This is a genomic window from Proteus sp. G2675 (assembly GCF_963886535.1).
GTDB lineage: Bacteria > Pseudomonadota > Gammaproteobacteria > Enterobacterales > Enterobacteriaceae > Proteus > Proteus mirabilis.
Map to the genome: position 1 here is coordinate 1 of NZ_CAWPCB010000037.1, position 115,343 is coordinate 115,343.

The 115,343-nt window shown below is 38.6% G+C and carries 107 protein-coding genes, 1 tRNA gene, 1 rRNA gene and 4 pseudogenes (1 of these 113 running past the window's edge); 47 read left to right on the top strand and 66 right to left on the bottom strand.

Translation table 11 applies throughout. The annotated features are described in order from the left end of the window. Positions 1-22 precede the first annotated feature (22 nt). The 5 genes from AACQ49_RS12100 to pepQ all read right to left on the bottom strand — a co-directional run bounded on the left by AACQ49_RS12100 (position 23) and on the right by pepQ (position 5,966). Positions 23-1,565: ribosomal RNA gene (locus tag AACQ49_RS12100) — 16S ribosomal RNA — on the bottom strand. 418 nt (positions 1,566-1,983) lie between these two features. Then, positions 1,984-2,514 carry a menaquinone-dependent protoporphyrinogen IX dehydrogenase gene (hemG, locus tag AACQ49_RS12105; protein ID WP_004246101.1) on the bottom strand — a complete coding sequence of 177 codons (531 nt, stop codon included), beginning with the start codon at positions 2,512-2,514 and terminating at the stop codon, positions 1,984-1,986. Positions 2,515-2,534: 20 nt separating this feature from the next. Further along, on the bottom strand, positions 2,535-3,986 hold the full coding sequence (gene trkH / locus AACQ49_RS12110) for a Trk system potassium transporter TrkH (protein ID WP_004252906.1): 1,452 nt from the start codon (positions 3,984-3,986) through the stop codon (positions 2,535-2,537). Positions 3,987-4,011: 25 nt separating this feature from the next. Beyond that, positions 4,012-4,632, bottom strand: a complete 621-nt coding sequence (locus tag AACQ49_RS12115; protein WP_004249519.1) for an IMPACT family protein — start codon at positions 4,630-4,632, stop codon at positions 4,012-4,014. Further along, complete coding sequence (gene pepQ, locus AACQ49_RS12120; protein WP_161680102.1) at positions 4,632-5,966, bottom strand: Xaa-Pro dipeptidase; 1,335 nt, start codon at positions 5,964-5,966, stop codon at positions 4,632-4,634. Before pepQ ends, AACQ49_RS12115 begins: the two co-directional genes overlap by 1 nt. 288 nt (positions 5,967-6,254) lie before the next feature. Between pepQ and fadB the strand changes: the two genes are divergently transcribed. Together fadB and fadA are read left to right on the top strand one after the other, a co-directional pair. Then, positions 6,255-8,435: a fatty acid oxidation complex subunit alpha FadB gene (gene fadB / locus AACQ49_RS12125; protein WP_004252909.1), complete on the top strand. Its 2,181-nt coding sequence runs from the start codon at positions 6,255-6,257 to the stop codon at positions 8,433-8,435. Between the two features lie 11 nt (positions 8,436-8,446). Further along, the gene (gene fadA, locus AACQ49_RS12130) at positions 8,447-9,610 is read left to right on the top strand and encodes an acetyl-CoA C-acyltransferase FadA (protein ID WP_161779058.1); all 1,164 of its coding nucleotides are present in this window, start codon (positions 8,447-8,449) and stop codon (positions 9,608-9,610) included. Between the two features lie 122 nt (positions 9,611-9,732). On the opposite strand, the gene fre is transcribed toward fadA, so the two are convergent. The 3 genes from fre to pepE form a co-directional block, all read right to left on the bottom strand. After that, complete coding sequence (fre, locus tag AACQ49_RS12135) at positions 9,733-10,434, bottom strand: NAD(P)H-flavin reductase (protein WP_049196888.1); 702 nt, start codon at positions 10,432-10,434, stop codon at positions 9,733-9,735. A 15-nt stretch (positions 10,435-10,449) separates the two neighbouring features. Then, a complete protein-coding gene (ubiD, locus tag AACQ49_RS12140) occupies positions 10,450-11,919 on the bottom strand; it encodes a 4-hydroxy-3-polyprenylbenzoate decarboxylase (protein WP_012368791.1) in 1,470 nt (489 codons plus the stop codon). Between the two features lie 119 nt (positions 11,920-12,038). After that, entirely contained in the window at positions 12,039-12,764 is a 726-nt protein-coding gene (gene pepE, locus AACQ49_RS12145; RefSeq protein WP_004246111.1) for a dipeptidase PepE, read from the bottom strand. A gap of 284 nt (positions 12,765-13,048) precedes the next feature. On the opposite strand from pepE, the gene rfaH reads away from it, so the two are divergent. Next, a complete protein-coding gene (rfaH, locus tag AACQ49_RS12150; RefSeq protein WP_004246114.1) occupies positions 13,049-13,549 on the top strand; it encodes a transcription/translation regulatory transformer protein RfaH in 501 nt (166 codons plus the stop codon). A gap of 62 nt (positions 13,550-13,611) precedes the next feature. Here the strand turns inward: rfaH and tatC are convergent, their stop codons facing one another. The 10 genes from tatC to udp all read right to left on the bottom strand — a co-directional run bounded on the left by tatC (position 13,612) and on the right by udp (position 22,179). Then, entirely contained in the window at positions 13,612-14,397 is a 786-nt protein-coding gene (tatC, locus tag AACQ49_RS12155; RefSeq protein WP_004246116.1) for a Sec-independent protein translocase subunit TatC, read from the bottom strand. A gap of 3 nt (positions 14,398-14,400) precedes the next feature. Next, a complete protein-coding gene (gene tatB / locus AACQ49_RS12160; RefSeq protein ID WP_004249526.1) occupies positions 14,401-14,931 on the bottom strand; it encodes a Sec-independent protein translocase protein TatB in 531 nt (176 codons plus the stop codon). A gap of 3 nt (positions 14,932-14,934) precedes the next feature. Next, positions 14,935-15,201 (bottom strand): Sec-independent protein translocase subunit TatA, encoded by a 267-nt coding sequence (gene tatA / locus AACQ49_RS12165; protein ID WP_004246118.1) that lies wholly within the window; start codon positions 15,199-15,201, stop codon positions 14,935-14,937. 125 nt (positions 15,202-15,326) lie between these two features. After that, positions 15,327-16,964, bottom strand: a complete 1,638-nt coding sequence (gene ubiB, locus AACQ49_RS12170; RefSeq protein ID WP_004246119.1) for a ubiquinone biosynthesis regulatory protein kinase UbiB — start codon at positions 16,962-16,964, stop codon at positions 15,327-15,329. Next, positions 16,964-17,605, bottom strand: a complete 642-nt coding sequence (locus AACQ49_RS12175; RefSeq protein ID WP_004246120.1) for a ubiquinone biosynthesis accessory factor UbiJ — start codon at positions 17,603-17,605, stop codon at positions 16,964-16,966. The genes ubiB and AACQ49_RS12175 overlap by 1 nt, the downstream gene beginning before the upstream one ends. Position 17,606: 1 nt before the next feature. Continuing rightward, on the bottom strand, positions 17,607-18,362 hold the full coding sequence (gene ubiE / locus AACQ49_RS12180) for a bifunctional demethylmenaquinone methyltransferase/2-methoxy-6-polyprenyl-1,4-benzoquinol methylase UbiE (protein WP_004246121.1): 756 nt from the start codon (positions 18,360-18,362) through the stop codon (positions 17,607-17,609). An 81-nt stretch (positions 18,363-18,443) separates the two neighbouring features. Beyond that, positions 18,444-19,784, bottom strand: coding sequence for a DNA recombination protein RmuC (gene rmuC, locus AACQ49_RS12185; protein WP_004246122.1), 1,341 nt, complete (start codon positions 19,782-19,784; stop codon positions 18,444-18,446). 102 nt (positions 19,785-19,886) lie between these two features. Continuing rightward, a complete protein-coding gene (locus AACQ49_RS12190; protein WP_004246124.1) occupies positions 19,887-20,417 on the bottom strand; it encodes a DedA family protein in 531 nt (176 codons plus the stop codon). A gap of 71 nt (positions 20,418-20,488) precedes the next feature. After that, positions 20,489-21,271, bottom strand: coding sequence for a tyrosine-protein phosphatase (locus AACQ49_RS12195; RefSeq protein WP_004249528.1), 783 nt, complete (start codon positions 21,269-21,271; stop codon positions 20,489-20,491). A 149-nt stretch (positions 21,272-21,420) separates the two neighbouring features. After that, complete coding sequence (udp, locus tag AACQ49_RS12200; protein WP_004246127.1) at positions 21,421-22,179, bottom strand: uridine phosphorylase; 759 nt, start codon at positions 22,177-22,179, stop codon at positions 21,421-21,423. 342 nt (positions 22,180-22,521) lie between these two features. On the opposite strand from udp, the gene AACQ49_RS12205 reads away from it, so the two are divergent. Beyond that, positions 22,522-22,914 carry a YidB family protein gene (locus tag AACQ49_RS12205; RefSeq protein ID WP_004249529.1) on the top strand — a complete coding sequence of 131 codons (393 nt, stop codon included), beginning with the start codon at positions 22,522-22,524 and terminating at the stop codon, positions 22,912-22,914. Positions 22,915-23,018: 104 nt separating this feature from the next. On the opposite strand, the gene AACQ49_RS12210 is transcribed toward AACQ49_RS12205, so the two are convergent. Next, positions 23,019-23,846: a hypothetical protein gene (locus AACQ49_RS12210; protein WP_161779059.1), complete on the bottom strand. Its 828-nt coding sequence runs from the start codon at positions 23,844-23,846 to the stop codon at positions 23,019-23,021. A 168-nt stretch (positions 23,847-24,014) separates the two neighbouring features. Beyond that, a complete protein-coding gene (gene metE / locus AACQ49_RS12215; RefSeq protein WP_004246131.1) occupies positions 24,015-26,288 on the bottom strand; it encodes a 5-methyltetrahydropteroyltriglutamate--homocysteine S-methyltransferase in 2,274 nt (757 codons plus the stop codon). Between the two features lie 107 nt (positions 26,289-26,395). Here metE and metR point away from each other — a divergent pair, with 107 nt between their 5' ends. Next, positions 26,396-27,349, top strand: coding sequence for an HTH-type transcriptional regulator MetR (gene metR / locus AACQ49_RS12220; protein WP_004246132.1), 954 nt, complete (start codon positions 26,396-26,398; stop codon positions 27,347-27,349). Here metR and AACQ49_RS12225 read toward each other — a convergent pair. From AACQ49_RS12225 to AACQ49_RS12245, 5 genes are all read right to left on the bottom strand, one after another. Next, positions 27,264-28,136, bottom strand: coding sequence for a carboxylate/amino acid/amine transporter (locus AACQ49_RS12225; RefSeq protein WP_012368786.1), 873 nt, complete (start codon positions 28,134-28,136; stop codon positions 27,264-27,266). The genes metR and AACQ49_RS12225 overlap by 86 nt on opposite strands. A gap of 2 nt (positions 28,137-28,138) precedes the next feature. Further along, positions 28,139-29,788: a Na+/H+ antiporter gene (locus AACQ49_RS12230; RefSeq protein ID WP_004246134.1), complete on the bottom strand. Its 1,650-nt coding sequence runs from the start codon at positions 29,786-29,788 to the stop codon at positions 28,139-28,141. A gap of 357 nt (positions 29,789-30,145) precedes the next feature. Further along, on the bottom strand, positions 30,146-30,649 hold the full coding sequence (locus AACQ49_RS12235; protein ID WP_004246135.1) for a GNAT family N-acetyltransferase: 504 nt from the start codon (positions 30,647-30,649) through the stop codon (positions 30,146-30,148). Positions 30,650-30,776: 127 nt separating this feature from the next. Then, positions 30,777-32,123, bottom strand: coding sequence for an NCS2 family permease (locus AACQ49_RS12240; protein ID WP_004246136.1), 1,347 nt, complete (start codon positions 32,121-32,123; stop codon positions 30,777-30,779). A gap of 769 nt (positions 32,124-32,892) precedes the next feature. Next, complete coding sequence (locus AACQ49_RS12245; RefSeq protein WP_004246137.1) at positions 32,893-34,080, bottom strand: MFS transporter; 1,188 nt, start codon at positions 34,078-34,080, stop codon at positions 32,893-32,895. A gap of 238 nt (positions 34,081-34,318) precedes the next feature. Here AACQ49_RS12245 and AACQ49_RS12250 point away from each other — a divergent pair, with 238 nt between their 5' ends. Together AACQ49_RS12250 and AACQ49_RS12255 are read left to right on the top strand one after the other, a co-directional pair. Next, positions 34,319-34,897, top strand: a complete 579-nt coding sequence (locus AACQ49_RS12250) for a helix-turn-helix domain-containing protein (RefSeq protein WP_004246138.1) — start codon at positions 34,319-34,321, stop codon at positions 34,895-34,897. 76 nt (positions 34,898-34,973) lie between these two features. Beyond that, positions 34,974-35,870: a cation diffusion facilitator family transporter gene (locus AACQ49_RS12255; protein WP_161779060.1), complete on the top strand. Its 897-nt coding sequence runs from the start codon at positions 34,974-34,976 to the stop codon at positions 35,868-35,870. A 54-nt stretch (positions 35,871-35,924) separates the two neighbouring features. Here the strand turns inward: AACQ49_RS12255 and ilvN are convergent, their stop codons facing one another. From ilvN to rbsK, 8 genes are all read right to left on the bottom strand, one after another. Further along, the gene (gene ilvN / locus AACQ49_RS12260) at positions 35,925-36,209 is read right to left on the bottom strand and encodes an acetolactate synthase small subunit (protein WP_004246140.1); all 285 of its coding nucleotides are present in this window, start codon (positions 36,207-36,209) and stop codon (positions 35,925-35,927) included. A 3-nt stretch (positions 36,210-36,212) separates the two neighbouring features. Further along, positions 36,213-37,907 (bottom strand): acetolactate synthase large subunit, encoded by a 1,695-nt coding sequence (ilvB, locus tag AACQ49_RS12265; protein WP_036970461.1) that lies wholly within the window; start codon positions 37,905-37,907, stop codon positions 36,213-36,215. 107 nt (positions 37,908-38,014) lie between these two features. Further along, on the bottom strand, positions 38,015-38,113 hold the full coding sequence (gene ivbL, locus AACQ49_RS12270; RefSeq protein ID WP_004249539.1) for an ilvB operon leader peptide IvbL: 99 nt from the start codon (positions 38,111-38,113) through the stop codon (positions 38,015-38,017). A 235-nt stretch (positions 38,114-38,348) separates the two neighbouring features. Beyond that, positions 38,349-39,137: a sulfite exporter TauE/SafE family protein gene (locus AACQ49_RS12275; protein ID WP_004249542.1), complete on the bottom strand. Its 789-nt coding sequence runs from the start codon at positions 39,135-39,137 to the stop codon at positions 38,349-38,351. Then, positions 39,137-39,988 carry a MurR/RpiR family transcriptional regulator gene (locus AACQ49_RS12280; RefSeq protein WP_004246144.1) on the bottom strand — a complete coding sequence of 284 codons (852 nt, stop codon included), beginning with the start codon at positions 39,986-39,988 and terminating at the stop codon, positions 39,137-39,139. The genes AACQ49_RS12275 and AACQ49_RS12280 overlap by 1 nt, the downstream gene beginning before the upstream one ends. 31 nt (positions 39,989-40,019) lie before the next feature. Further along, positions 40,020-41,384, bottom strand: coding sequence for a PTS transporter subunit EIIC (locus tag AACQ49_RS12285; RefSeq protein WP_046335042.1), 1,365 nt, complete (start codon positions 41,382-41,384; stop codon positions 40,020-40,022). A gap of 39 nt (positions 41,385-41,423) precedes the next feature. Then, positions 41,424-42,338 (bottom strand): N-acetylmuramic acid 6-phosphate etherase, encoded by a 915-nt coding sequence (murQ, locus tag AACQ49_RS12290; RefSeq protein ID WP_004249544.1) that lies wholly within the window; start codon positions 42,336-42,338, stop codon positions 41,424-41,426. A gap of 216 nt (positions 42,339-42,554) precedes the next feature. Then, complete coding sequence (gene rbsK / locus AACQ49_RS12295) at positions 42,555-43,475, bottom strand: ribokinase (protein WP_049196880.1); 921 nt, start codon at positions 43,473-43,475, stop codon at positions 42,555-42,557. A gap of 179 nt (positions 43,476-43,654) precedes the next feature. Between rbsK and deoC the strand changes: the two genes are divergently transcribed. From deoC to prfH, 4 genes are all read left to right on the top strand, one after another. Beyond that, complete coding sequence (gene deoC, locus AACQ49_RS12300) at positions 43,655-44,323, top strand: deoxyribose-phosphate aldolase (protein WP_004246148.1); 669 nt, start codon at positions 43,655-43,657, stop codon at positions 44,321-44,323. Positions 44,324-44,378: 55 nt separating this feature from the next. After that, entirely contained in the window at positions 44,379-45,155 is a 777-nt protein-coding gene (locus AACQ49_RS12305) for a DeoR family transcriptional regulator (protein ID WP_004246149.1), read from the top strand. Between the two features lie 266 nt (positions 45,156-45,421). Further along, positions 45,422-46,558, top strand: a complete 1,137-nt coding sequence (locus tag AACQ49_RS12310) for an RNA ligase RtcB family protein (protein WP_237612823.1) — start codon at positions 45,422-45,424, stop codon at positions 46,556-46,558. Beyond that, the gene (prfH, locus tag AACQ49_RS12315) at positions 46,558-47,169 is read left to right on the top strand and encodes a peptide chain release factor H (protein ID WP_004252939.1); all 612 of its coding nucleotides are present in this window, start codon (positions 46,558-46,560) and stop codon (positions 47,167-47,169) included. The genes AACQ49_RS12310 and prfH overlap by 1 nt, the downstream gene beginning before the upstream one ends. A 475-nt stretch (positions 47,170-47,644) precedes the next feature. Here prfH and AACQ49_RS12320 read toward each other — a convergent pair whose 3' ends face one another. After that, positions 47,645-47,902, bottom strand: a complete 258-nt coding sequence (locus tag AACQ49_RS12320; RefSeq protein ID WP_036919663.1) for a helix-turn-helix domain-containing protein — start codon at positions 47,900-47,902, stop codon at positions 47,645-47,647. A gap of 834 nt (positions 47,903-48,736) precedes the next feature. Here AACQ49_RS12320 and AACQ49_RS12325 point away from each other — a divergent pair. Beyond that, positions 48,737-49,341: pseudogene (locus AACQ49_RS12325) on the top strand (phosphorothioated DNA-binding restriction endonuclease); the annotation flags it as partial. Here AACQ49_RS12325 and AACQ49_RS12330 read toward each other — a convergent pair. Next, positions 49,286-49,666: pseudogene (locus AACQ49_RS12330) on the bottom strand (RNA-guided endonuclease InsQ/TnpB family protein); the annotation flags it as partial. The pseudogenes AACQ49_RS12325 and AACQ49_RS12330 sit on opposite strands and share 56 nt — an antisense overlap. Positions 49,667-49,673: 7 nt before the next feature. On the opposite strand from AACQ49_RS12330, the gene tnpA reads away from it, so the two are divergent. Beyond that, positions 49,674-50,105 (top strand): IS200/IS605 family transposase, encoded by a 432-nt coding sequence (tnpA, locus tag AACQ49_RS12335; protein ID WP_430257029.1) that lies wholly within the window; start codon positions 49,674-49,676, stop codon positions 50,103-50,105. 14 nt (positions 50,106-50,119) lie between these two features. Here the strand turns inward: tnpA and AACQ49_RS12340 are convergent. Next, a pseudogene (locus AACQ49_RS12340) lies at positions 50,120-50,452 on the bottom strand (Arm DNA-binding domain-containing protein); the annotation flags it as partial. A gap of 932 nt (positions 50,453-51,384) precedes the next feature. Here AACQ49_RS12340 and AACQ49_RS12345 point away from each other — a divergent pair. Continuing rightward, the gene (locus AACQ49_RS12345; RefSeq protein WP_060561462.1) at positions 51,385-52,809 is read left to right on the top strand and encodes an SIR2 family protein; all 1,425 of its coding nucleotides are present in this window, start codon (positions 51,385-51,387) and stop codon (positions 52,807-52,809) included. After that, entirely contained in the window at positions 52,806-54,839 is a 2,034-nt protein-coding gene (locus tag AACQ49_RS12350; protein WP_099432979.1) for an ATP-binding protein, read from the top strand. Before AACQ49_RS12345 ends, AACQ49_RS12350 begins: the two co-directional genes overlap by 4 nt. Before the next feature lie 177 nt (positions 54,840-55,016). On the opposite strand, the gene AACQ49_RS12355 is transcribed toward AACQ49_RS12350, so the two are convergent. The 8 genes from AACQ49_RS12355 to AACQ49_RS12390 all read right to left on the bottom strand — a co-directional run bounded on the left by AACQ49_RS12355 (position 55,017) and on the right by AACQ49_RS12390 (position 60,981). Next, a complete protein-coding gene (locus AACQ49_RS12355) occupies positions 55,017-55,469 on the bottom strand; it encodes an IrmA family protein (RefSeq protein WP_099432980.1) in 453 nt (150 codons plus the stop codon). A 64-nt stretch (positions 55,470-55,533) separates the two neighbouring features. Continuing rightward, on the bottom strand, positions 55,534-56,022 hold the full coding sequence (locus tag AACQ49_RS12360) for a hypothetical protein (protein ID WP_094959693.1): 489 nt from the start codon (positions 56,020-56,022) through the stop codon (positions 55,534-55,536). Positions 56,023-56,172: 150 nt separating this feature from the next. Then, complete coding sequence (locus AACQ49_RS12365) at positions 56,173-56,646, bottom strand: hypothetical protein (RefSeq protein ID WP_161779062.1); 474 nt, start codon at positions 56,644-56,646, stop codon at positions 56,173-56,175. A gap of 177 nt (positions 56,647-56,823) precedes the next feature. Further along, on the bottom strand, positions 56,824-57,531 hold the full coding sequence (locus tag AACQ49_RS12370) for a helix-turn-helix transcriptional regulator (RefSeq protein ID WP_099432982.1): 708 nt from the start codon (positions 57,529-57,531) through the stop codon (positions 56,824-56,826). A gap of 211 nt (positions 57,532-57,742) precedes the next feature. After that, positions 57,743-58,579 carry a DUF932 domain-containing protein gene (locus AACQ49_RS12375; protein WP_161779063.1) on the bottom strand — a complete coding sequence of 279 codons (837 nt, stop codon included), beginning with the start codon at positions 58,577-58,579 and terminating at the stop codon, positions 57,743-57,745. Between the two features lie 13 nt (positions 58,580-58,592). Continuing rightward, positions 58,593-59,018: an antirestriction protein gene (locus AACQ49_RS12380; protein ID WP_088206864.1), complete on the bottom strand. Its 426-nt coding sequence runs from the start codon at positions 59,016-59,018 to the stop codon at positions 58,593-58,595. Between the two features lie 91 nt (positions 59,019-59,109). Then, positions 59,110-59,982: a GTPase family protein gene (locus AACQ49_RS12385; RefSeq protein ID WP_161779064.1), complete on the bottom strand. Its 873-nt coding sequence runs from the start codon at positions 59,980-59,982 to the stop codon at positions 59,110-59,112. Between the two features lie 60 nt (positions 59,983-60,042). After that, on the bottom strand, positions 60,043-60,981 hold the full coding sequence (locus AACQ49_RS12390; protein WP_161779065.1) for a hypothetical protein: 939 nt from the start codon (positions 60,979-60,981) through the stop codon (positions 60,043-60,045). Positions 60,982-61,408: 427 nt separating this feature from the next. Here AACQ49_RS12390 and AACQ49_RS12395 point away from each other — a divergent pair, with 427 nt between their 5' ends. The 6 genes from AACQ49_RS12395 to AACQ49_RS12420 all read left to right on the top strand — a co-directional run bounded on the left by AACQ49_RS12395 (position 61,409) and on the right by AACQ49_RS12420 (position 68,825). Further along, positions 61,409-61,996, top strand: coding sequence for an inovirus Gp2 family protein (locus AACQ49_RS12395; RefSeq protein WP_161779066.1), 588 nt, complete (start codon positions 61,409-61,411; stop codon positions 61,994-61,996). A gap of 105 nt (positions 61,997-62,101) precedes the next feature. Continuing rightward, positions 62,102-62,311, top strand: a complete 210-nt coding sequence (locus AACQ49_RS12400) for a helix-turn-helix transcriptional regulator (RefSeq protein WP_066749988.1) — start codon at positions 62,102-62,104, stop codon at positions 62,309-62,311. An 842-nt stretch (positions 62,312-63,153) separates the two neighbouring features. Continuing rightward, positions 63,154-64,275: an AAA family ATPase gene (locus AACQ49_RS12405; RefSeq protein WP_161779067.1), complete on the top strand. Its 1,122-nt coding sequence runs from the start codon at positions 63,154-63,156 to the stop codon at positions 64,273-64,275. After that, a complete protein-coding gene (locus AACQ49_RS12410; protein ID WP_161779068.1) occupies positions 64,268-66,469 on the top strand; it encodes a S8 family serine peptidase in 2,202 nt (733 codons plus the stop codon). Before AACQ49_RS12405 ends, AACQ49_RS12410 begins: the two co-directional genes overlap by 8 nt. 53 nt (positions 66,470-66,522) lie before the next feature. Beyond that, on the top strand, positions 66,523-67,785 hold the full coding sequence (locus tag AACQ49_RS12415; protein ID WP_161779069.1) for a hypothetical protein: 1,263 nt from the start codon (positions 66,523-66,525) through the stop codon (positions 67,783-67,785). Beyond that, positions 67,782-68,825, top strand: coding sequence for a hypothetical protein (locus AACQ49_RS12420; protein ID WP_161779070.1), 1,044 nt, complete (start codon positions 67,782-67,784; stop codon positions 68,823-68,825). The genes AACQ49_RS12415 and AACQ49_RS12420 overlap by 4 nt, the downstream gene beginning before the upstream one ends. A 110-nt stretch (positions 68,826-68,935) precedes the next feature. Here AACQ49_RS12420 and AACQ49_RS12425 read toward each other — a convergent pair. The 3 genes and pseudogenes from AACQ49_RS12425 to AACQ49_RS12435 all read right to left on the bottom strand — a co-directional run. Continuing rightward, positions 68,936-69,193: pseudogene (locus AACQ49_RS12425) on the bottom strand (tyrosine-type recombinase/integrase); the annotation flags it as partial. 5 nt (positions 69,194-69,198) lie between these two features. Continuing rightward, entirely contained in the window at positions 69,199-70,482 is a 1,284-nt protein-coding gene (locus AACQ49_RS12430) for a tyrosine-type recombinase/integrase (RefSeq protein WP_161779071.1), read from the bottom strand. 188 nt (positions 70,483-70,670) lie between these two features. Continuing rightward, a tRNA-Leu gene (locus tag AACQ49_RS12435) sits at positions 70,671-70,755 on the bottom strand. Between the two features lie 1,470 nt (positions 70,756-72,225). Here AACQ49_RS12435 and ampH point away from each other — a divergent pair. Continuing rightward, positions 72,226-73,443: a D-alanyl-D-alanine-carboxypeptidase/endopeptidase AmpH gene (ampH, locus tag AACQ49_RS12440; protein WP_202611306.1), complete on the top strand. Its 1,218-nt coding sequence runs from the start codon at positions 72,226-72,228 to the stop codon at positions 73,441-73,443. Between the two features lie 88 nt (positions 73,444-73,531). Here the strand turns inward: ampH and lptG are convergent, their stop codons facing one another. Further along, the gene (gene lptG, locus AACQ49_RS12445) at positions 73,532-74,611 is read right to left on the bottom strand and encodes an LPS export ABC transporter permease LptG (protein ID WP_004246180.1); all 1,080 of its coding nucleotides are present in this window, start codon (positions 74,609-74,611) and stop codon (positions 73,532-73,534) included. After that, a complete protein-coding gene (gene lptF, locus AACQ49_RS12450) occupies positions 74,611-75,708 on the bottom strand; it encodes an LPS export ABC transporter permease LptF (RefSeq protein ID WP_004249580.1) in 1,098 nt (365 codons plus the stop codon). Before lptF ends, lptG begins: the two co-directional genes overlap by 1 nt. A gap of 286 nt (positions 75,709-75,994) precedes the next feature. Here lptF and pepA point away from each other — a divergent pair, with 286 nt between their 5' ends. The 6 genes from pepA (at position 75,995) to AACQ49_RS12480 (ending at position 83,603) form a co-directional block, all read left to right on the top strand. Next, entirely contained in the window at positions 75,995-77,503 is a 1,509-nt protein-coding gene (gene pepA, locus AACQ49_RS12455; protein WP_004246183.1) for a leucyl aminopeptidase, read from the top strand. 80 nt (positions 77,504-77,583) lie between these two features. Continuing rightward, the gene (locus AACQ49_RS12460; RefSeq protein WP_004246185.1) at positions 77,584-78,033 is read left to right on the top strand and encodes a DNA polymerase III subunit chi; all 450 of its coding nucleotides are present in this window, start codon (positions 77,584-77,586) and stop codon (positions 78,031-78,033) included. Between the two features lie 13 nt (positions 78,034-78,046). After that, positions 78,047-80,935: a valine--tRNA ligase gene (locus tag AACQ49_RS12465; RefSeq protein WP_161779073.1), complete on the top strand. Its 2,889-nt coding sequence runs from the start codon at positions 78,047-78,049 to the stop codon at positions 80,933-80,935. A 399-nt stretch (positions 80,936-81,334) separates the two neighbouring features. Continuing rightward, entirely contained in the window at positions 81,335-81,844 is a 510-nt protein-coding gene (locus AACQ49_RS12470) for a GNAT family N-acetyltransferase (RefSeq protein WP_004249583.1), read from the top strand. 414 nt (positions 81,845-82,258) lie between these two features. After that, positions 82,259-82,426, top strand: coding sequence for a DUF4223 family protein (locus AACQ49_RS12475; RefSeq protein ID WP_161779074.1), 168 nt, complete (start codon positions 82,259-82,261; stop codon positions 82,424-82,426). A 307-nt stretch (positions 82,427-82,733) separates the two neighbouring features. Then, positions 82,734-83,603: a pirin family protein gene (locus AACQ49_RS12480; RefSeq protein WP_012368745.1), complete on the top strand. Its 870-nt coding sequence runs from the start codon at positions 82,734-82,736 to the stop codon at positions 83,601-83,603. Positions 83,604-83,696: 93 nt separating this feature from the next. On the opposite strand, the gene rraB is transcribed toward AACQ49_RS12480, so the two are convergent. Next, positions 83,697-84,128, bottom strand: coding sequence for a ribonuclease E inhibitor RraB (gene rraB, locus AACQ49_RS12485; RefSeq protein ID WP_004246194.1), 432 nt, complete (start codon positions 84,126-84,128; stop codon positions 83,697-83,699). A gap of 182 nt (positions 84,129-84,310) precedes the next feature. Here rraB and argF point away from each other — a divergent pair, with 182 nt between their 5' ends. From argF to AACQ49_RS12530, 9 genes are all read left to right on the top strand, one after another. Next, entirely contained in the window at positions 84,311-85,315 is a 1,005-nt protein-coding gene (gene argF, locus AACQ49_RS12490) for an ornithine carbamoyltransferase (RefSeq protein WP_004246195.1), read from the top strand. Positions 85,316-85,494: 179 nt separating this feature from the next. Further along, the gene (locus AACQ49_RS12495; protein WP_004246196.1) at positions 85,495-85,674 is read left to right on the top strand and encodes a hypothetical protein; all 180 of its coding nucleotides are present in this window, start codon (positions 85,495-85,497) and stop codon (positions 85,672-85,674) included. Beyond that, positions 85,667-86,602: an aspartate carbamoyltransferase gene (gene pyrB, locus AACQ49_RS12500; RefSeq protein WP_004246197.1), complete on the top strand. Its 936-nt coding sequence runs from the start codon at positions 85,667-85,669 to the stop codon at positions 86,600-86,602. The genes AACQ49_RS12495 and pyrB overlap by 8 nt, the downstream gene beginning before the upstream one ends. A 13-nt stretch (positions 86,603-86,615) precedes the next feature. Then, on the top strand, positions 86,616-87,074 hold the full coding sequence (pyrI, locus tag AACQ49_RS12505; protein ID WP_004246198.1) for an aspartate carbamoyltransferase regulatory subunit: 459 nt from the start codon (positions 86,616-86,618) through the stop codon (positions 87,072-87,074). Positions 87,075-87,411: 337 nt separating this feature from the next. Next, entirely contained in the window at positions 87,412-87,798 is a 387-nt protein-coding gene (locus AACQ49_RS12510; RefSeq protein ID WP_004246200.1) for a RidA family protein, read from the top strand. Positions 87,799-88,143: 345 nt separating this feature from the next. Next, a complete protein-coding gene (gene nrdD, locus AACQ49_RS12515; protein WP_004246202.1) occupies positions 88,144-90,282 on the top strand; it encodes an anaerobic ribonucleoside-triphosphate reductase in 2,139 nt (712 codons plus the stop codon). A 4-nt stretch (positions 90,283-90,286) separates the two neighbouring features. Beyond that, positions 90,287-90,751 (top strand): anaerobic ribonucleoside-triphosphate reductase-activating protein, encoded by a 465-nt coding sequence (nrdG, locus tag AACQ49_RS12520; protein WP_004246203.1) that lies wholly within the window; start codon positions 90,287-90,289, stop codon positions 90,749-90,751. 26 nt (positions 90,752-90,777) lie between these two features. Then, positions 90,778-90,987 (top strand): hypothetical protein, encoded by a 210-nt coding sequence (locus tag AACQ49_RS12525; protein ID WP_161779076.1) that lies wholly within the window; start codon positions 90,778-90,780, stop codon positions 90,985-90,987. A 181-nt stretch (positions 90,988-91,168) separates the two neighbouring features. Next, positions 91,169-91,531: a hypothetical protein gene (locus AACQ49_RS12530; RefSeq protein WP_012368742.1), complete on the top strand. Its 363-nt coding sequence runs from the start codon at positions 91,169-91,171 to the stop codon at positions 91,529-91,531. 8 nt (positions 91,532-91,539) lie between these two features. On the opposite strand, the gene AACQ49_RS12535 is transcribed toward AACQ49_RS12530, so the two are convergent. Together AACQ49_RS12535 and AACQ49_RS12540 are read right to left on the bottom strand one after the other, a co-directional pair. Further along, positions 91,540-91,980: a YhbP family protein gene (locus AACQ49_RS12535; RefSeq protein ID WP_012368741.1), complete on the bottom strand. Its 441-nt coding sequence runs from the start codon at positions 91,978-91,980 to the stop codon at positions 91,540-91,542. 115 nt (positions 91,981-92,095) lie between these two features. Continuing rightward, positions 92,096-92,347, bottom strand: coding sequence for a YdgH/BhsA/McbA-like domain containing protein (locus AACQ49_RS12540; protein WP_004246207.1), 252 nt, complete (start codon positions 92,345-92,347; stop codon positions 92,096-92,098). Positions 92,348-92,633: 286 nt separating this feature from the next. Between AACQ49_RS12540 and AACQ49_RS12545 the strand changes: the two genes are divergently transcribed. After that, a complete protein-coding gene (locus tag AACQ49_RS12545) occupies positions 92,634-92,915 on the top strand; it encodes a GIY-YIG nuclease family protein (RefSeq protein WP_004246208.1) in 282 nt (93 codons plus the stop codon). Between the two features lie 16 nt (positions 92,916-92,931). Here the strand turns inward: AACQ49_RS12545 and AACQ49_RS12550 are convergent, their stop codons facing one another. Beyond that, positions 92,932-93,435 carry a GNAT family N-acetyltransferase gene (locus tag AACQ49_RS12550; RefSeq protein ID WP_004246209.1) on the bottom strand — a complete coding sequence of 168 codons (504 nt, stop codon included), beginning with the start codon at positions 93,433-93,435 and terminating at the stop codon, positions 92,932-92,934. After that, positions 93,429-93,962, bottom strand: coding sequence for a ubiquinone anaerobic biosynthesis accessory factor UbiT (ubiT, locus tag AACQ49_RS12555; RefSeq protein WP_004249588.1), 534 nt, complete (start codon positions 93,960-93,962; stop codon positions 93,429-93,431). Before ubiT ends, AACQ49_RS12550 begins: the two co-directional genes overlap by 7 nt. Positions 93,963-94,177: 215 nt before the next feature. On the opposite strand from ubiT, the gene ubiU reads away from it, so the two are divergent. Beyond that, complete coding sequence (ubiU, locus tag AACQ49_RS12560; RefSeq protein WP_004246211.1) at positions 94,178-95,173, top strand: ubiquinone anaerobic biosynthesis protein UbiU; 996 nt, start codon at positions 94,178-94,180, stop codon at positions 95,171-95,173. A gap of 14 nt (positions 95,174-95,187) precedes the next feature. Beyond that, complete coding sequence (locus AACQ49_RS12565; protein ID WP_004249589.1) at positions 95,188-96,066, top strand: U32 family peptidase; 879 nt, start codon at positions 95,188-95,190, stop codon at positions 96,064-96,066. Between the two features lie 69 nt (positions 96,067-96,135). On the opposite strand, the gene AACQ49_RS12570 is transcribed toward AACQ49_RS12565, so the two are convergent. The 9 genes from AACQ49_RS12570 to AACQ49_RS12610 all read right to left on the bottom strand — a co-directional run bounded on the left by AACQ49_RS12570 (position 96,136) and on the right by AACQ49_RS12610 (position 106,070). Continuing rightward, positions 96,136-97,068 carry a fimbrial protein gene (locus AACQ49_RS12570; protein ID WP_049218744.1) on the bottom strand — a complete coding sequence of 311 codons (933 nt, stop codon included), beginning with the start codon at positions 97,066-97,068 and terminating at the stop codon, positions 96,136-96,138. 32 nt (positions 97,069-97,100) lie between these two features. Beyond that, positions 97,101-97,613 (bottom strand): fimbrial protein, encoded by a 513-nt coding sequence (locus AACQ49_RS12575; protein WP_004249593.1) that lies wholly within the window; start codon positions 97,611-97,613, stop codon positions 97,101-97,103. A gap of 15 nt (positions 97,614-97,628) precedes the next feature. Continuing rightward, the gene (locus AACQ49_RS12580) at positions 97,629-98,171 is read right to left on the bottom strand and encodes a fimbrial protein (RefSeq protein ID WP_036969648.1); all 543 of its coding nucleotides are present in this window, start codon (positions 98,169-98,171) and stop codon (positions 97,629-97,631) included. A gap of 3 nt (positions 98,172-98,174) precedes the next feature. After that, positions 98,175-100,796, bottom strand: a complete 2,622-nt coding sequence (locus tag AACQ49_RS12585; RefSeq protein ID WP_004246216.1) for a fimbria/pilus outer membrane usher protein — start codon at positions 100,794-100,796, stop codon at positions 98,175-98,177. A 37-nt stretch (positions 100,797-100,833) separates the two neighbouring features. Beyond that, complete coding sequence (locus AACQ49_RS12590) at positions 100,834-101,532, bottom strand: fimbria/pilus periplasmic chaperone (RefSeq protein WP_161779077.1); 699 nt, start codon at positions 101,530-101,532, stop codon at positions 100,834-100,836. Positions 101,533-101,632: 100 nt separating this feature from the next. Then, a complete protein-coding gene (gene fimA / locus AACQ49_RS12595) occupies positions 101,633-102,199 on the bottom strand; it encodes a type 1 fimbrial major subunit FimA (RefSeq protein ID WP_004246218.1) in 567 nt (188 codons plus the stop codon). A gap of 581 nt (positions 102,200-102,780) precedes the next feature. Next, entirely contained in the window at positions 102,781-103,944 is a 1,164-nt protein-coding gene (locus AACQ49_RS12600) for an ABC transporter permease (protein ID WP_017827649.1), read from the bottom strand. After that, on the bottom strand, positions 103,944-105,089 hold the full coding sequence (locus AACQ49_RS12605; RefSeq protein ID WP_004246220.1) for an ABC transporter permease: 1,146 nt from the start codon (positions 105,087-105,089) through the stop codon (positions 103,944-103,946). Before AACQ49_RS12605 ends, AACQ49_RS12600 begins: the two co-directional genes overlap by 1 nt. A 9-nt stretch (positions 105,090-105,098) precedes the next feature. Further along, entirely contained in the window at positions 105,099-106,070 is a 972-nt protein-coding gene (locus AACQ49_RS12610; RefSeq protein ID WP_049207752.1) for an HlyD family secretion protein, read from the bottom strand. A gap of 235 nt (positions 106,071-106,305) precedes the next feature. On the opposite strand from AACQ49_RS12610, the gene AACQ49_RS12615 reads away from it, so the two are divergent. The 6 genes from AACQ49_RS12615 to AACQ49_RS12640 all read left to right on the top strand — a co-directional run bounded on the left by AACQ49_RS12615 (position 106,306) and on the right by AACQ49_RS12640 (position 111,840). Then, the gene (locus tag AACQ49_RS12615) at positions 106,306-108,009 is read left to right on the top strand and encodes a sensor histidine kinase (protein WP_004246222.1); all 1,704 of its coding nucleotides are present in this window, start codon (positions 106,306-106,308) and stop codon (positions 108,007-108,009) included. 2 nt (positions 108,010-108,011) lie between these two features. After that, positions 108,012-108,728 (top strand): two-component system response regulator BtsR, encoded by a 717-nt coding sequence (btsR, locus tag AACQ49_RS12620; RefSeq protein ID WP_004246223.1) that lies wholly within the window; start codon positions 108,012-108,014, stop codon positions 108,726-108,728. A 22-nt stretch (positions 108,729-108,750) separates the two neighbouring features. After that, positions 108,751-109,125 carry a YjaA family stress response protein gene (locus AACQ49_RS12625; protein WP_004246224.1) on the top strand — a complete coding sequence of 125 codons (375 nt, stop codon included), beginning with the start codon at positions 108,751-108,753 and terminating at the stop codon, positions 109,123-109,125. 404 nt (positions 109,126-109,529) lie between these two features. Then, positions 109,530-110,762 (top strand): hypothetical protein, encoded by a 1,233-nt coding sequence (locus AACQ49_RS12630; protein ID WP_237612825.1) that lies wholly within the window; start codon positions 109,530-109,532, stop codon positions 110,760-110,762. A 4-nt stretch (positions 110,763-110,766) separates the two neighbouring features. Then, positions 110,767-111,519 (top strand): tetratricopeptide repeat protein, encoded by a 753-nt coding sequence (locus AACQ49_RS12635; RefSeq protein ID WP_004249597.1) that lies wholly within the window; start codon positions 110,767-110,769, stop codon positions 111,517-111,519. 180 nt (positions 111,520-111,699) lie between these two features. Then, entirely contained in the window at positions 111,700-111,840 is a 141-nt protein-coding gene (locus tag AACQ49_RS12640) for a hypothetical protein (protein ID WP_004246227.1), read from the top strand. Between the two features lie 56 nt (positions 111,841-111,896). On the opposite strand, the gene AACQ49_RS12645 is transcribed toward AACQ49_RS12640, so the two are convergent. From AACQ49_RS12645 to AACQ49_RS12655, 3 genes are read right to left on the bottom strand one after another with little or no spacing between them, the layout of a single operon-like run. Then, a complete protein-coding gene (locus AACQ49_RS12645; RefSeq protein WP_004249598.1) occupies positions 111,897-113,144 on the bottom strand; it encodes an MFS transporter in 1,248 nt (415 codons plus the stop codon). A gap of 11 nt (positions 113,145-113,155) precedes the next feature. Then, on the bottom strand, positions 113,156-113,533 hold the full coding sequence (locus AACQ49_RS12650) for a RidA family protein (protein WP_004246229.1): 378 nt from the start codon (positions 113,531-113,533) through the stop codon (positions 113,156-113,158). 35 nt (positions 113,534-113,568) lie between these two features. Continuing rightward, positions 113,569-114,531 (bottom strand): sugar phosphate isomerase/epimerase family protein, encoded by a 963-nt coding sequence (locus tag AACQ49_RS12655; RefSeq protein WP_004249599.1) that lies wholly within the window; start codon positions 114,529-114,531, stop codon positions 113,569-113,571. Between the two features lie 186 nt (positions 114,532-114,717). On the opposite strand from AACQ49_RS12655, the gene AACQ49_RS12660 reads away from it, so the two are divergent. Next, a protein-coding gene (locus AACQ49_RS12660) for a helix-turn-helix transcriptional regulator (protein WP_004246231.1) crosses the window boundary here: on the top strand, positions 114,718-115,343 show its 5' portion. 25 nt of this gene lie beyond the right edge of the window; 626 of the gene's 651 nt are visible here — the first part of the coding sequence; the start codon lies at positions 114,718-114,720; the stop codon falls past the right edge of the window.

A 115,343-nucleotide genomic window follows, 5' to 3' on the forward strand; every position in this document is an offset into this window, starting at 1 on the left:
CACATAACACGTATCTCTTAGGTAAGGAGGTGATCCAACCGCAGGTTCCCCTACGGTTACCTTGTTACGACTTCACCCCAGTCATGAATCACAAAGTGGTAAGCGCCCTCCCGAAGGTTAAGCTACCTACTTCTTTTGCAACCCACTCCCATGGTGTGACGGGCGGTGTGTACAAGGCCCGGGAACGTATTCACCGTAGCATTCTGATCTACGATTACTAGCGATTCCGACTTCATGGAGTCGAGTTGCAGACTCCAATCCGGACTACGACAGACTTTATGAGTTCCGCTTGCTCTCGCGAGGTCGCTTCTCTTTGTATCTGCCATTGTAGCACGTGTGTAGCCCTACTCGTAAGGGCCATGATGACTTGACGTCATCCCCACCTTCCTCCGGTTTATCACCGGCAGTCTCCTTTGAGTTCCCACCATTACGTGCTGGCAACAAAGGATAAGGGTTGCGCTCGTTGCGGGACTTAACCCAACATTTCACAACACGAGCTGACGACAGCCATGCAGCACCTGTCTCAGCGTTCCCGAAGGCACTCCTCTATCTCTAAAGGATTCGCTGGATGTCAAGAGTAGGTAAGGTTCTTCGCGTTGCATCGAATTAAACCACATGCTCCACCGCTTGTGCGGGCCCCCGTCAATTCATTTGAGTTTTAACCTTGCGGCCGTACTCCCCAGGCGGTCGATTTAACGCGTTAGCTCCAGAAGCCACGGTTCAAGACCACAACCTCTAAATCGACATCGTTTACAGCGTGGACTACCAGGGTATCTAATCCTGTTTGCTCCCCACGCTTTCGCACCTGAGCGTCAGTCTTTGTCCAGGGGGCCGCCTTCGCCACCGGTATTCCTCCACATCTCTACGCATTTCACCGCTACACATGGAATTCTACCCCCCTCTACAAGACTCTAGCCAACCAGTTTCAGATGCAATTCCCAAGTTAAGCTCGGGGCTTTCACATCTGACTTAATTGACCGCCTGCGTGCGCTTTACGCCCAGTAATTCCGATTAACGCTTGCACCCTCCGTATTACCGCGGCTGCTGGCACGGAGTTAGCCGGTGCTTCTTCTGCGGGTAACGTCAATTGACAAGGGTATTAACCTTATCACCTTCCTCCCCGCTGAAAGTACTTTACAACCCTAAGGCCTTCTTCATACACGCGGCATGGCTGCATCAGGCTTGCGCCCATTGTGCAATATTCCCCACTGCTGCCTCCCGTAGGAGTCTGGGCCGTGTCTCAGTCCCAGTGTGGCTGATCATCCTCTCAGACCAGCTAGAGATCGTCGCCTAGGTGAGCCTTTACCCCACCTACTAGCTAATCCCATATGGGTTCATCCGATAGTGCAAGGTCCGAAGAGCCCCTGCTTTGGTCCGTAGACATTATGCGGTATTAGCCACCGTTTCCAGTAGTTATCCCCCTCTATCGGGCAGATCCCCATACATTACTCACCCGTCCGCCGCTCGTCAGCAAGAAAGCAAGCTTTCTCCTGTTACCGCTCGACTTGCATGTGTTAGGCCTGCCGCCAGCGTTCAATCTGAGCCATGATCAAACTCTTCAATTAAAAGTGTTTGATGCTCAAAGAAATCGAAAACTTAGCTTATTCATTATATGAATTAACTTGTTAGTCACTCTTCAAGACTTGATACATCTAATTTTTTAGAAGATATCGTCTCTGCGAGTGCCCACACAGATTGTCTGATAATTTGTTAAAGAGCAGTGCAACTGTCGCTGCCGTTTCCGGTCTTCTGCGTTGTTGCGAGGAGGCGTATATTACGCTATTCCTATGAAGAGTCAAGAGTTTTTTCAAACTTTTTTCTTTTCTCTTCCCTTTCCGTCGTTGCTGTTGTCAGCTCATCGTCGGTCAGTGGGTGCGCATTATAGGGGCTTCTCAGATTAGCGCAAGTGTTTTTTGAAAAAAATTTACCGTTCGATTAAAACCCCAACAATGCGTACAAAAAACAGGTCACAACGAACAAATATCACTCAATTTTGGAAAATTTTGTCGCAAATTCGCTAACTTTATTCCAATCAGTATATTCGATTTCTTTTGTTGGATCGGTTTCACCCTTAGTCATCTTCATAATAAGCTGGATCATCACTCTATCAATCCATTTATAACGTGGGTAAAGAAGCGCGCCTGCAAAAACACCTGTTAATCTAGGCTTCCATGGAGTCTTATCTAAAAACTTACGCATATAAGCATTGGTTTCGGGTGTACTCTTTTCAGCTTTTCTTGCCGTAAGGTTCACCCCAAAAAAGGCGGATGGCATACTATTTAATTGAGAAAGGTGTTGGGTAATAAATTTATCCAGTACTTTATTAAAATAGCCATATCTAATTGATGCCCCAACTAACACTTTATTATAAGCAGATAAATTAAGGCTATGGTGAACAGCAGTTAAATCTCTTACATCACATTCATAGCCCTGTTGTCTTAGTTCATTAGCTATGTGCGTCATTATTTTTTTAGTTTGACCATCTGTACTGCAGTACAGCAACAGCGCGCTCATACATCACTCCTTGTTTTTGGTTAATCACGCCAAAATGTTGGTGTAAATAAAACCAATAATGTGAAAACTTCTAATCGGCCAAATAACATGGTGACAACAAGTATCCACTTAGCGGCTGGATTCATTGTTGTAAAGTTATCAGCAACAATACCTAATCCTGGACCCAAATTATTAAGTGTTGTAGCAATAGCAGAAAAAGCAGAAAACTCATCAACGCCTGTCGCTATTAATAGCATTAAGCTAATAATAAATACTAAAGCATATGCTGAGAAAAAGCCCCAAACCGCTTCTATAATACGTTCTGGTAATGCTCGATGTCCTAGTTTAATCGTATAAACCGCATTAGGGTGTACAAGACGTTTTAATTCACGAGAGCCTTGTAAAAATAGCAGTAAGATGCGGATTACTTTTAATCCCCCCCCCGTTGAACCAGCACAGCCCCCGATAAAGGCAGAGCACAACAGTAACAGAGGTAAAAAAGTTGGCCACTGGGCAAAACTATCTGTTGCAAACCCTGCGGTTGTTGCCATTGAAACAACTTGGAAAAAAGCTTGATTAATTGTTGTCCATCCAGAGTCATATACCGAATAGAGCCATAGAATAAGGCTACAAATAATCACTAATCCGAGCTGTATAAAAATAAACATGCGAAATTCAGGATCACGCCAATAAATATTGAGGCTTCGCCCTGTTAAAACCGAAAAGTGTAAAGCAAAGTTACACCCTGAAATTAATAGAAAAACACCAATAATGACGTTAATTGTTGGACTATTAAAATAGCCAATGCTTGCATCATGGGTAGAAAATCCACCGATTGCAATAGTAGAAAAACTATGCGAGATAGCATCAAACACGTCCATACCCGCAATCCACAACGCAAGGGCACAAATAATAGTGAGTAAGACATAAATCAGCCACAATGCTTTCGCAGTTTCTGCGATCCTTGGGCGCATTTTATTGTCTTTCAAAGGCCCCGGCATTTCTGCCCGATAAAGCTGCATTCCCCCAACGCCTAACAGTGGAAGAATTGCCACCGCTAATACGATGATCCCCATTCCCCCTAACCATTGCAGCATTTGGCGATAAAATAAAATCGCTTTAGGTAAGCTATCCAACCCAACAAGTGTCGTAGCCCCTGTGGTTGTTAATCCGGAAAAAGATTCAAAAAAGGCATCGGTAATCGATAGATGAGGTTGTTCCGAAAAAATAAAAGGCAATGCCCCTACGCTGCCTAACACAGTCCAAAATAAAACCACAATAAGAAAACCTTCTTTGGGTTTTAGATCACTTTTATTGTTTCGATTGGGGATCCACAACATTAGCCCAATAATAAGAGCGACAATAAATGTCTGACTAAATGCTCGTCCTGCACCATCCCGATAGATCAACGCAACGATACCGGGGATGATCATCGTGACAGAGAATAAAATAACAAGTAGCCCAACAATTCGGGTTATTGAACGAAAATGCATTTAGCGATTTCCTTGGTAGCAACGATTATTCATTCGGTTCTAAACATATTAATTGCATACTGCCACGACTGATATCGCGTAGTTTACTTTCAACTTTTTCACTCTCTACTGCTGGCAATGATAGTTCAAAAGTGACTTTATCAGTATATTCACTAGAGAGGATCTTCCCTTGATATTCTGCAATAACTTGCTCAAGTAATGACACTAAGGAATATTCACACTCCACAAGAAATCGGCGCTGAGGTACTTTGGTTTTCGTTGGCAAAAGTTTTAATGCCTGCTGTACCCCATTGCCATAAGCACGAACTAATCCGCCAGTGCCTAATTTGATCCCGCCGAAATAACGTACCACAACCGCAGTCACCTCTCCCATACCACTCCCTAACAGGGGTGCTAGAATAGGTTTTCCCGCCGTGCCTGTTGGTTCACCATCATCAGAAAAACCTAACTGTTGTGAATCATCCGGTCTTCCAGCAACAAATGCCCAACAATGATGCCGAGCATCGGGAAACTGCGCTTTAATTGATTGGATATACGCTTTGGCAGCCTCAATCCCTTCAGTATGAGCAATAAATGTAATAAAACGGCTCTTCTTTATTTCTTCACTGAATTCTACCGTTTCAGCGGGGATCAAATAAGCTTTCATCAGGCTAAATGTAAGTCTCTTGTCATATTTTCAATTTTGTTATCGTGAATAATAATATTATCTTCAATACGAATGCCACCAAAAGGCTTGAAGTGTTCAATCAAATGCCAATCAAAATGACTACGATATTTCCCTTCACGCCAAGGTGCTAATAACGAATCAATAAAATAGAATCCTGGCTCAATGGTAAGTACCATTCCCGGCTCTACAATACGTGTACAACGTAAGAAAGGATACATGGCTGGCGCAGCTAAATGAGTCCCTTTATCATCCTGCATAAATCCACCCGCATCATGAACTTGTAAACCTAGCGCATGGCCTAATCCATGTGGTAAGAAGGGAGTTGTTAATCCTTCACTCACCATCTCTTCTTCGCTAATCCCCTTAACGATACCGTATTTATGTAATAATCCGGCAATACGTTGATGCATTTGAATATGATATTCGCTGTAGCGTACTCCCGCTTTCATTGTCGCTATCAATGCCTGTTGCGCATCATTCATATCTTTGACTAAAGCAGTAAATTCATGATTTTCTTTCGCTGAATAAGTACGCGTAATATCCGCAGCATACCCATTATACTCTGCTCCCGCATCAATAAGGAAACTACGATATTCATCTGGCGATTGATGATCTAATTTGGTGTAATGCAAAACAGCAGCATGTTCATTTAATGCAACAATATTGCCATAAGGTACATCTGTGTCCCGATGTCCTGTTGCCATTAAATAAGCCATATTAATATCAAATTCACTTAACTCAGCTTGGAATGCCTCACGAGCGGCGATATGTCCATTGACTGCCATTTTCTGCGCTTCGCGCATACATGCCAGTTCATAACCCGTTTTATAAGCACGATAATAATGATAATAGTTAAGAAGAGATTGGTTATTAACATTATCAAGACTGACACCTAATGAATCAGCCCGTTGTGTATTTGGCCCAATATAAGCAGTATTTTTATTAATAAAAGGTGCTAGCTCTTTTTGAATATCATCGACATTTTTTAAATGGATCAGCTCAATTTCATGGGTCCAATAGCTACTTGGTAAAGCTTCAACACTATGCCAATAATCAACAGGTGAATAGAACCAGAGTTTTGGTTTATTGACACCATCAACCAATAACCAACAATGTGGCACATCAGTTACTGGCACCCCCGCTTTAAAGTGTGCATTCACTTTAAAAGGGTAATCACTATCATCAAGGAAAACACCAATAGGTTCACCAGAGTGAATCAAGACATTATCAAGGTGGTGTCTAGATAAAGCATCACGAGTACGATTTTGTAGTGTTTTGATATGTTCTTGATACAGAGAAAGCAATTTTTCCATTACTAATCACCTATCTTTATTTATTGTTAATTATTCAGCTTAACACGCCAACTCTTTTACAGGGTAACACCATAGCAAAAATAGCTTACCATGACTTATTACTATGTTTTTACGATCCTTAATTATGCTGATTTATTCATTTAAACCAATCATATAAAAATCAATATATTAGATAATTTCATTGTGATCAGCCCTACATTTCCTTAATCAAATATTTGCAATTAATTAACATTGTATTCACACTCTAATTATCTGGTCATACCAGTTTATACTTTAGGGAGAATACAAATGCTCTATCAAAGCGAAAATATTCAAGCCGATTGGGTGAAGCAAGGTATTGTTGAGCTCGTTTTCAATGCTAGCGGTTCTATTAATAAATTAGATACAAAAACGGTGGCAATGTTAAGCGAAGCGTTAACAGTATTAGAAAACACATCTGATCTAAAAGGGGTTATTTTACGTTCAGAAAAACCCGCCTTTATTGTTGGTGCCGATATTACCGAATTTTTATCACTTTTTGATGCACCCGTTGAAGAACTGACACAATGGCTACATTTTGCTAATCATATTTTCAATCGATTAGAAGATCTCCCCGTTCCTACAGTTTCTGCCATTAATGGCTACGCCCTAGGCGGTGGCTGTGAATGTGTATTAGCAACGGATTTTCGTATTGCATCACCGGATTTACGCATTGGTTTACCCGAAACAAAACTTGGTATTATGCCGGGTTTTGGTGGCTCTGTTCGGCTACCTCGCCTTATTGGCGTTGATAATGCCTTAGAAATTATTACCGCAGGTAAAGATATTAATGCCGAAACGGCACTTAAGAATGGCTTAATTCAAGCTATTGTCCCTGTTGATAAGCTAAAAGAAAGTGCCATTTCACTGATAGAGCAAGCCATTGATGGCAAATTTGACTGGCAAGCTGCTCGTCAACCTAAAACTGTGGCGTTAAGATTAACGGAACTTGAACATAAAATGTCATTTGCTGTGGCAAAAGGCATGGTGATGAAAGTCGCAGGCCCTCATTATCCAGCCCCAATGACCGCCGTTAATACGATAGAAAAAGCCGCATTTCTAGATAGAAAAGCGGCACTTGAATTGGAAACAGAAAACTTTGTCAAACTGACCCGCACCGATGTTGCCAAAGCATTAGTGGGTATTTTCCTTAATGATCAATATGTGAAAGGTATTACTAAAAAACGTCATGCTAGCTTACCAAAACAAGCGGCAGTATTAGGCGCGGGGATCATGGGTGGCGGAATTGCCTATCAATCTGCACTAAAGGGCATTCCTGTTACCATGAAAGATATTAATGCCAACTCCCTTGAATTGGGTATGACAGAAGCACTCAGTCTGTTACAAAAACGTCAAGAAAAAGGACGTATGAGTGCCGTTGATATGGCAAAAACCCTCGCCTCTATTCATCCTACCCTAAACTATGCCAGTGTAGCTGATGCACAAATTGTGGTCGAAGCGGTGGTTGAAAACCCTAAAGTAAAAGCCTCTGTACTTGCTGAAACCGAAGCGCTCCTTGCTGATCATGCTGTACTTGCTTCGAATACCTCAACAATCCCCATTTCGCTACTTGCCAAATCACTAACACGCCCTGAAAATTTCTGTGGAATGCACTTCTTTAATCCCGTTCACCGCATGCCTTTAGTTGAGATCATTAAAGGTGAAAAAACCAGTGAAGAGACGATTAATCGCATTGTCAGTTATGCTAGCAAAATGGGTAAAACGCCAATCATTGTTAATGACTGTCCGGGGTTCTTTGTCAATCGCGTGCTCTTCCCTTATTTCGCCGGGTTTTCTCTTTTATTAAGAGATGGTGCTGATTTTATTGCTGTAGATAAAGTGATGGAAAAAGTCTTTGGCTGGCCAATGGGCCCGGCTTATTTACTGGATGTTGTCGGTATCGATACAGCGAATCATGCTCAAGCAGTGATGGCTCAAGGTTTCCCAGACAGAATGGGCAGTATTGATAAAGACGTTATTGCGCTTTTATATCAACAACAACGCTATGGTCAGAAAAATAATCATGGTTTCTATGACTACACTATTGATAAGCGTGGTAAAAAACAAAAGCAGGTAGATAACGATATTCACAGCCTTATTGAACATCATGTCGGCAAAAAACAGGAATTTAACCAAGACACTATTATTGCTCGTATGATGATCCCAATGATCAATGAAGTTATTCGTTGCTTAGATGAAGGCATTATCGCCTCACCTGCAGAAGCCGATATTGCATTAGTGTATGGTTTAGGCTTCCCTCCTTTCCGTGGTGGTGTCTTCCGTTACCTCGATACCATTGGATTAGCACAATTTGTTGCAAATGCAGAGCAATACTCAGAATTAGGGCCACTTTACCAAATTCCTGAGAGCTTAAAACAAAAAGCATTACGTAACGAAACCTACTATCCAAAGCCTGCAAAAGTAGATGTTAACATCAGAGAACTCGCTTAAGGAGAGAAGAAATGGAAAAGGTTGTCATAATTGATGGTGTTCGCACCCCAATGGGACGTTCAAAAGGCGGGGCATTTCGCCATGTAAGAGCTGAAAATCTCTCTGCGCAATTAATGCAAGCTTTGCTTAAGCGTAACCCTGATATTGATCCCAATGATATTGGCGATGTGATTTGGGGCTGTGTGCAACAAACTTTAGAGCAAGGCTTTAATATTGCACGTAATGCCGCACTATTAGCAGAATTACCGCATAAAGTTCCGGCAGTAACCGTCAATCGTTTATGTGGCTCTTCGATGCAAGCCTTGCATGACGGTGCTCGCCAAATTATGTTAGGAGAGAGCCAAGTTGCTTTAATTGGTGGCGTTGAACATATGGGTCATGTACCGATGACCTATAATGCTGACTTTAACCCAGCATTAAATCTTTCTGTGGCAAAGGCTTCATTCTCAATGGGGTTAACTGCAGAAATGTTAGCAAAATCATTTCAAATATCTCGCGAAGAACAAGACAAATTCGCCTATCGCTCACACCATTTAGCCGCCCTCGCGACCCAAAAAGGCTATTTTGACAACGAACTTGTTGCCATTAATGGTCATGATGCAGCAGGAGATTTTATACGCGTCAGCACGGATGAAGTTATCCGTTATAACCCAAGCCTTGATGAATTAGCACAACTTAGACCCGTGTTTGATCCCGCCACGGGCTCCGTTACTGCGGGGAATTCATCGGCCGTCTCTGATGGGGCATCCGCGATGTTTATCACGAGCGAAAGTTATGCTAAGCAACATCATTTAAAACCCCGTGCAATTATTCGTTCGATGGCGGTAACAGGTTGTGATCCGGCAATCATGGGATATGGTCCCGTTCCTGCCACTGAAATAGCACTAAAAAAAACGGGGTTAACCCTCAGTGATATTGATATCTTTGAACTTAACGAAGCCTTTGCAGCGCAATCCTTAGCTTGCATGAAAAAAATGAATTTACTCGATAGCATTGATGACAAAATCAATCTTAATGGTGGTGCTATTGCACTTGGGCATCCATTAGGTTGTTCTGGTGCCAGAATAACCACCACGCTATTAAATATTATGGAGCGTAAAGATGCACAATTAGGATTAGCGACAATGTGTATTGGATTAGGCCAAGGGATAGCAACCATTATTGAGCGAGTTTAATCAAGATGATTTTTCATTTTGAGTAATATCACTTGGTTGACATGTTTGATTGCTTGGTTTTTTAACCATTTTCCCGCCGTCAGGGGCGGGTTTTTTTATGGTTTTTTTATCGTTATTGCGTGTTAAATAAACTCAAAAGCATCACTAAATAAGCGTTCTCTATCAGCATTACGCTCATTACAAAAACGATCTCGCGCTATTTTAGCCATTTCAAAACGTCCTGCGATATAAATATCATAGGATGATAAATCGCCAAAATCTTCACTAATTGCCGTTAATACAGTCCCTTTTCTACCACGCCAAGCGTCATCAGGTTGTTCAACAACAGGTACGACTGATAATGAGGGATACTTTTCCGTTAAATCTTGCAACTCATTAAGATCATAAAGATGTACCTGCTCTCGTCCTCCCCAATAAAGCGTTACCGCACGTTGAGGATTTTCTTGTAATGCCGCTAGCAAGATAGAGTGAGTATAAGAAAATCCTGTTCCTCCTGCGATAAGCAACAAAGGACGTTGGCTCTGTTGTCTAAACCACGCATTACCATGGGGAATATCAATCTTTAATTGTTGAGTTTCTAAAATAAGATCGAGCACAGCCATTGCGTAAAGATTCAGATCTGACGCGCCAATATGAAGCTCAATAAAGTCTTTATTTTCGGGAATAGAGGCAATAGAGAATGGGCGCTTATCTCGCTCATCCATAACCGCTAAAAGGTATTGTCCAGCCTGAAAATCAAATGGGCCATCAGGTAATAATCTTACCCGATACACCGTATCTGTTATCGGCTCAACGAGTGAGACTTTACAGTTCAGTATCGCCATGTTGTTCCTCTATTATTATTTAACAATATCGAGCTGTTCCCAAATAGTATCGACCCGCTGTTTTATTTCATCCGTCATTACGATAGGTCGCCCCCACTCTCTCTCTGTTTCACCGGGCCATTTATTGGTCGCATCTAACCCCATTTTGGAGCCTAAACCTGAAACAGGTGAAGCAAAATCAAGATAATCAATTGGCGTATTTTCCATCATAATGGTATCTCTTGCGGGATCCATTCTAGTTGTGATAGCCCAAATCACATCTTTCCAATCTCTTGCATTCACATCATCATCGCAAACAATCACAAATTTAGTATACATAAATTGTCGCAAATAAGACCAAACTCCCATCATTACGCGTTTAGCGTGACCAGCATACTGCTTTTTCATGGTCACAACCGCTAAACGATAAGAGCAACCTTCAGGAGGTAAATAAAAATCGACAATCTCAGGAAATTGTTTTTGTAATATCGGTACTAATACTTCATTAAGCGCAACGCCTAATACTGCCGGCTCATCCGGTGGACGCCCTGTATAAGTAGAGTGATAGATAGCATCTTTACGACGTGTTAGATGTGTTATGGTAAATACTGGAAAAGAGTCAATCTCATTATAATAACCAGTATGATCACCATATGGCCCTTCTGGTGCAAGCTCACCGGGTTCGATATACCCTTCGAGAATAATTTCGGCACTTGCCGGGACTTCCAAGTCATTGGAAAGGCATTTAACGACTTCTGTTTTATTACCTCGCAATAATCCAGCAAAGGCATATTCAGATAATGTATCTGGTACTGGCGTTACGGCACCTAAAATTGTCGCAGGATCAGCCCCTAATGCAACAGAAACGGGAAAACGTTCTCCTGGGTGTTTTTGACACCATTCTTGGAAATCTAACGCGCCACCGCGATGAGATAACCAACGCATAATCACCTTATTTTTGCCAAGCACTTGTTGGCGATAAATACCTAAATTCTGGCGCTCTTTAAAAGGCCCTCGCGTTACTGTAAGTCCCCATGTAATCAAAGGGGCTGCATCTTCAGGCCAACAATGCATCACTGGGATCTTAGTTAAATCAACATCATCGCCAGTTAACACAACCTCCTGACAAGGGGCTTTGCTCAGGCGCTTAGTTGGCATATTTAAAACTTGCTTAAATTTAGGTAACTTATCAAAAAGATCACGAAATCCTTTCGGAGGATCAGGCTCTTTTAAAAATGCTAATAGCTTACCCACTTCATGTAAGGCTTTAACATCATCTTGCCCCATCCCCATAGCAACACGCTCAGGTGTACCAAATAAATTACATAGCACTGGCATATCAAACCCTTTAGGATTTTCAAATAACAGTGCAGGCCCACCAGCACGTAATGTTCTGTCCGCTATTTCGGTCATTTCAAGGTAGGGATCTATTTCAAAGGTGATGCGTTTTAATTCACCTTTTTCTTCGAGTAATGAAAGGAAATCTCTTAAATCGCGGTATTTCATCATAATCTTACGAGCCAGTGAGTGAGAGAAAAGAGGGCAAAGCCCTCTTTGAAACACTATAAGCTAAACGCATAACTCACTAAAAAGCAATGCCTTTTATATGAGATTGCAAATTATTATTATAAACAGCGAAATGGAACCCATTTTGCCAACATTTTTGTATCAAACTGTTCTGGAAAAGTTTTTCCATGTTGGAAAATTTTAAAGCCTTCATTTTTAGCGCTGTAATAACGTAACTCTTCACCCTGAATATATAAGTAACTACCTTCACGAATGGCAACCACTATCTCGTCTGGGTTCATCGCACAAAACTCCGCAATACGCTCATCTCGAGTTTCGCCCATATGTCCACTAATGGTGGCATCAATATAGTGCGGGTTAATTTGTACAGGGAATAATCCCAGTGAAGGCATAACAACAGAACAGCGCACAGGCATATCATTTGTAGTACGGATAGTCGGAGTGGCAACATTACAACCCGCACTCCAACCGATATAAGGGATATTACGTTCACGAACTGCACGCTGGATAGGAACCACTAATCCTTTCTCATGCAGCATTTGGTTTAATAACCACGTATTCCCCCCACTAACTAAAATACACTCAGCATTGTTAATGGCTTCCACTTCTGAATCAAAATGTTCAATACAAGTCACTTCAATACCTAATACTTCTGATAATTCACGAGCACGTTGGTCGTGATCAGAACGAATAACCGCATATGCAATAAGCACGGCAGAACGAATACCACGCTTTTTAATCATGCTGTCGATATTATCTTTGGCGTAACTTAACCATTGTGGGTCCCCGGCAATCTTCCCATTACTCAATAAAAAAACTTCCATTTGAAAACCTCTTTATAATTATGGATCAGGATCTAAGATAATTATCTTGGGAGTTTTTTCTTGTTTTTGCCATCATTTTTTTGTCAACTTGTTACCTCTATCTGAGATAAGATTGAAACTTCTCAAAACCACTGCATTTATTGCGTCTGAACACGGTTTCAGTGATCATTTTCTAGTATAAAATTGCATTTCACTTGTTACATTTACCGACAGATGACTGTTACCTTTATCATAAATTTGCTATTATCCTCCTAATTAAGATCAACTAACCCTTTGTCTCTATTATGAAAAACTGGCACCTTCTGTATTGTAAACGCGGACAAATCGCTCGGGCGATCGAACACTTAGAACGTCAGCAGGTGATCTGCTTTACGCCGATGGTGACAATAGAAAAGTTAATAAGAAATAAAAGAACTTTGGTCACCGAGCCTTTGTTCCCGAATTATCTATTTATTCAATTTGATCCAGAGGTCATTCATACCACTACGATAAATTCTACCCGTGGTGTTAATGCCTTTGTGCGCTTTGGACGCTATCCTGTCACAGTGCCACAAGAGGTTATAGATACCTTACAATCGCCGACACCGTCTTCAGTTATCTACAGTGAAGAAAATGTGCCGCATAGTGGTGATTATGTATTAATTACGGAAGGTGTTTTTCAGGGGATCAAAGCGATATACCAAGAGCCAGACGGCGAAACTCGCTCTATTTTGCTATTAAAAATATTAAATAATGAAGTGAAAAAATCCGTTGATAATAAAGAGTTTAAAAAAGAGCCTTTCTAAAAAGTTAACCCAGCCTTAGCTGGGTTAATAAATTATGTTTTTAGAAAACTCACTTCCTAAAATTATTTCTGCTGTTCTGTTGCTTGCGCCTCAGCCTCTTCAGCTTCTTCTTCTGGTGTTTTTCTTCTGCCATTATTGACATAAAAACGGGACACCAAGACACCAATCTCAAACAATAAATACATCGGTATTGCTAATAATGTTTGAGAAAAAACATCAGGTGGCGTTAATACCATGCCAATAACAAAAGCACCCACTAAGATATAAGGACGTTTTTTCTTTAATGCATCAGGTGTTGTGACACCACTCCAGCACAGCAAGATAATCGCAATAGGAACTTCAAATGCTGCCCCAAACGCCATAAACAGCGTCATTACGAAACTTAAATACTTACTGATATCTGGAATAAAGTTAACCCCTTCTGGGGTAGTATTCACAAAGAAACCAAATGCAAGTGGAAACACAACAAAATACGCAAACGCCATACCGAGATAAAATAATACGGTACTTGAAACCAGTAACGGTAACATTAAGCGGCGTTCATGTTTATACAGTGCTGGTGCGATAAAAGCCCATACCTGATAAAGGATCACAGGAACAGAAGCAAAAACGGATACCATAATAGTCAATTTAATCGGCGTCAAAAAAGTTGAGGCAACATCAGTCGCACTCATATTTGACCCCTGCGGCAACTTATCAAGTAAAGGTGCCGAGATTAATTGATAGATATCGTTAGAAAAATAAACCAAAGCCAGAAAAACCACTAGAACTGAAACTAAGCTGTACATTAGACGCTTACGCAGTTCTATTAAATGGCTGATCAGCGGTTGGGTATCATTTACTGCCATGTTTTAGTGCTCACCATTTGCCTGATCAGTTGTTTTCTTCTCTACTGTTACTGTTTTAGTAACAGGAACATCTGGCTTAATAACATGTTCTGTATTTTCAGTTACCGTTTTGGAACTGTGTTGAACATCGTCATTCGCTTCATTCGCTTCAGCCAGTGCCGCTAAATCAGAAGGCGTAGGTTCCGTAGAGTCGGTTTTTACAGACTGCTCTGTCTCTGTAGATCCTGGCGTTGTAGGTGCTTGATAAGTTTCTTTTAAAGACTGTGCAGCCTCTTTTAACTCATCCATCGACGCTTTTAGCTCAGGGGATAATGTTTGCAAATTCGCTTTCTCTTCCACTTTCTTCAGGCTCTCTTGAAGCTCTTGAAGTTTTAGTTCTTGAGTTAGCTCATTTTGCACATTCGCCGCCAAAGAGCGCAATGCCCTTACCCAGCCAGCAATTGTTTTTACTGCTACGGGCAATCGTTCTGGCCCCAGAAAAACAAGACCTATCACCATGACCAATAGCAGCTGACTAAAACCAATGTCAAACACGGTTTACACCTGCTCTTTATTTTTGCTCTCAGTGGTTGACTTCTCTTCTGTCGAAGTCTTCTGCGCTAAATTTTTAGTATCAAAATCTGCGTCGTTCGTGGTTTTTTCTGCGTTGTTGGTCTCTTTTTGGTTTTCGTCACCCATCGCTTTTTTAAAGCCTTTGACTGAAGCACCCAAATCTGAGCCTAAAGTGCGCAGTTTATTAGTACCAAATAATAAGACTACGATGACAGCGATGATGAGTAATTGCCAAATGCTAATACCGCCCATTTTATGTTCCTCAACTATTTTAGGAGTTATACTTTACAACAGTGCCCATTATATACATCGAATTCAATTTTCGGGAATCTCGAATTCATATTATAAATTGTTCAAAGACAAACTTTGATGTGTTTTTATTGTGCATTACCTGATTTAAACCAGCCCCAAATCCATGCGAGAAGGCCTAAACTGATAAAAACACTAAATAATGTTTTAAAACCAGAAACAAAAAACAGGCTACCGCATAAAAATAGCGTTGTTCCCATACCCAATAAAAAATAGGACTGTCTTTGTTTGACTCTCTGTGAACTTATTTGTTCCGTCAATTTTTCTAGCGTTAACTTCATATTTTTGTGTTGTTTCAGGCTATCATAAACCAATTCAGGCAATTCAGGCATCTTTTCAATCCAGTAAGGCGCCTTACTTTTGATACCATTTACCAACGCAGTAATACCAATTTGACTATGTAGCCAATCTTCTAAGAAAGGTTTTGCCGTTTTCCAAAGATCAAGCTGTGGATAAAGCTGACGACCTAAGCCTTCAACATACAACAAAGTTTTTTGCAGTAAAACCAATTGCGGTTGTACTTCCATATTAAAACGACGAGCCGTATTAAAAAGATTCAGTAGCACATGCCCAAAAGAAATTTCTGACAAGGGTTTTTCAAAGATTGGCTCACACACTGTGCGAATAGCAAATTCAAAATCTTCTACATTGGTATCAGCAGGTACCCAACCAGAATCAACGTGTAACTCAGCCACACGACGATAGTCACGATTAAAGAATGCTAAGAAGTTTTCCGCTAAATAACGTTTATCTTCTTTATTCAGTGAGCCGACAATACCACAGTCAATGCCAATATAGTATGGGTTTTCCGGATGATCATAACTGATAAATACATTACCCGGATGCATATCTGCATGGAAAAAACTGTCTCTAAATACTTGAGTAAAAAAGACTTTAACCCCACGCTCTGCCAATAGCTTCATATTGGTATTTTGGGCATTTAACGCATCAATATCTGAAACAGGAATACCATAAATACGCTCCATCACCATTACATTTTCATGGCAATAATCCGAATACACTTCCGGAATATAAAGCATAGAGCTATTTTCAAAGTTACGACGCAATTGAATGGCATTTGCCGCTTCACGTAATAGGTTTAGCTCATCAAGTAATGTTTTTTCATATTCGCGGATCACTTCTTTAGGCCGTAACCGACGCCCATCGGGTAAAAATGGCAATAAATTCGCTAACCGATACATCAAACGAATATCCGCTTTAATAACAGGCTGAATATCAGGACGGATCACCTTTAATACCACTTCTTTACCATTTTCTTTCAATGTAGCGGTATGGACTTGTGCAATTGACGCAGAAGCAAGAGGTGTTTCGTCAAAATCATCAAACCATTTATCGATAGGGCCACCAAATGATTTTTCAATATATTGTCGCGCTTTTTTACCATCAAAAGGAGCTACTTTATCTTGCAGTAACGCCAACTGATCAGCGATATGAGGAGGAAAAAGATCACGTCGAGTCGATAACATTTGACCCAGTTTTATCCAAACAGGCCCTAATGTTTGTAATGCAAGTCGTAAGCGTTCACCTAATGGTTTATCGGCATGCTGATTTTTGATCCAAAATAGTGCTCGGCACCCCAATCTTGCCGGCAAGGTAATTCGATGTTTAGGAATTAACTCATCAAGCCCATAAGATAAGAAGACTTTAATAATATGATAAAGGCGCTTTAACTCACTGAGGAGCATTATTTTTTCTCCAAGGTGCTTAACCGTTTTTCTAATTCGGCTGTTTGCTGTGCCAGTTGTTCTATTTCATCATAAAAATGGACAGTCTCTAATGTTGAGGGGGCGGTTTTCCACTCTTCAATCAAAGCGTCTCTTAAATAAGCTTTTTGTCGGCCAAATAGTGTAGTGAATAATTTGAGCCCTTTACTTGCTGCAAGCGATAATCCTTCTGCAGCCAAATCACCAATATAAGGCGCTAAATATTGCGCAGGCTCCCAGGGTGCCATATCCAGCAAGGCAGACCAGTTTTGTACCACCTGCATATCGCCTTCAATGGTAATATCACCACGATTAATTAATTCAGACAACTTTTGTCGGTCAGTGAGTTTAATTAAGGTTAATAATTTAGTTTTTATCGTGCAATCAGTCTCATCATTCCATTGAGTTAACACATCAACTTGCTGTTCGCTGAAAATTAAATAGATAGATTGAGGAAACTCATTAATAGAAAGCGCCAAGACTTTGCCCGCAAGGCGATTGCGGGCAGGTTTAAGCACATTTTCCTGATATAAAACATGATTAAGTGCCGTTTCCATCGATGCAGTTATCAGTGGATAGAGCACTTGAGAAGCAATATCATGAGAAAAAGTGGCTTTTTCCATCTTAGAATTTAAACCCTTTGTGTAATGCAACTATACCTCCAGTCATATTGGTATAGGAAACCTGATCAAACCCAGCTTCTTCCATCATTCCTTTTAATGTTTCTTGGTCTGGGTGCATGCGAATGGATTCGGTTAAATAGCGATAGCTATCTGCATCATTCACAATCACTTGACCAATTCTTGGTAATATATGGAAAGAGTAAGCATCATAAATCTTACTTAGCGGATCAAGAACGGGTTTAGAGAATTCAAGGACTAATAGACGTCCACCGGGTTTTAGCACACGGAACATAGAACGTAACGCTTTGGCTTTATCAGTCACATTACGTAAACCGAACGAGATAGTGATACAGTCAAAGTAATCATCAGGGAATGGCAGCTCTTCTGCATTCGCTTGTACATAACTGACATTACCAACAATACCGTGATCACGCAGTTTCTCACGTCCCATTTTTAACATGGAGTCATTGATATCAGCTAAAACCACTTCACCATTCTCTCCTACTAAACGAGAGAATTTTGCCGTTAAATCGCCGGTTCCACCTGCCAAGTCAAGTACACGTTGATTACGTCTTACACCACTTGCCTCAATGGTATAGCGTTTCCAGACACGATGGATGCCAAAAGACATTAAGTCATTCATTAAATCGTATTTAGATGCAACAGAGTGAAAAACCTTGGCCACCATGGTTTGTTTTTCATCTTTGTCAACGGTTTGGAAACCAAAATCTGTTGTTTCCTTAGATTGTTGAGTCATATTATTTGCCCGCTAATTAATCAAAATTTAGTAAATTCAGTACATTTCTTGCCCGGAAACCGCTATTTTTATTTATGTAAATCAATCAGAAGCTGATTTTTCAACCAGATCATTATCAATGGTCTTTTTTATCTCAACCCCTAAGGATTTAAAGCCTTCTGCTTGGCTGATAAGGTTTCCACGACCTTCAGAGAGTTTTTTCATCGCTAATAGATAGCCCGATTGCGCTTTTTGAATGCTATTACCTAGCCCTTGCATATCATCAACGAAAAGTCTTAATTTGTCATACATTTTAGCCGCTCTATCAGCAATTTCTTGCGCATTTTGGCTTTGGTATTCATAACGCCACAATGCGGCTATTGTACGCAAAGCAACAAGTAAAGTAGATGGCCCAACCAACATTATATTATTTTTCAATGCTTCTTCTAATAAATCTGGAGAATGACCAATAGCAACGAGGTAAGCAGGCTCTATCGGTATAAACATTAAAACGTAGTCTAACGAAGTCACTCCCGGTAGCTTATGATAATCTTTGAGACTTAAGCCTTTAATGTGCGCTCTGATAGAGTTCACATGAGCATGCAGCGCTTGTTTTTGTTCATTTTCATCACTGCTATTAAAGTATCTTTCATAAGCAATCAGCGACATTTTAGCATCAATAATCACATCTCGACGATGCGGTAAATGCACAATCACATCGGGTTGATAACGACTGCCATTTTCATGGCGAATACTGACTTGAGTTTCAAACTCGTGCCCTTCGCGTAAACCAGATGACTCTAAGATCCGCGCTAATACCGTTTCTCCCCAGTTGCCTTGGATTTTATTATCCCCTTTTAAGGCATTAGTCAGATTAACGGCTTCTTGCGCCATTTTGACATTGAGTTGTTGCAGTTGGCGAATTTCATGTACCAGTGTATGCCTTTCTCGCGCTTCTTGTCCAAAACCTTCTTGTACCTGCCGACGAAAACTCTCTAGTTGCTCTCGAAATGGAGAAAGGAGATGGGTTAAACCTTGACGATTAAGCTCTTGCGCTTTACGTCCACTTTGCTCAAAAATGCGGTTAGCCAGATTTTCAAACTGAGTGGCTAGTCGTTGTTCACTATTAAGCAGTAAACGCTGTTTCTCTTCAGCGGATATTCGGCTCTCTTCCCAACGCGTGGTCACTTCCCTTAATTCGGCTTCTTGAGAAGTAATTATTTCACGTTGTGCACGTAACTCTTGCTCTAAGTGCGCTATCTGTTGTTGTAAAGAAGGGATCACCAATGCTTTTTGTTGTGCAACCGCAAGCTGAGTATAATTTTCACGTAATAGGTTTTCTTTTTCGGCTAAGCGTTGTTGGATAAGCCACCAAACGGCGATCCCCCCCACCAAAACACCGCCTAATAAACCGATGATCCCGTATAACAACTGAATATCCACTCAAGTAACCTTTTTATTTTCTAGCGGGCTACGTTAAAACGCATCAGTAACATTGTCTAGCAACAATTTACATCATACGCTGATTTGCGATAAAGGACGCAATTATCCTATCCATTTCGCCAGCCATTGCAGGCCAAACGCCCCTGGAGCCAGAATACCAAATGCCCAGATCATCGCAGAAGCCAAATTCGCCAGCTGAAAATAGCGTTGTGGCATAGCACAAATCCCCGCAACTAAAGGCACTATTGCCCGAAAAGGCCCAAAAAATCGCCCAATAAATACCCCCCAAACACCCCAGCGATTAAAAAATTGATGCCCTCTTACCAAGGTCTGCGGTGAGCGAGAAATCGGCCATAAGTTTCTTACCCCTTCTTTATAGTGATAACCCACCCAATAGGAGATCCAATCACCAAAAAAAGCGCCTAGGGCGGCGGCAAGCCAAATTGGCCAAAAGAGTAGACCACTTTCACCTATTAATGCTCCTAGGCCTAATAGGATAACAGTGGCAGGTATTAATAACGAGATAAAGGCAAGTGACTCACCAAATGCGAGTAAGAACACGATAGGCACAGCCCATATTTCGTGCTCTTTTACAAACAGAGTGATGGTATGAATAATGTCTTGTACTGTCACAATAGAGACCTTAAATTCGGTTAATTTCAGTAAAAAAGCACAACATCTTTAACCGAATATAAATCACTTCACTATTCGAGAAAATAGTTTTGTAAGCTTTCTCTACTTTGCGCATCCAAGCCAATATCTTTTTCAAGCCAAGTATCGATATTGCCATAGTGTTGATTAATACTGGCAAGGGCTGTTTGCAGGAACTCTTCTTGTACTGAATAAACATACGCAAATTTATTCACCACATTTTCACTCAGTGTTTTAGCATGCTCTTCTAAAAGATAAGCGCGGAAAGGCGCTAATGTTTCATTGGTGAGTAAGTAATCTTCCATCACCACATCTAATGAGGCCCCTAAGGCAAATAGAACTAAAGCAGAGCCCACCCCCGTTCTATCTTTACCTACTGCACAATGTTGTATGACACCGCCTTTTTCTGGTTGCTTCAACAACGTTGCCAACTGTTTATAAGCCGGATTATTAATAGGTAGTAATTTATATAGCTGAAACATAAATGCTTTAGCATCAAACTGTTCCAGTATTTCTGGGGTGAGTTTTTCAAGGTTAGCTGACACTTCTTTCGATAATGGATTGGCTGGAGCATGGTAATATTGTGCCCCTTCCCATACTCGATCCGGCTTATCAACAATTTCACCTGTGTCACGATAGTCTAAGATTTGAAAAAGATTTTTATCAATAAGAAGCGCTTGATCGGTATCCGTTAATCTATCCAGTGAACCGGAGCGAAAGAGTAAGCCGGGTTTGATAATACCGCCATTACTGAGCTTTTTTCCCCCTAGATCACGAAAGTTAATCCCACCTGTTAAAGGCAACACCGAAGGATGTGTTTGTAAGATATCAGTCATAATGCCTCTTCTCATTGTTGTATTGTTAAGACCATCAAGACCTTAACAGAAATCTATGACGGTTGACATATTAACATGATGAATTACCGCACAAAAAAAGCCTTTAATACACCAATGTATTAAAGGCTTTAGTATTTCATTTAGAAAACTTATTTCATTAAAGTGCGAGCAGCTTCAATCACGATACCTAATGCATTATTTTCAGTTTTCTTCAGTAATTCAGCATCGGGGATCTCTTGTTGAGTACGGTTAACAATAACGCCTGCAACCATACCTGCACGTAAGCCTTGGCTTGCACACATGGTTAATAATGTAGCGGATTCCATTTCATAGTTCATCACACCCATTTCTTGCCACTCTTTCATAGAGCCTTTAAAACGACGAACGACTCGACCTGTATAGGTGTCGTAACGCTCTTGGCCTGGGTAGAAGGTATCAGAAGAGGCTGTAACACCAACGTGAACCGTTGAACCATTGTCTTTAGCCGCTTTATACAGTGCATTCATACATTCAAAGTCAGACACTGCAGGGAATTCCATTGGTGCAAAGTGCAAACTTGCGCCATCTAAACGAACCGCTGCTGTGGTTACTAAGATGTCACCAACATTGATGTGCTCTTGAATAGCGCCCGTTGTACCAATACGTAAGAAAGTACGAATACCTAATTGTGCTAATTCTTCCACTGCAATTGAGGTTGATGGACCACCGATCCCTGTAGAACAAACGATCACTGCTTTTCCATCAATTTCACCACGCCATGAGGTGTACTCACGTAAAGAGGCCAGATGAACTGGGTTATCCATTAATTTGGCAATTTTTTCAACACGCTTAGGATCACCTGGAACAATTGCTAAAGTGGCACCCTGTAGGTCATTTTTGGTTAAACCTAAGTGAAATACATCAGACATATCGGACTCCTCAATGGGACAAAACCAATGTTCATTAAATTAAGTGTTACTTTATCAGTTTTTTAGACCTTTTTAGTGACTGACATCACCTGTCAGGTAATAAAAAAAGTAACAATTTCATAAAAACGTGATAGTTATCACAAATAACAATGTCAAATAGTGACGCCGTGGCGGCATTATCAATATCGCTTTGGCGTAATAAAATCCTGCATTCTATTCTTGCTTAGTCGGATAAATATCACTTGAGTATAGATGAAGATACTAACTTCACGTACACTACTCGCCTTTAAAATTAACATCTCAATATAACGTAATAATGCGTTGATAGTTATTGGAGCAAGCATGAGCTTATTTAACCAAATCGCAAGCCTGTTGGGCGGTGAGAAAATTAATCAATTCAAAACAGTACTCGAATGGGTAGAAACCCAAGGGGGAATTGAAGGCTTGGTTAAACAGTTTAATAGCGCAGGATTAAGTGAACTGATCCAATCTTGGATTAGCACAGGCAGTAATTTACCTATTAATGCCGAGCAAATCGTACAAGTTTTTTCATCGCCAGTGATTAATGAATTGGCTGCAAAGATCAATATGAATACCGCTGAAGCCTCTGATATGGCTGCACAATATTTGCCCAAATTGGTTGATAAACTCACGCCAGAAGGTGTTATCCCCAAAGAGTTAGATTTAATGAGCGCCGGTATGGATATACTTAAAGCAAAAATCTTTGGTGGCTAATAAATTGAATGATGGCTATGGCGCTATTGTTTCTTAACCAATCAAGCGCAATAGCCATCTTGCTTTCTATAATCAATCGCTCTCATCACTGCATTAAAGCGTAATTAGAGAATACCTTCCTCTATTAATGCCTCATGAAAACGTTGTTTTTCTTCTTCTGTTGCTTGAATTCGAGCTAAAGGAACATCTAATACATAAGGAATATTTTGTTGTGGCTCGTACACCGCCAAAACATAAGTTTTGCCTTCCATTTCTAATGTAATGGGTGGCGTTTTCTTATTACCTGAATAAGTAATTGAAGTCTCTTTTCCGGCAACATTGGTTTTATAAGTAGCAATAAATTGTTTATTACTCACAACGACCTTAGCAGGGATAGCCGTTAATTTTAAAGGTTTGGTGCCTACTGAAAGCAATGCTTTTTTGACTTTATTGCTGATCATTTGACGATAAATGAAAAAGATCACGCAAAAAGCAAATAATGCAGTAAAAACTAATGCACTAATTAAGCGTAACCAAATATTATCAATTGCCACATCGACGGTCATTTTAGTCAGATCGTTTTCATCTGCTACTGGCTCAACCAATATATCTTTATTGCCAAAATCAAGAAAAGTAAAATTTCGTGAAACCTCGTTACTTTTATAGCGTAAGTCAACACTACAATTGGTTAAAACAAATAGTTTTGAACGGCAAGAGCCATCAACATCGGCATCAATAAACACGGGGTTTTTACTAATTTGATAATCATAAACAATATTAGGAATTTGATAAGCACTAAATACTGTCATCCCTAACATTGCAATCACTAAAAATAAGGTACGGAATAAACCGCCATCCCCTTTTAATGGAGATAATGTTAAAGCTCGAGTAGGAAATGCATTTAATATTTTTTCTGACAGGTGAATACCATTTTGCACAATATCTATATCCATAAAATTAAGTTTTGTGCAGTATAGCAATATTAAAAAATATCAATAATAAGATTATCTCTTATTTTTATTTACCTATTAATAAACATTTTTGATTAATAAGAAAAAAATAGCCTATTATATTGATAACATCAAAATAACAGGCTACTAAAATGTATTATTTAAATATTATTATACGTTCTGGCGTAAATATTTAGCCGCTTCAACCATATTTGCCAATGCTGCACGGGTTTCACTCCACCCCCGCGTTTTTAAACCACAATCTGGATTTACCCATAAACGTTCCGCAGGGATACGCGATTGCGCTTTTCTTAACAATCCAACAATCCATTCTACATTCGGTACATTAGGCGAATGAATATCGTATACCCCAGGACCAATTTCATTTGGATAATCAAAATGTTCAAAGGCTTCTAATAACTCCATATCTGAGCGTGATGTTTCAATGGTGATCACATCCGCATCCAATGCAGCAATCGCCTCCATAATGTCATTAAACTCGCAATAACACATATGTGTATGAATTTGTGTCTCATCATCAGCGATAGCTGCACTGAGCTTAAAGGCATCAACAGCCCAATCTAGGTATGCTTGCCACTCATCACGACGTAACGGTAATCCTTCGCGTAATGCAGGCTCATCTATCTGAATAATACCGATACCGGCTTTTTGTAAATCATCCACCTCATCACGTAACGCTAACGCAATTTGTTTAGCGATAGTTTCACGGCTGACATCCTCACGCGGGAAAGACCAACATAAAATAGTCACCGGCCCAGTTAACATACCCTTAACTGGCTTATCGGTTAATGATTGAGCATAAGTTGCCCAATCTACCGTAATCGGTGCAGGACGGCTAATATCACCAATGATCACCGGCGGTTTTACGCAGCGGGAGCCGTAGCTTTGTACCCAGCCATTTTGAGTAAAGACATAACCTTCAAAATGCTCGCCAAAATATTCAACCATGTCATTACGCTCAGCTTCACCATGAACCAACACATCAAGCCCTAAGCGCTCTTGTTCATCTATGGCTTGCTTAATATGCTCGCTAATATTAGTGCGATAAGCAGTGGTATCAATACGCCCTTTTTTAAAGTCTAAACGTACTGTGCGGATCTCGGTAGTTTGTGGGAATGAACCTATGGTTGTCGTTGGCCACAGAGGGAGATTAAACCGGGCACGTTGCACTTTAGCTCGTTGTTGATAAGGCGATGTTCTCTCACTGTCTTGTGCATTAATCGCCTGCAAGCGTGCGGCCACTTTTGCATTATGTACACGACTAGAGTGTTCACGTTGACGAATGGGGGCACTGTATTGGGCAAGTTGTTCGTCATATTCACCTTCTGGTGCATTTAATGCTTTTGCGAGTAACGCCACTTCTGCACATTTTTGCACCGCAAAGGCAAACCAGCTTTTCACTTCATCATCAAGCTTAGTCTCCGCACTTAAATCAATTGGACTATGCAACAAAGAGCATGATGTGCCAATCCATAATGGACGCTTACCTTTTAATGCAACTACTTGTTGATAACGGGTAGTTAGATCCGCTTTCCAGACGTTGCGACCATTAATGACCCCTAACGATAACACCCAGTCTTTAGGCAATGCTTGGTGTATAACTTGCAATGCGTCCTGTCCTGCACATAGATCAATATGTAGTCCATTTACCGGTAAGTTTTTAATAATATCAAGATGATGAGTAATACCATCAAAATAGGTAGTCAATAATAGTTTAACCTGTCCAGTCAATGCTTGATAAGCAACTTGATAAGCATTTTGCCACTCAATGGGTAAATCAAGTACCAGTGCAGGCTCATCAATTTGTACCCACTCGATACCTTTTTGCTGTAACTGACTCAATACTTGCTGATAAACAGGTAAAATAGCGTCTAACAGTGACAATCTATCAAACTCAGGTCCTTTAACTTTTCCTAACCATAAGTAGGTGATCGGCCCCAAAAGTACCGGTTTCACATTATGGCCTAATGCTAAAGCCTCATCGACTTCATCCAGTAGCTGTTGCCACGCCAGTGTAAATGATTGTCCTTGCTGAAATTCTGGCACGATATAGTGATAGTTAGTATTAAACCATTTTGTCATTTCTGAGGCGGCCGCAGGTTTACCCGTTGGTGCTCTGCCTCTCGCCACTCGAAATAGAGTATCAAGATCTAGGCGACCATCTTCATTACGATGGCGTGGCGGTATATTGCCTAATAGGAGACTAGTACCCAAGACTTGGTCGTACCAAGCAAAATCGCCAACGGGTAATAATTCGACTCCTGCATTAGCTTGCTGTTGCCAATGACGAGCGCGTAATTCTTTACCAACTGCCAGAAGTTCTGCCTGAGAAAGATCACCAGCCCAATAGCTCTCTTGTGCCTTTTTTAGCTCTCTATTTAAGCCAATACGTGGGAAACCTAATGTGTGATTGCGAATTGTCATAATAAAAAATCCTGTTTTTAGCCGTCTAGATGTTTACACATCCATAATCTACAGGTAGTGTATAAACCACAAGCGCAAATTTTTCATTCACAACCTGAAGGTTTCTCATGATAGAAATAAAACACTTAAAAACGATATTGGCACTTAAGCAAACAGGCTCTCTTGCCAATGCGGCAAATCAGTTACATCAAACACAATCCGCGCTCTCTCACCAGTTTAGTGAATTAGAGCATCGTCTTGGTTATCGTATTTTTGTCCGTAAAAGCCAACCACTACGATTTACACCACAAGGCGAAGTGTTATTAAGATTAGCGCAAGAAGTCCTACCCATTGTGCGCCGAGCGATAGAAGAGTGTAATGAGCCGGGTAATGCTCATTTAAATATTGCTATTGAATGCCATAGCTGTATTCAATGGTTAACACCCGCATTACAGCAATATCGCCAAACATGGCCGGATGTGAATGTCGACTTCCATTCAGGTGTCACTTTTGATCCACAACCGGCTTTATTACAACGAGAATTAGATGTCGTACTCACTTCTGATATCTTGGATAACCAACGCCTGCACTATACCGCGTTGTTTGATTATGAAGTTAAGCTTGTGTTGTCTCCTGATCACCCGCTGGCTAATCGCTTACATATTCAACCACAAGATTTGATCTCAGAAACACTGTTTATCTATCCTGTCCAAAGAGAGCGTTTTGATATTTGGCGTCATTTTTTACAGCCCGCAGGGATCACGCCACATTTTAAACATGTAGATAACACCTTACTTCTTATTCAAATGGTGGCAGCAGGAATGGGTATAGCGGCACTGCCGCACTGGGCCGTAGAGAATTTTGAAAAACAAGGATTAGTGGTCACAAAGACCTTAGGAGAAGGATTATGGAGCCGGCTATATGCAGCTAACCGTACAGGTGAGCAACATCAACCGGCAATACGAGAGTTTATACGCTTAGCAGGTCAACATGCCGTTAATCATCTGCCTTTTGTAAAACAGGTTGGTGTATCCAACGCCGATGGAACCAAAGTGATGCAACAATCAGGCTCGCGCCTATGATGAAACTTGGCCAATTAGGGTGCTGTTGCCAAATAGAGAAGTTCACTAATAATCCCGCTGGAACCATCATATTATTCATAATCGCAAGGGTTCCAGCATCTACCTGTGTCGCCCCATAGTTCCACATAAAATAGCCTATTCCAGAAGCGCCAATACCTAACCAAAGCAATACCCCCCACTGTAACGATGTGGTCGGTATTTTTTGCCAATCGGCAAAACATAACGAGCCGACTAACACAACCACCACCGCCCCGATATAAAACCAAGAGAATGCGTGATGTTGAGGAAGTGGATGCATTTCCATTAATCGTTTATAGCCTACCTGTCCTATGGCGAAGAAAATATTGGCTAACTGAACCAATAATAATCCCAGCCAGAAGTCATCACTAAGATGATCATAACGAATAATGGCCGCCCCTAATACCGCCAGTAGTGCGCTAAAGGCATAGCCCCAACGTAAACGTTGTCTTTCAAGTAGATCATAAATTAAGGTGACATAAAGTGGTGTTAATACAGTAAAGAGTAAAAACTCAGCTACGGTTAAATAGTTATAAGCGTGGAACACAAACAGGTACATAATACCCAATTGGCATGCGCCTACTCCCATATACAATAAAATCACTTTAAGGCGAATGCCTTTCCAACGTAGGAAAGGCAAAAAGACAATGGCAGCTAACACCACTCTAATCAATACTGAGATCCAACTATCAACCTGACCTGCGAGATATTCACCAATCAGACTAAAAGAAGCCGCCCATAACAACGTTGTAATAACCAGTAGCCACATAATTAACTGTCTTTCTCAACTAACAGCGCTTCCATTAAATCTAATTCATGAAGCAAAAGTTGTAGTGTTTCGTTACTAATTTTACGCGTTGCACGTAAGTGATAAAGCTCACCACGCTCTGCACGCAATGCCGTTAGGCGAAAACGTCTTTCCAGATCTTCCACCAACATATTGTGCATCATCTCGTCCTGATCCGCGGTACGTCGTCTTAAATAACCGGCAACTCGAGAAGCTACTTCATTAATTTCTTCCGCATCTAGTTGCTCTTCTGTACTTGCAGCTAAACGCTCTTCCATTTTATTGAGGCTAACAATAGCGACTTCTGCCATGACTTTCTTGGCATAACGTACTTCATTTTTATCCGCTTCTTTATCGGTAGCTTTAATCCCTTTTAGTAAGAAAGGTAATGAAATAATACCGACCAAAATCGATAATAGGATCACCCCAGCCGCAATAAAGATTATCTGATAGCGCCCAGGGAAAGTACTGCCATCAGTTAAAAATAGCGGTATAGAGAGCGCACCGGCTAAGGTGATAGCACCACGTACCCCGGCAAAAGAAGATAGCCATAATTCTCTCGTCGTATAAGTGGCGAAATCAAGGGGATGTTTTTTCATAAAGAGATGGCTGATTTTCTTCATTAGCCATAACCATGTAAAACGTAAAATCAGTAACGCAAAATAGATAACAAAGACGGCGGCAAACAGCATCCATACTTCAACTTCAGGATCGAGATCAGCTTGAATAACCGAGCTTGTCCAAATAACAGGAAGCTGTAAACCCAGCATAATAAAGACCAGTCCGTTAAAGACAAACTCTAACATTGACCAGACACTATCTGCACGCAAGCGCATCGCCAATGGTGCATTGCGGATCACACCTGATTTACTGATAGTCATACCTGCGGCCACGGCAGCAAGGATCCCAGAAAAACCAATATGTTCAGCAATCAAATAAGAAGCAAAAGGCAACAGCAACATAAAGACAATTTGAGTGGCAGGATCATCACCACTCCAACGGCTCATCAATCGCAGTGATTTACTATAGACTAACGTTACCGCAATACCCGCTAATAAACCGCCTATTGCCACTTTAAAAAACTCAAAGGTTGCGCCACCCACGGTAAATATCATCGTGCCCATAGCCACAGCAACGGCAAATTTTAGCGCCACCAGACCCGAAGCATCATTCATTAAGGCTTCGCCTTCTAAAACCCCCATGATCCGCTTCGGTATTCGCCCCTTACCGACAATCGAGGATAATGCCACCGCATCAGTTGGCGAGAGAACCGCGGCGAGCGCGAACGCAGAAATAAGTGGAATACTAGGCATTATCCAGTAAATAAGGTAACCAATACCTACTACTGTCACCATTACCAAAACCAGCACAAGGATAAAGATCTCTCGACCATTTTGGATAAATTCACGTGTGGGGGTTTTCCATCCATCAACAAAAAGTAAAGGAGGGATCAGTAAAACTAAGAAGAGTTCAGGATCAAAGGTGACATGTAAACCAAACTGAGGCCAAGCCAAAAGTGCCCCGATCACAATCTGGATTAATGGTAATGGAATGCGAAAAGGAATAACTTTGGTAATGACACCTGAAACAGAAACTACCAATATTAAAATTAAAATAGTAAAGAAAATTTCCATGCTACCCTTACATGCTTATTTTTATCTAAGAATCTGCCATCTTTCCTGATATGAAAAGAACCCTTGCTGAATGATAAAGAAACGCATCATAAAAGTTTATCTACCATGCCTATCTTTACCTTTCCTATTTTAAACTGAACCCACATCGACTAATGAAGAATGATATAAAATTAAGATTAATCGTATCTTACAAAAAAGCTAACATATTAATGCATAGTGTTATCTATTAACGGCATCAGAAAAAGAAAAAGTATGCTGTTATTGCTGTTTTCTGTTCTAGTCATACTCTTAAGAGGATCAAAAAGTAAAATAGGCTCTATCATTGAAAAATGAAAACAGCGTCAAGCCCCTACAGAGTTATTCGATATTTTTTAGCTGAGCCATCATCACAACATCACAATATTTACCTTCTCTGAAGGCTGCATTACGACGAATGCCTTCCACTTCAAAACCTAATTTTTTATACAAATGAAGGCCTCTTTCATTATCAGCATAAACTTCTAGCTCGATACGTGTTGCAGCCAACCAATTAAAAGCATAATCAATTGCCGTATTAATGAGTGCTTTACCTATACCTTTTCCTGAAAACTCAGCACCAACACCAATACCAAAGCTGACGATATGCCGACGACGAGGATGATTGTCGATGATCAACGCTAAATGACCTGCGATTTGACCGTCAAAAGAAGCAACAAAATGTGGAATATTTTGTTCAGAAAATTCAATTAGCCTTTTTTTCCACATAGTGACTGATGGGTAAGGGAACTGACAAGTACAAATATATAAGTCTGGATGTGTATACAATTGCTGTATTGCTATAGCATCTTCAGGCTCACCATGTCGTATTTCTATCTGATGCATTTATTTTACCAAAAAATTAACAATGAGTCTTAACCTCGACAATAGCGAATAAAACTAGATAAATAAATAGCAAAAAAGCGGAATAAAAATATATTCCGCTTTTTATGTTTAAACCTGATGATTTTAATTAAATTGCCCAGTGTCCGGCATAAAATGCCACTAAAGCAATAGCAATTAGAACTGTACCAATATTAAGTTTACGCCACTCACCGGCAAAAATACGGCCAATCACTAAACAGCCAAAACCCAACATAATGCCTGTAACAATATTACACGTTAATACGATAAATACCGCGCACACCATACCTGACATCGCATCGACAAAATCACTAAAATCTAACTTAGTGACATTACCTAACATCAATAAACCCACATACATTAATGCAGGGGCTGTCGCATAGGGGGGAACTAAATAAGATAGTGGTGATAAAAAGAGGATCAATAAAAAGAGAATACCGACCACGGTTGCAGTGAGCCCTGTTTTACCACCAGCCGCAGTACCCGCTGCGGACTCAACATATACTGCTGCAGGTGCCGCACCAATTGCCCCAGCAAATATACTGCTCACGGAATCAGAAGTTAACGCTTTACCACCATTGATAATTTGTCCTCGTTTATCAAGTAAATTAGCTTGTCCCGCCACTGCGCGAATGGTTCCTGTCGCATCAAAAATAGCCGTCATCACTAAAGCTAATACACTAGGTAAAACAAGTGGTTGTAATGCGCCTTTAATATCCATGGCAAATAATAGTGCAAGGCCCTCTTCGCCTAATTGTGGCATTTTAAAGAACCCTTGGTATTTCACGTTAGGATCAAAAATCAATCCAATAATCGAAATCGCAATAATGACTAATAACACACCACCGGGAACTTTACGTTTTTCTAGACCAAAAATAGCAGCAAGACCGGCCAATGACATTAATACTGAAAAAGAAGTAAATTCTCCCATCGCAACAGGTAATCCGGCTAATGGATTTTTCACCACTAACCCAACACTATTGGCTGCGATCAAAAGTAAAAATAGCCCGATACCAATACCGGCGCCATGAGCGATACCAATCGGAATATTTTTTAAGATCCACGTTCTGATCCCTGTTAAAGAAAATAGGGTAAATAGGCACCCCATCAAAAACACCGCCCCCAAAGCAACAGGTACAGAGATATGTTGACCAAGTACCAAACTAAAGGCGGTAAATGCCGTTAATGAAATGGCACAACCAATCGCCATAGGTAGATTTGCCCACAATCCCATTAACAGAGAACCAAATCCTGCCACTAAACAGGTTGCGATAAATACCGCCGTGTGGGGGAACCCCGCTTGCCCTAGCATACTGGGTACGACAATAACGGAATAGACCATCGCCAAAAAGGTTGTTAAACCGGCGATCATCTCTTTACGAACCGTAGTGCCTCGGGCGGTAAGCTTAAAATAATTATCCAGTTTACCTGTGGTTGCTGATTGATTAGCAGACATTACATTCCTCTGACATAAAAAACAGTTCACCCTCCCCAACGAAAACGATTACGTCTAAAATTATTATCACCTCCAATGGTAAAAAATCATCAGAGGAGTGAAAAAGCAAACGTTTGTTTATTAATGTGGATAGAGTGAGAGAATTTGACGCAAACGATTATCTGGTGCTTTTAGGGTAAGAATCAAGAAAAAAAATACTTTTTTAGCAAAAATGTCATAAAAAGACATTCTAGTGTTCGCAGAAAAAAGAAAAGAGGAGAATAGTGATATATTTCTCCTCTGGTTAAACTGTTTTAGCAACGCAATCACCCTAAAAGGTGAAGCGTACTTATAATCAACTGTTTTTATTAATATCATTGATGTTTATATTAATAATGCTTGGTTTGATACTATAAATATTAATTAAATATTTCTTATGTTTTTATCATTTTTGAACTTACTGTTTTAACAGCATCTTCCCTTGTTTGGCGATAATATTGACTCAGTATTCATCACACTCTGCTTGAAAAACATACACCTCCTTGTGATAAAACTAGATGAAAATAGTGCCATTTGGCAAATCTTTCTTATTTCATTTTATTATTTCTGGATTATTCTTAATAAATCACCAATAAAAACCTTTGAATAGTATGTATCGCATTGATTATTAAAATAAAGATAATAAAAGAAAAAATAATTGAATGGGTGATAAAACAGCAGGAAATTATTGTCTAATTTAATGAAAATAGCGCCCTCTTTTACCTACAATAAGGTAAAAAAGAGCATGCAATTATGATGTATGACGATTTAGAGTGTCGACATGCAAGTTAAAGCGATCCATCGTCGAAACTAAAAATAATCCCGTCATAACCACCAATAAAAAAGGTAACGCAGATGGAGAGATTTCAGACATAGCACCGGCTAAAATGGGACCGGAAAGATTACCAATGCCCCATAACATCGCCGCTGAAGCATTTGCTATCATCAGATCATTTCCTGAAAAGTATTGCCCAATTTGTACCAATGCAATGGTATAAATGGCTCCCGCCGTTGCACCAAGCACTAATAATAGTGGCCAAATAACTAAAGTATGTGGCATAGCAATGGGCAATAATAAGCTTGCTAATAATGTAATGACACCACAAATTCGGTATAGCCGTGTTCTATTCATATGATCAGCAAGCCAACCAAATGGCATTTGCATTATTGCATCTCCCGCCAAAATAGCACTGATCATCATCGCAGCAATCGCTTCACTATGACCAACACTTAGCCCATAAATAGGGAACATAGACAACACTGTGCCATCAAAAAATGCAAAAAAGATAATGCCGCCACATATCGCAGGCGCCACTTTAATAAAACGAAGAATAGAAAAGTGCGACTCTTCTGAGTCTTTAGCTAATTTATCGCCCACTTTCTGATCCATCATTAAAAATAGCACGATAGAGATAATATGAAGCAATACGCTGATTAAGATCGGCGTTTTATCAGCAACGCCATATAACGCAATAATTGAAGGGCCTAACAACTGGCTGATAGTAAACACGGTCGTATAAATCGCTAAAATACGACCTCGCTTATTATCCGGTACAAGTTCATTGATCCATGTCTCCCCCAAACAGATCATCACACCACTGGCAATCCCGGTGATTAGTCGTAATGGGAACAGGAATTCTAATGGCAAACTCCCCATTAAAGGCAATAGACTAATGGCTGATATAATCGTTGCTAATAACATCGCTAAACGTTTACCAAGCCATTGCACAATATAGCGTGCAAAGGGTGAGATGATTAACATTCCCATCGCAGGTGCGGCTGAAATCAGACCAATAATAGATTCACTGATCCCCGCCAAGTTTAGCCGTAAAGCCACCATCGGAATAGTTAATCCAATAACAATCCCTATCACCGCAATACTGACTGTAATAGTAGTAATAGCAAAAAGCTCGGACTGACGATAATTTTGTTGCAACATATTATTTTGTTTCTACACGCTGTAGAAACCTCATCATAGTGAATATTGAATGAATGGAAAATATTGCCTTATTATAGGGGATAAGAAATAGATAAACATGCTTTAAAATATCGCCTGATACGCGCACCCTGTTCACAAAATATTGTCTAAATAGTCTGTGCTTTTCCCGTCTGTGAAGAATTGATGTTATCATCTACAGGAAATTATACTTTTAAACTGACAATATTTTGAATTGGCAATGAACCCACAATCACCGAAAAAGACAAACGAATACCTTGGTAATAAGGTTAAGCAGTTAAGACAATCTCGAAACTTGTCACTTAATGAGTTATCAAGAAAATCAGGCATATCTAAAGCGGCATTGTCCAAATTAGAGTCTGGCGATTCTAATCCTCGCATCGATACCTTAGAAGCTATCGCGATAGCCCTTGGATTTCCATTAGGTGATTTATTTAGTTTTACCCGCGAAGAATATCCTCGCTTAGAGCGACATAAGCCTATCGTTGGCGACTATGCACAAGAATTTAAATTCCGTATTGGCATCGGCAATATTACTGAAATTTGGCATATTGAGATGAAGCACGGGGCAATTATTAATAGCCCAGCCCATGCCGACGGCACCCAAGAGCATATTATGGTCTATTCTGGCAAACTGATGATGCGTTTTGCTAACGATGAAACCGTATTATTAGAAACCGGCGATTTTTACGCCTTTCATGGTAATGCGCCACACTCTTATATTTGTGTGGAAGGCCATATGCGTGCATCAGTTATCATGTCTAGCCCCAATCAACAACACTATCATCATCGCCCTTAAGACAAATACCCATTATATTTCACCGCCATTTAAACTATTATTCTAAGTATTATTAATAATGGCGGGGATAAATAGCATGGGTGCAGGCCACGAGCACGGTGATGTCAAAGCGCTACCTGAATCACGTCTGTTAATTGCTTTTGCATTAACAGGCTCTTTTATGGTGATTGAGTTTATTGGTGGCTACTTAACAGAAAGTTTAGCCTTGATTTCTGATGCAATGCATATGATGACAGATGCATTTGCACTCTTACTTGCTCTTATCGCGATCCACGCAGGTAGAAAAGCAGCAGATCTATTCAGAACTTATGGCTATGCTCGTTTTGAAATATTGGCTGCTGCGATGAATGCACTGATCTTAATGGCGGTGGCTTTTTATATTCTTTATGAGGCTTATCAACGACTCTCTTCCCCTCCTGACATTCAGTCTATGGGTATGCTTGTTGTGGCAATAGCAGGACTTATCATTAATTTTATCTCAATGAAAATGCTCACCAGTGCAAAAGATGAAAGCTTAAACGTTAAAGGGGCTTATCTTGAAGTGTGGGCGGATATGTTAGGCTCAGTGGGCGTCATTATTGGGGCGGTAATTATTTGGCTAACCGGTTGGCAATTAGTTGATTCTATTATTGCGGTATTAATCGGCTTTATGGTCTTTCCGCGCACATGGATCTTATTAAAAGAGTGCCTGAATATTTTATTAGAAGGCGTGCCTAAAGGCATTAATTTAACTGAGGTAACAGACACCATTAATAATACCGCAGGGGTGGCTAGCTCCCATGATTTGCATTTATGGGCACTGACGCAAAGCAAGTTGGTCCTCAGTGGTCATATTGTCTATCAACCCAATGTAGATAGTGAAGCATTACGCCTTGCTATTGATAAGCAACTACGTGAACAATTTCATATCAATCATATTACCTTACAGATGGAAAGCGAGGATAAACAACATCTGGAAGATAATCATCATTAGATATTTAGGTTCTGGCTCTCTCGTACCTAAAAAGAGCCAGAACAAACAGTGCAATTAATTTAAATAACTTTCCATCTGTTCAAAAACGCGCAGATCATCACTAAAACGCACTTCTTTTACGTCCTCAAGTTTTTCCACTTGACTCACCATCTGCATTAAACGCTCATCTTTTTGTACTAATAACCAAATACGACTTTTATCGCTGTTTTTCATTGGTAAACATAAAATACCATCGACGTTAAATGCACGACGCGCAAATAGCCCACAAATATGGGTCATCACACCGGGATGGTTACGAACAATAAGTTCTAGTGCGATAGGTTGTGATTGTAGTGACATAAATTAAGCTCCTATCATCTCGATATTTGCCGCCCCCGGCGGAACCATTGGAAATACTTTTTCGTTAATATCAATCATGGCATGAATTAAACAAGGCCCAGGTTTAGCAATTGCCGCTTGTAGCGCCGCCTGAGGATCTGCTTCTTGATTTAAATCACATGTATCCAACCCAAATCCTTGAGCAATACGAATAAAATCCGTTTGATAAGGGTAGGCTGCGGCATAAATACGCTCATCAAAAAAGAGTGTTTGTTGTTGGTGTACTAACCCTAATGCTTGATTATTTATCAAAATAATCTTTACATCTAACTGATGCTCAGCGGCTGTTGCTAACTCCTGAATATTCATCATGATGCTACCATCCCCTGAAAAACAGAGGATCTTTTTATTTGGCTCTGCCAATGCGGCCCCTATCGCTGCCGGCAACCCAAATCCCATCGTCCCCAAGCCTCCTGATGTTAACCATTGGCGCGGTCGATTCAGTGGATAAGCTTGAGCAACCCACATCTGATGCTGCCCTACATCGGTGGTGATAATCGCTTCATCATCAACACAATTTGCCGCGGCAAGTACGATGCCGTAACCGCTAAGAATATTGTGTGAGTTTTTCATTTCTAAGGGATATTCTTGTTTTAAGGTATTGACTCTATCTATCCATTCGTTGCGCTGATTGATATTAATTAAAGGTAATAACAGCGACAGTACCGCTTTAGCATCTGCATGAATGGCAATATCAGGACGTTTGATCTTGCTTATCTCTGCCCTATCAATATCAACATGGATGATCTTCGCATTGGGGCAAAATTTTTCTGCTTTACCAATTGCCCTATCATCAAATCGCGCCCCCAATACGATCAGCAGATCGGCTTCTTCTAAAATAAAGTTGGTACTCCGTGCCGCATGCATACCTAACATCCCTAAATATAGCGGGTGTGTTGGTGGCATTAAACCTAATCCCATTAACGTCATCGTGGTGGGTAGGCTATTTTTCTCCGCCAACTCAATCGCTTCTTTACACGCTTCAGAGCTAATAATACCGCCCCCTAAATAAAGCACAGGATTTTTCGCTTGGTTAATCATTTGCGCGGCTTGGATCACCAAATCGGTATTAAAGGCTGGAGCTGCATCTTTTTGTGGTATCGGTGGCAATTGATCTAAGGTGATAGTCGCTTGTTGAATATCTTTAGGTACATCAACCCATACAGGTCCAGGGCGACCTGACATTGCCAAACGAAACGCATCACAGATAATTTCCGGCAACTGTGCGATATCGCGGACTAAATAGTTGTGTTTGGTAATAGGAATAGACATCCCATAGGTATCAACTTCTTGAAACGCATCAGTCCCAATCATGGCTGAAGAGACTTGCCCCGTAATGCAAACCAAAGGAATTGAGTCTAATTTTGCATCAGCAATGGCTGTAACTAAGTTTGTCGCCCCCGGTCCACTTGAGGCAATACACACCGCAGGCTGACCATTTGCTCTAGCCATACCTTGGGCAATAAAACCCGCCCCTTGTTCATGACGTGCCAAAATATGGCGAATAGACTGACTTTGGCTTAATGCATCATACAAAGGAAGAGCGGCTCCGCCGGGGATCCCCGCAACCGTAGTGATACCTTGCCGTTCCAGTAAATAAACAATTAATTGCGCACCAGTGAAGGTTTTTCCTGTGGCATTATCTTGTTGAGCACCCATTGTTCTGTGTCCTTTTTACTAAGCCGGACTTTATGGGCGGTAGATATGAAAAACCCCGCCCGGTTAATACGCCGGCGGGGTTGCGAAACTGTGTTGATTCGGACCCGTTACGGCGCTTTGCCGACGACCACCACCACACGCACAACAACCACAGCCGCGATGTGCGCTGTTAGTCGTAGAGTTTGTAGTAGAGTAGTGATGATCATGGGTTACCTATCAATTAATGTAATGATGTGTTTGTCTGTTATCTGTATCTAAAAAAACATAACTTCTATAAATTAACAACCTTTTTTTTCAGTTTATTTTTTATCACCGCTCAAAACGAGAGCTAGATCACTTGTTAATCCAAGTAGTAACTCCGTGTTGTAACAGCATAAAAAACCAGAAAAAAACACCAACCAAGAATAAAGAATCGACGCAATGCCATAGTATGGCTATCAGTTAAAACAATCTCGCCAACATCATAAAAGCGCTGCATAAAATTAAAAACAACGTTGCATACTGAAATACCCTATCCGGCATTTTAATTAATAGCCATTTTGATAGAGGAATAGAGATCAAAGAGCCAAGAAACAGCAGCAATGCTAAATGAATATCGGTATGACCATCTTGCATATAAGCTAATGCAGAAGAGCCTGATAATAGGGTGGTCGTAAAAATCGAAGTACCTATCGCTTGTTTTATCGATAGATTGGCGTAACGCAATAATAAAGGTAACACCACCACACCACCACCGACCCCTGTGGCACCTAAAACAACACCTGCTGCAATCGCCGGCAATAACAGTGCCTTAATATTTAGAGGCGCTAATGGGGTTATCTGTTTAGCTATCACAGGTGAAGAGAAAAACATTCTTTGAATAAACAAAAAGAGAGAAAAAATAATGGCAGCCACCACCAGCGCATTAATCCCCCACTCAACTTGCTGCTGATATTGCGCTAATGAACCTAAATAATTGACGAGTAAACTCGCTAAAAAAGTACTTGGCAACATAATGGCAAGGACTATCATGGCTCGTTTAAAGGGAATATTCCCCAAACGGAAATGCATATATGAGGATGTCACTTTCATCAACATTGAAAGTAAATTTGCGGTTGCCACCGCCATTAATGCATTCATACCAAAGAAATACGTTAATATAGGTAAAACAATAACACCACCACCTACCCCCGTTGTGCTAATAATTAAGCCAATCGCCGCACCAACAGCTAATATGGTGATAAATAACATTATTGATTTCCTTGCATTACAGCTTGTCGCCCTTTTAATAGCGCTTTTTCCGCTGAGCCTTTTGCCAGTGTCATATATTTAAAAAACAGCACATCAAAAGCGACCATTTGCAATACTTGCGGTGTGATCACCCCCAATTGTGAATGTTGCTCATCATAAAAATAAGGTAATGTGTAATTCGCTAAGCGCGTAGCTTCATCTTGCCCAAAACGTGTTAAAGCCACTGTGATACAGCCTTCTTGTTTTGCCGCTTTCAGCATTCGATTAATATCCGCAGTATTGCCTCTTGCAGTAACAGCAATCGCCAAATCATCCGCGGATAAATTCGCTGAATAAGCAAGTTGCGCATGGAGATCTGCACTAAATAAGGTGTTTTTATTCACTCGGATCAGTTTATGGAAGATATCGCTCGCAACGATCGCAGATGCGCCCACACCAAATAAAACGATCCGTTTAGCGCTGATCATTTTCTCAGCGAGTAGATCTATCGTCGCTGCATCCAGTAACGCTATCGAATCCTGAATGGCGGTAGTAAATAGATGTCCTGTTTTAGCAATAATCTGCTCTGTCGAGTCTGTTTTGGCTAAATTGGCATAAAGAATATCACTACTGCTTTTTTGTTGTTTTTCCTCTGAGAGATAATCAATTTTAAATTCAGGATAACCGCCATACCCCATTTGGCGGGAAAAACGGATAACAGAAGCACTACTGACACCGGCTTTTTGTGCCAATTCTGCGGCATTCATACTGGCAATATTATCGCTATTTTCTAATAAATAGTGGGCGAGACGTTGCTCTGTCCCTTTGCCTTGTAAGCGCAAATTTTCAAGTTTCTTAGTCAGTGTTGACATTCTATTATCCTTTTTCTTTTCTTCTTCTGACTTATTTTTCTGGATCAGTAAATCCGATTAATATACTGGCAATAAAACCGACAACCCAAGCCCCCAATACTGCGATAAGGAATTTGATGATCTGCCCATCCCCCACCAGTGGAATTAATGATAACCCAGCAGTACCAAATGGAATAATGATCCCAACCTGAAAATAAGCCATTAATGCACCACCCGCAGCCCCGCCAATACAACCAGCAATAAAGGGCTTACCTAAAGGTAAAGAGACACCAAATAATAAAGGCTCACCCACGCCGAAAATTCCGACAGGCAATGCACCCATTAATGTTTTCTTTAAGCGTTGGTTTTTAGTACGTAAATAAACCCAGAAACAAGAGCCTACTTGCCCCATTCCGCCCATTGCTAAAATAGGGAATAGGTAATTTAACCCAAAGGTATTTAAAATTTCAGTGTGGATCGGTATTAAACCTTGGTGTAGACCGGTTAGTAATAAGAATAAGAAACTACCCCCTAACGCTGCGCCTGTCACAACCGCACCGCCACCATGATTTAATAGTGATAAGGAGACGCCTTGCGCTAATAGTTGATTCAGATAATGACCAATAGGTTGGAATACCATAATTGCCACTAACGCAGAAACTAAAATAGTGACAAAGGGGGTTAAAATAAGATCAAGACTCTCTTTTACAATACTGCGAAACCATAGTTCTAATTTTGAAGAAAATACCACCACCATTAAGACCGCGAAGATCCCACCACTATTAGGCTGTAATTTCTCACCAAATAATGTGATATCAGCCAGTCCCGGCATGGCTAATAATCCCGCCATAACAGCACCTATGGAGGTTGAAGCCCCTAACTCTTTAGCCGTATTTATACCTATCATAATAGAGAGATAAGCAAATACGGTGCTTCCGATCAGTTTAAATAGCTTAAAGAGTTCAGGAAACTGATCAACTAAGCCGGGAGCCACTAAACGGATAATATTAATTAGCCCCATAATTAAACCACAGCCAATTAATGCTGGGATAGTAGGAACAAAAATAGCCGCCAATGTATTTAGCATACGACGAATAGAAAACCCTTTTTTCACTGGTGTTGACGCAGGGGTTTCTTCGCTATTATCTGTGTTTTTTTGCATACGTTTATTCATGATTGAATAAACTTTGGCGGCCGTTCCCATTCCTACTATGACTTGATGTTGCTCGCCATTAAATACCACGCCTTTGACACCGTCGACTTGTTTTAATGCTTCGGTATTAAATAGCGAACTATCTTTTAAGATCAAACGAATACGGGTCATGCAATGTGTTAAGGTTGCGATATTGCTAAACCCACCAGCCTGTTTTTCTATTTCTGATGCTAAGGTGTCGAGATGTTCTATTTTATTAGCCATAATTGTGCCTGCTAGAGTTCAGAGGATTGACTGATATTGTTATTCATTAAATAGGGCTAACTGTTGTTGTAAAGAGTGGTAAGGATAGCGTTGTGTCATTTGCTCAACCTTCTCTACACTCAGATGAAGCTCATACATTAAAATGGCTTTTCGCGGATGATAATTGACCATTTTTAATAACTCCGCCGCTTTTTGTGTTGTGATCCCACACACTTCACTCACAATACCTTCAGCACGTCGCTGTAATTTTTCATTACTGGCCACCACATCGACCATCAGGTTTTTATGCACCTTACCTAAACGAGTCATCACACTGGTACTTAGCATACCTAAGATCATTTTTTGAGCCGTGCCACTTTTCATTCTTGTCGAGCCTGTTAACACTTCGGCGCCGACATCTGGCGCGATGGATAAATCGGCTATTTCACTCATCATACCTTTACCGCGGGTAGTAATTGAGAGCGTTAATGCATTGATCTGCTTTGCATACTGTAATGCAGCCACTGTAAATGGCGTGCGACCACTGGCTGCGATACCAATAACGACATCGTTAGAATTTACCTCACGGCGTTGCAACTCTTCGATAGCAGCTTGTTGATTATCTTCAATATTCTCAACGGCTTGAAGCATAGCATCATGCCCACCTGCAATAATGGCTTGTACCAGTGAGGGAGAAACGCCAAAAGTAGGCGGACATTCCGCGCTATCTAATACCGCTAATCGGCCACTTGTTCCTGCGCCGACATAAAAAATGCGTCCCCCTTGACGTAGACGTTCACAAATTTTGTCTACGGCTTTCGCGATTGCGGGTAATTCTTTCTTTACGGCATAGGCCACGGTGATATCGGCACTATTAATTAACGAAACTAACGCTAAGGTACTTAGCTCAGAAAATTGTGTGGTCTCTTGGTTACTTTCATTTTGAAGACATAAACTCAATGCATCATCTTTCATTGTAATAACCTTAATGAAATAGTATTTCAATTAAAATTACATCTAATGAAATTTTAATTCAATGTTATTAATGACTATTTTGTGAACAAAATCACAATACCGTAAAAACATTCAACTAAAAACAAACTTAACGCGATGTAAAAAAGATAACTTATTGATAATAAAGCTCTCCTGATTTTAAACAGGAGAGCTGTGAGAGGTATGGCTCATTGATGGCTATTTTGCTGAGCTTAAAAATTCGCTAAATTCTTCAATACTAGGATAAGAAGATTGAGTGCCTTTTCCTGTGACACTTAAACCCGAAAACATAACCGCTTTATTTAACGCTTCTTCAATATTGCCGGTATGCACATAGTAATGAGAAAAACAGCCAATAAAAGCATCTCCAGCACCGCTGGTATCAACGGCATTAACTTCAATGGCGGGGATATATTTCTCAATTTCCCCATTCACCCATAACGCCCCTTTTTCACCTAATGTAACAATGATATTTTTAAACCCTTTTTCGAGTAAAAAGTAGGCTGCTTCTCGAATTTCATCCAACGTATTAATTGACATACCCGTTAAAATTTCCAGCTCTGTCTCATTAGGGACAAAAAAATCACATTGTGCGGCGATAGTGAGATCTAAAGCTTTCGATGCTGGTGCAGGGTTAAACAATACTGGAATATGATGTTTATTACCGAACTCAATCGCGTGATAGACCGTTTCAAGCGGGATTTCTAATTGCAGCACAATCATACGACATTTTTTTAAACTTACCGCGGCTCTATCGATATCTTCAGCCGATAGATGCTGATTCGCGCCTTTTACGATCAAAATACTATTGGATGATTGAGAGGTGACAAAAATAGGTGCAACACCACTGGTGGTTCCGGGCACTTTTTCAACATAACGAGTATTAATACCATAAGACTCTAAATTCATGATGGTGTTATCTGCGAAAATATCATCCCCCACTTTGGTTAACATCATCACCTTAGAATTTAATTTTGCAGCGGCAACCGCTTGATTTGCCCCTTTCCCGCCGCACCCAATCTTAAATGCTGGCGCCTCAAGGGTTTCTCCCTCTTTTGGCATCCTATCTATATAGGTGATCAAATCCACCATATTTGAACCAATCACTGCGATATCCATAGTGCCCCTCTCACCCTAATGAAAAAGTTAAAATGTTAGAATAGTTACATTTAGATAGATATATAACAATGTCATGTTATTTAAATATCATTTGTGATTGTTATCCCGTTAAAAGCTCACTATTATGTTGCCAAACTAACATGAGTGATAAATAACAATCTTCTCTTAAGGAAACGATTATGCGTCCATTAGCTAATTATATCGATCATACTCTACTTGCTGCAGATACAACTGAAGCACAAATCAAACAATTATGTGCTGAAGCTGTTGAACACGGTTTCTTCTCTGTGTGTATTAACACTTCTTATATCCCTTTAGCAAGAACTTGCCTAACCGGAAGTGATGTTAAAGTATGTTGTGTTATCGACTTCCCATTTGGTGCAGGCTTAACAGCAACCAAAGCATTTGAAGCGGCAGAAGCTATTCGCCAAGGTGCTCAAGAAGTCGATATGGTTATCAACATTGGCATGTTAAAAAGTGGTCGTTTTGATTTTGTAAAACAAGATATTGCCGCGGTAAAAGCCGCTTGCGGAAATACAACACTAAAAGTTATTCTAGAAACATGCCTATTAACTGACGACGAAGTACGTTTAGTTTGTGAAATGTGTTGCGAAGTCGGTGTTGATTTTGTTAAAACATCAACTGGATACAGTACAATGGGTGCCACAGAACACCATGTCGCTTTAATGCGTCAAACTGTCGGTGACAAAATGGGCGTAAAAGCGTCTGGTGGTGTACGTGATCGCCAAACAGCCTTAAAGATGATCAAAGCGGGGGCAACACGTATTGGTGCAAGTGCCAGTGTTGCGATTGTAACAGATTCAGATGCACCAGAATCAAATTACTAATAGCCTAGCGTATCGTTATATGGGATACGCTATTCGATAATAGAAGGATCCTTAGGTGATAGAGACCAAACAGCATGAACGTTTGCGTCGCCTTAGCGAATGCATAAAACGCTCAGGCCGCATCCATCTCAAAGATGCCGCGAGGATCCTTGAAGTATCTGAAATGACCATTCGTCGTGATCTCAGTTCAGATGTTGAAAACCCCTATCCGATGTCACTGCTTGGTGGCTATATTGTCGCGTTGGCACAACCTCATAGTAACCTAATCACATCGACTAGTGATATTATCACTCCGGATCAAACCCAAGAATTACATATTCCTAATCTTGCTGCGGGCATGGTGTCTGAAGGTGATGTACTATTTTTTGATAATGGCCAACTTATTCCGACATTAATTGAGCTTATTCCTGAGAGTTTACACTTTACTGGTATTTGTTATTCGCACCGCGTTTTCCTAGCATTAAGCCGAAAGAAAAATGCGACCGTACTACTTTGTGGTGGCGAATATCGCCCTAAAAGCGACTCATTTTATAATCCCCTCCAGCCTTGTTACCTTGATAACATAAATCCGAAAAAAGCCTTTATTTCCGCAGAGGGTGTCCACCTCGATTTTGGTGTTTCTTGCTACAACATCGATGATCTTCATATGAAGAGAAAAGCGATGGATAAATCGATTCGCAAGATCTTACTCACCAAATACCATGCCTTCGATGAAACTGCCACAGGCAATATGGGCGATTTAGCGCAATTTGATGTCGTGATCACCGATAGAAAATTAACAGATGATTACGAAGCCTATTGCCGAAAAAGCTCAGTTAAAATTATTTATTAACCCAAAAGAAAAATCTCACTGTTCCCTAATTTACTTTTTTTGGTAAACAGAAAGAAAAATCACGCTACTTTTTTAATTGCTAAAGTGAAAAAAAGTGATTACTATTCGCCTGATTTATTATTTTCCATTTCACAGAACTGCAAGGAGGTATCCCATGACAACAACAAATATGAATACTCTTTGCGGACAATCTCAAAAGTAATCCTTTCTTTTTACTGTCCGCCAATCACGTTATTTTTTATCCTTTACAATATATGGATTGGAATATGGACAAGTGTGTTCATTATTTATCTGATCGCGTTTGTTATATCGCCTCAGATAAGACTTGGATTGAAAGTAAAGCAATCCAACAACTAGTAACAACCTCTCAACTTCCTGAAATGGCTTATGTCACTGGCATGCCAGACTTACACCCCGGTCGTGGTTATCCCATTGGAGCGGCTTTTTTTTCTGTTAACCGTTTTTACCCTGCTTTAGTCGGTAATGACATTGGCTGTGGTATGACACTGTTTCAAACAGAATTTAACCATAGCAAACTCAATTTAGATAAAATAGAAAAAAAATTGAGCGAAATGAGTGATATCGCGCCCATCGAATGGTTGATAGATAATTTACCTGCAGATATGCAAAATCATCCATTTGCTCACTCATTAGGCTCTATTGGTGGTGGAAATCACTTTGCTGAATTCCAACAAATTGACCAAGTTATTAATCAAGCATTGTTTACAAACAGTGGTATTAATAAAAAACAATTATTGCTATTGGTGCATAGCGGTTCACGTGGTTTAGGGCAATCTATTTTACGTGCTCACACAGAGCAATTTGGCCATCAAGGACTGGTCGCGAATACAGACGCTGCCAATGACTACTTACAAGCCCATGACCATGCTCTTAATTATGCTAAGCTCAATCGCCACTTGATTGGCCATAGAATGATGGAACAAATTCATACACAAGGAACGGTTATTACTGATGTTAACCATAATCTGGTAGAGCCTTGCGAATTATATAATCAACAGGGATGGTTACATCGCAAAGGGGCGACGCCCGCCCATCACGATATTGTGGTTATTCCTGGTTCACGTGGTGATCACAGTTATCTCGTTAAACCTATTATCTCTGAATTAAGCCTCCATTCTCTACCACATGGTGCGGGTAGAAAGTGGATGCGAACTGAGTGTAAAGGCCGTTTATCACATCGATTTACGCCATTACAGCTCTCACGCACAGCACTAGGTAGCCGTATTATTTGTGCTAATAAACAATTAATTTATGAGGAAGCGCCTCAATCGTATAAATCAATTGAAACTGTTATAGAAAGTATGAGGAGTCTTGGTTTAATTGAGGTTATCGCCCGCTTAAAACCGGTTATTACTTATAAAACCAGTGGGGAGATAGCATAATGTTATTACAATTTTCTTCAGCACAAGGCCCCGAAGAATGCTGTATAGCGGTAGAAAAAACATTGAATTATTTTCTAACCGTCACAGAGCAGCGGCAAGTTGATGTGATAATTCTTGAGCAAGAGCCATCTCGTTATGGTTTAAAGTCAGTATTAGTATCGCTTAAAGGTGCAGAGGCTAAAGCTATCGCACAACAATGGTCAGGCACTGTGCAATGGCAATGTACAAGTACTTTAAGACCTAAACATAAACGCAAAAATTGGTTTATCGGTATCGCTTATTTTGACCCACCACAAGAAATCCAAGACACCGAAATTTTATTTGAAACCATGCGTGCCAATGGCCCCGGAGGACAACATGTTAATAAAACGAGTTCAGCTGTCAGAGCGACGCATATTGCAACAGGCATTAGCGTCAAGATCCAGTCTCAGCGAAGCCAACATGCTAATAAAAAATTAGCGAAACAGCTTATTGCTTGGCATCTAACTCATTATCTATCCCAACAGCAAGCTTCATTTAATAACCAGAGACACCTAGCTCATCACCGAGTGATCCGTGGTAATGCAACTCATTGTTTTTATGGACGTGAGTTTTTACCAATAACGAAATAACTCATATAAAACTAAAGCCACGTTATTAAATCGTGGCTTAACTGACTAATAAATCTAATAATTAAACCATCACTGTGATCCTAAATAATAAAATCGGTTATACACCTTAGTAGATAGCGAAAATAAAAACGCATCAGCGATGTTAAATGCCATCAGTATAAGATAGAGGGTTATTATTAATTCACTTTAGTGACGATTAGCCATCTATCACGACTTTTAATTACTATTTCATTTAACATTAGACCTGATTTTATACTATAAAAACAAAGCATTAACACTATAGAGTGGTAATAGAAAACATTTTAAAACGATCAAATATGCATCATCAATTATTGATTTATGACGTTCAATAAAGATATATACTTATATTTTAATATCAAAGATGCCTAAAAGTAATTTCTTATCATTACTATATTACTCAATAAACTACTACTATATGAGTATTTTTTAACAAAGCACTATTGTGATAATATTATTAGTGATAATAATTATTTAATTGGCTATCCCTATTTTGCTGACTAACAGTTGATTTTAGTAATAAACTTTGTGGTGACACTTTCAAAATAATCGCAATACATATTAATTCATCAACGGTTATCTTAGTATAACCATTTTCTAATTTTAGATAATATTGCTCTGTCATCCCTAACTGTAATGCAATTCTCGAACTTGATATATTTAATTCTTTTCTTCTATTTTGTATTCTTTTCCCTACCACTGTATTGATCATCATATACGCCCCTCAATGACAGGTAACCCTAATGATGATTCTAGTACAAATTGATAAAAACGATCAATAAAAAGATTACGATAGCCAACAGCTATCAAAAAACAAGCATTGATCGGTAGTAACAATACTTAGATAGATATACCTATAAATGCGTTTTTTAAGTATTAAATTTTAATAATTTACCTTAATAAAGATTATTATCTAAACAAAAGCCTAATTTACAGTTAATGTAATGTTAAAAAATTAATACTTGTATGTATAAATAAAAATATATTTTAAATTTAAAGATAAAAATAATCTCCACCAATAACTATATTTATAAAAATATATCAAATATGATATTACTTATAATATTACCATAGCATAAAAATGCTTTCTTATAAGCATTTCAAAGAATAGAATAATTAGCTATTTTTACTTATAGATATTTTAAGTCTATTATTTGCTTTTTTTTAAATACGACTAAAAATAGTACAAAATGTAAGAATGGTTGTTATTCTATAATAAAACAGATTTACCTATTAGAATCTTTAAAATAAAGATAAAACCATTTTTAATAGTAAAATCAAAAAAAATGAGCGATTAGAGGATGTTTTACCATTTTATTTTTATATTGTATTTAATAGAGTGAGGAAGATGTTTGAGACATTAAAATCACTATTGTTACGTTAAGTATCAAGATGTTGCAAAGAAATTAAAAAACAATGTTATTATAACAGATATGAATAATTAAACATATTTCTGTACTTCTTCTATAAAATAAGATTTTATACGACTATATTAATAAACTTTCGCATTCGCTATCATTCAGCCATTCACTTATTATCTAAAATACCCATGTATACTCAAAAAATCCTACAACAGAAAATTCTAATATCACGATCTGGCGTAAAGGTGATAACAGAGCGCCCCATAAACCACTGTTACTCTTATTAGCGCTTTCCGAGTACCGCAAAGGCCATCCACGACTATTTAATTATGGTAATGAAATTCATCAACAGTTATTAGAATTATTGATGAATTTTGGCCCATCTCGCCGTGAGCATTATCCAAATCTGCCTTTCTGGCGATTAGTTCGCGATGGTTTTTGGGAGTTGCAACTACCAAAAGAGAGCGATCTATCAAAAGATAATAAGCAACCATCGAAAAATAAATTAATTCAGCAAAATGTGTTAGGTGGATTTGACCAAGAAAGCTATCAGCTTCTTATAAAAAAGCCAAGTTTAATCAATAAGCTAGCACAACAGATTTTAAGTGAACACTTCCCTGATAATGTTCAAGAAGTTATTGCTAACCGTCTTGATTTTCCACTACAAGAAATTCGCCAAAACCGAGATCCCACTTTTAGAAAAAATATCTTACATGCTTACAATTATCAGTGTGCTATATGTGGTTATAATCTACGTTATGCTTCACGCCCTGCGGGTAGCGAAAAGCGTCATTTTTACCGCGTTTCTTGAATCGAGGAAAAGCGGTACGCTGCTGGAAAAAATTCTTGTAAGCCCGTTCCAAATCTTTAAGTGACTGTTGTAACGGTTGTGATGGGGCTTCCTTCAACCATTGTGTCTCTGTGTCAGATTTCCACTCAATGAGCCATGAAGCCATTTTTGTATAGGGAATGTATTTATTCCCTGCTTCGTAATTCTCATTCTGACGTGCTAATGCCCGATTGAAAACAAAACGACAAGCCCCTGCAAAGCGTCTCATCTCACGCTCTTGCTGACCATTGGGTCTTAACTGGAATTTAAAGGCTTGTAGACGTTTCATATTATCTATTATACTTTGGTCTATAAAAAATGAAACTAATATTCGCCTTGGCAGACATTGTGTATTCCTGATGCACGTCCATTTGGTCTTTGTCACAAAATACCGGCGAAAAATATTTGATCAGGATGCCATTGAAAAATTGCGAGGCTACTTTGCCAGTGTTTGTGCTGATTTTGATGTTGAACTGGTTGAAATGGATGGGGAACGGGATCACGTTCATTTACTGATTAATTACCCGCCAAAACTGGCGATATCTAATCTGGTTAACAGCCTTAAAGGGGTATCGAGTCGATTACCTCGACGTGATCGTCCTGATATTGCCCAACGTGATTACTACAAAGGGGTTCTTTGGTCGCCGAGTTATTTCGCGGGGAGTTGTGGTGGCGCAGCAATATCCATTATCCGCCAGTATATTGAGCAACAGGAAACACCTCGTTAGTTAAAAAACCGCGCCTTATTGGTCGCGTGCCAATCGCGAGCAACTTTCTCGAATGTATTAAATTCCTTTTGTTGCTCTTCTTTCACTTCTTTGCGTTTTTCACTTGGATCTACACCACTAGCAACAAGCTTTCTTGCTTCATCTCGTTTTTCTCGAGCATTCGCTAGCGAGATATCAGGGTACACGCCAAATGCTAGCATCTTTTCTTTACCGCCGAAGCGATAACGGAAGCGCCAATATTTAGAACCATTGGGATGAACCAGAAGAAATAGTCCGTTACCATCTGTCAGCTTATACGCTTTATCTTCAGATTTTGCAGAACGAACCTTAGTATCGGAAAGTGCCATTTTAACTATCCTCGCAGCCGAATTGCGGGTACAAAACTTTATCGAATCGGCATATACCCGCAAATGTACCCACATCATTAACTTGATGTCGGTTGAGTTGAGTATACGTTGGTAGAGTTAAAATGCGAGAGGAACCTTGCAAACACTCGATTTCAGATACAAAAAAAGACGTCTGTTGACGTCCATTGATGTTCTTATGGTGCGAAGGCCGGACTCGTACATAACACTTAACCTCATGATCTAAATTAAAATATTAAAGTATAAATTTATTTATACCAACGCATGTACCAACAGATAAAATTCTTACTTTCTCTGATGGTTATCTAATACAAGTAATCGTGATGCTGATGAAACAATATAATCTTATAAGTTATCTTCATGCAGCATCAAGATCTGGTATCATTGCCTCTCGGTTAGCTACTGATACTTCATAGTTACTCGCTTATCTTTGGTCAGATAGAGTAGGATAGCTGATCAGCTGCTAACAGCCCTCCTCATCTAAGTAGGAGCAATTACTAATTGATTTATGAAGAAGAGGCACGCATATGAGATGATATATTTCCCGTATTTTTCCGCCTATTCAAACACCGTTCCCTCTGGGAATGACTTTTCATAGCCCATATTGTCTCTCAATCGTTTTAGAATTTGATCAAATCATTTCTGCATGTGCATATCAATAAATTTAAAAACTCTTCTCACGCATTTCTTCCACCTATGTTGAATCATAAGAGCTTATATGCTAATAGGTTGATATTTAACCTTGCTAAGTTAGAAAGCATGTTGGATACCTTGGGGTTGTATAGATGATACTCTGAGGATTTTAGAGCCTTGTAGGCATAAGATTCAAAAGCAATAACTTAAATTATCATACTAGTAGCTCTCCTTTATGCCTACAACATTATGTTTTTTATACAAATAAAAGAAGTGTGTTTATGAATATTCAGTACATAAAGGTTGGTAGTGTACCCGAAATTATTAGACTGTTACCAAACTCTAGCGAGCAAGCTGATTCCTACTCTTATCCTTTTACCCTATCGGCAAACTGTGCATGGGGAAAACAGGAAGCAGAAATATCAATAGAGAATTTACGCCAAAATATCGAGCCTTGGCTAACCGCACTCTTCCAATCCGAACATTTAAACTTATTGATCGGTGCAGGTTTAAGCACATCTATTCAAATGTCTGCTACAGGTTTACCTCCAGCAGGAATGGGCTGGATAAGCGACCTAGCAGTATGTCAAAGTGAAATAGATACATTTGCTACCCAAGCCGCCCAAGCTGCTGGCCGCGATAAGGGAAATATAGAAGATCAAATTAGAGCTATTAATGAACTTATTAAAGGGCTTGAAATTCTGACAGTGCTGAATACCCCTCAACCTGAAAACCCTCCAGCTCCTCATGTTGCTTATAGAAATCTAAAAGCTGATTTGAAAGCACTTAGGGGAGAGCTTTCTCGATGCCTAGGTGAGTTTTCAAGATCTGTAAGTACTGGAGAATACTTGATTAAAAATGCTGACCCTAAGCGAAAAGAGGAAACATTCAATTATCTGGTGAGCTTCTTGATGAGCTTTGCAAGTAGAACTGCCACTCGCGATAGGTTACATATTTTCACAACAAACTACGACCGTATTATCGAAGTAGGTGCGGAGCTTGCTGGCTTGAGACTTATAGATCGCTTTGTAGGAAGTATCGCTCCAGTGTTTCGTTCTTCAAGATTAGAAGTTGATTATCACTATAATCCTCCTGGAATCCGTGGCGAACCAAGATATTTAGAAGGAGTTGCGCGTTTTACTAAGCTTCATGGTTCCCTTGATTGGCATGAACAAAATAGTGCAATTCGGCGCTTTGGTTTACCTTTTGGGGCACGCTCTGTTGATCCGTTTTTAGAAGCCGAAGGTCATGAAAGCAATAGCTATGAACAGCTCATGATTTATCCTAATTCAGTAAAAGATAGAGAAACTGCCGAGTACCCTTATGTTGAGCTATTTCGAGATTTTGCAGCAGCAACTAGCCGTCCAAATAGCACATTAGTCACCTATGGCTATAGCTTTGGTGATGAGCATATCAATAGGGTAATTGAAGACATGCTTACAGTTCCTTCGACTCATATAGTCATAATAGCCTTCGGAGATCCACTTGGAAGAATTATGAATTTCATTACTAAGAGTGGAAGAAAAGCTCAGATCACTCTGTTAATGGGAGATCATTTAGGAGATCTTAAAACTTTAGTTGATAACTATCTACCTAAACCTGCTATTGATAAAGCATCAATAAAGATGGCTGAATTGCTCAAGCAAAGGGGATTCATGCAGCCAAAAGAATTAGGTAATTCAACTGACTCCGAGGTATCACTATGAGCTACTTACCAATTGAAAGGTTAGAGCAATTAAGAATTGGAACTGTTGGTTTTGTATCGCCTAGTGAAATCAGAGTTTCTTTAGAGATTGACTCTCCAGATTCCGTATCGCTTCAAGGTGGCTCACCTCGTAATTTTCCTCGAATAAATAGTTATGTACTTATAAGTAGTGATGATGGATTTCTTGTTGGGCAGGTTGAGTGGATTGCCGTAGAACATTCACCATACCCTAAAAGAAGGGGATTGCAAGATTTTGGCTTGATAGACCTTCCTTTTCCACTTAAAAAGCTCAGCATCAATCCTGTTGGCACGTTAAGAGTTGATAGAAAAAACGAAGGTTTCAAGTTCACAAGAGGAACAGATGCTTTTCCCTCGGTAGGTGACTCAGTGCTCCTGCCCACTGACGAGCAATTAAAATCAATAATCGAGTCAGGTGACAATAGAAGAGTAAAAATAGGGGATAGCCCCCTAGCTAACAATGCAGAAATAAAAGTGGACCCTGATAGGCTTTTTGGACGACATATAGCTGTCTTGGGTAATACAGGTAGTGGTAAATCATGCTCAGTGGCGGGGTTAATTCAATGGTCTTTAGATGCAGTTTTGCAACAGGAACAAACTCCTAATGCTCGGTTCATAATACTTGATCCAAATGGAGAATACAGTAGAGCATTCGGACCAAAATCAAAATACAAGGGTAAGCTATTACGTGTAGAAGCTAACACGGATGCTGAAGAAATTGAACTTAAAGTGCCGTCATGGTTATGGAATAGTTCTGAATGGGCTGCTTTTACTCAAGCAAGTTCAAAAGTTCAACTTCCCTTATTGCGCCGAGCTCTGAGGGCTATGAGAAATGCTGTTTTGTCAGAAGATAATGTGACAATTCAAGCGAAACACTTTTGCGGTATCCTTCTCGTGTCAATGAGACAATTAGCAAGCCAAGGCCAGATATATGTAAATGGCGGTCATGCGAAAGGTTTCGTTGAAAGTTTAACCTCATGGGCTAATAGTCTCTCCACGTTGAATGAAAAAATCGATAAAAAACCTTTTGATAACCTAATAAACACGATTAATGTGTATCTCTCCACTCGAACAGGTGTACAGTGGCCGTCAAAACCTGAAGTTTCCGACACTGATCAGTTGATTAGCGAATTAAAAAATGCGCATGCTACGCTTGGTGGGGACGAGCAAGAACTTCTTCCGAAAAGTGAAGATGCGCCTATTCGTTTTAAAGGTGACGATTTTGTAGCGTATCTCGAAGCCTTAGCCCAAGAAACAGGTACAGAGCAGTTCGTGGAGTTTCTTCTGACTCGTATTCGGACAATGTTAGGTGACACCCGAATAAGTGTAGTAACAAATGATTCTGAAGAGCCTATCAGTTTAACTAATTGGTTAAACACTTTTCTAGGGATAGATGGGCAAAGTTCTATAACCGTAATCGATTTATCACTGGTACCAAATGAAATAATACATTTGGTAACTGCTGTAATTTCCAGGGTTACTTTTGAAGCACTACAACGTTATCGAAGGCTAAATGGAAAACCACTGCCAACAGTTATGGTTGCAGAGGAAGCTCATACATTTATTAAACGCTACAAAGAGGATAGTGAGGGTCAGTCAGTCTCCGACATATGCTGCAAAGTATTTGAAAAAATAGCTCGAGAAGGACGAAAATTTGGATTAGGTCTTGTGGTTTCGTCCCAACGGCCGTCAGAGTTATCTCCAACAGTGTTGTCTCAATGTAATACTTTTTTGTTGCACCGGATTAGTAATGATAGAGACCAAGAGCAAGTCCATAGGCTTGTTCCCGATAATATGAGGGGATTATTGAGGGAGTTGCCATCTCTACCATCTCGGCATGCTATTTTACTAGGATGGGCTTCTGAACTTCCGGTTTTAGTTAGAATGAGAGAGCTTACTGAAACACAAAGACCTCAATCTGACGATCCTGATTTTTGGGACGTATGGTCTAATACTGGTGAAAATCCTCGCAAAGTTGATTGGCAACTGATAGCTGATGATTGGCAACGTTAAGTAACTTAACTGATTTGTAGTAGTGTTATATATGACAGTCTAGGCTTTGGTTGATAATTAGTTTTCACTACCAAAAATTGACTTGATAGTATCAATACTATCAAGTCAAACTATTAAGCTAATATAAAACGCTGATTGTAATGCTCTCCATTTAGGGCAGAATAAATACAACTAAAATTATTTTTTTCCAGCCACCGACATCTTCGCCAACTCTGGATTATTCGCCTCAAAGATTGATAGTGGTAATTCAACCTTACGCCCGTTCTGATCTTCTACCGCTTTAACCACTTCAAACTCAACGACATCATCACAAGGTATTTCCAGTCCTGCAAAGGTGGCACGCGTTGCGCTAGAATCGCCAAAAGGTTCCACTTCCAGTACCGTATCCCCTAATACCTTTCCTTGCCTATCTTTCATTCTCAAGGTTATCTCAAGCGCACCAAACTCCGCGTGGTCTAGAACCATATGGCTACCGCCATTATCAAGGGTAAATGAGTAACCACAGTAACCTTGGTTAATAAAGTTTGAACTTGTATGCGTGATGCTCGCATAACGCTGTTGTTCTTCAGCCAAGCTAAATGCACTAACTGCTAATAGTCCTATCGCAAATAGGCTTTTTATCTTATTCATTACGTTACCTTTAGTTATCTTTTATTGCCCTCACTACCGCAAGTAACGGTAGCGAGAATGTTATTTATTGTTGGTTGGTTTGCAATCCACCTTTAGTACGGTCTTTTTCTTTCCAATGTGGGCGTTTTTTACCTGATAATTCTTTTTGCTGGTTCCAGTAACCTATCGGATAGCGTTTGACGATAGTACCGTTGACACCAATATCAACTGACGAATATTGCCCGTTATTTATGTATCCTTTTTGGACGTAGGCGTTAGGGCTACAAGTGCCTGTATCGCGTTGTTGCCAGTTTCCGTCAGTTCTTGCCACGATGTAGAAATCACCAAATGCACAACCTGATGCGGATTTATGATTCAGTACAGCAACATAATGCTTGGTTGAGCCTACAATCCTACAGGTACTGTTTTGGCTTCCACACACTTGCCATAAGGTTTTACCGCCATCACCTTTATACTCCCAGATGGTATTTTTAGGGGGCTGGCTGGTGGCAGAAGCTGGTGATGTTATCAACCACAGTGAGGCTAATGCAGTTACGAATACATATTTTTTCATTATAAATTCCTATCAACATAAATAGAAACGTCAGATTGACGCTTGATGAACACCGTCTAATGGGTGCTTGTTTTTCCCTGATATGGCGTATTCGGTGGTTATCGGGTGAATGGTGAATAAGGTATCCACAACAAAAATTGCTGATCATAGTTAATGTGATGACTGACGGTTTAGTCGCACTGAAATCCAGTGACGAATTCGCCGATGAAGATAAAAGGCAATACCACTGGCGATAAGTAAATCAATCAACAATATTGTAGTAGCAACTCCTTCAGTAAAACCGTATAGCCAACCGGATGACATGATAATCAGTAGGCTAGAGAGGGCTAATCCGATAATGATGGACGAGATAATGGCAACTAATTTGGGGTTGAAATGGATTTTATAATCAACTCCCATAAAGGCACTCAAAACCCATAAGCCCAATTGCGCCAAGAGTTGTGGGATAACCAGAGCAAAGAGATATAAAACGAAGTACATCAATGTGATCCCATACGGGTTCATGATGAGAGCGATAAGCTGGAAATGTGTTAGCAATACGCCAGTGATCCAAAGGCATAACAAAATACTGATAACGACAGCGATCCGTTCTAAACCCAGTTGTAAGTGTGAAACTGTGTTCATATTTCTAAGCTTCCTTATGTGATGATGAATTCACGGTGTGAGGGTGATTTTGAATAGGCATGGCCCATTCGTAACCGCAATCGCGGCACATCCAGCCTGAGCCCCATGCAATGATGTCTTGCTCTGAAGAACAGTGAGGGCAATGTGTAGGATGCGATGCTGGTGAGGTTAATAACGTCATGGTCGGCTCCTTTCTTTGTGTGATGGAAGAGAGGTAAGTACTTGTGATATCAATCGAAAATGCGGTAAGGCTGCGATAAAACTGTTTTGTTGTGACAATTGCATCACTGCATGTTTCGGTGTGAAGGGGGTATTTAGCGGCTGAACTTGTTGGATATCCTCCAACAGCAAAACATGCACTTGCTGATGATATTCAGCCAGTAAATACCACTGGCCTTCACGGTAAATCAGTTGATAAGGTTGTAGTGGATTAAAACGACGCTCAGGTGTGAGTAAGCTAATAGATTGCTTACTGGTAATGGCATACACCAATTGATAGAAATGGTCGGCATGCAAAGCCGAAATCTTATGGGCGTGGTGCCAAATCAAACAAGGTGCATGGGGTTGTTGGGTTAGCAGTAATCCCAGTAAGCGGCTGTCTAGCCCCGGAAACAATCGAGTCATCCCAATCTGTTTCACAAAGGTAAGAATATCTTTGTCTCGATAAGCTTTTAGCGTATTGATGGGCAAGCGATAACAACCTTGCCGACCTTCTACACCCAGATAAGCCAAGCGTTCACGTAAATCCCGTTGTAACGTGCGTTCAGAAACATGGAATTCTTGGGCTAAACATGAGAGCACTAGGCTTTCGCCCGCCATTAAGCGGGCAATCAGCGCAGAGAGTCGCACAGCCATGCGGTCATATTTTCGGTTGGTCTGAAACATAACGTATTGCTCTCAATAACGGACGTTAGGAAATTAAGAAGTAAGGGAGTTTAACTTAGGGGATTGACAGGTTATGTCTGTTGGGAAAAATTATCATTAGGCTTTTTAGTGAAAAACCACTACAAGTAATTTATTGATAAATAATGTTATGTCGATTATTTGAACAATAAGGAGGTAGGGCGTAACGACACAACCTGTCAGGGCGGGAAAATTAGTTGGGCTGGCGAGGAGCAAGTTGGTTAAATAAGGTATCCGCCATCACCCACAGGGCTTTATTAAGTTTGATATCGCCATCAATCCCATTCACCGAACGAGTGCGGGCCCGTTTACCTTTTGCGGTTCTGCCTGATAATCCCCCTTTAATCAGGTTTTCTTGTAAACGTTGGTACACCGTCCAAAGGTCTTCTTTCTTATCTTCAACGCGTCGAGGCTGTAGAATTTGCTCTCGTGTGATTGGCTGGAACTCTTCACCAAAGCGGTAGGTCAAAGCCGCTTCAGCAAAGGCTTGCTGGGCTGGTGGGGGTAACAATAACGACTGCATACTTTCGCGTTTTTCAGCCACTTGCTCAAACGTATCGAGTACCTCATACGCCCCTTCAATCACTTTCCCCACCACATCCCCTTTATGGGGTACACGCACTTCACCTAATACATCACCGCACACCAAACCGTTGGAGCATACAGCTCTAAAGAGTCCCGGCAACATCTGGTAGCTACTCGAACCGTCATGGCTATTGAGCAAAATAATTTCAGGCACTTGTACGCCCGTAATTTGGTCATGTCGCCGAAGTCGTAACATATGCTTGGTGTGCTCTCGACGGCTGACATCACGCACTCGAGTCTGGCAGGCAAAGAACGGGTAAAAGCCTTCTTTTTGTAGGCTGTCTAACAAGGTGATGGTGGGAATGTAAGTATAACGTTCACTGCGTGACCCATGCTTATCTTCGGAGAAAACGCTCGGTACAGTACGAAATAATTCTTCAATGGTGAGTGGACGGTCACGGCGAATACTGTTAGCAGAGCCAAAACGCGAAGCTAATAAACTCATGATAGACTCCTGATTAATCAATTAAGTGGAAAATGGCAGCGGACTCGGGATGTTGTGAAGCGTAGTCACGCAGCTGATAAAAGCGGTCGCACATCACTTCACTTTCTGTTTGGAATGACCAGATGCTGTACAAGATCAGACACACCGCAATCCCTGCAGCCTCTTGGCTCACGGTGGCTTCATTGCAGTTGTGCATGTTGAATAGGGTTAAGGTATCTGCGTTGATATCGGGGTAGATAAAGGCACCGCCATTATTAAGCGAGCCGTACTCCCAGTAACCGCCATGATATTCGTCGCAGAATTGACCCATCGTGGTGAAGATCACCACTTCAAAGGTAGCCCAGCCTTTTACTGCACCAAAATGGTTGAACCAAAAATCTAGGCGTTGCTCATCAGGGACTAATTCCATTGTGATAGCAGATTCAGTTGAATGATTCATAAGTTGATACTCCAATAAAAAGAAATAAAAAAGCGCCAATCCCGTTAAGGAGTGGCGCTAGATGTCATTAATGTTGCGTTAATTTAAGAAGCTAAAAGAATAGGCTCCACAGGGACTTAGCGACGGAGACGATGCTATTTTTGACCGTACCAATCGTACTTTTTATCAGTGGTGGCAACGGAATGATGTCGATTAAAGTATCAACAATATCACTGACACATTGCCCAAAATCGTTACGTGCCGAAGTTTCTACAGATTGCGTCCGGTAAGTATTGTTCAGTTGCCTAGCGACACCGCTACTAGCCTCTGCCGGTAATACCTGTATTAATTGCTCTGCTAATTCAGTCAGTTGGTAACCTTCTGCCGCAGAAACCGTCATCACAGGATGATGCGGCTTAAATGCGGTTATCACGGCTTGTTGCTTCAATTCTAAGTTAGCCGCTTGCTCCGGGGATGGCTGATGCTTGTATTCATCCCACTGGCGACAAGGCTCTATCTTGTCTGCTTGGTTTAGCACAAATAGAAATCGCTTAGGTTGGTAGCCACATTGCTCAGTGAGAAAGCGATAACACTGTTCATCAGAAGACCACGCTCTATCATCGGCCTTAAGTACCCAGATGATTAAATCCAGCTCTGGCAGTAAGTTACGATAGAGCTGGTGATACTCTTTATCTCGCTCAAGGCTTTCACCTACGCCGGGTAAATCTATAAAGGTAAGCGTGTGATTGTTCATCGTCATACTGAAGCGCTGAGCATGCCGTGTACAGCCGGATACATCACTCACAGGTGATAGGATTGATTGGAATAGAGCGTTGATAAGGCTGGATTTTCCAGCCCCTGTTTTTCCCATCAGGCCAATGGTGGGAGAGTAGCTAATTAGGTGATTAAGTTGGTTGAAAAACAGATTTTTAAATGAAGCAGGAAAGGCGGATATCACCCTTCCTAATTCGGGTTGTAGGTTCATATTACATCCTTGAAAAATCATTGTGGCTATTCAAGCTAATAATATATATCTGTAGTTTTTTTAATTTGCCTTTTTAGCTGTCAATATTAGCTTTTTTAATGGTTCCTCTGGTAAGTCAATTTGATCAATCATAGCTTCAATAATTTCATTAATATTTTTATTATGAAGCTTTGCTATTTTTTTTAATTTTAACTTTGATTCTTTAGATATATAGGTATTCAATACCTCTTTACCTTTAACGCCATCACGGAATTTCTTTTGACTCCATGCTTTTCTTGTTCTGGAAAGAAAATAATCCACGTGTTTAGGATTTGAAGTGATTGCCCAGTAATCAAAGCAAGAGTTAATTACCTTCCATTTTTCATTCCTTATCAAAAGAGCTATGTCGCGAGAAATCTCCACATCTTCTTTCACCATTCTCTTAATCAACCAATCTAATGAATCATCGGTTTTATTAATAAATGAAAATACATTTTTATATTTATTAACATATGACATACTTTTATTTAAAAAATCCAAAAATAAAAATTCAAAATTGCTTTTACTCACCATCATACAAATATAGTCAATAAAACAAATTACATATTTTAATAAAGAATCGTTCCCTATCATCTCATCAAGGTCAAATGGAGAATAACTACTCATTGTCATTATTTGGTGATTATTTTCATTCTCTTTTAGTTTTTCATTATAAAATATCATTAAATAATTCATTACTATAAGTAAAATCCGTTCACTCTTTAAAGATTTTATTTTTCCAATTTCAATTAAATTTTCTTTATAACAAGACAAGCAATTTTCAAAATTTAAAAAAGTATTTCTTTCTGACATATACAATTTTATTTCATCTAACAGATCACGATTAGACTTTCCTTTTCTATTATCAGTGAAATGACCAATATTAAAGTTTTGATCTATTACGATTTTATTTTTTAACAAATAAAACTCTATTGCATATATCTGCCTGTAACCTAAGTAATCATCGTCAATTTTTATCATAAAATTTTATCCTTACCTAGCAATTAACGCAGTATTTTACGTAGCATTTATAGTTACCTTGTATCATGTAAGAAACAGGATTTACGTGCTAAATATCACTATAATAGTAAAATTATAGTTAGAATGAAGGATAATCTTTAGATAAATTAATATCAGAGTTGATCTACTTGAAAAAGTATCAGTTCACCTTTGTTCAAAAGCGCTCTGTCACGGTCATCGGTGATGAGATAGAGAAGAGCCTTGCCGTGTTGGTATAGTATTATCTTAATAAAGAAAACCTATCCCATAACTACACCTAGAACATTAATCATTACCCTGTCACTGACTCACTAATTCATATGCTCATCATTTTTCTAAAGTGATGAATTCTTATTTTTAACAACATCCATTCTAGATATGAAAATAAAACCAACCAAAGGTATCAATCATGTCTAGAAACACCTACAACGAGCATTACATTCAAAAGATAAACCACACCATCCGTAAATCACTCTTAACCTATAATCGAGTTACTGCTATTCGAGTGGACTTGCGCTTTCCTTCATCGGATATACTTCACTTAAGTGACTCCAATGCCATCACCCGATTTTTTGAATCGTTAAAAGCAAAAATAAATGCTGACCTAAAACGTAAAAATAAAATATGGAAGCGTAACCATTCATGCCCTTTGTTTTATGTATGGGTCAGAGAGTTTGGTGAGATAAAAAACAAAAAACACTACCATGTACTTTTGCTATTAAATAAAGATGTCTATTGGGGTCTTGGCGACTTTATTAAAACCGAAGGGACGCTCTATGTATTCATACAACAAGCATGGTGTAGTGCTATAGATGTTAACTTCCCTGACAAGCGTTATTTAGTTCATATCCCAGACAATGCAGTTACTTGGCTAGATAACAATAATACCAACAATGAAAGTACGATATTCGAATTAAACCAGCGTTGTAGTTACTTAGCCAAAGAGCATACAAAATATTATGGTGATGGCGAGCGTTCTTTTGGATGCAGCCGTTAATCTACCAATAAAAAACATGAGGGGGATATCTTTTGGAAGAGAGATATCCCTAAACATTTATCGATATCCCTTCTGCCTTTTAACTTTAAAGACAGGAGTTCAATAATGAGTACTCAAGCGATTCCCTTATTAGATGACCAATTTGTTGATATGAAATTTATAACCCGTTTAACGGGACTAACAGACAAGTGGTTTTATAAATTGATCCAAGATGGAGAGTTTCCAAAGCCTATAAAGCTGGGTCGTAGCTCTCGCTGGTTAAAGAGCGAAGTTGAAAATTGGTTACAAGCACGTATTGCCGAGTCCAGAGCGTAACCATCGTACCGCTACCCTTTCTGCGCTGATAGCATCAACATTTAAATCACACCGGAAACCTAACAATGAAAAAGTATCATGACTCTCATGAGGCATAGCTACGCCGTTATCAATACAAGCTAAATGGCTTTACTAAATTCACTATCAATCACGGCATCTAACATCCCTATATAGTCCAGCGGATACTAGCAGATATACGCTTTCCTGGCACCGACAGCACACCCGCTATGCCTGTACCGTTTAATCGACGGTAGAACGTTCCCTGAGCCATTATCAGTACAGTCTGATATGGATGTGAGTTAATGGTTGATAACCGTCTGCTACGTTATCAACCCATGTTAGAGGGGGATTCTTCTCAGCGAATGCGTTCGCCTTGGACAACTTTCATTTGCTAATAAACTGATTAGCCTATTCAAGCAGTTCAATGAACCTGATCTACGCCATAAAGTGATGTGGCTGTACTTGTATGATTTGATGCTGGGTTTTCCTTTAGATGATTGGCTGAATGCCCTAAAGATGAGAACTGAAGAACAGCTGGTGGAATGGATCATTGGCAGGCCGATGAAGAACAGGGGCCTAACTAGGATCATCGATGAGTATGTATTGTTTGCTAACCTATAAAATTTAATCAGCTATTCAGTCAAAAAATCATATCACTTCTATAATTGTTGACTCAAGAAATGGAACTAACAATTTTCACACTGTGAAAAAACACAGCACATCTAGATTTATCATGCGAAAAGGCTATAATGTTTTTTTAATGAAAAACTAGTCATAGTTATTGGTTTGTTTTATTTATTAAAAATCAATTAATTACAAATCAAACTGACAATGGTGTTATAATGGAACTAGATTTAGTCAGCGTTATCAAACTAGCTCTCGAGGGTAAGGATAAAGACTTAAGGCTTTACTTAGCCAAACATATTCGCTCACTCAGAAAGAGTAACCCTTTACTAGCTAAACAAATTGAAGAGTTACTAAAAACTCAGCCAGTTAGGTCTCATCAAATAATGAGAAAAGAGACCCACTCATTCGATCTTCCGATAAATGAAACTGATGATAAACCCGCCATTCCTTTGAATCTCCTTAAAGAACAGGTAGACATCAACAATCGCGACGAACCCCTTTTACAAGAATCGGTAAAAAAGCAACTAGAACAAGTTCTTCTCGAAAGAAAAAAAATTGACTTACTTACTAGAAATGGTTTAACGCCCACAAAATCACTTATTTTTAGTGGTCCTCCGGGAGTTGGAAAAACAATGACTGCGCAATGGTTATCATCAAGACTAAATATTCCTTTATATACACTTGATTTAACAACAGTAATGAGTAGTTTTTTGGGTAAAACAGGAAACAACCTTAGGAATGTAATTGATTATGCTAAATCTCACCCATCGATACTTTTACTTGATGAAATAGACGCTATTGCAAAAAAACGTACAGATGAATCTGATGTTGGCGAACTAAAAAGACTTGTAACCATTATGCTTCAAGAACTCGAAGACTGGCCTGCTACAGGGTTACTCGTCGCAGCTACAAATTATCCAGAGCTAATAGATCCTGCCTTATGGCGTCGTTTTGACTGTGAAATTACGTTTTCATTACCCAATAATAAGCAAGTTAGTGAAGCTATCCGTTTATATTCCGGTAAAGATTTTAAAGTATTAGAGCCATGGTTAGAGTTATTAAAAGAAAATTTTTACGGGCAATCCTACAGTAATATAAAGCGTGAGATACTTCATTTACGTAGACTATATTTACTTCAACCGGATGATTTTGATTCCAACTTTATTTCTCAGATTAATTTTGATTTAAATGCAAAAACTAAAACTGAAAAAATTAATTTCGCGGTAAAACTAGTAAGTCAATTTGGATTTACGCAGCAAAAAGCATCAAAAGTTACCAATGTAAGTAGAGATACTATTCGCAAGAGACTCATGGGTAAGGAGAATCAAAGTGAGTGAGAAAAAAAATTATATTATCGGTAAAGCAGAAGAGTTAACATCATTAAAACCACCACCAAGGATAAATCCTAGTGTAGACCCTATTTATACATTTGAGGAGGTCATTGCTCGGCTGAAACCACAATTCGAAAAAACAGCTAAAGAGTTAAGTACACTAGGTACTGATATATGCCCGAAAGACTTTGCAGTGAGCGCAATTACGTTACATCCCTCATACATTGCAAAAGGACATTTCCCAAGGGCATTATTTAAAGAGATGGGAGTTCGTTCGGTTGGTAGCAAAAGTACAAATGTATTACCAGATCGGTGGACTAGAGTCGGAAAACCAAAAGAATCCCCTACAACTCAAATATTTGTTGCAGGAAAACGGGAGCGACTAGCTGAATTTACCAAAAGTATATCTTTATCTTCAGAAGATAGCCCTGGCGCATCAGATCTTTTTCGTATTTGGAGTATAGCAACAGTTGATGAACGCGAAAAGATAAAAGCGAATTCTGCTGCCTATGATGGATATTGGGAAGTTGGCCTACAACTAATTCCTGGTGGGAACTCAGAGTTTATAAAAAATGCGTTCATCAATTATGCAATAGAATTGGGCTTTCAACCTAAAGAAAACCTAGCTATTGAAGTTTCCAATCTTTGGTTTGTTCCTATGGCTGGAGATGATAATAAATTGATAACTCTTGCAGCCTTTTCATTTGTAAGAGTTATCCGTCCATTACCTTCAATGCGATCTTTTAGACCTTTAACTAGAGGTATGAGTATAGGAGCTGATGTAAATCTACCAAACGTACATCCCTACGCTTCTGATATTCGAGTAGCCATTCTTGATGGTGGACTTCCTGATAGACATGTATTAGAGCCATGGGTATCAAACTATAATCTTTCTGATCCATCAGCAAATGATTTGCCTGATGGACCATCACACGGTTTAGGTGTAACTTCAGCTTTTCTTTTTGGTCCTCTTTGGCCTGATGAAGAAGCACCCAGACCATTTTCATATGTCGATCACTATAGGGTTTTAGACGAAAAAACTGCAGAAGAAGACCCATATGAACTTTATAGAACACTTTCACACCTAGAAGACATATTATTATCTAGACAATATGAATTCATGAATCTAAGTTTAGGGCCTGATCTACCTATTGATGATGATGAAATTCATCCATGGACCTCATTAATTGATACTTATTTATCTGATGGTGAAACGTTTCTGACAATCGCAGCAGGAAATAATGGTAACAGTAACAATTCATTAGGCTTAGATCGGGTTCAGGTTCCGTCTGACTGTGTAAATGCTCTTTCCGTAGGAGCCATTGATCAAGTTGATTCAGGATGGAAACGAGCATCTTATAGCGCAGTTGGTCCTGGTCGATCTCCTGGTTTAGTAAAACCTGATCTAGTTACTTTTGGTGGGACACCAAAACAATATTTCCATATACCAAGCTCTATTGATTTTGGAAAGTTAACACCTATTTGTGGAACAAGTTTTTCAGCACCTTATCTCCTACGATATGCTGTTGGTATACGTGCAATTTTAGGGTATGAAATATCGACACTAGCAATTAAAGCTCTACTGATTAATTCAGCAGATCAATCAACGCATGAAAAAACAGAAGTTGGTTGGGGGAAAATACCCAATTCAATTAGTCAAATTGTCGAGTCTCCAGATGGTACCGCTAAAATTCTATATCAAGGCGAACTCTACCCTGGCAAATATCTTAGGGTTCCATTACCAATACCGAAAAATGGAATAACTGGAAAGGTAAAAATTAAGGCAACCTGCTGTTTTTCTAGTCCAGTTGATCCTCAAGACACATCTATGTATACAAAAGCAGGTATAGAAATTACATGGCGACCAACACCTGATAAAACAGATACATTTTTTAAACAGAAAACAGTTGCGACTGAAGCTGAATTACGTTCGGATGCTGGAAAATGGGAGTCTGTTTTGCATGAAGAAAAAGGAAAGTTAGGAAGTAGTCTCAATGATCCGTGTTTTGAAATCCATTACATGGCAAGAGATGGAGGTGATCAGATATCTGGTTCTAAAGCAGCAATTATTAAATATGCTTTTATAGTATCTCTCGAAGCACCTAAAACACCAGATATTTTTAATGATATCCTTAAATCCAATACAAAATTAATCGAAATACAGCCACGACTGCCTATTCCCATTCCTATTTCAATCTAAATTAAATTGTATATCAATGAGTTAAATTAAATTTAATCTCTTAAGGAAAAAAAATGGATAAGAAAATTAAAGGATCGTGGTTGATACATCATACTAATAAATTACAAGGTGTTACCAACCAATTTGGTTATGATAATACATATTTGGCAGGGAAAGCAGGAATATTATTATCTGCAATTTCTGCAAATAAAGATACAACCTTAGATAACAATAAGTTATCCGTGTTAGCTACGGCTGCAAACATCAATTTATCATTTGAACTTCCCAAACTTATTGATGTATTAAAGAAACAACAACTTATAGATACAGCTACTGGTGGTATTGCTGTATTAGGTGTAACAACTACATCTGCACTTCAACACACATCTGACCTTTTTGATAGCTTAAAACCAAAAGCAAGCGAAATAGCATCTATTTCGCTTGCAGAAAGAGCTTCAATGTCACCTATTTTTATAAAGGATGTTGCTACGGAATTAGCAGATACATATAAACTAGCATCGGAGGAATTAAACCAACTATTTACAAATGCCGAACAAATTGGTTTTGTTGATTCTGAAAAGCTAGATAATAACAACACCTTGCTATTCAATGGTAATCTATTTCGCCGAGATTCAACAAAAAAAATAAAGGCTGTCCTTGACTCACTTAAACCAGATGAGCAAATAAAATTAAATGAACTCCAAGATACATTAAAAAAGCAAGCATGTCTCAATGTTGAGCAAGCTGAGAATTTTCTTGGCACTCAATTATTTCAAAAAGTTACTGCTATCGGTTTGTTTGATATAAGTGTTGTCAGTAATTCAACTGAAAATATAGGATTTATTACGCTACCTTCTGCATTTTCTAAATATAGTAACTCTATGGTTGATGATGCATTTGATCTTGCTAAAGCATTTGTTAGCTCAATAACATATGGTATGACTAAAAGTTCTTATACCCGTGGAAAAATTCAAATGGTTGATGCTTTATTAAGTGCTTTAGTACGAGGTGAAAGTGTTGGCCCCGTTCAAGCAATTTCAGAGGACTATAAGCTTCTTGAATTAAAAGGTGTAGTTAAAGTTAGTCAAGGATCAAAAAAAGGACGTACAGGCCCTATGCTTGAGCTCCTTAAAATTGAGGTTGGAGAGTTAGCCCTTCAAGTAATAAGGCAAGGTGATGTAAGTGAACATTCATTAAAAAACTTTCCCACCGCAGCAGTAACATCTTTCAATGGGCCTGAACAAAATAGAGAATTAACCCGAAGAACTCAAAGAAGATTAAGCCCTAAAGCGACCAATGATATGCTATCTGTCCTTCGGACTGGAGGTGGCTTATGAGTAAATATAAACACACATTACCAAAAGGATTCATGATGGAAGAACTACTTCGTAGTTATTTCATTAAAGCTGGGTACTACGTTATTCGCGGTGTACCATTCAGCTATGAAGGGTTTGATGTTACAGACATCGATTTATGGCTGTATAGCAGGACGTCCTCTGTTTCTCGAGAAATTACTTTAGTTGATGCAAAAAATAAAAAAACACCTCAAGCAATTGAACGAATTTTTTGGGTTCAGGGATTACGTATTGCAACAAAAGCTACAAATGCAATTGTAGCAACAACAGATAGACGTCAAGAAGTAAAAGATTTTGGTAGGAAACTTGATGTGCTAGTTCTTGATGGTAATTTTTTAACAAAACTTGCTAATTCAGATAGTCCAAATATTAATAGACTTTCAGATGAAGAATTTTTTACAAAAATAGATGATTATTCGTTAAGTAAATTAGATGGAAACTGGCGAGGGCGAATTTTATCTTCAAAGGGCCTATTAGCAAAACCACTATCTTTTGATAGCTGTAATGAATGGATTTCCCACGGAAAATTTTTTGCAGAACAATCTATAACTCAAGAAATACAACACGAAACAGCGCTGCGATGCCTTTACTTGATCTGCTCTTTCATCTCTATTTCAATAGATTATTGTATGAAAGAATTATCTTTCCTAGATCAACCTGAACGTAATATTTTGATCAAAGATGGATTTACTTATGGTTCTAGAGGAAGTTCTGGTATGAAAAAAATACTAGATATTTCAATGCGACTTGTAGAAGAACATGCCAACGATGGCTTAGCCATATCCCAGCAAGTAAGACTCAATGTTGAAAATCAATTATCTCAATTGAATACAACTATACTAGGTGATTTCTTTTCGAAAAATGATGTAGCTATGACATTATTTTCTGTGGCTAAAGAGTTTGAGCACTTAGCAATGTCTCGTGATTTCCTATCACATAAAACAGCTAGTTCTAATCTTCGAAGTATTCTCTTTTGCCTTCTTGACTACTGGGAAATTGATAGAGTTATGTTCTCAAAATAACTATTCTATTCATGCTTTATAAAATAATAAAAATAGCCACCTTTACGTTTAGACGTAAAGGTGGCTATTAATTTCCCTTGTTAACTTTTCTTTATTTGAAACAACTTTGATTAGAGTGTTCCAGTTGCTCCCAATAAAGTGGACACTTCCAACTTATCCATATAATCCGCATGCCACTGCATCATTTCCCTGCGTCCATCCATATACTGAGCATGATTATACGTGCCACGGATCGCATTCTTATCGATATGAACAAGCTGGATTTCAATCTATGCAGAGTTATATCCTTTCTCATGCAAAATTGTGCTCATCCTGTGGCGGAAGCCATGCCCTGTTAGCCTTCCTTTATACCCCAACAACTCAATAACCTAATTTAAATTATCTTTAATGGGGAGTGGACAAGATTACCCGATTTAGCAAAACTAAAAGGTGAAATCTCCTTCGTCCTATTCGCATCCAGATAATCAGCCCACCATTGCACCATCAGTCGCCTTTCCTCAATATGTTCAGCCTTATGAATATAAGCAGCCCTCACTGAGTTGCGCTCTTGGTGGCTCATTTGCCTTTCTACTGCATCCTTCGACCATAGACCCGACTCAATCAACGAACTACACGCCATCGTTCTGAAACCATGACCACACACTTCTGTCTTAGTATCATAACCCATCACACGTAATGCGTTGTTTACCGTGTTCTCACTCATTGGTTTTCTTGGATTATGATCGCCAATAAAGATCAACTCATGGTTACCACTGAATTGATAGATCTGTTTTAAGATCTCAATAGCTTGTCGACTTAAAGGGACTAAGTGAGTAGTACGCATTTTTGATCCGCGATGTGAGTGTTTAACCCCTTCTATCGCTTCGCGTTCCGCAGGGATCGTCCACATGGCATTTTCAAAATCGATTTCATCCCAACGAGCAAAGCGCAGCTCACTGGAACGAATGAAGACTAACAAGGTAAGTTTGACTGCAAGTTTAGTTAAAGGTCTTCCCTTATAATCATCGATGCGTTGTAAGAACTCAGGTAGGCGTTTAAGCTCTAATGCCGCTCTATGAACTCGTTTGCCTGTCGCAACTGCGCCAGCCATATCTTGTGCAGGGTTATAGTCGATTAAACCGCTTTGTACGGCATAACGCATAATAGCTGTCACACGTTGTTGTAAACGTGCAGCGACCTCAAGACGTCCAGACATCTCTACCGCTTTAATAGGTTCGAGTAGATCACGAGTTTTTAGTTCGGTAATATTGCGTTTACCAATAGCCGCAAAGATATTGTCCTCAAGGCTTTTGAGGACTCTATGGCTATGCCCTTCCGACCATTTCTTATTGGTTGCATGCCAATCACGTGCAACCTTCTCGAATGTATTAAATTCTTTTTGCTGCTCTTCTTTCACTTCTTTGCGTTTTTCACTTGGATCAAAACCATTAGCAATTAACTTTCTGGCGGCATCTCTTTTCTCTCTGGCTTCTGCGAGTGAAATATCAGGGTAAACACCCAGAGCTAACATTTTTTGCTTACCGCCAAAACGATACTGTAAACGCCAATATTTTGAGCCGTTGGTATGTACCATCAAGTGCATACCATCACCATCGGTCAATTTATACGATTTATCCAAAGGTTTAGCAGCCCTGACTTTAGCATCAGTAAGAGCCATAATTTATCTCCTTGCGTTGGTACAAACTATTATCGAATCGAGAGATACCAACACATATACCAACAGCAGGTACTTGATGTGGGTTGACCTTAGTATACTTGGGAAGACTGAAAAGTGGGAAAAAGCCTTGTAAAACTGGGATTTCAGATACAAAAAAAGACGTCCGTTGACGTCTCTTGATGTTCTTATGGTGCCGAAGGCCGGACTCGAACCGGCACACCCGAAGGCGGTTGATTTTGAATCAACTGCGTCTACCAATTCCGCCACTCCGGCACTGAAGTGTGTTTGGAAAACAGGCTCATTATACTTGCGTGAGGAACCCTCGCAACAATTATTGTTGGTTTTCAGTTTGATTGGCGAAAAAAAGTGCATTTATCTTATCGTTCTTCTATGAATGGGGCAAACTTGTAACATTCATCTATCGATAAGCAACATTGAATTTAACAAGTCTCAATCCCTAAGTCTCTTAGCACACTGACTTCATTTATTTGTGCATAATGGATTATCTTCTGTTGTCATCGTTATAACTGAGTAGTAGATAAAATCGATATATTGAATTATATATAACGAGATATAAAAAAAGGATCAAAACTGGGTTAGTGTTTTGATCCGACGGTACTGCAATTTAAGGGCTTAATTTTATTTTTATGACTATCGTTATTTTTTTAATGTCACTGCCCTTTTCTTCCCTGGTGTAAGGAAGAATTTTTATTCTAAATAGAGTGTTATATTTAATATATATTGTTATTTAAAATAGATAGCCTCTAACTATTTCTTTAACTATATAGTTAATAAATAGCTTTATTTCCCTATCCATTGATTTACTTACTGTTATTTAAACTATTTTATTTTTAAGATAATAATACTTAGTTAAATAAAAGTCTTATCTTTAAATAAAAAGCCCTCTATTAAAATAGATTTATTTATACTGATGATTAATTCATTATTATTTTATTACGGCGATTTTTTACTCTCTTTTTATTTATTCGCTTTCCTTTCATCTTGTTATGTTTTATTTCTCTTTAACCATTTTCCCTTGTTAATTTTGTTAATACGTCTTTACTCGCATTTAGTGTTTAGCTGTCGATTTGATGAGATTATATTAAGTTTTCTTTGTATGTTTCACAACAATTAAAGTATTACAAAGTATAACACGTAGAGTGAGTATCTTTACAAAAACCTTGAAAATGGATAATTTAAATATATGTCTAGAATATAAAACCAGAAACTAATTAATTTAAAGAATATAAATTCATTAATTAACATTTACTTGATAAACAACTGTTAACCGAATAATAAAGAAAAGCTAATAATAAAGTAAAAATAGGCAAAATTTAGGGGGGATTGTAACACCTTTGTAATACTTTCCTGTTTTTTTCACCCTTTTTATGTACAAAAAATAACCAATAATAAGATTTTTATGATGTCCTTCACAAAAAATCTCTTTGTAGAAGTCCTTCAGCCTATTTTACATCAACTTTTCATTAACCCACTATTGCTCTGATAGACATTCTTATTTCTGATAATATAATCAAAATTTGGTTTAAATCTGCTATAAAGGGGATGGTATGGGTATTGTTAGCTGGATCATGGCCGGTATTTTTATTGGGCTTGTTTTAGGTGCTGTACTAAAAATGATAAATAAAAACAAAAAGTAACGCGATAAAACAATCATCCATTTATGTTATGGCTGATTTATTTTGTTCTCTTTTCTTTCACCTTACTCGTTATGTTGATCATAAAATGAAAAAACATCTCCTAAAATATCTCCTCATTCCTGTTGCACTACTTACGCTCAATGCCTGTAGTCAACGTGCAACGGTAACGCCAACGTTACCCGCTAAGTTTAATCAACATAATGTGCCTGAATTGTCACAATGGCCAACCACCTTATCACCAAAGGCGAATAATAGTCGGGAGATTTTTGATAAGTATGCTCAGCAGATTTATCAAAAAAGTAACCCTCAAGGGATGGTGATTGTCATGATTAACAATACGCAATCTCTTAATCGTGCTTTTGGTACTACAAGCCCCGATAGCCGTCAAACCCCGTCAATGAACTCATTAATACGTATTGCTTCTATTACTAAATTAATGACGAGTGAAGTAATGTTAAAATTACAAGATGATGGCAAGTTGTTGGTTACTGATCCTCTGCAAAAATATAGTTATTATGGTGTCGATATTCCATTAGTGAACAATCAATCTCCTATTCGTCTTTATCATTTAGCTACCCATACCAGTGGTTTTCCTCGTGAACAACCCGGTGGAAAATGGGGTAGACCGGTTTTTATTTGGCCACCCCATGGCGATCGCTGGAACTGGCTAAAAAAAGCCTCTTTAACAACACCGGCGGGACAATCTGCCTCTTATTCTAATCTGGCTTATGATTTATTAGCAGATGCATTAGTGAAAGCCTCTGGTAAAAACTATCCTCAACTATTAAAACAGTATGTGACACAACCTGCGGGAATGCGTGATACCACGTTAACGCCAAGTAGCACACAATGTCAGCGATTATTAATTGGTTATAGACCCAGCCCTTGTTCTGAGACTATCGCCGCCGCCGGAAGTGGGGGTGTTTATTCTACGCCTGCAGATATGCAACGTTGGATGCAAGGCTTTTTAAACTCAAATAATACGATGAGAAAAGCGACGGCCAGTAAAGAGCAGTCTATTTATTTTCCGCGCCAACGACTATCTTCTATTGAAGGGATGGATGTTGCAGGGCGAGCGGATGGCATTGGCTTAGGATGGGTTTATATGGCGCCTGCCAATGGTGTGCCTGCTATTTACCAAAAAACCGGTGGTGGCGGTGGTTTTAATACCTATATGGCAACCATTCCTGAATTAAATATCGGTGTTTTTGTTGTCATCACCCGTAAAGCTAATGGCACCAAGTTTAGTGAAGTGACTCGAGGAACAAATGCCCTTGTGCGTGCTTTAGCACAAAGTTTTTAAACGAAATAATCAACTTATAGACCGATAAAAAAGCGCCTTGATTGTTGAAGGCGCTTTTTCTTTAAGCATTGTTAATCGTTAATACTACTTAGCGATTACGCCTCATTAATAGCCATAAACTTAATACTAAAAAGAGCATACCAGGAACTAAGGCTGCCACTACGGCAGGAATGCCATATACCAAACTTAATCGGCCTGAGACTTCATTCACAATATAGAACAGAAAACCAAAGGCTATTCCTGTTACCACACGCAGCCCCATAGGTACAGTACGTAATGGGCCAAAAATAAATGACAGCGCCATTAGCATCATCACTGCAACAGAAATAGGCGCAAAGATTTTTTTCCAGAAGTTCAGCTCATAGTTGGCTGATTCTTGCCCACTCTGTTTGAGGTATTTTACATATTGATATAAGCCACTTATGGATAAGGCATCTGGATCTAATGCCACAACACTCAGTTTTTCAGGTGTTAGGCGAGTCTGCCACTCTAAAGATACCTGTTTTTTACCCGTGATTTTTTGTGGCGAAGTAAGATCAGATTGCTCAACTTGTTTCAGTAACCACACTTTTTTATCTGGATCATAAGTGGCACTGGATGCATAACGCACAGTTTCAAGTTTTCGATTATTATCGAAATTATACAGCGTAATGCCTTGCATCTCATTTTGGCTTTTAATACGGTTAATATAGATAAATTGATTACCATCTTTAGCCCACATTCCACGGTTAGTGGACACTAAAGAGTTACCCATGATCTTTTCTGCACGGTAATTACGTGCATATTGCTCACCTTGCGGTGCCCCCCACTCGCCAATTAATACCGTTAACAGTACTAATGGGATCGCGGTTTTCATCACGGAGCCGGCAATTTGCAAACGAGTAAAACCCGATGCCTGCATCACCACCAGCTCACTACGTGTCGCTAATGCCCCTAACCCTAATAAAGCCCCTAATAAGGCCGCCATCGGAAAGAAGATTTGCACATCTTTGAGGATATTTAAAACCGCATAAATCCCCGCATCTAAGGTCGTAAAATCACCTTGCCCTACTTTGCGCAGCTGATCGACGAATTTGATAATGCCAGACAGTGATACCAGTAAAAATAGCGTCATCAAAATCGATTGCAAAATCGTACGCCCGATATATTTATCTAATACACCAAACATCAGGCAACTCCTTTCTTAAAGCGAGCACGTAGTTTGCGCATTGGTAAGGTATCCCACGCATTCAATAACAGCGCTAAAGCAAAATAAATCCCATTCACTGTCCACATAGCAATAAGTGGGTCAACCTTTCCTTTTTCACCGCTTGAACGCAAGGAGCTTTGTAATAGGAAAAACACCAAATAAAGCAACATCGCCGGCAACATACTTAACACTCGCCCTTGACGTGGGTTGACTTCACTTAACGGCACAACCATTAACGCCATGATCACCACAGAGAAAATTAAGGTTAAACGCCAATGAAATTCAGCGATAGACTCAGGCTCTGTTGAGTGCCACAACTCATTCATGGTTTTTTGTTCGACGCGATTACGGCTAATAGTAGACTCTCGATGGCCTATCACCGCTTGGTAATCGGTAAAATCAGTAATACGAAAATCGCGTAGTACCGCCGTACCTTCATACCGCGTACCCTCGCTAAGTACCACGACTTGGTTACCGTTTGGTAGCTCTTTGGTATAACCTTTATCCGCCACCACAACAGATGGGCGTTGGTTTTGTGTTGGACGCAATTGAGCCAAGAAAACATCTTGGAATTGGTTGCCCTTTACGCTACCGAGATAAAGCACCATATTACGGTCACTGGACATTTTAAATTGCCCTTCCATTAATGCCGCTAAGCTTGGATTGGCTTTTGCATCTTCCAGCACTTGCTCTTGATGTACAGACGACCATGGTATCAACCACACCACATTCCCTGCCGCCAAGACGCTAGTAAGTAATGACAACAATAGTGCTGCTTGCACTAATGCTTTTTTACCTATTCCACAGGCATTCATGACGGTTATCTCACTTTCAACATAAAGTTTGCTGTAAGTCATCAGAAGACCAAGAAAAAGGCTTAATGGTAGAATAAGCTGTGCCATCTCGGGGATCCCCAGCCACAGCAGAGAAACCACAAGGTTTGTAGGAATATTACCTTCTACAGCAGCCCCTAAAATTTCAACCAGCTTTTGGCTAAAGAAGATAAGCATCAAGATAAATAAGATGGCTATCTGACTTTTAAGGGTTTCCCGAGCTAAATATCGAATTATAATCACGCTAGTTATGCCTGTGAAAACTTGTCTTTTTGCAGGAAAATCGCTAACTTCGTTGTATATCTATCATTTGTGCATCTCAGTTAGACATTCTTGCAGCCCAAATGATATCAAAACATGCTATAAACAGGTTCCCAATCAGAACAAGCTTATAAGTTAGCTAAATTAGTTGTGTTCAATTAATGCATTTAGCTTAACATAAAAAGTAAACTTTCTATGGGGTAGATTAATGCGGATCACTATTCTAAACGATACTTTCCGTTTTTGTCTTTAATATTCAGGAGAACGCATGGAGTTTAATGTAAAAAGCGGCAGCCCAGAGAAACAACGCAGCGCTTGTATTATCGTGGGGGTGTTTGAGCCTCGTCGTTTATCTCCGATAGCGGAGCAACTTGATAAAATCAGCGATGGTTACATCAGCGCCTTATTACGCCGTGGTGAACTGGAAGGTAAAGTCGGCCAGTCATTGCTGCTGCACCATGTGCCAAATGTTCTCTCTGAGCGCGTTTTGCTGATTGGTTGTGGTAAAGAGCGTGAATTGGATGAACGTCAGTACAAACAAATTATTCAGAAAACAATTAACACGCTCAATGAAACAGGGTCAATGGAAGCAGTTTGTTTTCTGACTGAGCTACATGTTAAAGGCCGTAATAATTACTGGAAAGTACGTCAAGCGGTTGAGACTGCAAAAGACTGCCTCTATACCTTTGATCAACTGAAAAGTAATAAAACCGAATTACGTCGTCCATTACGTAAAATGGTCTTTAATGTCCCTACTCGACGTGAATTACCAAGCGGCGAACGTGCTATTGCCCACGGCTTAGCTATTGCATCAGGGATCAAAGCCTGTAAAGATTTAGCTAATATGCCACCTAATATCTGTAATGCGGCATACTTAGCCTCTCAAGCTCGCCAACTCGCTGACTCATCCGCGAATGTCTCTACCCGAGTCATTGGTGAAGAGCAGATGAAAGAGCTAAATATGAATGCCTATTTAGCGGTCGGTCAAGGTTCACAAAATGAATCTTTAATGTCGATTATTGAATATAAAGGTAATCAAGATCCTGAATCCCGTCCAATCGTACTGGTTGGTAAAGGGCTCACCTTTGATTCTGGTGGTATTTCAATTAAACCTGCTGATGGCATGGATGAAATGAAATACGACATGTGTGGTGCAGCAACAGTATATGGTGTGATGCGCGTCGTTGCTGAGTTACAACTACCTATTAATGTCATCGGTGTATTGGCTGGCTGTGAAAATATGCCGGGTGGTAAAGCCTATCGTCCTGGTGATATTCTTACTACTATGTCAGGCCAGACTGTTGAGGTATTAAATACGGATGCTGAAGGTCGCTTAGTGCTGTGTGATACATTAACCTACGTTGAGCGCTTTGAGCCTGAGTTAGTTATTGATATCGCCACATTAACAGGGGCTTGTATGGTGGCATTAGGTCATCATTATAGTGGATTAATGTCTAACCATAACCCATTAGCCCATGAATTAATGAATGCTTCAGAGCAAGCGGGCGATCGCGCATGGCGCTTACCTTTAGGCGAAGAGTTCTATGAGCAAATTGAATCTAATTTTGCCGATCTTGCCAATACGGGTGGACGTTTAGGGGGAGCCATTACCGCAGGTTGTTTCTTAGCGCGCTTTGCAAGCAAATATAACTGGGCACATTTAGATATCGCAGGTACGGCATGGCGCTCTGGTAAAGCAAAAGGTGCTACGGGTCGCCCAGTATCTTTACTGTCGCAGTTCTTATTAAACCGCGCAGGTTTGAATAGCGACGAGTAATACCGCATAATTATTAAGGTAAATAGAGCAGACTCATAGAAGGGTATTGCAATGCAATACCCTTCTATTATCGGGATATCATGAAAAACGCCACGTTTTATTTAATGGAACATCCATCAATACATCAAGATTTACAAGCCCATGAGTGGCTTGCTTGTCAACTTGCCGCAGAACATTGGCGTTTAGGCAAACGGGTTTTGCTCGTCTGTGATTCACAGCCACAAGCTGAATTGTTGGATGAAGCACTATGGGCAAGAGAGCCACATCAATTTGTGCCTCATAACCTAGCAGGTGAAGGGCCTCGTTATGGTGCGCCTGTTGAATTATGTTGGCCGGGCAAACGGGGCAATGCCCCGCGTGATCTCCTGATTAATTTGCAGTCACAATTTGCAGACTTTGCCACAGCTTTCCATGAAGTGATAGACTTCGTACCTATCGATGAACAATTAAAACAGTTGGCGCGAGAACGATATAAAATTTATCGTAGCGTCGGCTTTACTTTGACAATGGCTACGCCGCCAACCTATTGAATACGTAAAGAATATGGAAAATAAATCCGCACCGAAAGAGCCATCGCTCGATACAACTTATAATCCGACAGAGATTGAACAACCTCTGTATCAACATTGGGAAAAAAATGGCTACTTTAAAGCCAATGGTGATACATCCAAAGAAAGCTTTTGTATTGTGATCCCACCACCTAATGTGACAGGTAGCTTGCACATGGGTCATGCTTTCCAACAAACCATCATGGACACCATGATCCGCTATCAACGTATGCAGGGTAAAAATACCTTGTGGCAAGCGGGTACTGACCATGCAGGTATCGCAACACAGATGGTTGTTGAGCGTAAGATTGCTGCTGAAGAAGGTAAAAACCGCCATGATTATGGCCGTGATGCTTTCATCGATAAAATTTGGGAGTGGAAAGCAGAGTCCGGCGGTAATATCTCTAACCAAATGCGCCGTTTAGGTAACTCCGTAGATTGGGATCGCGAACGCTTTACCATGGATGAAGGTTTATCTAAAGCAGTAAAAGAAGCCTTCGTTCGTTTACACAAAGAAGATCTTATCTATCGTGGCAAACGTCTTGTTAACTGGGATCCTAAATTACACACTGCCATTTCCGATCTCGAAGTTGAAAACCGCGAAATAAAAGGCTCAATGTGGCATCTGCGTTATCCATTAGCTGATGGCGTTAAAACGGCAGAGGGTAAAGATTATCTGATTGTTGCCACGACTCGTCCTGAAACACTGTTAGGTGATACTGGCGTTGCGGTTAACCCAGAAGATCCACGTTATAAAGATCTGATTGGTAAAGAGGTTATTCTACCTTTAATGAACCGTCGTATTCCTATTTTAGCGGATGAACACGCGGATATGGAAAAAGGCACCGGTTGTGTAAAAATCACCCCTGCCCATGACTTTAATGACTATGAAGTAGGTCGTCGCCATCAACTACCAATGATTAATATCATGGATTTTGATGGCAATATTCGTGTTAGCGCAGAAGTATTAGACACTAACGGTGTTGAATCTGATGTATATAGCACAGAGATCCCAGAAGCCTACCAAGGTATGGAACGTTTTGCAGCACGTAAAGCTATTGTCGCTGAATTTGAACGTTTAGGATTATTAGAAGAGATCAAACCTCACGATTTAACGGTACCTTACGGTGATCGTGGTGGTGTAGTTATTGAACCTTTATTAACTGACCAATGGTATGTCCGTGCAGCACCTTTAGCGAAACCTGCGGTAGAAGCGGTTAAAAATGGCGATATTCAATTTGTACCTAAACAATACGAAAACATGTACTTCTCTTGGATGAATGATATTCAAGATTGGTGTATTTCTCGTCAACTGTGGTGGGGTCATCGTATCCCGGCTTGGTATGATAACGAAGGTCATGTTTATGTCGGTCGTGACGAAGAAGAAGTGCGTCGTGAAAATAACATTGCTGCCGATGTAGCATTACGCCAAGATGAAGACGTACTCGATACGTGGTTCTCTTCTGCACTGTGGACATTCTCAACCTTAGGCTGGCCAGAAAACACCGAAGCACTGAAAACATTCCATCCAACGAATGTATTAGTGAGCGGTTTCGATATTATCTTCTTCTGGATTGCCCGCATGATCATGATGACCATGCACTTTATTAAAGATGATGAAGGTAAACCACAGGTTCCATTTAAAACCGTTTATATGACAGGCCTTATCCGTGATGAAGAAGGTCAGAAAATGTCAAAATCTAAAGGTAACGTACTTGATCCTTTAGATATGATTGACGGTATCACATTAGATAAACTGTTAGAAAAACGCACTGGTAATATGATGCAGCCACAAATGGCTGAGCGTATTGCTAAACGCACCAAAAAAGAGTTCCCAGAAGGTATTGAAGCACATGGTACTGATGCTCTGCGCTTTACTTTAGCGGCGTTAGCTTCTACAGGGCGTGATATTAACTGGGATATGAAACGTCTGTCAGGTTACCGTAATTTCTGTAACAAATTATGGAATGCCAGTCGTTTTGTACTGATGAATACAGAAGATCAAGACTGTGGCTATCAAGGTGGTGAGATGACATTCTCATTGGCTGATCGCTGGATCTTAGCTGAATTCAATAACACCATAAAAGCCTATCGTGAAGCGTTAGATAATTATCGCTTTGATATTGCTGCCGGTATTTTATACGAATTCACTTGGAACCAATTCTGTGACTGGTATCTTGAGTTATCAAAACCGGCGGTTCATAAAGGTAATGATGCTCAAAAACGTGCTGCTCGTCATACCTTGATTGAAGTATTAGAGGGTCTGTTACGTCTTGCTCATCCAATTATTCCATTTATTACAGAAACTATCTGGCAACGCGTTAAAGAGGTGAAAGGCATTGAAGGCGAAACCATCATGCTTCAAGCTTTCCCTGAATTTGATGCGTCATTAGTCGACGAGCAAGCACTTAACGATCTGGAATGGATCAAAGAGGTTATCGTCGCAGTTCGTAATATCCGTGCAGAAATGAATATTGCGCCAGGTAAACCACTGGATGTTATTTTACGTGGTGCGGATGAAACGGCTAAACGTCGTGTCAGTGATAACATTGGTTTCTTAAAAGCAATGGGTCGCTTAGCGGATATTCGCCCATTAGCGGAAGGTGAAGAAGCACCATTATCGGTAACTAAACTAGTGAGCGGTGCAGAGCTGTTGATCCCAATGGCCGGCTTTATTGATAAAGATGTAGAGCTTGCCCGTTTAGATAAAGAGCTTGAAAAAGTAGAGAAAGACATCACTACATTAGACAGCAAATTATCAAACGAAGGCTTTGTTAATCGCGCACCTGAGGCTGTTGTCGCCAAAGAGCGTGAGCGTTTAGCATCTTGTTTAAATGCTAAAGAGAAGCTGATTGCCCAAAAAGTCTCTATTGCTGCGTTATAAGTTATTGCACCATTAATACTAAAACCCGCATTGATTGCGGGTTTTAGTTTATTTTTAACACCTAATATCGTTACTACTTAAGATATAGGTTTATCACTAAACCTAAAAATAAAACATTTTTTCACTATATTGTGACTCGTTTTGCAGTGAAATAGTGTTCTATAGTGCCTTTTCTCTATTATTCTCTCTCTAATGAAATAGATATTTGAAATATATCTCTACCAACAAATACCCTAATCATATAAATAAACAGGCATAACAGTTTACAATCCTATTTAATCAATTAAGATGTTTTCAGTGGCCCTCAGTGCTACTTTCAATGAAGAAGTTCCTTTCCGGTGCTCTCTCAATACATTATCAAAAAATATTCTACTAATAAGTAAAACGATGAGTGCAACTATGACTGCAAACCCTAATGCAACACAAAATATTATTATCAGAGCCATTGAAAAAAGAGATAACGCCGGCATTGCACGCGTTATTCGTGAAGTTTCCGCCGAGCATGGCTTAACAGCGGATAAAGGATTTGCAGTAGCTGATCCGATTTTAGATACCTTATTCGAAGTTTATCATCAACCTCGCAGCGCTTACTGGGTGGTAGAAATGGATGGCGAAATTGTTGGTGGTGGTGGTGTCGCACCTCTTGCGGGTGGCGATGGGGAGACTTGTGAATTACAGAAAATGTATCTCTCTTCTAAGTTACGAGGAAAAGGAATTGCGAAAAAAATTGTTCAGCAATCTCTTGAGTTTGGTAAACAACAAGGCTTTAGTCGCTGCTACTTAGAAACTACTGATATTTTAAAAGCAGCAATTGGTCTATATGAAAAATTAGGCTTTGAGTTTATTGATAAAGCATTAGGTAATACAGGCCACAGCGACTGTGAAATTCGTATGCTGAAATCACTTTGATATTTCTTATAACCATGTATCTACATGCTGTATAGATATAAACGCCCGCATATTTAATGCGGGTTTTTTGTTATCTCACAATAGCACTTATCAATATAAAATGAATTTATCTTAATGGTATAAAAGAGCGATATTTTACGGCTATTTTTAATGATTAATCTATATTTAAATTATTAGCAATCTATTTCACATTAAATATTTATCTTAAATTTAATAAAAAAACACAAGTTTAATTTATTTCTCATTTAACTCTAGATAATCATATTTCACATCTTAAATAAAATATTTTTTAGTTTCTGTTCTATTTTAAAATTCCTATTTTTTTATATTGCTATTTATAGATAATTTAATATCTTTATGCACAGAAAGTCATGCTGTGGCTTTTAACATTCTAAAATTAAAAAGGAATTTCTTATGAAAAACTTTGTCAAAATTGCACTTATTGCTTCTTTTGTTACCGTAATGACTGGTTGTACTGGTAGTGTTTACAACAAAGAAAAAGATTGTAACTACGACTATTTATTACACCCAGCAGTATCTATCTCTAAAATTATCGGCGGTTGCAGCGATACTAATAAATAATATATAGTTTTATGAATAAACTACATTCTGAGTTATTTTTATAAAGCAGAATGTGGTTTTTATTTTGGAAAATAATTAATAATAATTTTAAAATCATTTTTACTGTTAGGCTTTTCTACTTATCATCCCTGACTTTTTTACCTTAAAAAGATCATTCATTTTTTTGAATACCATCAACAAATTCCCCCTATTTTGTTTATAGAGCGAACAATTTATGATCGTACTCATTAAGAAATCGCGATAACTTGTATTACCTCCTTCTGTGTCTGGGTTATTGCGGTTTCTTTCCTTAATCAGGAGAAACATCATGACAATGAGACAGGTAAAACAAATTTATTCAGCACCTAATCCACATTGGGTTGGTAATGGCTTTTCTATGAGCACAGTATTCTCTTATAAAGAGAATGCAGAGCAATATAGCCCATTCTTATTAATGGATTATGCTGAGCCTACATTATTTAAGCCTGTTACTAATGCGCGTGGTGTTGGGACTCATCCCCACCGTGGATTCGAAACGGTCACTATAGCTTATCAAGGCGAAGTATCTCACCATGATTCTACCGGTCATGCCGGTACAATTGCTGAAGGTGATGTGCAGTGGATGACAGCCGCTTCAGGTATTTTACATAAAGAATATCACTCTGAAAAAATGACGAAAGAGGGAGGTATGCTTGAAGTCGTACAACTGTGGGTTAATTTGCCAAGCGCGTATAAAATGGCACAACCCCGTTATCAAGCACTAAAAGCGCAAGATATTCCTCATGTGCAATTACCTAATGCACAGGGCTATGTCCGAGTCATTGCCGGTGACTATGCAAATACATCTGGTATTGCTATGACCTATTCCCCTGTAAACCTGTGGGATGTGCGCTTAAATCATGCGGGTACTTCACACTATGCTATCCCTGAGGGACATAATGCGATGCTATTTGTCGTTAAAGGTGCGATACATCTCAATAACAGTGATATTGTACGTCAACATGAAATCGCAATATTAGATACCCACGGTGATACCCTAACATTAGGATCCATGGGAGACGCTATCGTATTAATATTAACGGGTGAGCCCATTAATGAGCCAGTAGTAGGACAAGGGCCTTTTGTCATGAATACACAACAAGAGTTATTACAAGCTTTTGATGACTATGACAATGGTAAGTTTGGTATGATGGATTAGTCATTCAAAAAATACCCGTCACAAAAAGAGTTTGTGGCGGGTGTTCTTTTTTGCACCTAAAGACTGGTACATTGGGACAACATATAGCGTCAATTAGTGCAGGCGTGATGACTTATCAGACTCGCTTTCGTCATCTTCATTTTCGCCATCTTCGTCATCATACTCAGCGTCGGGATCTTCAAAATAAGTTCCCCAACCATCGTAATAGACCCCCATTTTTTCCGCTAAATTCATTAACTGTTCTACTTGCGCATCAATCAGTTCAGCATTTAGACCACTTTCACTAACCGCATCAAAGCAGACTAAGATCTCACCTGATTCAATTTCAATTTCTTCAGGCTCGGTGACTTCATAACCTAATTTAAAAACTTCAACAGCCGCTTTTTCTAACGTTTCAAAATTTTCACATGAAATGTGGTGTTCAATTGCGTACAGTGCATCGGGATCACTGCCATCTTCGAGTAATTCTTCAATAATAAGACGTGTTTCTTCACGTTGTTCTGCTAGCTCTTTGCTGTCCGCCATAATTCCGCTCCGCAATAGTCTGAAAGATATCTTGGTTATTCTCCCACAGGGGGAATAAACACTCCATAGTTAATATAAGGCTCATATCGCAGAGTTTTTCATTCAAAAGTGACGTTTAAGGGTTGATGATGAATATTTATTGTATTAAATTGAATATAAATTCAATTATAGGATACTTATCTATGAACCCTTTCTACCAAAGATCATTTTTACGTTTGCTCGACTTCTCATCAGCAGAAATACAACAATTACTGGCTTTATCACTAGAACTCAAACAAGCAAAAAAATCAGGCCATGAACAGCAGTATCTCACAGGAAAAAATATTGCGCTGATTTTTGAAAAAGATTCCACCCGTACCCGTTGTGCCTTTGAAGTGGCCGCCTTTGATCAAGGTGCGAATGTGACCTATCTCGGCGGAGGAAGCCAAATCGGTCATAAAGAATCAATAAAAGATACCGCTCGCGTGTTAGGACGTATGTATGATGGTATTCAATATCGTGGTTATGGCCAAAAAACAGTAGAAATGCTGGCAAAATATGCTGATGTACCGGTTTGGAATGGATTAACCGATGAGTTTCACCCCACACAATTATTAGCGGATTTGCTCACTATTACTGAACATCAAACAAAACCATTATCAGAAACCATTTTTGCTTATCTTGGTGATGCTCGTAACAATATGGGCAATACCCTACTCGAAGCGGCTGCCTTAACAGGAATGGATTTACGCCTAGTCGCACCAAAAGCGTGTTGGCCACAAGCAGAATTAGTTGCTGAATGCCAAAATATCGCTCAGCAAAATGGGGGGAAAATTACCTTAACTGAAAATGTCGCAGAAGGCGTTAAAAACGCCGATTTTCTCTACACGGATGTGTGGGTATCTATGGGAGAGCCAAAAGAAGTTTGGAAAGAGCGTATTACGTTACTCAAACCTTATCAGGTTAATATGGATGTAATCAAACTAACGGGTAATCCAGACGTTAAATTCCTGCATTGTTTACCGGCTTTTCATGATGAAGAGACAACAATGGGGCAAGCATTAGCAGAAGAATTTGGCTTATATGGTGGTTTTGAAGTCACTAACGAGGTTTTTGAATCAAAACACAGTATTGTATTTGATGAAGCAGAAAATCGTCTACACACGATTAAAGCGGTTATGGTGGCGACCTTAGCAAATCCTTTTTAAAAATACATATTCATGCAAAAGCACCGTTTTTTAATGATTAAACAAAGGGTGCTTTTTTGCCTTTTCTTTAAGCTAATTGATTTTTAAATTAAAAAAATTTTTTTGCAAAAAATTAAAAGCAAACGCTTGCGTGTAAGATTAAGATGCGTATAATGCGCCACAATTTGTCAGGAGGAAAGATGAAACAGCGCCAATGCCAAGTTGTTGTCACATTACGTACCCTAACCGGTCGTAAGCGCTCTCTTTTTTCCAAAAAGCTATTTTTTAAAACCCCTCTCATTGAGGGGTTTTTTTTGGTCTGTAGAAAAACACATATCGCACCATTTATCGTATCATCAAAGGAGAACTCTAATGACTAATCCGCTCTATCATAAGCATATTATCTCCATCAATGATCTGAACCGAGACGATCTGGAGTCTGTTCTCCATGTTGCTGACAAATTAAAACAACACCCCAATAGCCAATTATTAAAAGACAAAGTGATTGCCAGTTGTTTTTTTGAAGCCTCCACCCGCACTCGCTTATCTTTTGAAACAGCAATCCATCGTTTAGGGGCGTCTGTGGTTGGCTTTGCAGATGGTAGTAACACCTCTTTAGGTAAAAAAGGGGAAACCTTAGCTGATACTATTTCCGTACTACGTACTTATGCTGATGCCATTGTTATTCGTCATCCTCAAGAAGGTGCGGCACGTTTGGCCTCTGAATTTGCTGGGGATATCCCCGTTATTAATGCTGGGGACGGTGCCAACCAACACCCAAGCCAAACGTTACTAGACTTGTTTACCATTAAAGAAACACAAGGCCGATTAGATAACCTCAATATCGCGATGGTAGGTGATTTAAAATATGGTCGCACAGTACACTCACTAGCCCAAGCATTAGCCAAATTTACAGGAAATCACCTCTATTTTATTGCCCCAAAAGTGCTGGCCATGCCAGAGCATATCTTGCATTTACTCGAAGAGCATGGTGTTGAATATAGTCAGCATGAAACTGTAGATGAAGTGATGTCAGAGCTGGATATCCTGTATATGACTCGGGTACAAAAAGAGCGCCTTGATCCTTCTGAATATGCCAATGTCAAAGCCCAATTTATCTTAACCAGTGCTGATCTGGTGAATGTAAAAGATAATCTTAAGATATTACACCCCCTGCCACGTATCGATGAAATTACCACCGATGTTGATAACACCCCTTATGCTTACTATTTCCAACAAGCAGGTAATGGTATTTACGCGCGTCAGGCACTACTTGCCTTAGTTCTAAATAAAAACTTAGTTCTTTAATAAGGAGCACACCATGACTCATGATCACAAACTAAAAGTTGAAGCTATCAAACGTGGGACTGTTATTGATCATATTCCGGCGCAGGTGGGCTTTAAGATCCTATCTCTATTTCGTTTAACCGAAACAGACGAAAGAATAACGGTAGGTTTTAATCTTCCTTCTGAAAACCTAGGTAAAAAAGATTTAATCAAAATTGAAAATGTCTTTTTAACCGCAGAGCAAGCAAATCGCTTAGCAATGTATGCCCCTCAAGCGACGGTTAATATTATTGATGACTACCAAGTCGTCAATAAAATGGCACTAAGTTTACCTGAATTACTCGAAGATGTTGTACCCTGCCCTAATAGCAACTGTATTAGCCATAATGAGCCGGTACAAAGTAGCTTTCGCGTAAAAAAATTCGCGTCTGACGTGGTATTAACCTGCAAATATTGCGAAAAAGAATTTGAGCGCCACGCCGTTATTCGTTGATTTCTTATTGGCTATCTGCCCTGCTTGATAGGGCAGATAGTAAACACCTACCCTAAAAATAGAATAATCCCCTCTCAACCGCGTTGATCCCTTTTTATGAAAAAATAGAAATAGCTAATAAGCACTATCTTAGAAAAAAAATTGCTATAAATGGGGGATTTAGATGGGCTAAATATCGTATAAAAAGGCGAGAAAGCGTTAGGATTATTTTCTTTTTATACCTATAGACTTTATGATAAAGCCTGATATCTATCATATTGCTCGTCTTCTGCGCTGGCTATAATAGCGCTGAGCTAATCAAGCGTTAGCATGAATCTTATAAAAACAGGAGTTCTACATGTCTTACGAAATTAATACCGAAAAAGCCCCTGCAGCAATCGGCCCTTATGTACAAGGTGTTGATTTAGGTAATTTAGTGATCACATCAGGCCAATTACCTGTTGATCCTGCTACGGGTGAGTTTGTGTCTGACAATGCGGCAGAGCAAGCACGTCAATCTTTAGAAAACGTCAAAGCAATTATTGAAAAAGCAGGTCTAACCGTTGCTAATATCATTAAAACGACTGTTTTCGTAAAAGATTTAAATGATTTCGGTACTATTAATGCAGCTTATGAAGCTTTCTTTAAAGAGCATAATGCAGCATTCCCAGCACGCTCTTGTGTTGAAGTTGCTCGTTTACCGAAAGATGCCAAAGTAGAAATCGAAGTTATCGCGATCCGCTAATTTATTTTTCTACCTGTCATATCAAAGAAGCAAAGTACTCTTTATGAGCACTTTGCTTTTTTTATATTCTCAATAAATGAGCAATCATTTATTACTGCCATTTTTATCTCAGATTTACAATTCAGCCAAGCCCTCTCCAAGCCTGATGTAGCAAAAATACCTTGATTTAGATCAGTTTTACTCAAGATTATTTCGCTTCCAATTACTATATATTGTGCTTTAATAAATACACAGATACAACATATAGTAATTATACACACCTTATCCACAATTAGTCTCAATGCTACGCCATCACCTGTTTTTATGGGATTAGAGCCTGTGGATAAATAGTTAAGGAGCCAGATTGTGAAAACCATAGTGATAAAACGAGACGGATGTAAAGTCTCTTTTGACCAAACCCGCATCAGCGATGCTATCAAAAGAGCAGCCGAAGCTTGTCAGATCACTGATGATGATTATTGTGAGTTTGTCGCTCAATCTGTTTCACAATCTCTCGCAGGACGTTCGAATGTCGATATCCGTGAGATCCAAGACGCCGTTGAAAATCAGCTGATGGCTGGCGAGCACAAAGATATTGCCAGAGCTTATATTGAATACCGTCATGACCGAGATGTTGCTCGTGAGCAACGAGGACGATTAACTCAGGAAATCCGCGGTCTTATCGAACAGAGTGATGTCTCTATCTTGCACGAGAATGCGAATAAAGACAGTAAAGTTATCCCAACCCAACGCGATTTACTTGCGGGAATTGTGGCTAAACATTACGCAAAATTACATATCCTGCCAAGAGATGTGGTACTCGCTCATGAGCGCGGTGAAATTCATTATCATGATCTCGATTACTCACCCTTTTTCCCTATGTTTAACTGCATGCTGATTGATCTCAATGGTATGTTAACCAACGGTTTCAAGATGGGTAATGCAGAAATAGAACAGCCAAAATCCATTTCAACAGCCACTGCGGTGACTGCACAGATTATTGCTCAAGTCGCTAGTCATATTTATGGTGGCACGACAATCAACCGTATTGATGAAGTCCTTGCACCTTTTGTCAAAGCCAGTTACGACAAACACTATAAAGTGGCGCAAGAATGGCAAATAGCGGATAAAGAAGCTTATGCCAACGCACGTACAGAAAAAGAGTGTTATGACGCTTTTCAATCTTTAGAATATGAAGTTAACACTCTACATACGGCTAATGGTCAAACGCCTTTTGTTACCTTTGGCTTTGGCCTAGGCACATCAAAAGAAGCACGTTTAATTCAACGCTCAATCCTTGAAAATCGCATGGCGGGTTTAGGTAAAAACCGCAAAACGGCGGTTTTCCCCAAACTGGTTTTTGCTATTAAAGATGGCTTAAACCATAAATTTGGTGATCCTAACTACGACATTAAACAACTTGCTTTAGAATGTGCAAGCAAGCGGATGTACCCTGATATTTTAAATTACGATCAAGTGGTAAAAGTAACCGGCTCGTTTAAAACCCCAATGGGTTGTCGTAGCTTCTTAGGCGTCTATGAAGAAAATGGCGAGATGCTCCACGAAGGGCGCAATAATCTAGGGGTGATCAGTTTAAACTTACCACGTATTGCCATTGAGGCCAAAGGAGATGAAGCCGCATTCTGGTCGCTGCTTGATAAACGTCTTGAATTGGCTAAAAAAGCCTTAATGACCCGAATTGCTCGTTTAGAAAACGTCAAAGCACGTGTTGCCCCTATTCTTTATATGGAAGGTGCTTGTGGCGTACGTTTAAAAGCGGATGACAGTGTTGCTGAAATTTTTAAACATGGCCGGGCCTCCATTTCATTAGGTTATATCGGTGTTCATGAAACGATTAATGCCTTATTTGGTACGCAAAAACACGTCTTTGATGATGAAACATTGAGAGCTAAAGCAATAGCAATTATTCAGCGTTTACGTGAAGCGACAGATCAATGGAAAGCAGAAACAGGCTATGGTTTTAGTCTTTACAGTACACCTAGTGAAAACTTATGTGACCGTTTTTGCCGTTTAGATGCAGCGGAATTCGGTATTATACCGGGGGTGACTGATAAAGGTTATTACACCAACAGTTTCCACTTAGATGTAGAGAAAAAAGTCAATCCATATGATAAGTTGGATTTTGAAGCCCCTTACCCGCCATTAGCCAATGGTGGTTTCATATGCTATGGCGAATATCCAAACTTACAACATAACCTAAAAGCATTAGAAGACGTTTGGGATTATAGCTACACCCGTGTCCCTTACTACGGCACAAACACCCCTATTGATGAATGTTATGACTGTGGTTATACCGGCGAATTTTCTTGTACCAGTAAAGGTTTTACCTGCCCTCGATGCGGTAATCACAACCCTGCAAGAGTCTCGGTGATACGCCGTGTATGTGGCTATTTAGGCAGTCCTGATTCGCGTCCATTTAATGCCGGTAAACAAGAAGAAGTTAAACGTCGAGTTAAACATCTGGCTAATGGTCAGTTAGGTTAATACTGTGAATTACCATCAATATTACCCTGTTGATGTTGTCAATGGCCCAGGAACACGTTGCACCCTGTTTGTTGCAGGGTGCGTACACCAATGTCGTGGTTGCTATAATAAATCAACTTGGTCACTAACATCTGGCAAGCCGTTTACCCAAGAAGTGGAAGATCAGATCATTGCTGATTTACAAGACACTCGTATTAAACGACAAGGACTATCACTTTCCGGTGGTGATCCCCTGCACCCCCAAAATCTTTCTGCTATATTAAAATTGGTAAAACGTGTTAAAACGCAATGCCCTGAGAAAGATATTTGGGTTTGGACAGGCTATTTATTGGCTGACTTAACCCCAGAGCAACAAGAAGTCGTTAGCTATATTAACGTACTGATTGACGGCAAGTTCGTACAAGAACTTTATGATCCCGCATTACTGTGGCGCGGTAGTAGTAATCAGGTGATCCATAAATTGAAGTAATACACATTGAATTAACTGGAGGATATATGCCTTTAAGTGATAATAAATATGTAAGCTTTTCTGAAGATCATGAACTGAACTACCATTTAAAAAAATGGGGTAAAAAGCAATCGAAAGCCAATCGAGATCAACTCGTGAAGCTAGGCAGTGAATTGAAAAAGAAACTTGATGTTAAACATCTCCAACATACTGAAATAGATGCAGAGGTAGAAAAAAATCTTTCATTATTTGAGTAATATCTCATGATCCCCAGTGATAAATCACCTTACTACTGGGGATCACTTCACTATTATAAAGCGCTCCTATTTAGTCACCTCCGTTATCAAATGCGAATCATTTTCAAAAACAATAGTCAAAGTGATTAGTTTTGTTTTATGATTAGTATTCTTAATTCTTCTTTTTATGACAATATTTAATATGAAATTTGTTTTTTTACCTTTAATTTCAATCGTTTTAATAACTGGGTGTAGTAGTAAATGGGAGCCTAAAGGGGTACCCGATTACACATTACAAGAAGCAAAGTTAATTTGTGATTTGGATGCGAATACACGTTACCCTATTCGTAAAGAGGTACTACAGCACACCGTTTATCGTGATGTAGAAAAAACTTGCCGTAAAGACGACAAAGAGCGTTGTGGGGATAAAAAGACCTATACAGAACGTGTTCCGATGACAGAAAGCTATGTAGCAGATATTAATCAAGAAGATAGAAAAACATTCTATACCTCATGTATGTCTTTAAAAGGTTGGGAACAAAAAAATTACTACTTTTGGCAATAAGCAGTAACTTAGTGACGTTGCCAAAAGAGCTTAGTACCAAAGCCTAGCTGATTATTCACCATTTTAATTTCTTGCAATTGTAATTGCCATAAAGGCACATGGATGGCGGCTAGCGCCACAGGGAAACGTAAGCAATACTGTTTTCTTGCTCTGATGTCGTCATTAGCGGTTAATAAAGACACTGTACCGGTGAATTGAACGCCTTGCAGATTGGCGACAGAAAGCTCTTGAGTACTAATACTGCCCGCAACAAATAAATTTTCCTGCATCATTTGTGCGTGTCGTGTATGTTTTTCTGAGAGAAAAACAAGTCGCATGTTGCTTTCATCGAACCAATAGAAACAATTCGCGCACCAAATATCCCCTAATGCACGAGTTGTACATAAGGTAAACACATGGTGACTGGCTATATATTGTTTAATTATTTTGATCGAGTCTGGCGTAGACATAATTTACCTGCATAGAAACTAAAAGAGACGCTGTTTAGGTGATAATTATATCACCAAAACAAGCGTCTTACCGCGTGTCTCTTTGTGCAGGTAACTTATCGAGAATAATTATAAATTAACGATAAATTTCCGCATTTACAGTCAGATAATCGTCACCTGTAGCACCGATAACTTTATAACCAGTTGCGCCTTCATCTTTTGCGATTTGTGCAATTTTAGTTGTTAAGCCATCTAAAGTATCGTTACCTGTAATTGTGATATACTCACCAGTAGAGGTATGGCTAGTTGCTACGCTGTCAGCAGCGATTGAACCGAATGAAATAGCACTTAAAGCTAATGTTGCAGCGATTAATGTAGATTTTTTCATGATGAACTCCAATTAAATTCTAAATTTGTTATCTATCGCGGAGTGTGTCTCTGTGATGTGGATCATATTATGCATTTTAATTTAACTTTAAAATTAGCAATTATTGCTGTTCTTTTTCAAAATAATTGAATGTATTTTTTTAGAAAAACGTTTTTTACGTCATAAATTTTTTACAACGTGTTGATATAATTACAAGATTTGAAACTTAGTTGTTTGTTAATAACTACCGTTAGAAATTAAGAAATTTTGTTTATTAAAATCATAAGTAGCACAAAAAGGAAAAAAGATGGCTGATACTCAATGGTCAATCTATATTGTCAGAAATCGTCTTGGCTCTCTTTATACCGGAATAACAACGGATGTTGAGCGACGATTTAATCAGCATCAAAATGGAACTGGCGCGAAAGCACTAAGAGGGAAAGGCCCATTATCATTGGAGTTTTATTGCCAAGTTGGCGATAGGCAACAAGCGTCTCAACTTGAATATCGTTTAAAACAGTTAAAAAAAATACAAAAAGAAAAGCTGATCATTGATCAGCCTTCAGACGTTGCACAGTATTTAGCATAATGAAAAGATGCGATTATCAAACCTCATCAAATAACGGCGAAAAGTTCACTAAGCCGTGAATATCATCAACATTGCCATTATCTAAAGCATAAAATTGAAATGCTTCTTCTGTATTCGGCCATTTGCAATGCAAGCCTTGTGATTTTGCCGGTATAAAACCTGATTTTTGATAATAAGTTGGCTCACCTAATACCACAACAGCGCCATAACCAAACTCATTAAGGCTATCAAGCCCTTCATTAATCAATTGACGACCGATGCCCTGACCACGGTATTGTGGCGCCACAGCTAATGGCGCAAGTCCTACCCATTGGCAATCTTTTCCCTCAATATCTACAGGTGTAAAACCGATATAACCAACAATCCGGCCTTCGTCATTGATTGCCACCATACCTAAGGTTAATAATCCCTCTTCACGTAAGTGACCAACTAAATCGGCTTCTGCGCCTGTTGGAAATGATTGGCGTAAAAGATCATCAATAGCAGGAATATCAACAGGAATTTCAACACGTATTAGCATGAAGTTGAGCTCAGTTCATGGCTGTGTGCGGTGTCTTCAACTTCATCTTGAAGGCCACTTTTCACAAAATCAGCCAATTGTAGTAAACCAAAACGCAATACAGATGGCATAGAGTCTAACTCAATTGCATCCATTAGGTTCTTAACATATAACCCAAGTTCTGTATCGCCCTCAATTTGTAAGCGTCGTTGAAAAAACAAGGTGTCCGGATCTTCTTTACGCGCGGCAATTAAAATAAGATCGTTAGCATTACCACTAAAACTTACATCTTCTTTTTCAGAACGGCTTACGATTAATTTATCATCACAAACACTGATAAACCACTGCAAATGTAAATCTTTAATTTCTACCTTTAGCCATTTATCTTCCAAGAAGTGTAAATCCCCCTCAGCTAATGCTTCGCGGAATTGCCAACTTAAAAACTGTTCTAAAATATCACGTTGCAAAGCAAATGGCGTGATTTGCAAAGGGTAACGCAAGAAACGAGGGCCATCTTTAACTAGGCGGGTGCGAATTTTATTAAACACTTTCGGACTCCTTAACATTTAATTGCGGCTATTGTGCCAGATATAGATAGCGATTCTGCGATCCTACATCAATATTCCGTTAATCGGTTGTTCATATTTTGAGTTATTTAATTTTACTTAAGTAAAACTCAATATTCTCTGCCCTAAATCAAAACCTTTTTTTATCCTGCTTATTACAATTTCTGATCATTTTTAATCTCTAAAGGGAAGTGAAGATGGAATTGTTGTGCCCAGCAGGTAACTTACCCGCATTAAAAGCCGCTGTTGATAATGGTGCAGATGCCGTTTATATCGGCTTAAAAGATGACACCAATGCTCGCCATTTTGCTGGCTTAAACTTCACAGAAAAGAAATTGCAAGAAGCCGTCAATTACGTACATCGCCATCAGCGAAAACTGCATATTGCCATTAATACTTTTGCTCATCCTGATGGATTTGAACGTTGGCAAAAAGCCATTGATATGGCGGCTCATTTAGGTGCCGATGCATTAATTTTGGCCGATATTGCTATGCTAGAATACGCAGCTGAACGCTATCCACAGATAGAGCGTCATGTATCGGTACAGGCGTCGGCCACTAATACTCAGGCAATCGCATTTTATCAACGCAATTTTGATGTTGCACGTATTGTACTACCACGCGTTCTTTCTATTCATCAAGTCAAACAATTGGCTCAAAGTAGTCCTGTTCCTTTAGAAGTCTTTGCCTTTGGTAGTTTGTGCATCATGGCTGAAGGACGCTGTTATCTTTCCTCTTATCTAACTGGTGAATCGCCTAATACTGTCGGAGCCTGTTCCCCAGCTCGTTTTGTCCGTTGGCAGCAAACACCACAAGGTATGGAATCTCGCCTCAATGATGTCTTAATAGACCGTTATGCTCCTGATGAAAATGCAGGGTATCCTACTTTATGTAAAGGACGTTATTTTGTTGATAAACACTGCTATCACGCCTTAGAAGAGCCAACCAGCTTAAATACACTAGCGCTACTACCTGAACTTATGGCTATGAATATTGCCTCTGTCAAAATTGAAGGTCGCCAACGTAGCCCCGCGTATGTTACTGAAGTTGCAAGAGTATGGCGTGCAGCTATTGACCAATGTAAAAAAGATCCTCAAGGTTTTAAAACCCAACCGCGTTGGATGAGTGCATTAGGAAAAATATCTGAAGGAACACAAACAACATTAGGTGCTTACCACCGGAAATGGCAATAATAAGGGATATTAATATGAAATACGCATTAGGCTCTGTACTTTATTATTGGCAAAAAGAAACACTTGAGACATTTTATCAGCAAGCAAAACAGAGCGATGCTGATATTATCTACTTAGGCGAAACAGTCTGTAGTAAGCGCCGTGAGACTAAACCACAAGATTGGATTAATCTGGCCAAAGAAGTGGCTAAAAGTGGTAAACAAGTGATCCTTTCTACCTTAGCACTACTACAAGCGCCTTCTGAACTAAAAGAGATAGCAAAGCTGGTGGATAACGGTGAATTTTTAGTTGAGGCTCATGATTTTGGTGTGATCAATATGCTTTATGAGCGTCATTTACCTTTTGTAGCAGGCCATGGATTAAACTGCTATAACGCTTATGCACTACGTTTATTACAGAAACAAGGCATGATACGTTGGTGTATGCCGGTTGAGCTGTCTCGTGAGTGGTTAAATAATCTTTTAATTCAATGTGAAGAATTAGCGATTAGAGATAAATTTGAAGTAGAAGTATTCGCTTATGGTCATCTTCCTTTGGCTTATTCAGCGCGTTGTTTTACTGCTCGCTCGGAAAATCGTGCTAAAGATGATTGTGAAACCTGCTGTCAAAAATACCCACAAGGCCGTCAGGTATTATCACAAGAAAACCAACAAGTGTTTGTTTTAAATGGTATTCAAACGCAAAGTGGCTACTGTTACAATTTAGGTAATGATTTAACTTCAATGGCAGGTTTAGTCGATATCGTCCGTCTTTCACCGCAGTCTGATGAAGTTTTTACTACCTTAAAACAATTTCGCCAAAATGAACAAGGCGCACACCCTATTAACACCATCCATCATCATGATTGTAATGGTTATTGGCGTAAACTGGCTGGTTTAGAATTAGTTGAATAAGTAGATATTTTTTGAAATCTAAATAAGGTGGAAAATAAAATTATTATTCCACTTTATTTTAATAAACATCTACTCATAAACAAAGGTCACACCGATAACGGATTTTACATTACCCGCTCTTACTCTTTCTCCCGTTTCACCATACGAAGCAGATAGCCTTAAACTCACACTATTATTCGTCACATTGCCTAATTTGACCGGTGTATTAGCAGGAATAACACCATTATTATTTGATATTTTAATTCCAACCCCTTTAGCAGGAGAGTTAGATGATATATTGGTAAAGACCGTATTATTCACATCAGACGTTGATCCTGTTAAATAGTAAGAAATATTTTGTTGTCTAGGACAAAAAATAGATAAAGGAATAGGTTGCGCATTACCCGGATATTCAGGAAGATTAATCGTGACATTTCTACTAGAAAGATCACAGCCCCCAGTAGGCATAATAACATCATTTAATGCGTAAATATTCCATGTAAAAAAACGAGGGTGCCCACCATCCCAATCTGCAATTTTGTACATTTCTATTTTTGCAATTAAATCCCCCTTATTTATTTGCTTCCCTCCCGCAGCACCAATACTTTTCAAATACAATCTAAGATTTAGTGGGATAAAATTTCTGTCTTTAATATTAATAACTTTTGTATCGTAATAAAGAGGAATAGGATAATAACTGTTATACCATAATAAAGAGCCGTCAAAATTATTCAGCGCGCCTCCAAAAGTCGTTCCACTAACTAAATTAACATGGTCAACGTCTATTGGATCTCTAGGTCCACCATAAGAATCATTTTTACAAAGAATTTGTTGAGATAAATCCACTACCAAATTCTGGTTTACTTCAACTCGAGGCGTTAAATTAACGCGTATATTAGCAGCACCATCACCAACAATTTGTCCCGTTGAAGCGACTTTACAAGTAAATGATAGTACTGGGTTTGAAAATAAACCGCAGCTTAAATACAATAAAAAACGCATTGTTTTTTTATAGCTTATCATAATGTTTTTTCTATAATTTAATTAAATAACAATTACATAAATACATAGGTAACATTAATTATTGCCTGTACTGATCCCTGTGTAGGTCTACCATTCACAGAGATGGCTCTTACTCGTAAAGGAAAAATTGCAGCAAACGAATACTCACCAACTTCAACCACTTTTTTCGAACCGTTTCTTAATTTATTACCTGCAGTATCTTGTAATTCTAAATGAAGATTTTTAGCTGAGCCCTGATTTCTATAGTATCCAGTACTATCATCAAGACCGGTGAATGTCGCTTCAATAGAAGTTGTACCAATAGGACAATTTCTTAATTCCAAATCAACGGGATACCATTTAGAGGTAGAGCCTGGGATCATAAAATCGAATGTATATAGGTCGCCCATGTCCACATTGGCTGTTTTTGTAATTGTTTCACAAGGCCTTGCTATTACACTTCCATTAACAGTAATTGTTGCATCTGCAGCCATAGCGAATGAAGTATTGCAGCATAAAATAGCAAATATTACGTTTTTTACTCCTCGCCATTTATATTTCATCATTGATTCTCTTTATCTCTATTGGTACTCGAGTGTAAAAGTGGCACTGGCTTTAATTTTTCCAGCTAAGACAGGCATATCGGATGCCATTAATCGACTATAGAAAAAAACGGTGTTACTTTTTCCTGCAACTAAGGGGATCCATTTAAGTTGGTCACTACTTGGATTAATAGGAATGGGTGACCTTTCACTATCTAATATTTGTATTCCAACACCAGAAGCAGATGTTGCTATCGGATCTAACGCTAATAATGAAGGATTATTTCTATCTGAAATACCATTAAAATAGAATTTCACAGCAATCACTGATTCTCCACAAGGCTCCAGTATTATATGAAAAGGAATAAAGGGTGTTGTTTCTCCCACTTTATATAACCGCTTAACTTCATTATTTAATAAATCAATAGTTTGGTATTGTGATTCTGGTGCAACTGCACAGGTGTTATCTCTCATATAACCTGTTATTTGAATAATGCTATCGGCAGAATATGCAACATTAGATGATAATGATAAGAAAAATAACCATAGTGTTGTCAAAATACCCTTAATATTATTAGTCATTATTTATTCCTTAATAGGGTGGCACTCTGCACTATATTCAACATAAAGTTTATCTGGATCTTGTGGTGGTAATGTGTAATTTACTAAGCATTGTTGCTCTTTCTTACTACCCCAATTCACTTTTAATTGTCCTGAAGGTGATAACCCTGTTAAATAAACTTTTCCTTCATCTGCCACAATCCCAGTATTATTACCTGAATCAACGATAGCCCCGAAAGGTACTGGTTTCCCTTTATGGGTTAATGTCGTAATTGCTTTTATCCCAACGCTAGGCTCAAATGTGATCGCACTAATGGCTCCACGAGTAGGAACTACGCTTTTCACCGCATTATCTATTTCAATATTGTTAGAGAATGAATTGGTATCCAATGCAATACGGTTTTCTTTATATTCAGAAACATAAGGTAAAACCGCATAACCATTACTGTCTGTCGTAATGCCACTATTGTTTTCTAATTTTATATTTTTAACTTCAGGTACTTTTACTAACACCGCTGTTTGATATATAGGCTGACTAAGTGTTATACCACCTGAGTGAGCTAAAATACTGCCACTCATACCATAATTTATTTGATGTGATGTATCGGTATAGTTATAACCTATATTGCTATTCATATAAGAACCGTTATAACTTAATGAGGCATATCCTGTTGAGTCCGATTCTTCTTCATGAGAATAACCTGTTTGAATATTGTAACTTAAGTTTTTATCTTCCAATAATGTACCGTTTAATCCGATAGTATTGTTAAAACGTTTCTTCATGTTATGCGAGGAGTTAGTACTTAAACTCGCATTTTGCCATATAGAATCATTATCAGAACGCATAAAGTTACTAAAAGGAATACTAGTATTAAATGCTAGCATCTGATCTTTACTATCATTCCATGATGTTTTAGATAAGCTATAATTTAGGCCTAAATTAATACCTTTAATAATAGTATTAAGGCCTATCTGTAATTGATTATCTTGTTTTTTAGAATTCCAATAACGCTGATTAGTACCAATAATATATAACGTAGATTGATCACCTATTTTTTGAGTAATATTGAGTTGTATCCTTTGCCTTTTATTATAAATAAGATCGTAGTAACTTTGTGGCAATCCACTAACTTCAACAACACCATCCTCCGTTTGTATATAATTTCCTCTCATTTTTTTATAAGTAGTCTCTGCTAAAGTATAAAAACCACTCGTCGCATATTTATAACCGGCAAGTTGCACCCTTGTGCCTAATTCATTGATAGATTTATTATAAAGAATACGTATCGATTGCCCACGGTGTGTAGAGTCATCGGGTAGTATTGATCTCGCTTCGGTAATATCAAATGATAAAGCCCCAAAACGCCCAATATTTTTACCTACCCCAATACTTGCCGCTTGGTAATTTTTGGATAACTGGGTTCCTCCATAAATGGTCCAACCCGCAGGTAAGCCGTGGATCACTGATCCTTGTAAAAAATAAGGCCGCTCCTGCTCATCATTACCCGAACGGTAACTACCTACAGTCACTGAATATTTGGTATGCCCTTCCCTTTGTAATAAAGGGACTGATGAATATGGCACAGTAAAGGTTTGTGTTGAACCATCAGACTCGGTAATGGTTACCTCTAAATCGCCACTGTTACTTGTTGAATAGAGATCATCAATAACAAAAGGACCCGGTGGAAAAGAGTTACGGTAAATCACATAACCATTTTGCTGTATAGTAACCTCGGCATTAGTCCGGGCAACACCTCGAATAATCGGAGCAAAACCTCTTTGGCTATCCGGTAACATAACTTCATCAGATGACAGTTGAAAGCCTCTAAAGTTGATGCTGTCGAAAACTTCACTTTGTGTGTAGCTATCACCAATAATAAGACGAGAATATAATTTATTAATACCACGTTCTATATAAGTATTCAGATGTTTCCAACTTGATTTATTAATAGAATCATAAGAATAAATAGAGTTATCACGAAGACGCCATGGCCCAAGATTGATCCCACTTTGTAAATTGAGATGAGTAAAATGAGTATCTGGGCTACCATCGTTGCGAGTTTTACTACCATTTAAAATATAGGTAATAAATCCAGCCACAATACCATCATCCCATAACTCTGGTGGAATAAAGCCTCGAGACTGATTGACTAAATATACTTGAGGTATAGTGAGATTGAGCTTTTGTGAACCAACATCAAAATTTGCTGTGGCTTGAGCAATTAATGAAGTAAGTGACTGACAATGTTCATCGAGCTCATTTTTCTGTTCAACATTATTTTTATCTTTATTTTGTTCATCCGTTATGAGATTTAAATTAACATTCCAACTTTTTAGCTCTGCTTTTGTGATACATGGTGATAGCTGCCCTTTATTCTCAATAAAATTGATATATTGGGTTTTTAAGAATATGTCATTTAAGTAAATATCAACCAGATAATTACCTTCAGGTACTTCTAATCCTTTCTCAAAAGAAGATAGATCAGCGACAGACTCCGGGTTATCTGATAAGAAATAGGGGTTATAATAAAACTCCTCCTCAGACTTTGAGTCAACTGAAAATAGTAGCGCAAGTATAAAAATAAATAATTTTACGTTATTTATTTTTATGCCGCTTAAGCTATTTATACCTGTTGAAAATGACATAATATCACTCTTTCAATTCTACAATATTAAATAATGATTATCTAACGTCGACGATTGTTTTTGGTGTGATGGCACCATAATCATTAATAGTTTGAAACGAGAGTTTCCCATAAGCTGATGTTGGAATAGAGATAGACTTATCTTCAAAAGGTGGAACCATAGTGTTCTCTAATTTTTTACCACCAAGTTCTAATTCAGTCATCGTAATAAAATAAGGTGTCGGATTTTTTATAATAAGTGTGTCATTATTACGTTTAAATTGTAGTTTTTTATAATTTTCATCTGGAGATATGGTGAGATCTTTTGGTCTATAAAAGAATTTTATTTTACTAATAATCGCAAGTTGTAACATATTCTCATTAGCAAGTGATTTTTCTACAGCGGGGATAGATTTTACACTCAACCAAAATAAAGTTTCTCTATCTTTCGGTAATTTATTGTTAGTTGCATCTATAATTCTTAAAGTATTCTCTTTTTTACCCTGCATAGAAAATAGAGGAGGCGTAATAACAAAAGAGTTATCTTTCTTTCCTTCGCTATTTTCTATCCAAGGCTGTATTAAATAACGTTTTTCATCATTATTAATTACTGGTAATTTTACTTGCTTTTCACCTGCAAAATAAATGACTCTAGTTGCCCCTAATGATACAGCAGCATATGCTTGGTTAATGACACATAGAGTTAAGAGCATTAAAAAAAGGAGCTTTATTTTAGAAAAAGTTAGAATACTATTCATTTTTATAATCCACTATAGCTAATCTTGGTGTATGTCTTATTAAAATAACCCACAAAAAAGTAAAAAAGCCTTATACTAAAAAATAGTATAAGGCTATATATTATTCGTATTGGACAGCAAAGGTTGCGTTCGCGTTTGCGATACCAGGTTCAGTTGCACCTAAAGCATAATATCTTGCTTGGAATGGAATAATATTTTTTCCATCATGTAATTTAGTTGCATTACCGAATCCAGCGCCGTCAAAAGACATTGGTGCACTCTTACTATCTAAAATTTGAATACCGACATTTTTAGCACCACCAGCAGAAGAAGAAGATACTGCTAATACGTCATCTTGTCCTGCAGCAGAAACCCCTGTAAAAGCAACTTTTGCAGTACTAGCTACTTTAGAGTCACAATCATTTAATTGGATAGTAAAATTAGTATTTTCGCTAAAATCACCAGCTTTCGCTAATTTTGCAGTTCTCACTTGACCTAATTTAACTATTTGGCCATCAGATGAAGAGTCAACAGCACATGCTGCATTTACTAATTCACCTTTAAAAAATATTTCGCCACCATTTACGGTTACAGGTCCATTTCCTACAGGATCTTCAGCTGAAACAGCAAAAACAGAACCTACAGATAATGCAGAGATCACAAAAAGTTTCAAATAATTAAGTTTCATATAAATTACCTTAATTCCTAGAAAATAATAAACACATTTAATTACGATTTTTCATAGACTTTTATCTTATTTAGATAATAAGATAAAAGTTACTAAGAAATTAAATTGACATCGATATAATAATACTTAATTAAAAATTAACAATTAATTTTTTAAAATTTTTATTCTTACTTTAATTGAATGTTTTATTTTGATTATTTAATTTAGCCCTTCTAAATTAAATTCATTATAATAAGATTAGTTTATTTTAATTAAGTGTCATTACTGGTTTTTATATAATTGTTTGTTTTTTATGTTTATATAAAAAGTAATTAATTTATTTTTTATATATTAAGATAAGGAAAAGCACTTAAAATAGTTCACATTAATTATTATAACAATAACATTAATTATTTAAGCTTATTAAAAAACATTATTATTATTAAGATAATATCTTTAGATAGAGATTGCATAAAAATAAAATAATTCAAACAAAATTTTGTTATTAATAGACTATTATAGAAAATTCACACTAAAATAAAAAATACGGGATAACTTTTCAGTAATCCCGTCCTATTTACCTAGCATATTACAGATATTATTTACTTTGAACGGTGGTAATGTCTCACCCAATGCTTAAATTGATGAGTAATTTTCCTTAACTCACCATTGCGCAACATCCCCACTAACACCCCCAAAATGGTATATATCACGCCTAAAACCAGCATCATCACGATATCCCCTAGGATGCTTTGGAATGATAATCCCATCTGGTTAATTCCGGCCATAGCATTTACAGCCCATGTAGAAGGTAATGCAGAGGATATTGCCAATACCCAATCTGGCATAGCTTGTAATGGCCAAATAGTTCCCGAAATATAGAATACCGGTGTCGTCACAAATGCTAATGTTAAGTAAATCATCTCAACACTGCGCAAGCATTCGGTGATCAACTTACCTAATCCTAATACTGCTAATAAGAATGGGAAGGTCAACATCCAAATTTGATAGAGGGGTGCTTCTTGACGATAGCCTAATACCCACGGCCATAGTGCAAAGAACACCGAAGATAAAAAGAGCCAAATCGGTATAAGTGCAGATAGCGCGCCTAAATATACCGCTAACGGAGGCTTCCCTTTTGGCGTTCCTCTGACGGCGATACTCACTCGTACACAAGCAATTAATAATGAGTGTTGCAATAACATCACTAACAAGCCTGGGAAAATAATGGCGGCAAAACTGACCCCAGGGTTATACATGGCGATAGTTTCACTTTGGATCGGTTTTAATAATATTTTTGACTGTGTCGCACTAAAACCCGCATTTTGTAAGATACGGCCGTTATAGTTATCTAATAATTGCTGATACGCCTGCATTAATTCTTGCTGAATTTGTCCACTAGCAAGACGGTTGGTCGCATCCCCATACACAGGAACGGTAACATTTTTGCCATTAAGCAGTTTTTTTTCAAAATCTGTTGGAATAATAATAATGGCAAACAGTTCACGCATGATCATGTCATGACGAGCTTCATCTAAATTATCATATCCCTTTAAGCTTAATTTAGGTGTGGCATCTAATGAGCGGATAAGGGCATAACTGGCGGGACTATGATCTTGATTGATCACCGCCACAGGCAGATCCCACAATACAGGTTTAGCGTAGACTAAACTCATAATGCAAAGAGAAACCAATAATAACATCCACATCGGTTTTTCTAACATGCCTAATAAAACACGCTTAAATGTTTGGAAATACATCTGCATCATACGACACCTACCTGTAATTCCAATCTTTTAAAGATGCGTTTGCGAACTAAAAGCGCAATCGCAAAAGGATAAATCAACAAAAGCGTGCACACATAAAGAATACCTTGTAACGAAACTTCTCTTAAGAAGATATCAAACATAGCATTTAAGGCGTGCGTTAATGGCTCTAGATTAGAAATGATTCGAGCAGGTAATATCATCGACAGTTCAGGCACTGCCATCCCTGAAAAAGCTAAGGCGATACTCACTAGCATACCTATCATACTGTATGCGGTTATCGCACTATTGGTAAATGTAAACAACAGCAACCCAATACTTTGTGCCGCGATGATATAAAAGAACCCCACCAATATCATATAAAGCGGATTACCATTGACTTTTGCCCCTGAAAAATGCACCAACGCCGCTAATTCAACCATTAATAATGTTAAGAAAAACAGCGTATAAGGTGCTAATTTACCTATCAGGGCAAAAGTGAAAGGTTTGAGGTTTAATAGCATATTACCCCGTGATAAGGAGTAAATCGTGCAGGTGACAACAAAGAGTTGCAGCATATGAATGGTCGCAGCAAATTGTTGATAGTAGATATAACTACCACTGGCATTAAACAGACTGTCATAAGAGAGTGTTACTTTAGCTAAAGGCGGCACCGGCTTATTCATCTCTTGCGCTAAAACAGTGCGATATTGAGCATTAAGCTCAGCAATTAACCCGCTAAAATCCTGTATAGCATAGCTACCCGCAGCATAATACAACCCATTGTAATACATTCGGGTTGTCGGCTGTTTGCCTGCTAATACATCTTTTTCAAAATGGCGGGGGATCATTAAAATAGCGTAATCTTTTGCACTTCCTAGCTGCTCTAAGGCGGTTCGCGGATTTGTATCTAGTGCACTTAATTTTGCATGAGAGCCTGCATTTAAATCTCGGATCAACGTTTTTGATAGTGGACTATTATCATTATTGATAACGGAAACTGGCAAGTTCAGCAAAGTACCTTCTGAAAAGTTAGCACTAATTAATGTGAATAACATTAATGGAAACAGCCAGCTTAGCCAGTGGAACACTGGGCTTCGCACTGCCATATGGGTTTCTCGTGAGAATGCGCTATTAAAACCACGCCAAGCTGCCTTTACTCTCATTATTCGCCCTTACTTATCCCAACGCCATAATGCGCTCATACCAGGACGTAGTCCTTCAATTTGTGCCGTTGGATACAGTCGAACTTCAAAGGTTTTTAAGTCGAAATCTCCTGTTGCACGCGTCGCTCTTTTCGTTGCGTAATCTCCCATAGGAGCAATATAGCGAACTTCTGCTTCCACTTCTTTATTGCCTAACGCAGGAACAGTGATGGTGATGCGATCGCCTTTGCGGATATCGGCTAAAATATCTTCACGCAAGTTATATACAAAATAGGCTTCAGGAAGACGAATTAACGTAGCTAATGGGCTATTGGCATTAAAAAGCTCACCCACTTCCGCAGGAATAGGCCCCACTTCGCCGTCAACCGGAGCTTTTACCTGTAAATCTTGTTGCTGAACTTTCAGCTCAATTAATTGCTGCTCTGCTTGTTGTAGTGCGGCTCGGTATTTCTCACGTAATTCAATACGATCACCGTTTTTCGCTTCATCTAACTCAGCTTGAGCGGCTTTTGCTTGCTGCACGGCAACATCTCGACGACTACGAGCACTATCAAGCTCATTGGCAGAGACATAACCTTTATTGGCGACCGCACTAAGACGCTGGTAATCTTTCGTTGCATTGATGGCTTGTGCTTGCGCCTGAGATAAGATCGCTTGTAAATTGCGAATGCTTTCTTCTCTTGTACCGTGAATAGAGAGATCTAATTGAGCTTGAGCTTGGGCTTTTGCCGCTTCCAGTGCAGCCACTTGAGCATTGAGTTCTGGGCTATCTAAGGTGATCATCAATTGCCCCGCTTTAACATCATCACCCCGCTCAATATGACGCTCTATAACACGTCCTTTGGCTTTAGAGGCCACAATAACTTCAGGTGCATCCACTTCACCTTGCAGTAATAAATATTGATTATGCGCGCGGAAAAGAACGGCTAATGCAATAAGTATTAGCATTAATAAAATAAGATAGATGGCTCTTTTTTTCATATAACGATTAGACCTTAATAGTGAAGTAGAACACTCACTGATAGCGTTATCTTACACAATAACTGGCTATTTCTTTAAGAATTTTGTGCGCTAGATCACTGACTCAGAGGAAGATTTTCTTTGATAGTGCGATTAAGTTATTCTTATACCAAATTTTATTACTCCATGAATAGCCTCATTTTATCTACGTTTTTTTAATTTATTAAATAAACCCAGAAAGTGGTACACACAACTTATGTACGAATTTGATTTAATTTTGCTGTTATTACAGCAAATGTGCGTTTATCTCATTATTGCGTGGTTTCTCAGCAAAACGCCGCTATTTACGCCTCTTTTACAAGTGACTATCAAACTTCCACATAAATTAATGTGCTATGTGATTTTCTCCATTTTCTGCATTATGGGCACCTATTTTGGATTGCATATTAATGACTCTATTGCTAATACCCGTGCTATTGGCTCCGTATTAGGCGGATTATTAGGTGGCCCGTATGTAGGCTTTCTCGTTGGCTTCACGGGTGGCTTACACCGCTATTCCCTCGGCGGGATGACAGCGTTAAGTTGTATGGTATCCACTATCGCAGAAGGATTAATTGGTGGATTAGTTCATCGTTATTATGTAAAACATGGACAAATGCACCGCATATTTAATCCTTGGACAGCGGCTACCGTCACCTTTTTTGCCGAAATAATACAGATGAGTATTATTTTATTACTCGCTCGTCCTTTTGATGAAGCACTTTCTTTAGTAAAAAATATTGCCGCTCCTATGATTGTAGCAAATACAATAGGTGCTGCGATGTTTATTAGGATATTACAAGATAGACGTGCCATTTTTGAAAAATATACTAGTGCTTTCTCCGCTCAAGCATTAAAAATTGCGGTTTGCACTGAAGGTATTTTACGTAAAGGCTTTAACCAAGATAATAGTACTCGTGTTGCAAAAGTTATCTACCAAGAATTAAAAGTCAGTGCTGTCGCCATTACGGATAGAGATAAACTACTCGCTTTTATTGGTATTGGCGCTGATCATCATTTGCCGGGTACACCGATTTCCTCAGAACAATCTAAACAAGCCATTAATAATAACGAAGTCGTGTATGCGGACGGCAATGAGACACCTTATCGATGTACCCTTTCTCCACATTGTAAATTAGGCTCGACACTGGTTATTCCTTTACGAGGAGAAAATAATCGCGTTATTGGCACCATAAAGCTCTATGAAGCAAAGAATCGCTTATTTAGCTCCATTAATAGAACCTTAGGAGAAGGGATCGCCAGTCTATTATCAGCACAAATTCTTGCCGGACAATACGAAAGAAATAAACAATCACTATTAGAATCAGAAATTAAATTACTACACGCACAAGTCAATCCCCACTTTTTATTTAATGCATTAAATACATTACAAGCCGTTATTCGTCGTGATAGTGATCAAGCAAAACAGTTAGTGCAATTTCTGTCGGCTTTTTTCCGTAAGAATTTAAAAAGACCCGAAGCGATAGTGACACTCAGTGATGAAATTGAACACGTCACGGCTTATTTACAAATTGAAAAAGCGCGCTTTCAAGAAAGTTTACAGATAGATATTCAGATACCTGAACATTTAGCCACTGCGCGCCTTCCTGCATTTTCGCTTCAGCCTATGGTTGAGAATGCAATTAAACATGGAACATCACAGTTATTAGGCATCGGAAAGATTACAATTAGAGCGCATCAAGAAGACCACTTAATAGTGATCGAAATTAGTGATAATGCAGGGCTTTATCATTCGCAAGGCGCATCACATCAGCTCGGTTTAGGAATGAGACTTGTCGATAAGCGGATTAAATTACGCTATGGTGATCTATATGGTGTACTTGTGGAGTGTCAGCCTGATAACTATACCAAAATAAAAATCTGTTTACCCTTAGAAAAAAATATGGATAACGCAGCATAACAATGAATATATTAATCGTTGATGATGAGCCGCTTGCTCGTGAAAATTTACGTTGTTTACTCGAAGAAGAAAAAGATATTCATATTATTGGTGAATGCAGTAATGCTATTGAGGCGATAGGGGAAATACATCGTAAAAAACCTGATGTGGTTTTTCTTGATATTCAAATGCCACGTATTACTGGCTTAGAAATGGTCTCAATGCTTGATCCTGAACATCGCCCTTATATTGTCTTTTTAACCGCATTTGAAGAATATGCTATTCAAGCATTCGAAGAGCATGCTTTTGATTATTTGCTCAAACCATTAGAGCAAGAGCGTTTAGCCAAAACATTAAGTCGTTTACGCCAAGGCAATAAACAAAATATTGATTTATTATCACCACCAGAAGAACGCTTAAAGTGCATTCCTTGTACTGGGCATAGCCGTATTTGGCTAATGCCAATCGATGAAGCCGTGTTTGCTACATCACGATTAAGCGGTGTCTATGTCACCAATAATCAAGGGCAAGAAGGTTTTACTGAGCTTACATTACGTACTTTAGAAACACGCACTCCGCTGGTACGTTGCCATCGTCAATATTTAGTGAATATGGATTATGTCAATGAAATTGTATTTGGTGATAATGGACAAGCAGAACTTATTTTACATAATAATAAACAAATTCCGGTCAGTCGACGTTACCTTAAACCCTTAAAAGAAGCGATTGGCTTAATTTAATCAGTAAAAAGGAATAAGCTAGATGGAACCCATTTATATTAAAGTTTATATTAATCGCATCGAAGTTCGTGATCTTCACACCAAAAAAGAATTTTCTGTAGAACGTCATTTTACTCATAGCCGAATGTTAATTGGTGATTTTTACCCTGCTATTGAAGCGATACGAACAGCACTTACTCAAATAGGTATTAACCCATTATCCTTTTTTTGTCGAAAAAGAAATGTGGTAATTCATCCTTTAGAACGTACCGAAGATGGATTATCCCAAGTAGAAATTCGATTATTCAATGAAGTCATTGCCGGTGGGTTGAATAACAAATACAAAAAAATCGTTATTAGTGCAAAACTCACACCACTTATGGATGCAGAGGTGATTGAATTAATCAATAAATCATAACTCTATATAAAATCAGTATTTAACCATTTACAAATAAGTGTCTAAATACTTATTAAAAACCTGCTGATATTGTTTTCTAGAAAATATAAGTTATTTAATAGGTGTTATTCCATGCTTATCCAAATCTAAAGCCTCCTCTCTATCTAATCCATCCTTATATGCAATATTATTCCATTTCACCTAATGTTCTGTAATATCTAAATTACAAGAAATCACAGAACAATAATCACTACCACAATGGCAACGATAATTCACATATTATTTTTAATAATTAATTATAATCACTAAATTAACCATTAAATAAAAAGTTAATTATGGTAATTAAAATTATAAGTAGACAAATTAAAAGTTTAATTTTAGCCTAATGTAAAATTGAATATAAATATTATAGATAGGAGATCATTATGAAAGAGAAAAAACACTATTCAATTCATAAAGTAGAAGATATGAATATTTACGGTGAACATAATGGAGACTTTTATTATAGTAAATATGGACACCCTGAAATAACAATATTCGTTGCACCATCAGGTAGTAAAATCCACGATGAACACGGAGAAACAGACCAAACGTCAACTTTTGGGCATATATTTATTGGTATTAGAGGTTGGAATCCTGTTACCGAAGAAAGGGAAGCTATTACCGTCGGTTTTAGCCCTGGTGACAGTATGAAAACAAGTGAGGATAATTTTTCATTTAATGATCACCTTCGTTATCCAGATGCATCCACTCTATCAATTAGATCATACAATTGGCCCTTTGCTAAAAATTTTGAAAAACTCTTCACACTATTACACACATATAAAACAGGTGAAAAACTTCCACCAAAATATAATCTTCTTTTTAATAATTGCGGTCAATTTGTTCAACATGTTTTGGATATATCAGGATTTAAAAACATTTACATTGCATTTCAACCAGATGATCTTTACGATAATCTAAAACATGCAGCAGATAATTATAGAACACCATTAGCTATCGATTTAAATGCTAATGGAATACAAACACTTTCTAGCAATTCAAATATAGCGTTTGACTTTGATAGTAATAAGACTCCTATTCAAACAGGCTGGCTCCATCCAGATGATGGTTTTTTAGTTTGGGATAAAAATAATGATGGGGTTATAGATAATGGAGAAGAATTATTTGGTGATAGAAGTTTGTTACCAAATAACACTAAAGCTCAAGATGGATTTTTAGCACTTTCATACTTAGATAGTAACAGGAATAAATTAATAGATAAAGGTGATAATCTTTGGTCTGAATTAAAAGTATGGCAAGATAAAAATTCAGATGGAATAACACAAAAAGATGAACTTTATTCGCTAGATAAAGCTGGTATTAATTATATAGAACTTAATATAACTAAAAGCCATTTCTATGACTTAAATAATAATTTTCATCAATTAGAATCCTTTGTAAACTGGGATAATGGAAATAGAACATTGATTACTGATGTTTTATTGCATCAAAAACCTAATACTGATAATAATAAAATTTCTCAACAATTAATGAACAATATTATCAATGAGATGGCTAGTTTTTCTTCTTTAGGAAATAGTGAGTCCATCCCAATAAATCAATTTATAAATTCAATTGAAAGTACAGTTTCATTAATACCTAATCTATTGAGATAATATAATGAAAATATTTAATATATTATTTTTTGGTTTATTAATTATTAGTAATTCCTCAATCGGAGATGAATACCCTATTATCACAGAGAAAATGTTAAACTCAGGATATAACAAATTAGAGTTGCAGTATGATCCTCAATTACCTTTGATTACACCTTACCCTGAAAATAAAGAGCTTGTTTATCCTCTTATTGAAAAGGCTAAAAAAAATAACAATTCTAATGATAGTTATCTTATTGCTTCCATTTTCTTTGTTGGTTGTACTAATTTAAAATATAAAATTACTCATGAAAGTGATAAAAACCAGTGCGAATTATCACGTAATTTCTTAAAAAAAACATTAGCATTGAACCCTAAACATGGAGCAGCTCTATTCTATCAAGCCGTTATTTTTGAAAATGGTTATGGTGTTGAAAAAGATATAAACAAAGCAATTAAATACTATGACAAAGCATGTCGAATAAAAGGAAACAAAGTGATTATTGCTTGTGAAAATCTTTTTTCTATCTATCTGCATGGTAACAAAGGTGTTCCTCAAGATTTAAACAAGGCCAAAGAATATGCAAAATGGATTGCTGAAAATGGGAGCCAAAAATATCAAGAATATATAAAACGTTGGGATTACATTTTATTTTCTCTTGAATTAAGTTTAAAACTAAAAGAATGTAAAAAAAGTGGGATAAATGCATCTATATGTATCCGAAAAAGCAATAATGCACTCTTGGAATATGCCAATAAAATGTACCCAATTGAGTAATTATTTATTTCTACTTTATATAGAAAAAACCAGCCAATTTTTGTTGACTGGTTTTTCAATTTATATCATCAACTCAATTGAATACTGAGTGAATTATATTCTTATTGATTATGAGTACTACTATGGCGACGTGGTACATTTTCGTTATTACCGCCTTCGCTCACCATTTACCTGAACAATTTGCTTAATCCATTAGAGCAAGAGCGTTTAGCCAAAACATTAAGTCGTTTACGCCAAGGCAATAAACAAAATATTGATTTATTATCGCCACCAGAAGAACGCTTAAAGTGCATTCCTTGTACTAGGTATAGCCGTATTTAGCTAATGCCAATCGATGAAGCGGTGTTTGCTAGATCACAATTAAGCGGTGTCTATTTTTAAGCTATATTTAAAGTGTTATTTATCATTTTAATACGCTTAGCTAATATGGTTGCACAAATAAAACCAAGCAAACTAAAAGTGACCATAATACTAAATACATAGTTATATCCTTGAATGCCCTCAAAATTATCTAATAATGACCCATAGAGAGCATAAGCAAACATGGAAGGCATATAACCAATAATACATCCAAACGCCATCGCTGAACCTGCATATTGTCTTGGTGTTCCAATTTCATCCATTGGTGCAAAGAAAATAGCTCTTTGCGAGAAAATGATTGCACCGAAGCCTAATGTTGCAGTCATACCTAAATAGACATTCATTGAGTCATGAGGCAACATAATGAAAATAGCCATTGCAATCGCAGATAATAAAAATGTCCATTTCAGATATATTGTTGGCGATTTTGCAACTTTGTCAGCTAAAAATCCGCCTAATGGACCACCTATCATTTTTAGTGCATATTGATTAATAATGCCATAGGCACCGATAAGGGCTATTGGTAGTGCGTAAATATCTTTTAAAAAAGGAATAAAATAAGTTAACCCACAGTAAGCAGAATAAACAAAGAAGATACTCATTGATGCTAACCATAAGTTAGGACATTTTACGACATTTTTAATCCCTTCCAAAACTTGGCGATTAGCTTCACTTGCTGAGGAGGTTTCCTTCTTATCGTCATTATCCACAATAAAATATGTAATTATACCTACTATTATTGTAGCAAGCGTATAATAAATTAATCCTGCTTGCATACCTGCTTTACCTTCACCAAATAAAACAAATATATAAAGAGCTCCCGAAGCTACTAGAACATCAACAACCCCTCGCCCAGCTTCTAGAAAACCAAACATACGTCCTTGTTCTTCTTTATTTCCTAATAAACGTACCGATTTTAGTAAAACAGGCCAATAAACAACCTCACCGAAAAATGCCATTGCACCAAATGCAATTAAATAACCCGTAAAAGGAGGCAGTGTGCTTAAATAAGCACCACATAAACCTACCCCAATTAAGCCCGCTGGTAATAAAATTTTCTTAGAGAAGCGATCGGCAATATACAATGATGAAAATAATCCGATTGTTTGAATAATGGCATAAATAGTAAAGCCAAAACCAATTTGGGTGTTAGATAATCCCCAATCTTGTTGCATTGGCACATAAAATACATCTTTCATGCTGGATAGTTTGAATATAGTCCCACCACCCAAAATAAGAAAACATAATTTTCCCCATTTATTCATGATCATATTTCCTATTTTTTATAAGCGATAGCTTCTATTTCAATTAAAACATCTTTAGGTAGACGAGAAACTTCCACACATGAACGAGCTGGGTATTTTCCTGATGTAAAAAAAGAAGAATAAATATTATTAAAAATAGGAAAATCTTTTATATCTTTAATAAAACAAGTCGTTTTAACAATATCATCCATTGATGCACCGGCAGCTTCTATAATAGCTTTTAAATTATTCATAGCTTTTAATGTTTGTGTTTCAATATCATTTCCCATAACAGAACCATCATGAGTATTGAATGGGCAACAACCTGAAATATAAATATGATTTTCAACTTTAATTGCTTGTGAATAAGGACCAATAGCTTCTGGTGCTGATGTAGTATTAATAATCATGAGATCACTCCAATATTTGATAACTATTTTATATATTAATAACAATATTTTTTTCTTAGTTCTTTTAATTTATTAACAGAAACTTGTACACAACGCTCTTGTGCGTCCATTAATGTTTTTAATGCAACAGGAGAAATTTTAGCTGGATAATAATATTCCAAGGGGTTAATTAATTGCGTATCAAAAGGTGGTGATTTAACTTCAAAGCTTCCACTTAATTCAAATACTCCCCCCGTTCCTTTATCTCTAGCAAAATGAGATGTATAGGGAAAACAGTTTTCTAAGTTAATACGTGTTACAGGCGAATGTTCAACTAATAAACGAAAACATTCATCGATATCAATACTCCCTTCACCAAGAGGCATTCCTGTAATTACCAGTGTTTCATCATCATGTGTAACAATATGATCTTTAAAATGAGTGCTATATGTATAAGGTGCTAATTTGCTCACTGTTACTATAGGATCTTCCCACGCCATCATGCCATTACCAATATCACAATGTGCACCAACCCAAATAGAATCAATATCTTTTACAATATTTAAGATTTCATCAGCCGTTTCATCTTCATGATTTTCTATTGCAAGACGTATACGATATTTTTTTAATAATGGAACAATAGACTTAATATCTTGAATAATTTTAGGGTATTGTTTCGGATTGTATTGTCCTCGACGAAACATATAAGTACGTATCACATCAGCACCAATTCCTCGAGCGATATCAATTGCTTTTGTTAATGCCTTTGGTGTTGTAAAACGTGTATCTAATTCACAATAAAGATTTTTATCTTCAATTGCCTGACGTACTTTTGCTAAATATTCAGGGCTATCACTTGTTAACACACCAAATTCTGGGTGTAATCCTTCATCAGGAATGATATTTAATTCGACCCCATCCAGCCCTAATTCAGTTGCTTTATTTATAAAATCAAAAACATCCATTACACCCTGCTGAAAAAATAGGTGATAGGACTCTGTTTCAATACCTAGTTTCATAATTTCTTCCTCGAATTCCTATACCCGTATTTAGCCATATTAAGAAAATAAAGTATGTGCTTAGGATCATAAAACTTAACTTAGTATAAAAATATTTTACTCAGTATTATCCGAGTATACTAAATATGGATTTCGACAACTTTTAACGTTAGAATTATTTAACTGTAATTATGGGTAAAATTTCTTATGGACCTTCCTACAAACCAAAAGATTACTGAAGAAGATCGGCATCTACTCCGCTCTTATATTCCTTTTCTCGATAATTTGGGGCAATTTCTCGGTGATTATTGTGAAATAGTGCTACATAGTTTTGAGGATTTACGCCATTCCGTTATCCACATAGTTAATGGACATGTTACTGGTCGTGGATTAGGTGCCCCCGTAACAAATATTGCTTTAGAAAAACTCTCAAAATTTAATCGAACAGATCAAATGTGGGAGGTTTATTTCAATACAAAAAGTGTTCGGCCATTTAAATCATCATCTACTTTAATTGTAAATAATGCAGGTACACCTATTGGTATGATTTGTATGAACTTTGCTCTCGATATGCCATTAAATGCATTAATAGATAGTTTTACTGATACAAATAATTTAAAACATGAAAATTTTTCACAAGATGTGAATAATCTTGTACAGAATCATCTAGAACCAATTAAAAAGAGAGTTTATGGAAATAAAAATATTCCAAGCAAATACAAGAACTTAGAGATAATTAAAGAATTAAATGAAAGTGGACTTTTTGAATTTTCAGCAACACATAAAATAGTATCCGCCGAATTAGGCATAAGCTCAGCAACAATTTATAAGCA

Bases quoted from the DNA above. Each gene is read 5' to 3' on its own strand.
- AACQ49_RS12385 (WP_161779064.1), bottom strand. From the start codon at position 59,982: ATGAACCTACAACCCGAATTAGGAAGGGTGATATCCGCCTTTCCTGCT.
- AACQ49_RS12380 (WP_088206864.1), bottom strand. From the start codon at position 59,018: ATGAATCATTCAACTGAATCTGCTATCACAATGGAATTAGTCCCTGAT.
- AACQ49_RS12460 (WP_004246185.1), top strand. From the start codon at position 77,584: ATGAAAAACGCCACGTTTTATTTAATGGAACATCCATCAATACATCAA.
- AACQ49_RS12480 (WP_012368745.1), top strand. From the start codon at position 82,734: ATGACAATGAGACAGGTAAAACAAATTTATTCAGCACCTAATCCACAT.
- pepQ (WP_161680102.1), bottom strand. From the start codon at position 5,966: ATGGAAAAATTGCTTTCTCTGTATCAAGAACATATCAAAACACTACAA.
- AACQ49_RS12635 (WP_004249597.1), top strand. From the start codon at position 110,767: ATGAAAATATTTAATATATTATTTTTTGGTTTATTAATTATTAGTAAT.
- pyrI (WP_004246198.1), top strand. From the start codon at position 86,616: ATGACTCATGATCACAAACTAAAAGTTGAAGCTATCAAACGTGGGACT.
- ivbL (WP_004249539.1), bottom strand. From the start codon at position 38,113: ATGATCATCACTACTCTACTACAAACTCTACGACTAACAGCGCACATC.
- AACQ49_RS12420 (WP_161779070.1), top strand. From the start codon at position 67,782: ATGAGTAAATATAAACACACATTACCAAAAGGATTCATGATGGAAGAA.
- ubiU (WP_004246211.1), top strand. From the start codon at position 94,178: ATGGAATTGTTGTGCCCAGCAGGTAACTTACCCGCATTAAAAGCCGCT.
- pepE (WP_004246111.1), bottom strand. From the start codon at position 12,764: ATGGAAGTTTTTTTATTGAGTAATGGGAAGATTGCCGGGGACCCACAA.
- AACQ49_RS12205 (WP_004249529.1), top strand. From the start codon at position 22,522: ATGAGCTTATTTAACCAAATCGCAAGCCTGTTGGGCGGTGAGAAAATT.
- hemG (WP_004246101.1), bottom strand. From the start codon at position 2,514: ATGAGCGCGCTGTTGCTGTACTGCAGTACAGATGGTCAAACTAAAAAA.
- AACQ49_RS12255 (WP_161779060.1), top strand. From the start codon at position 34,974: ATGGGTGCAGGCCACGAGCACGGTGATGTCAAAGCGCTACCTGAATCA.
- AACQ49_RS12590 (WP_161779077.1), bottom strand. From the start codon at position 101,532: ATGAATAGTATTCTAACTTTTTCTAAAATAAAGCTCCTTTTTTTAATG.
- AACQ49_RS12370 (WP_099432982.1), bottom strand. From the start codon at position 57,531: ATGTTTCAGACCAACCGAAAATATGACCGCATGGCTGTGCGACTCTCT.
- AACQ49_RS12610 (WP_049207752.1), bottom strand. From the start codon at position 106,070: ATGAAAAAAAGAGCCATCTATCTTATTTTATTAATGCTAATACTTATT.
- AACQ49_RS12235 (WP_004246135.1), bottom strand. From the start codon at position 30,649: ATGCATCAGATAGAAATACGACATGGTGAGCCTGAAGATGCTATAGCA.
- ubiE (WP_004246121.1), bottom strand. From the start codon at position 18,362: ATGACTCAACAATCTAAGGAAACAACAGATTTTGGTTTCCAAACCGTT.
- pepA (WP_004246183.1), top strand. From the start codon at position 75,995: ATGGAGTTTAATGTAAAAAGCGGCAGCCCAGAGAAACAACGCAGCGCT.
- AACQ49_RS12245 (WP_004246137.1), bottom strand. From the start codon at position 34,080: ATGTTGCAACAAAATTATCGTCAGTCCGAGCTTTTTGCTATTACTACT.
- rraB (WP_004246194.1), bottom strand. From the start codon at position 84,128: ATGGCGGACAGCAAAGAGCTAGCAGAACAACGTGAAGAAACACGTCTT.
- prfH (WP_004252939.1), top strand. From the start codon at position 46,558: ATGTTATTACAATTTTCTTCAGCACAAGGCCCCGAAGAATGCTGTATA.
- AACQ49_RS12345 (WP_060561462.1), top strand. From the start codon at position 51,385: ATGAATATTCAGTACATAAAGGTTGGTAGTGTACCCGAAATTATTAGA.
- AACQ49_RS12285 (WP_046335042.1), bottom strand. From the start codon at position 41,384: ATGGCTAATAAAATAGAACATCTCGACACCTTAGCATCAGAAATAGAA.
- AACQ49_RS12365 (WP_161779062.1), bottom strand. From the start codon at position 56,646: ATGAACACAGTTTCACACTTACAACTGGGTTTAGAACGGATCGCTGTC.
- AACQ49_RS12175 (WP_004246120.1), bottom strand. From the start codon at position 17,605: ATGGAAAAAGCCACTTTTTCTCATGATATTGCTTCTCAAGTGCTCTAT.
- rfaH (WP_004246114.1), top strand. From the start codon at position 13,049: ATGAAAAACTGGCACCTTCTGTATTGTAAACGCGGACAAATCGCTCGG.
- AACQ49_RS12625 (WP_004246224.1), top strand. From the start codon at position 108,751: ATGGAACCCATTTATATTAAAGTTTATATTAATCGCATCGAAGTTCGT.
- AACQ49_RS12320 (WP_036919663.1), bottom strand. From the start codon at position 47,902: ATGATGATCAATACAGTGGTAGGGAAAAGAATACAAAATAGAAGAAAA.
- AACQ49_RS12475 (WP_161779074.1), top strand. From the start codon at position 82,259: ATGAAAAACTTTGTCAAAATTGCACTTATTGCTTCTTTTGTTACCGTA.
- AACQ49_RS12280 (WP_004246144.1), bottom strand. From the start codon at position 39,988: ATGTCAACACTGACTAAGAAACTTGAAAATTTGCGCTTACAAGGCAAA.
- AACQ49_RS12655 (WP_004249599.1), bottom strand. From the start codon at position 114,531: ATGAAACTAGGTATTGAAACAGAGTCCTATCACCTATTTTTTCAGCAG.
- tatA (WP_004246118.1), bottom strand. From the start codon at position 15,201: ATGGGCGGTATTAGCATTTGGCAATTACTCATCATCGCTGTCATCGTA.
- AACQ49_RS12575 (WP_004249593.1), bottom strand. From the start codon at position 97,613: ATGATGAAATATAAATGGCGAGGAGTAAAAAACGTAATATTTGCTATT.
- rbsK (WP_049196880.1), bottom strand. From the start codon at position 43,475: ATGGATATCGCAGTGATTGGTTCAAATATGGTGGATTTGATCACCTAT.
- AACQ49_RS12580 (WP_036969648.1), bottom strand. From the start codon at position 98,171: ATGACTAATAATATTAAGGGTATTTTGACAACACTATGGTTATTTTTC.
- ilvB (WP_036970461.1), bottom strand. From the start codon at position 37,907: ATGGGTGCTCAACAAGATAATGCCACAGGAAAAACCTTCACTGGTGCG.
- AACQ49_RS12415 (WP_161779069.1), top strand. From the start codon at position 66,523: ATGGATAAGAAAATTAAAGGATCGTGGTTGATACATCATACTAATAAA.
- AACQ49_RS12405 (WP_161779067.1), top strand. From the start codon at position 63,154: ATGGAACTAGATTTAGTCAGCGTTATCAAACTAGCTCTCGAGGGTAAG.
- AACQ49_RS12275 (WP_004249542.1), bottom strand. From the start codon at position 39,137: ATGTTATTTATCACCATATTAGCTGTTGGTGCGGCGATTGGCTTAATT.
- AACQ49_RS12390 (WP_161779065.1), bottom strand. From the start codon at position 60,981: ATGATAAAAATTGACGATGATTACTTAGGTTACAGGCAGATATATGCA.
- metR (WP_004246132.1), top strand. From the start codon at position 26,396: ATGATAGAAATAAAACACTTAAAAACGATATTGGCACTTAAGCAAACA.
- AACQ49_RS12400 (WP_066749988.1), top strand. From the start codon at position 62,102: ATGAGTACTCAAGCGATTCCCTTATTAGATGACCAATTTGTTGATATG.
- AACQ49_RS12540 (WP_004246207.1), bottom strand. From the start codon at position 92,347: ATGAAAAAATCTACATTAATCGCTGCAACATTAGCTTTAAGTGCTATT.
- AACQ49_RS12630 (WP_237612825.1), top strand. From the start codon at position 109,530: ATGAAAGAGAAAAAACACTATTCAATTCATAAAGTAGAAGATATGAAT.
- AACQ49_RS12210 (WP_161779059.1), bottom strand. From the start codon at position 23,846: ATGGATATAGATATTGTGCAAAATGGTATTCACCTGTCAGAAAAAATA.
- argF (WP_004246195.1), top strand. From the start codon at position 84,311: ATGAACCCTTTCTACCAAAGATCATTTTTACGTTTGCTCGACTTCTCA.
- AACQ49_RS12310 (WP_237612823.1), top strand. From the start codon at position 45,422: ATGGACAAGTGTGTTCATTATTTATCTGATCGCGTTTGTTATATCGCC.
- AACQ49_RS12600 (WP_017827649.1), bottom strand. From the start codon at position 103,944: ATGCAGATGTATTTCCAAACATTTAAGCGTGTTTTATTAGGCATGTTA.
- AACQ49_RS12350 (WP_099432979.1), top strand. From the start codon at position 52,806: ATGAGCTACTTACCAATTGAAAGGTTAGAGCAATTAAGAATTGGAACT.
- AACQ49_RS12550 (WP_004246209.1), bottom strand. From the start codon at position 93,435: ATGCTAATACGTGTTGAAATTCCTGTTGATATTCCTGCTATTGATGAT.
- murQ (WP_004249544.1), bottom strand. From the start codon at position 42,338: ATGAAAGATGATGCATTGAGTTTATGTCTTCAAAATGAAAGTAACCAA.
- AACQ49_RS12525 (WP_161779076.1), top strand. From the start codon at position 90,778: ATGCCTTTAAGTGATAATAAATATGTAAGCTTTTCTGAAGATCATGAA.
- ubiB (WP_004246119.1), bottom strand. From the start codon at position 16,964: ATGCTCCTCAGTGAGTTAAAGCGCCTTTATCATATTATTAAAGTCTTC.
- btsR (WP_004246223.1), top strand. From the start codon at position 108,012: ATGAATATATTAATCGTTGATGATGAGCCGCTTGCTCGTGAAAATTTA.
- AACQ49_RS12375 (WP_161779063.1), bottom strand. From the start codon at position 58,579: ATGAGTTTATTAGCTTCGCGTTTTGGCTCTGCTAACAGTATTCGCCGT.
- AACQ49_RS12605 (WP_004246220.1), bottom strand. From the start codon at position 105,089: ATGAGAGTAAAGGCAGCTTGGCGTGGTTTTAATAGCGCATTCTCACGA.
- AACQ49_RS12510 (WP_004246200.1), top strand. From the start codon at position 87,412: ATGTCTTACGAAATTAATACCGAAAAAGCCCCTGCAGCAATCGGCCCT.
- AACQ49_RS12470 (WP_004249583.1), top strand. From the start codon at position 81,335: ATGACTGCAAACCCTAATGCAACACAAAATATTATTATCAGAGCCATT.
- AACQ49_RS12360 (WP_094959693.1), bottom strand. From the start codon at position 56,022: ATGAAAAAATATGTATTCGTAACTGCATTAGCCTCACTGTGGTTGATA.
- AACQ49_RS12495 (WP_004246196.1), top strand. From the start codon at position 85,495: ATGAAACAGCGCCAATGCCAAGTTGTTGTCACATTACGTACCCTAACC.
- AACQ49_RS12230 (WP_004246134.1), bottom strand. From the start codon at position 29,788: ATGGAAATTTTCTTTACTATTTTAATTTTAATATTGGTAGTTTCTGTT.
- AACQ49_RS12195 (WP_004249528.1), bottom strand. From the start codon at position 21,271: ATGACTGATATCTTACAAACACATCCTTCGGTGTTGCCTTTAACAGGT.
- ampH (WP_202611306.1), top strand. From the start codon at position 72,226: ATGAAAAAACATCTCCTAAAATATCTCCTCATTCCTGTTGCACTACTT.
- AACQ49_RS12645 (WP_004249598.1), bottom strand. From the start codon at position 113,144: ATGAATAAATGGGGAAAATTATGTTTTCTTATTTTGGGTGGTGGGACT.
- metE (WP_004246131.1), bottom strand. From the start codon at position 26,288: ATGACAATTCGCAATCACACATTAGGTTTCCCACGTATTGGCTTAAAT.
- AACQ49_RS12355 (WP_099432980.1), bottom strand. From the start codon at position 55,469: ATGAATAAGATAAAAAGCCTATTTGCGATAGGACTATTAGCAGTTAGT.
- tatC (WP_004246116.1), bottom strand. From the start codon at position 14,397: ATGGCAGTAAATGATACCCAACCGCTGATCAGCCATTTAATAGAACTG.
- AACQ49_RS12530 (WP_012368742.1), top strand. From the start codon at position 91,169: ATGAAATTTGTTTTTTTACCTTTAATTTCAATCGTTTTAATAACTGGG.
- ilvN (WP_004246140.1), bottom strand. From the start codon at position 36,209: ATGTCACTACAATCACAACCTATCGCACTAGAACTTATTGTTCGTAAC.
- AACQ49_RS12250 (WP_004246138.1), top strand. From the start codon at position 34,319: ATGAACCCACAATCACCGAAAAAGACAAACGAATACCTTGGTAATAAG.
- fadB (WP_004252909.1), top strand. From the start codon at position 6,255: ATGCTCTATCAAAGCGAAAATATTCAAGCCGATTGGGTGAAGCAAGGT.
- AACQ49_RS12430 (WP_161779071.1), bottom strand. From the start codon at position 70,482: ATGGCTCTTACTGATGCTAAAGTCAGGGCTGCTAAACCTTTGGATAAA.
- trkH (WP_004252906.1), bottom strand. From the start codon at position 3,986: ATGCATTTTCGTTCAATAACCCGAATTGTTGGGCTACTTGTTATTTTA.
- lptG (WP_004246180.1), bottom strand. From the start codon at position 74,611: ATGTTTGGTGTATTAGATAAATATATCGGGCGTACGATTTTGCAATCG.
- fimA (WP_004246218.1), bottom strand. From the start codon at position 102,199: ATGAAACTTAATTATTTGAAACTTTTTGTGATCTCTGCATTATCTGTA.
- AACQ49_RS12115 (WP_004249519.1), bottom strand. From the start codon at position 4,632: ATGAAAGCTTATTTGATCCCCGCTGAAACGGTAGAATTCAGTGAAGAA.
- AACQ49_RS12585 (WP_004246216.1), bottom strand. From the start codon at position 100,796: ATGTCATTTTCAACAGGTATAAATAGCTTAAGCGGCATAAAAATAAAT.
- ubiD (WP_012368791.1), bottom strand. From the start codon at position 11,919: ATGAAATACCGCGATTTAAGAGATTTCCTTTCATTACTCGAAGAAAAA.
- fre (WP_049196888.1), bottom strand. From the start codon at position 10,434: ATGGCGATACTGAACTGTAAAGTCTCACTCGTTGAGCCGATAACAGAT.
- AACQ49_RS12565 (WP_004249589.1), top strand. From the start codon at position 95,188: ATGAAATACGCATTAGGCTCTGTACTTTATTATTGGCAAAAAGAAACA.
- AACQ49_RS12615 (WP_004246222.1), top strand. From the start codon at position 106,306: ATGTACGAATTTGATTTAATTTTGCTGTTATTACAGCAAATGTGCGTT.
- AACQ49_RS12535 (WP_012368741.1), bottom strand. From the start codon at position 91,980: ATGTCTACGCCAGACTCGATCAAAATAATTAAACAATATATAGCCAGT.
- udp (WP_004246127.1), bottom strand. From the start codon at position 22,179: ATGTCTGATGTATTTCACTTAGGTTTAACCAAAAATGACCTACAGGGT.
- AACQ49_RS12570 (WP_049218744.1), bottom strand. From the start codon at position 97,068: ATGATAAGCTATAAAAAAACAATGCGTTTTTTATTGTATTTAAGCTGC.
- AACQ49_RS12395 (WP_161779066.1), top strand. From the start codon at position 61,409: ATGTCTAGAAACACCTACAACGAGCATTACATTCAAAAGATAAACCAC.
- AACQ49_RS12240 (WP_004246136.1), bottom strand. From the start codon at position 32,123: ATGTCTGCTAATCAATCAGCAACCACAGGTAAACTGGATAATTATTTT.
- AACQ49_RS12225 (WP_012368786.1), bottom strand. From the start codon at position 28,136: ATGTGGCTACTGGTTATTACAACGTTGTTATGGGCGGCTTCTTTTAGT.
- AACQ49_RS12650 (WP_004246229.1), bottom strand. From the start codon at position 113,533: ATGATTATTAATACTACATCAGCACCAGAAGCTATTGGTCCTTATTCA.
- deoC (WP_004246148.1), top strand. From the start codon at position 43,655: ATGCGTCCATTAGCTAATTATATCGATCATACTCTACTTGCTGCAGAT.
- AACQ49_RS12465 (WP_161779073.1), top strand. From the start codon at position 78,047: ATGGAAAATAAATCCGCACCGAAAGAGCCATCGCTCGATACAACTTAT.
- pyrB (WP_004246197.1), top strand. From the start codon at position 85,667: ATGACTAATCCGCTCTATCATAAGCATATTATCTCCATCAATGATCTG.
- fadA (WP_161779058.1), top strand. From the start codon at position 8,447: ATGGAAAAGGTTGTCATAATTGATGGTGTTCGCACCCCAATGGGACGT.
- AACQ49_RS12545 (WP_004246208.1), top strand. From the start codon at position 92,634: ATGGCTGATACTCAATGGTCAATCTATATTGTCAGAAATCGTCTTGGC.